Here is a 91,780-nt window from a genome sequence, read left to right as displayed (position 1 = left end):
TTTTTTGAGCGCTTATCCCGAATTGGGGTTATTTATATATCAAAATCCTACTATTGTGGTTTTAGAAAACTCCGATTAGACATTTTAGCAAGTTACCATTTCTAAACTTGCGCGATACGTTCAGCGTTACCCACTGTGCTAATCTAAGAAGTTACTATATAAAATCGCCTTTTAAGGAAGGTCACATAGTAGATAGATCATTTAATTATAAAAATCAACAACAAAGGATATGTTATGAAAACATTGTATTCTACACAAGCTACCGTTACTGGCGGCCGTACTGGTAATGCGAGTCTAAAAGATAGTGATTTGACCATTAACATGGTTGCACCGGGTTCTGGTAAAGACGGTAACAATCCAGAGCAGTTATTTGCTATGGGTTATGCTGCTTGTTTTGATGGCGCACTGGCAGCGGTCAAAGGCGAAGAAAAAGCAAAATTTGACTCGACTACCGAAGTATCAGTAGATTTAATGAAAGGCGAAGGTTTAGACTTTAAATTAGCCGTAAAGATTCACGTAATCGGTGAAAATACAGAACTATCGGCCGATGAATTTCAAAAACTGGTCGAAAAAGCTAATAAAGTCTGCCCATATTCAAAAGCCACCCATGGCAATATCGATAGTGAAGTGACGTCAGAAGTAAAATAACCCTTAGAAAAAATATTAATTAGTCAGAAGAAAACTGATAAAAGAACTCAGCTGGTCTGGGTTCTTTTTTTATTGGCTATCGTTTTGGGTCGTACACATCTTAACTTTTAAGCCATTCGGCACGCGACGCTTTTATCGTTATAATGGGTTATCTTTTTTCTCATTTTTGATTATACCTAATAAATAATAAGTGACTTTCTATGACCGACAACGATCACAACTCGCACTCGCCCATTAATCCCAATACGCTACCAAACTTTGCCACCATGCCCAATGTAGCGACCATGGATACCAGCCATGTGAACAAAGAGCAGCCACCCTTTATCTTGGTCGACGGCTCTTATTATTTATTTCGCACCTATCATGCCTTGCCAAAGACTATGCAAAACTCTCAAGGGTTGGTCACTAACGCCATACGTGGGACGTTAAATGCGTTATTAAAACTCATGCGCCGTTATCATCCAACCCATATGGCGGTTTGTTTTGATACCAAATCACCGACTTTTCGTCATGCTATGTCAGAAGAATATAAAGCCAATCGACCAAAAATGGATGTGGAGCTTGCCGAGCAGATTCCTTATATTCATAGTTTGGTGGTGGCATTAGGGATTCCACTATTGCGTATCGAAGGCGCAGAAGCAGACGATATTATTGGCACTCTAGCCCATCGCGCCGTTGCCGAAGGTCATCATGTGGTTATCTCGACCGGTGATAAAGATATGATGCAGCTGATTAATGACTGCGTGATACTAGAAGACAGTTTTACCGGTAAAGTCACTGATAGCGCAGGCGTAGTGGAAAAATTTGGCATTAATCCTAATCAAATGATTGACTTTTTAACGCTGATGGGCGACTCCTCTGATGGTATCAAAGGCGTACCCGGTATCGGTAAAAAAACCGCCAAAGACTTGCTTAACGAATACGGCAACATTGATAACATGCTCAAAAACGTCGCCAATATCAAAGGACGCGCTGGCAAAAATCTGGTCGAATATGCCGACGACATTCCCTTTAATGCGCAATTAGCAACCATCGTCACTGATTTAGAAATTGGTCAAGATTGGCGAGATTTAAAAATCAATACCGACCCGTGCGCTCATATCGATGAGCTACGCGCGCTCTATAGCGAGCTTGAATTTAGAAATGAGTTGGCATCACTCGACCATCCCAATCATCCAGCCAATGCTAATGGGAATGGGGCGCAAAGCGTTGCCGACAGTCAAGCAGATGCCGAATCGCAAGCACAAATCGCCAAATCGCTACAATCAAGTATTATCGATAATATCAAAGACAGTAAAACTCATGATAAAGCGTGGCACACGGTTTTAGATGAACCTGCTTTTGATAGCTTGGTTACATTATTAGAATCTGCACCGCATTTTGTCCTTGATACCGAAACCACCAGCGTTTATTGGCGTCAGGCTGAATTGGTTGGCTTGTCTTTTGCGGTAAAAGCCCATGAAGCTTATTATGTGCCATTAACTCATAGTCTAGAAGGCGATGAGCTGACTACCAAACAGCTTGACCGCAATATGGTTTTGACGCGCTTAAAGCCCATCTTAGAAAATCCAAACATTGGTAAAATCGGTCAACATTTAAAATATGATGCCCATATTCTTAGCTTTTATGATATCGATCTATTAGGCAGTATTCATGCCAAACCTAATAACTGGGCGATGGATACCATGCTTGCCAGCTATGTGATTAACGCAGCCGCTACTCGCCACGGTATGGATGATTTGGCGCGCCATTATTTACAAACCCAAACCATCAGCTTCGAAGATGTCGCTGGTAAAGGCGCCAAGCAAGTAAGTTTTGACCAAGTCGCCATTGATTTGGCCAGCGATTATGCCTGTGAAGATGCCGACATTACCTATCAGCTGTTCGACTTATTTAGCGAAAAACTGGCGGCAGATGAAAACAATGCCAAGCTGCTACACGAGTTAGAGATTCCAACGGCTGAGATACTTTGTCAAATGGAAGCAAATGGCATTTTAATCAAGCGCCCATTCTTAAACGAGCTATCGCAACGTTTCGACGAAGAAATCATTGCGCTAGAAAAACGCGCTTATGAAGTCGCTGGTGAAGCATTTAATCTTGGCTCACCAAAACAGCTCGGTGAGATGCTGTTTGAAAAGCTAGGCGTTGCGGGCGGTAAAAAAACCAAGTCAGGTCAATACTCGACTGGCGAAGCGGTATTATCAAAGATTGACCACCCGTTGGTAGAAATTGTCCTTGAATATCGCGGCTTATCGAAGCTTAAAAGCACTTATACCGATGCACTCGATAATGTCGCAGATAGCGAGACTGACCGCGTGCATACCAGCTACCATCAAGCATTGACCAGCACCGGACGCTTATCTTCAACCGATCCTAACTTACAAAACATTCCTATTCGTACCGCGACCGGTCGTCTGATTCGCCAAGCGTTTATTGCCCCAGAAGGTCGAGTGATTTTAGCCGCGGATTACTCACAAATTGAGCTACGTCTGATGGCGCATTTTTCAGGCGATGAAAACTTAACCCGCGCCTTTAACGAAGGCTTAGATATCCACACGGCAACGGCTGCTGAAGTCTTAGGCAAAGCCGTTGAAGCGGTCAGCGCCACTGAGCGCCGCAATGCTAAAGCCATTAACTTTGGTCTGCTCTATGGTATGAGCGCTTTTGGTCTGGCTAAACAGCTACAGATGAGCCGCGGCGAGGCGCAAGATTATATCGATATGTACTTCGAGCGTTATCCAAGTGTCAAAGACTATATGATTAATACTCGTGCCAGCGCGGTAGAGCACGGCTACGTCGAGACCATCTTGGGTCGCAAGCTGTATACGCCTGATATCAATCATAGCAATCGTATGGTCAAACAAGGCGCTGAACGTGCAGCAATTAATGCCCCACTACAAGGCTCAGCGGCGGATTTAATCAAGCTTGCGATGATAGCGGTCGATAAAGTATTGCCAAAAGAGCACGCAAAAATGCTGCTGCAAGTCCATGATGAACTGGTGTTTGAAGTCGATAGCGATAAGGTCGATAGTATTCGTCAGCTGATCACCGACGCTATGCAGGATGTCCTGACCACAACGGCTGTTGCAAAAGGCTGGAATGTGGACTTCGCCGTACCGTTATTGGTTGAAACCGATATTGGTAGCAATTGGGACGAAGCGCATTAATGACTGAAATAAAAGAAAAGCCTAAACGATAGCGTTTATAAATGCTAATAGCCGTAAGCTTTTCTTCGCAGTATAATAAGTCTACGTTAGATTGTTTTTTTACCGCTTGGTTTTTACCTGTTAATGCTTTAAATATTGGTTTTTACGCGGTAATTTACGATATAAAGTGAGCCTTCGCGCTCACTTTTTTGTTTTTAATACTAGGAGCGTTCCATTTTACATTCAGATAGCGTCATCGAACTACCAGGTATCATTATGTTATTCGCCTGCATATTCCGCTGTGCTCAATATATGAAACAAAGTCAGCTCAAACTGGGTCAATATTTTTGGTTGGCATCCGTATTAGTATTTTTTGCTGTGATACGTCGTGAATTAAACTACGTGCCTGAACTCTTTATTCCCAGTAATTTTTCATTTTTGAACCATTCTTATGATTGGTGGGAAGACGCTGTACTATTAACGGTCTATCTACTCATTGTGGGTTTTTTGACCTATAGCTGGCGTTATCTATGGGCTGTATTAAAAAAGGTACCACTATCCCTATATCTCACTGTAGTTGCACTGGCATTGTTAGAGTATATGGGTGAAAACGCCATCCTAATCCCTGAAAGCATCGGAGAAATGGTCGAAGAAATTGCAGAAACCAGTGTTTATGCGATTGCCTTGATTTACTTGTGGCGGTTTCAAATGAGCGATTTTGAAAGCCCTGCTTTATATCAGCCAAATCATCACCAACCTTGCAATGCCAATTCATAGGTTAATGGTTCTAAAACAGTTTTAAAAAAAATAGTTAACGCTAAAACCTTTTTATGGCTGCCCACTTAACTCGTAATGGCAGCCGTTTTTTATCTCTCCTTACATTTTTTGCACATCCTGTGACACCTCATCACTATTAGTTGCGATTATAACGCGGCAAACTGATAAGCATAATTTTGATAATTATAAACAACCCGTTTAATCGTAATTATAACTATAATGAGGACACAACCATGGACAATTCAAAAACCCCATTACCAGAAGAGATGGATCATATCGAAGGCGATAGCAGCATTGATGATAATGAAGACGGTAGCCAAGAGATTGATTTAAACAATCCTATGCTGCACACCTTTGATGACGACGATGTCATCGACAATAGCGCAGGATTTAATAATTCTGAAGTCGGTACGGACGCCACCCAAGGACTGACACCGATACATCGCCAAAATATCGATGAAGCTCGGATTGATGAGGTGTTGGTCGAAGACAATCTAGACGATAAAGATTATCCTGACATCGTCGATATCGCAGACAGAGATGCGGCTAAAGTTTCTAATGATGACAATTTTTAGAAATTGAACCTTAATGAAATAGCAAATAATTTAGAAAAAAATACCGAACATTATGTCCGGTATTTTTTTGATTTAAGAAAACTATTAAACCCAGCCATCGAGTGTACCAGCCCAGCCTTTAACCAACGGCAAACTGAGTGCTTCAAGCAAATCAATATGCGCCTCATCAAGGTTCAACGCTGGAATATAATGATACTCTTGCCCGCCTGCATTTAAGAAATTATCACGGTTTTCGATTGCCAATTCTTCCAGTGTTTCTAAGCAATCAGCAGAGAATGCCGGACTAATCACTTGTACCGAACGTACCCCAGATTTACCCCAATCTTCTAATACCACATCGGTATACGGCTTGACCCATTCTTGCTTACCAAAGCGCGACTGAAAGCTGATAATCCACTCGTCATCTTGCAGACCAAGTTCGTGCGCCACTTGCGCGGCGGTACATTTGCAGCGTTTTGGGTACGGATCGCCTTTATCGGCATAAGGCTGCGGAATCCCGTGAAAGCTAAACATCAACTTTTCAGGCTTGCCATGCTCGGCTTGAAAGCGGCGAATCGAGTTAGCCAATGCTTGAGTATACAGCGGATGCGCAAAGTAGTCTTTGACAATGCTATAGTTTGGCAAGTTGCGTTGCTTGAGCGTCCATTTGGTCAAAGCATCATAGACTGCACCGCCAGACGAGGCAGAATACTGCGGAAATAATGGCAAGACGACAAAATGATCAACGCCCTCAGCACGCAAGTTGTCCATCACATCAGGCAAACCTGGATTACCATAGCTCATTGCTGCATGTACAGAAACGCGAAATGGCGCCACGCTATTTGCCAAACGCGGCTCGAGCAGCTCAACTTGGCTGTTTAATATTTTACGAATGGGCGAATCGCCTTCCCAAATACTGGCATAGGCTTTTGCTACACGTTTTGGGCGACTTGGCAGGACAAATAGATTTAGAATGATCGCCCATAAAAATTTAGGGATTTCAATTACGCGTGGGTCGGACAAAAACTGTTTTAGATAACGACGGACGGCGGGCGCGGTCGGCTCATCTGGCGTACCTAGGTTGACTAATAAGACGGCAATACGGGGCGGCAATTGAGGTTTCATAAGGGCATTATCTATTATTGGATTATGTTATGGCAAAGTTATAGGCTTTAATCAGCTAAAGGGTATTTCAAAATTCATATATTTTAGCCATTTATTTAGCAATAGTACTATTAAGCCTTAATTAACCGTACTTAGCAATTATCAAAATATACTAAGCAGACGATAGTCAATCACATACCAAATGATGGTTAAATAAAAAGGCTGATACTTATCATCAGTGTAGCATTTTATCCACCAAAAACGCAGGGCGAAACGCTTGATATTTAGGATTGCCATACCGTTAATACCCCAGCTACTGATACTTTGCTTGAAAGACTGCCTATCAAGGTTGTACTCCTAGGCGCATCGCCATACAATAGACAATCTTACAATAAGAAAGTAGTTAGACCCATTGCATTATTGTCACCTTTCTAGGTTTGTTTTATTTATAACCGTTTTTTTGTCCATAACTGTAACTGTTGTTTTGTGAGGTAGCTTTGAGCGCACGTTCTGATAGTACCAGTGAGCATTCCACCAATCATTCTGCTAATACGACTGATTCTATCGATTCGGTAGGCTCAGTTGGCCTCGTCACGCCGCAGACTTTTCATTTCGCTGAACCATTGACCTTGGAGTGCAATCGCACCCTACCCTCATTCGATTTAATCTTTGAAACTTATGGCACGCTCAATAGCGACAAATCAAACGCCATTTTGATTTGTCATGCCTTATCAGGTAGCCATCATGCGGCAGGCTTCCATAGTGACGACGATAAAAAAGCAGGCTGGTGGGACAATATGATTGGCCCTAATAAAGGCATCGATACCAATCAATTTTTTGTGGTTTGCGTCAATAATATCGGCAGCTGCTTTGGCTCTACCGGTCCAACGACTATCAATCCAGATAGTCTAAGCGATGAAGGTGAAGCGCAGGTTTATGGCCCTGACTTCCCCCTTGTCACCATTAAAGATTGGGTAAAAACCCAAGCCATGCTCTCAGACCGCTTGGGTATTGAGGTTTGGCATGCCATTGTCGGTGGCTCAATGGGCGGCATGCAAGCCATGCAATGGTCGGTCGATTATCCAGAACGCTTAAAACGCTGCGTGGTCATAGCCAGTACGCCAAAGCTTTCTGCGCAAAACATTGCCTTTAATGAAGTCGCGCGCCAGTCGATATTATCCGACCCTGATTTTAAAGACGGACGCTATTTGCATGCGGGTACTTATCCTCGGCGTGGGCTGATTCTTGCACGCATGGTCGGTCATATCACCTACTTGACCGATGATGCGATGAAAGCGAAATTTGGCCGTGATTTAAAATCTGGCAAATTTATGTATGGCTATGATGTCGAATTTCAGGTCGAGAGCTATTTGCGCTATCAAGGCGAACGCTTTAGCGAAAACTTCGATGCCAATACTTACTTGCTCATGACCAAAGCGTTAGATTATTTTGACCCGACGCGTGATTATCCTTCAGCAGCAGACTCATCAATACAATCCTCGGCAGAGCTAGAAACCTCCCTCGCCGCCGCAGTAAAAGCCGATTCTACCGAGAATGAGCTTGATAAAACGCTAAATAATAGCGCCACTATTGATAATACTGACAACGCTGATAACGTCAATGTAGTCAATGCAAAAGAGCTGAACGCGCTAAAATCTGCCTTTGCTCATACGCAGTGTCAGTATTTGGTGGTGTCATTTACCACCGACTGGCGTTTTGCGCCCGAGCGCTCACAAGAGATTGTCGATGCGCTGATGGCAACTGGTAAGCCGGTCAGCTATATCAATGTCGATGCCCCGCACGGTCATGATTCGTTTTTATTTGATATTCCACGTTATATGGGTGCTGTTAAAGGCTTTTTGACCGCGCCATTTATTGCTAATCGCTTGAAAGCCAAAGGAGCACGCTCATGAGAATGGATCATCAATTGGCTGAGCGTTGGATAGCGCCGCACTCGCATGTGCTGGATTTAGGCTGCGGTAACGGCGAGCTGCTCGCGCATTTGCAGCAAAATCTAGGCGTCACCGGTTATGGACTGGAGATTGATGAAGATAAAATCAATGAAGCCATCACTAAAGGCTTATCCATCGTCGAGCAAGATCTCAACGATGGCTTAAGTCGTTTTGCCGATAATAGCTTCGATACCGTGGTTATGGCGCGCGCCCTGCAAGCGGTAAAAGCACCTGATATATTGCTGCTCGATATGCTACGCGTTGCCCGTGAAGCCGTGATTACCTTTCCTAACTTTGCCCATTGGCAAAACCGCCTGCATTTGGGCTTAAAGGGTCTGATGCCAGTTTCAGAAGCCCTGCCTTATGAGTGGTATAACACTCCAAACATTCACTTGTGTACTTTTAAAGACTTTGAACAGCTGTGCGCGCAGCATGATATTCATATCATTAATCGCTTTGCGGTCAGTGATTCTGAAAAAGGGCATACACCGCTGATGACCGCATTAATTAGGCAAGCGCCCAATCTGCTCGCAGACGTCGCTATTTATCGGGTCACCAAACAAAAACCTGCTTAATAGTGAGGTTTATACGCTTATTATTAACGAAAATTTAAGTAAAAAGGCAATAATGTTAACCTTAATAGAATGTTAATTTATTCTTACGCTTAAGTAACTCTATGATTTTATTGAGGACAGTGAGGTACAAGTAAGCATTAAATCATGTAATTAGTATTTGAGTTTCGTAAGTTTGGGTGTTAAGCTAGCGAAATAGTGTCAGTCATACCCCATTTATGACCGTTTATCGGCTCGATTTGAGGCAACGACCCACTAAATCTATAAATGTTATTGCTAATAATTAGGTAAGAAGGTAGCGCAAAATTTCACCTAATTGTTATCGCCGCCTAACTGTCTCAAGCGAGACCATTTTAGCGGTGCAACTTTTTCTTTTGCTTATTAACTGCCTAATTTTGGAGCTGCTATGAAATTATTAAAAGCTGCGTTGTTTACTGCCCTGTTCTCTTGTGCGGGCCTTGCCAACGCTGAGTTAATATCAAACGTGCCACTTGATACTTCACGTTTTGAGCTAATGCCGATCAGTGAGCTGTCTGCCAGCGCTGCCCAAGGTAACAATCACGCCCAGTTTTACTTAGCCAAGCGTTTGCAAAAAGGTGAAGGCGTCGCCCAAAACACCCAGCAAGCCATCCAGTGGTATACCAAAGCAGCTCAGCAAGGCGTCGCCCCTGCTCAGTTGAATCTTGCCATTATGTACTTGCGCGGTGAAGGGGTACAGCCTAACCTACAACAAGCGCGTCTATGGTTAGAAAAAGCCGCGATGCGCGGTGATAACCGTGCCAGCTATACGCTTGCCCTGCTTGATGAAAAGCAAAAGAATCTGGTCGATGCGTATAAATGGTACGACTTGGCTGCACGTGATGGCATGCTCGATGAAAAAGTCCGTAACAAAGCCCGCGGTAAAATCGGTCAATTGGCCTTGAACTTATCAAGTGCTGATATCGCTAGCGCGCGTAGTAAAGCCGACACTTGGTTCCAAAGTAAGTAAGTTCTAATTTAGACTTTACACAGTAAATATAAAAGAAGCTCAGTATCATACTGGGCTTTTTTATTTGCTATTTTTATGATCTGTCATATTTCGATGAAATTATAGAAGCATAAAACCTCCAAAACCTTTCTAAAATTTGTTAAACTACGCCCGCATTAGCCAATTCCACAATTGCGCTAGTGTTATAGCTAATCTATATACTTAAACCCAATGCACTAGGTTTGCGACCTAGCCAGCAGGAGAAACACATGAGTACCTCACAAACGACTGACGTACAAGCGTCAACTCACGCCACCGAATACGATAGCGTCACCAATAATATCGTGGTTGCTGCCCTCTATAAGTTCACCCGCTTTGCCGATTTTGAGCAATATCGTGAGCCAATTTTAAATACCATGCTTGATAATGATGTCAAAGGCACGTTATTAATCGCAAGCGAAGGTATTAACGGCACGATTTCTGGTAGCCGCCAGGGGATTGATAATGTCTTAGAATACCTGCGCAGTATCGAAGCCATCGGTAGCTTTACCTTTAAAGAATCGTATACCGATGCCCAGCCTTTTTATCGCACCAAGGTAAAGCTCAAAAAAGAAATCGTCACCATGGGCGTAGAGAATATCGATCCATTACAGTCGGTCGGTCGCTACGTGAAGCCAAGTGAGTGGAATGCACTAATTTCAGACCCTGACGTTATTTTGATTGATACCCGTAACGATTACGAAGTACAAATTGGAACGTTTCAAAATGCGGTCAATCCAAATACTGAAACTTTCCGTGAGTTTCCAGAATATGTAGCAAAAGAGCTCGATCCTGCGAAACATAAAAAAGTTGCTATGTTCTGTACCGGCGGCATCCGCTGTGAGAAATCGACGGCCTTTATGCGCGAGCAAGGCTTTGAAGAGGTCTATCATTTAGAAGGCGGTATCTTAAAGTACTTAGAAGAAATTCCAGCCAGCGAGTCCATGTGGCAAGGCGATTGCTTCGTCTTTGACAACCGTGTCTCGGTCAATCACAATTTAGAGAAAGGCAACTACGAGCAATGTTTTGCTTGTCGTATGCCAATTACTCAAGATGATATGCAAAGCGCTGCCTATATCAAAGGCGAATCGTGCCCGCACTGTATCGATAAAGCAACTGAAGAGCAAAAAGCGCGTTTTCGTGAGCGCGAGCATCAAATGCAGCTGGCTAAAAAACGTGGTGAGGCGCATATCGGTAGCGATGTGATCGATGTGATTGAAAAGCGTAAAGCGGCTAAGATTGAAGCTCGCCGTCAAGCGGAAGCCGCCAATAAAGCCAAAGCTTAACAAGCTAAAACAACCAAAACTTAACGGCATTAAGGTTTATTAGATAAGTCTTGTTAAATAAAAGCTATAAAAAAAGAGACCAACAGCGTCTCTTTTTTTGACCCTTTTTTATACCGCTGGATAAATTACTTGGTCTTGACTATTTAGCTCAGCCCCGGGTGTGGGCTTAGCAGGATCTAAGCGGCCAACGCCCATAATATGCTCTACCCTATGGCCTCTAAGCAGTAAATAATCGGTAATGATACGCCGATGGCAACGCCACCATACTGCTTCAGAGCACATAAGGGTAAGACGCTGTTTTTTCCCGAGTTGAATGAGTTGATCGAGGGCGGCTTGAAAAGTATCACTTAACGCATAATCTGCATAGTTATGAAAAGCTTGCACGCGCCACAGATCATTAATCTGTTCATCGACCTGCTTTTGCTTCGGACGTCGCCCGCCAAGGTCGGCGCAGTGCTGATAACTGATGCCAACTTGACTAAGCGCTTGCGGGAAAGTATCGATATTAAAAACAGGGTTGGTACGAGAACGCGGAAAGCTGCGCACATCAACGAGCAGTTCGATATCGGCTGCTTGAAGCATCCCAGTCAGCTCATCAAGGCTACGGGTCGAATGTCCAATCGTATAAAATGTGGTGGTCATGGGTTAAGCCGTTATAAAGTTGTCGTTTTAATATTTATTGTTGTCGTCTTATTTTGCATGGTCTTGTTTTGAATGGTTCAGTGGTTTTTCTCATTTAATATTAACCAGCCTCAACCTGCTCACTCATTAGGACTTTTGTAGGACAATCGTGGGCAAAGGTCGCTAACGCAGCAAAATCAAGCAAAGCAAACTAAAAAACTCTACATCTCTATATCTCTACTACTTATAACGATACCCAACATAAAAAAATAGCAGACAACCACCAAGGTCATCTGCTATTTCATTTAACTTACTTTAAGACGTTAAACGTATCTTTATACCGTCAGTCTGAAACGTTATGAATAATCTATTAAAATAAGATACGTACGCGAATGGTTTCTTCAACGTCTTTTAGCTGATCTAGAGCGGCGCGTGAATCGTCATAGTCCACATCCATCACCAGATAACCAACATCACCTTCGGTCATGAGACTTTGCGCTAAAATATTGATATGCGCTTCAGCAAACAGACGGTTAATCTGTGACAATACGCCTGGAACGTTTTTGTGGATATGCAGCAGACGATGCGTGCCTTCTTTAAACGGTACAGAAACTTCTGGGAAGTTTACCGCTGTTGCGGTATCACCTTGGTCAGAGTAACGAACAAACTTATCGGCAACTTCAAGACCGATATTTGCTTGGGCTTCTTGGGTTGAACCACCGATATGCGGCGTCAAGATAACGTTGTCAAATTTACGCAGTGGTGACTCAAACTCTTCATCTGCTGATTTTGGCTCTTTTGGAAACACGTCAATCGCTGCGCCCAAGATTTTACCTGACTCAAGGGCTGATGCCAAATCATCAATCTCAACGCAGGTACCGCGAGCGGCGTTGATAAAGTAGCTGCCATCTTTCATATGCGCAAATTGCTCAGCTTTCATCATATAGCGCGTGCTTGGAACATCAGGCACATGCAAGGTAACGATATCAGCGGTTGATAATAACTCTTCTAAGCTACCAACTTGGACGGCGTTACCGAGTGGCAATTTGGTCACGACATCATGATAGATGACTTTCATGCCAAAGCTTTCAGCCAATACCGACAATTGCGAGCCAATAGAGCCGTAACCGACGATACCGATCGTCTTACCACGTACTTCATGGGAGTTGGTCGCAGATTTGCCCCAACCACCGCGATGGACAGTGGCATTTTTTTCAGGGATACCGCGATATAGCATGATGGCTTCGGCAAGCACCAACTCAGCGACCGAACGAGTATTCGAATATGGGGCGTTAAAGACAGGAATACCCAAATCACGAGCGGCGTCCAAGTCGACTTGGTTGGTACCGATACAAAAACAGCCAATACCGATCAGCTTGTGGGCGTGCTCAAGGACTTCACGCGTCAGCTGCGTGCGCGAGCGGATACCGATGAAGTGAGCATCTTTAATCTTTTCGATCAGCTCATCTTGATCTAGGGCGTGACTGATATTCTCGATGTTATGGTAACCAGCCCCTTCCAATACTTTTAACGCATTGTCATGTAGACCTTCAAGCAATAAAAACCGGATCTTGTCTTTTTGTAGTGATAACGCCATGTGAGAACTGTCCTATAATTGTCTTATAAAAATCATCAGTGGGATAAGTCTGATGGATGAAACGAAAACAGTCTGGATATCTTACACAAAATTTGGCAGCGATGTTAGCAGATTAGATGAATTATTGCTTATCAAGCCTGAAAACTTTTTATGCTATAGTGAATCATAGTATATAAAACTTATAACCAAACCTTATTAAACTGTTTTTAACGATTTAGGCGAGACAGATAGGCGTATGACAGCATCTCCATCTATCATTGCGCTACGCGCTCGCTTATACTTATCTAAACCTACTTATTGATATAAACACACTTAGCACCGCTGGGTTATATCCATTTAGCGATATAATAATCCCTTTTATGCATAGCGCTTGCGTTTCTACCGAGATTTGACCATGACTTCTTTAGCTAGCCAAAGCAATACTACCGCTCAAAATGATTCTCAAACCACTACCAGCCATACTGCTGCTGTCCAAAGCATCTTAAGCAGCTTGCTCGATGTCCATCAATTCGACCCCAGCCAAATCAAAACTGATAGCGAGAGCTTGGAACATTGGGGCAAAGACTGGACCAAGCATTTTGCTCCGGCCGCTGCTGCCATTATCTTTCCAAAGACCACCGAGCAAGTGCAAGCGATTGTCCTCCTTGCCAATGAGCACAATGTTGTCTTAACGCCAAGTGGCGGTCGTACCGGTCTGTCTGCGGGTGCCGTCGCTGCCAATGGTGAGATTGTCGTTAGTATGGATAAGATGAATCATATCGGGCATTTTTATCCTGCTGACCGTATGGTTGAGATTGAAGCCGGCGTGATCACTGAGCAGCTGCAACAATTCGCCGAATCAAAAGATTTATACTATCCCGTCGACTTTGCTTCAGCGGGTTCCAGTCAAATAGGTGGCAATATTGGCACCAATGCTGGCGGTATTAAAGTCATTCGCTATGGCATGACCCGTCAATGGATTATGGGGCTGACTGTGGTTACTGGTAAAGGTGATATCTTGCAATTGAACCGCGGTATGGTAAAAAACGCCACTGGTTATGATTTACGCCAATTATTTATCGGTAGCGAAGGTACGCTTGGTCTAGTCACTCATGCACAAATCAAGCTTGAGCGTCAGCCGCAAGACTTAAACGTCATGGTCTTAGGCATGGACAACTTTAATGATGTCATGAATGTGCTATCTGCCTTTCAAGCGAAAATTGATTTAACCGCGTTTGAGTTCTTTGACGATGTCGCCATTGATAAGCTGATGGCGCACGGTCAAGTACAAGAGCCGTTTGAGTCGCGTACCAAGTTTTATACGCTATTAGAATTTGAAGCGCCGTATGAGCCGATCATGGACAAAGCCATGGCCATCTTTGAGGAGTGCATGGAGCAAGGTTGGGTCGTCGATGGGGTGATGAGTCAGAGTCTGGCGCAAGCAGAAGAGCTGTGGAAGCTGCGCGAGTATATCTCTGAAACCATCTCAGTATTTACCCCTTATAAGAATGACGTCTCGGTACTTATCAGCTATGTGCCTGAATTTATCGCCGAGATTGATCATATCGTTAGTAGTAACTATCCTGACTTTGAGGTCTGTTGGTTCGGTCATATCGGTGATGGTAACTTGCATCTGAATATCTTAAAGCCTGCAAACATGAGTAAAGATGACTTTTTTAGCGAGTGTCAAATCGTCAATAAATACGTGTTTGAAACGGTACAAAAATACGGCGGTTCGGTCTCTGCAGAACATGGCGTTGGTATGACTAAAAAGCCCTATCTGAATTATAGCCGTAGCGAGACTGAGATTGAGTACTTACGCGCAGTGAAAAAAGTATTTGACCCCAATAATATTATGAACCGTGGTAAGATTTTTGATATGTGATGGAGTGTTTATTAAAATAATCCATCTATAACCATAAAAAATGACGCTAAATATCAAATTTTAGCGTCATTTTTATATTATTGTTTATCACAATAGCAAAGCTTATAAATATAACAGCACCAAACCAACGATTAATAGCACACTTAAAAACCCTTGCACCACTAAAAACGCTTGATGCGGGGCGGCGATATGGCGCACCATATTGCCAAGCGCGTTATAGGTAATGCCGGCTGCTTTGATATGTGGCGGGGTGTCAAAGGTTTTGATAATTTGCAAAAACTGTTCGGTACGCTCAGCTGACCAGCCGTGCGGCGCAAAGGGTAGATACGGCGACAATTGCGCTGCTTGTTTTTTGGTGGCAGGCGACCAAAGCCAACGCTCCAAAAACAGCAAACGCATGCGCCAGTCTGAAAAATCACGCTGCGTAATCACTTGTAATACTAGCACCTGCACGTCTTTATGGCGCTCATCGGCAAAAATACGCTGCGTCAGCGCCGCCACTTTGGCTTTTTCACCCTCCATACATTGCAAAAAATGCCCATTGCCATAACATAACGTCCCTGTGATGCCGTGCTGCTCGTTATAATCACGCGCATGAGCTTCTACTTCATCAAATATCGCCGCATTTAACCGTGAAGCAAGCGTCAAGCTGCTGACATACACCAACTGTATCATTGCAGTATCTGCTATTTCATCTAATTTGCTAAAGGCATTAGCATGAGTTAGGGGCATAATAAAAATCCTAAAAGGTCACCATTGAAGGCAACCGAATCTAAAATGACGTGTAAAAAATAAAAATATTACGGATAGTAAAGATGGTGCTTCACGAAAACTGAGCAATAAAATATGGTAATAAGACCTAGTAATAAAATCGGGCAACAAAAACCTAGCAAATAATTACGCCGCTTGTCTGTGCTTGTTTATGGGGGTTGCTATCATAACCAGCGCAAAGAGAAGCGTGATAATAAGCGTCATTTGTGCCATAAAGGGCTAAAAATTAAGTTACCTGCAGAAAGTATTTAAAATAAAGACAAAAGACGGTGGCAAAATCCACCCTTGTAAACTTGCTAAATCGCCTCATTAAAACAAATAATGACAAAGGCAGGATTTATAATGTGTGCGTATAACTCATTGTAAATGCAAAGATAAATGATTGTAACGTTTAACTAAGCCTATTGATATGCTTTTCTCGACATTATGGTCTAAAAAGTCGTAGAAAAATCTGGGCGCTGGCGTTTACTTTTAGCAATTGCATCTATGCGAAAACGCCTTTTACGTGCTTTTCTTACGATTTTTAATAGCCAATTTTTTATAAAAACCTTATTTATAGCTGCCCTTTTTAGCAAGATTTTTAGCAACAGAACATCAACACTGATTTATTAAGACCGATTTACAGAGACGACAGACAGGAACATTATGAGCAAAATTGAAAAATTAGATGACTTTCACCTAACCATCGCTGAGATTAAGAAAAAAGACTACCCGCAGCTTAAAGCCTTGATGGATCGCGTTTATGTCAACTTGGGCGGCGCATGGTCAAAAAACACCATTCATGCTTTGATTGATGCCTTTCCCGAAGGGCAGATTGCGCTATTTGACCACGATGAGCTGATTGGCATCGTGCTCTCTATGCGCGTCGATTACAACAAGTTCTCTAATCCGCATACTTATGATGACTTAATCGGTCATAAAGAAATTATCAGAGACAACCCTGAAGGCGACGCGATTTATGGGCTTGATGCATTAATCGACCCTGAGTATCGTGGGTATCGTTTGGGGCGTAGGCTTTATGATGCGCGTAAAGAGCTGTGCCGTCAGTTAAACTTCCGCGCTATTTTAGCTGGTGGTCGTATTCCCAATTATCATAATCATCAAGATTTGACCCCTGGCGAATATATTGAAGCTGTAGAAGCGCGTGAGATTCATGACCCAGCGCTGTCGTTCCAGTTATCAAATGGCTTTATTGTGAAACGTATTTTGACCGCGTATTTGCCAGATGATGCGCAGTCAAAAGGCTTTGCCACGCTACTTGAATGGGCGAATATTTATTATGAGCCGCAAGATTATAAGCCAAATACCCGTAAATCTGAGGTGCGTATCGGCGGTATTCAATGGCAAATGCGTGAGGTGGAGTCACCTGAAGAGCTGCTGCAACAAGTTGAGTTCTTCGTCGATATCATGGCCGACTACAACTCTGACTTTGCTTGTTTGCCAGAATTCTTTAACGCGCCATTGATGGGACTGTGTGAATCGACCGATCAAAACGTCGCGATTCGCTTTTTGGCCGGTTATACCGAATGGTTTAAAAACGAGATTTCGCATTTGGCAGTCAGTTATAACGTCAATGTCATCACCGGTTCCATGCCGTTCTTGGACGACGATGATACTTTATATAACGTCAGTTATTTGTGCCGCCGTGACGGTACGGTCGAAGAGCAGCGCAAAATCCACATTACCCCGCATGAGCGTAGCGCGTGGGTGATTGAAGGTGGCGATGAGGTCAAAGTATTTGACACCGATGCTGGTCGTATCGGTATCTTGGTTTGCTATGATATTGAGTTCCCAGAGCTTGCGCGTTTGATGGCACTTGATGACATGGATATTTTGTTTGTCCCATTTTGGACAGATACCCAAAACGGCTACCTGCGCGTACGCCACTGTGCGCAAGCACGGGCGATCGAAAATGAATGTTATGTGATGATTTGCGGTTCGGTCGGTAACTTGCCGCAGGTTGAGAGCTTGGATATTCAATATGCACAGTCGTCTATTTTCTCGCCATCAGATTTTGCGTTCCCGCACGATGCGATTATGGCGGAGACCACCGCCAATACCGAAATGGTGTTTTTCTCTGATGTGAACTTAGACAAGCTTATTCACGTTCGTAATGAAGGCTCGGTACATAATTTACTTGACCGCCGTGATGATTTATTTAGCTTAAAATGGAAAAGAAAAGCCAAAGTGCCAGCGAGTAAATTATCAGATGCTGAGCGCCGTGAAAACTCTGGTAGCGTGCTTATCGGTGACCCATTGCAAGACCGCGCGAAAAAACCTTAAGCGCTTATATTAAAAGACAAGCATTAAACATAACAATCTAAAAATTATAATAAGACGGCTGACCATTCAGCCGTTTATTTTTATCTATTAACATTTAAGCGCAAAAAAGCAGCCATTATGACCACTGATTCTAATCTTAATATTACAAAAACTCCTGAGATATCAAAAAAAACGCCCAAGCAAAAGCTATTGTCTGTTGCTAAAAATCTGCTTATATATGGTTTGGCATTTGCGATCATTTATATGGCGATTAACTGGTGGCGCCAACCGGTCATGCCAGCCAATCCGCAATTGCAACTAATCGACTATCAAGGGCAAAGCGTTGATTTGTCAGCGATGAGTCGGGATAAGCCAACGCTGGTATACTTTTGGGGAACGTGGTGTCCGGTTTGTCGGGTAACCTCGCCGACGATAGATAAGCTTGCGGCGGCGAATAATTATCCTGTGGTAACGATTGCGATTAAATCCGGTTCTGATGAAGAGTTGCATAGCTACCTTGCCGAGCACAATTACCGCTTTACCACTATTAATGACCAAGAAGGTGAAATATTTGCTGATTGGCAAGGCCAAGTAACGCCGTCTTATGTGGTTTTGAAAAACGGCGAGATGACGCAAGGCTTGACCGGTATTCAGCCGCTTTGGTCGCTCAAATTGCGTTTGTGGTTATCAGAAGTTTTTTAACCCTTGGTCACTGGTATAAAATCTAATAAATGGTCAATTAAAGGGTCTAGACCTATGCTTTAATAGATGGCGCATTACTGCTAATCAATCATTGCTTTTGGCTAAAAATAGGACGATACCGGCCAGCTCTTTTTACCCTACCCATTTTGTCATATAATAGCTGCCGTTACCCTATTCCCTTTTCTAAGTATTCTGCTAAAAATATTTTTTGTTGCAATCGTCTGATTAGTATTTATGATGGACGTGTCCATTTACAATCAAGTGATAAGCAACTTATTTTGTGCCATGTTTCTTAAGCAAATTTTTCCAAGTAATAAATAAAAGACTAGCATCGATTATCTAATATTTAACCCCATATACCTTTAATATTAAGCCCGAATTTAAACGCTATTTCTAACCACCATTTATAAGACGCCTTCTATGACTGATAAAAGTAACGACACCCCAAGCCACGATTATAAAGACACCCTAAACCTTGCTGATACCCCATTTGCGATGCGTGCCAACCTTGCCAAACGTGAGCCAGACTGGCTGGCGGCTTGGGAAGCAGACGACGTGTACGGCAAAATTCGTCAGGCGCGGGCGGGCGCGACCAAATATATTTTGCACGACGGCCCTCCATACGCCAATGGCCAGATTCACTTAGGTCATGCGGTCAATAAAGTATTAAAAGATATTATCGTCAAATCAAAAACCTTGTCAGGCTTTGATGCGCCTTACGTGCCCGGTTGGGACTGTCATGGTCTGCCTATCGAACAAAAGGTCGAAGCCAAAGTTGGTAAAGTCGGTCAAAAAGTCTCGGCAACTGAATTCCGTGGTCTATGCCGTGAATATGCAAGTACCCAGATTGAGCTACAAAAGGCGGACTTTAAACGTCTGGGCGTGTTTGGTGATTGGGACAATCCTTATCTAACGATGAACTTCCACCAAGAAGCCAACATCGTGCGCGCGCTTGCTAAAATCTATGATAACGGCCACGTCACACGCGGCATGAAGCCAGTCAACTGGTGCTTAGACTGTAGCTCTGCGCTAGCTGAAGCCGAAGTTGAATACCAAGATAAAGTCTCAGACGCTATCTATGTGAGCTTTGATGTACTGGATACCGACAAGGTTGCAGCATTAAGCGGCGTTGAAGGTAATATCGCCGCGATTATCTGGACGACAACTCCTTGGACGTTACCAGCTAACCAAGCCATCTCGGTACACCCTGAGCATGGCTATAGCGTGGTCGCGACTGCCAAAGGTAACTTCTTGTTAGCCACCGACTTGGTTGAAAGCGCATTAAGCGAGTTTAAACTAAGTAACGATGGCATTCTTGCTACTGTATCAGGACGCGAGCTTGAAGGCCTGCGCGCCCAGCATCCATTGATTAGCGAGCGTCAAGTGCCGCTTATCCTAGGTGAGCACGTAACCACCGATAGCGGTACTGGCCTCGTCCATACCGCACCGGGGCATGGTCTTGACGATTATATCGTTGGCCTGAAATATAACTTGCCGGTTGAAAACCCAGTCAGTGGGACGGGCGTTTATCTAGACAGCGCCGCGGTATTTGCCGGTGAGCACATTTATAAAGCCAATCCGCAAATCATTGCAGCACTGCATGATAACGGTCATTTAATCAACCATACCAAAATCGAGCACAGCTATCCGCATTGCTGGCGTCATAAGTCGCCGATTATTTTCCGCGCCACGCCGCAGTGGTTTATTAATATGGAAACCAAAGGCTTACGTGAGCGTGCGCTTGCCGATATCCCAACGGTCAATTGGACGCCAGCTTGGGGTCAAAACCGCATTGAAGCGATGATGACCGGTCGCCCAGATTGGTGTATCTCACGCCAGCGTACGTGGGGCGTGCCGATTACCTTTTTCACTCATAAAGAAACCGGCGAGCTGCATCCAAATACGCTAGAGCTGATGGAAGTGGCCGCGCAAAAAATCGCTGCAGGCGGCGTTGAAGCATGGTTTGATGCCAGCTGTGAAGACTTCTTAGGGGCGGAAGCGGCAGACTATGATAAAGCAACCGATACGCTAGACGTTTGGTTTGACTCAGGAACGACGCATTTTGCCGTTCTTGAGCAACGCGATGAATTAACCAATCCTGCTGATATGTATTTAGAAGGCTCTGATCAGCATCGCGGCTGGTTCCAGACCTCACTGCTTACTTCTGAGGCGATGTACGAGCGCCCCCCGTTTAAGCAAGTATTGACCCATGGTTTTGTCGTTGATGAAAACGGTCGCAAGATGAGTAAATCACTGGGCAATATCATCACGCCGCAAGACGAGATTAATAAAACAGGCGCGGATATGCTGCGTTTGTGGATTGCGTCGAGCGATTATCGTTATGAGATGAGCGCAGGTAAAACGGTCTTTAAAGGCGCAATCGATATGTATCGCCGTATCCGTAATACCTTACGCTTCTTACTGGCGAATACTGATGACTTTGATCCAGCGACCAACAGCGTTGATATTAATGAGCTGGTCAGCCTTGATAAATTTATCATTGAGCGTGCGCAAACGGTACAAGCGCAAATCATCAGCGCTTATGATGCGATGGACTTTCACCAAGTCACCCAGCATATCACCGCGTTTTGCTCGCAAGACTTAGGTAGCTTTTATCTCGATATTATCAAAGACCGTCAGTACACTACCCAAACTGATGGTCAGCCTCGCCGCTCTGCGCAAACGGCGATTTATCATATCGCCCATGCGTTGATTCGCTGGATTACGCCGATTTTATCATTTACCGCGCAAGAAGCGTGGGAAGTATTGCAAGGTAAAAATGGCACTGACACAGGCTACGTATTTACTGAAAGGTGGTATGAGTTCCCAGCGTTTGAGCTTAGCGCCATCAGTAGCGACGACTGGCAACGTATCATGCAAGCAAAAGATAGCGTTAATAAACATATCGAAACCGCGCGCGGTGAGAAAATTATCAATGCCAACCTCTCGGCTGGCGTAGATTTATATGCTGACGGTGCGATGTATGACAGCTTAGCCAAGCTTGGCGAAGAGCTACGTTTTGTCCTGATTACCAGTAGCGCAACGTTAAAACCAATGAGCGCTGCGCCTGCTGATAAAGCCAACGCAAAAGCCGATAGCAATGAAAATGAAGACGCATCGGGTGATTTAGTGGTTAACGTCAGCGCTGCGACGGGCACAAAATGCGTACGCTGCTGGCATATCCGTGATGATATCGGTACAGACGCGACGCATCCTGAACTATGCGCGCGCTGCGTGACCAACGTCGCAGGCGACGGCGAGGTGCGCCATTATGCCTAACTCACCTGAAAATAAGCAGCCGCAGGTTGAGGTCGATAACTCGCCTACGCCTGCGCATGCGACTACGGGTAGTTCAACCACGCCTAAAGGTCGTCTGAAGAAGACGCCAAAAATGGTCGCTAATGGCAGTCGCGCCTTTATGTGGTACTTGCTGGCGCTTGCTGTGCTTATCATTGACCAGTGGACGAAATGGTTGGCTGAAACCAATCTCAATTTCCTTGAGCCTGTGCCCGTGATTGAGCCGTTTTTAAATTGGACGCTTGCTTATAACTATGGCGCGGCGTTTAGTTTTTTAGCAGACCAAGCAGGTTGGCAAAAATGGTTTTTTGCCGGATTGGCACTCGTAATGTCGCTATTTTTAATCGGCTATCTGGTCAAAGCACCGCGTAAAGCCAAGCTGTTATCGCTTGGCTTGGCTCTGGTACTTGGTGGCGCTCTTGGCAACCTGATTGACCGCTTGCTCCATGGTCACGTGATTGATTTTATTCACGTGCATTACGCCGACGTTTGGCATTATCCAATCTTTAATATTGCCGATATTGGTATTTGTATTGGTGTGGCGCTGATTGTGATTGATATGCTATTTTTAGAAAAGAAACGTGATGCTTAAATGATATAAATACAATGACTTTGCAAATAGGCTACCAAATCGGTAGCCTATTTTTTTGCGCCTTTTTTGAGAAACAGTATATTAAAGATTATTGATAACGTAAGCGATATAGTCGAGTGACGCTAAAAACGCTAAAGTATATTAAGTTCAATATAAAAAGGGTACTGCCATGTCTGATAATCAAAAGTCTCCTAGTCAAACATCTAATCAACAAAAAAAACCTATTGCTCAAAAGCAAATTTCTGCTGCTAATGAAAATAATAAGCACGCTTTTACTTTATCAGTATTACAAGCTGATATCACCACCTTAAATGTTGATGCGATTGTCAATGCGGCCAATTCAAGCTTGCTTGGTGGTGGCGGTGTCGATGGCGCAATACATCGGGCAGCGGGACGTGAATTATTGGCGTATTGTCGTACCTTGAATGGTTGCCAGACAGGTGATGCCAAAATCAGTCCCGCGTTTAAGCTGCCCTGCCAATATGTGATTCATACCGTCGGTCCTGTTTGGCATGGTGGCAATCGTCACGAGCCAGAGCTACTCATCAGCTGTTATCAAAACTCACTGGACTTGGCAGTTGAAAACAATCTAAGCAGCATTGCTTTTCCATCTATCAGTACCGGCGTGTATGGCTACCCAATCGAAAAAGCAGCGCAAATTGCTGTGGGTACGGTGCAAGATTATCTACAGAATAGTTTAGGCGAAACGTCTGAGCTTTCAATTCGTGAAGTCATTTTTTGCTGTTTTTCAGCCAGCGATGCAGCGATTTATAAGCAAATGTTAGAGCAGGATTAAAAGTAAAACATGCTTAGAACAATGCTTTTAATCCCGTTAAGTCGCCACCGTTTACCATAATAAATAACAACCCTGCCAAATTAATAATGACGGTCAAATAATAAACGATACGAAATTCCGGCTTTTGTGACTTATGACGTAAATAGGTTTGTGCGACCAGCGCCCCAACCCAACCGCCAAGCGTACTTAACAGATGCAGCGTTGACTCAGGCGTACGCCAGTCGCCATTTTGGGCAGCGGCTTTGTCTTTGGCATACATGCCATAGGTAATGACGCCTAATATCACGTACCAAGCAATCACTAGCCAGCTTAGCTTATTCATGACCGCCAATAAAATTACAACCCCATAAAAACCAATACCAAGGAACAAGCGTTTCTTTTGCCCTGCTTCAAATTCTGCTTGGGCGCTGCGTTTGTGGTTTCGCTGACGGATTTTCTGATTCTTTTGCGCCATTTTTTGTTGTACAAAGCTGAGTTCTTGTACATCCTTTGCTTGCAAACGCCCCTGATTGTCTTGCCCTACTGTAAAAACCACTTGCTCGCCAATTTCGGGACGGCGCTGGGCTTTAAACGCACTAACATGAAAGAATACCGACTCTCCGGCCGCAGTTTCGATAAAACCAAAACCTTTATCGTCTTGCCATTTTTTGATATGACCTTGTTGTTTATGTGCCATCGGTTTTGCCATAAATACGTCGCTCTCTCTTAGATTCATCAAATATATTACACTATTTGCGTTACACTATTTAGGCTTACATCTTTTATGAGATGACTTATCATTTCTGACATTATTTTTATCCACATTTTTAATTATTTTATAACTCGCAATAGGTGGCTTTTATTATGACCGACTCCCAATTTATCACCCCTAATGAAGACATTCGCATCACCCAGGGCAGCCTTGTGAAGCTGCATTTTGAAGTATCGCTCGAAAACGGTACGGTGATTGATTCAACCTTTAACCGCGACGAGCCAGTGACGCTGACCGTTGGCGATGAGAGCTTTTTACCGGGTTTTGAGCAAGTGCTGATGAACCTACGCGCTGGCGATACACGCACCGCCCACCTTGAGCCTGAGCAAGCATTTGGTGAGTGGAACCCTGATAACATTCAGCATTTTAGCTGCACCCAATTTGCCTTAGTCGCTGATAATCCTGAAATCGGAATGTTGGTCGAGTTTGAAGATAAAGGCAAAAACACCCTGCCCGGTACCATTAGCGCCATCGATGACGACGAAGTCGAAGTCGACTTTAACCATCCACTTGCTGGTCAATCGGTACTGTTTAAAGTAAAAATATTCCAAGTCACCCCGCCGGGCGTCACAGGTATCAAGATTATGTAGTATGAAAAACGGCTTGTGAATAAAACCTTATTGAGAATAAAAACAGGGATAAACAGATGCAATATCAAACACTGCCGCAACTGAATGAAAAAGTCTCCAAAATCTGCTTAGGAACGATGACCTGGGGGCAGCAGAATAGCGAAAGCGACGCGCATGCCCAGATGAATCTAGCACTCAGTGCAGGCGTGAATTTTTGGGATACCGCTGAAATGTATCCGTCGCCGCCTGATAAAGACAAGCAAGGCGATACCGAACGCTTTATGGGAACGTGGTTTAACAAAACCAAACAGCGCGACAAGGTCATTCTTGCTAGCAAAATCTCACCGATGGATTTTTTACGCGATGGTCAGACGCGTTATACAGCTGCGCAAATCAGTAGTGCTATCGATGGCAATCTTGAGCGTTTGCAAACCGATTATATTGATATTTATCAGTTGCATTGGCCTGAACGGCAAGCGAACTTTTTTAGCCAGCGCGGTTATAGTGAAGAGATGGCAGCGCAGTCGCTGGATGATTTGACGCCTTTTTTAGAAACCATCCAAGCACTAAATGACGAGATCAAAAGAGGTCGCATTCGTGCTTATGGCCTATCAAACGATACCGCTTGGGGTCTGATGCGCTATCTGTGGGAAGCGGATAAAAATGGTTTAATCGCGCCTATCACGGTGCAAAATCCTTATAGTTTGCTTAATCGCCTATATGAAGTTGGCATGGCAGAGATTGCCCATCGTGAAAATGTCGGTCTACTTGCCTACTCGCCGCTCGGCTTTGGGGTATTGTCTGGTAAATACCTTGACGGTAAACGTCCTACTGGCGCGCGCCTGACGATGTATGACCGCTTTGCTCGTTATACCAATGACGAAGCAAAAGCCGCCACCGCCCAATACGCCAAAATCGCTGCCGATGCCGGCTTGGATATGGCGCAAATGGCATTGGCCTTTGTCAATTCGCGCGCGTTTGTCACTAGTAATATCGTTGGCGCAACCACCACTGAGCAGCTGCAATCAAATATCGATAGTATCAATGTCACCTTAAGCGCAGATGTGCTAAAAGCGATTGAGGCGGTACATACCCAGCACCCTAATCCGTCGCCATAATTTTCCGACATGAGATTCTGATATTGCTCAGCTTTTAATAAGCTGACGTTCAAATATTTGCATAGCAAAGAAAAAGGCGCCAATCGTTAGTATTGCTCACTAACGATTGGCGCCTTTTTTATGTCTACTTGTCTGCTACTACTTTTTCTATTAAAGCGGTTATCTTTCAAGCAGTTTTATACTTGTTTAAGGTTTAGCAGCTTTCGTTAAAACCCGCGAATGCAGTTCAGCCAAGCCTTCTTGCATATGCGCTTGTAACAAATCGGTTAGCTGGCTTTTATTCAACCCTTTAGGATCTATCGGCTCAAGCGGTAAGACAAAAGCCGTCACATCTTTACTGTCAAGCACCTTTTTTAGGCTATCTTTCATCGTCATTTTGCCATAATAAGGCAGCGCCTCACTTAACGTGCCATCTTTATTGACATATGCAATCACCAGTGGGCGTACTGGGACGTCAGCATCTATCGCCGCTTGCAGCAAAGTGCCGTGGATACGTTTGATTTTTTTACCATCAGTGGTCGTCGCTTCTGGGAAAAAGATAACCGAAAAACCTTTGGTTAAAAAATTGGCAATTTGGGCGGCGACCGTGCCCGCATCACCGGAACCACGCTCGATAAATACCGTCCCTGCGGCATGCGCAAGCTTACCAAAGATTGGCCAATCACCAATTTCTGCCTTTGATAAGAAAAAAGCAGGGCTTAGCGTCCCCACTACCGGAATATCCATCCACGATACATGGTTAGACACCCATAGACCGTGATGCTGCTCTACGCGCTCGACTGCCACGACCTGCACGCCAAACGAGCCTGCCATTTTTCGGCAAAAGGCTTGAATATAGCGCGGTAGCTTTTCGCGCGGTGGCTGTTTAAAGGCACCTATACGCTGGGCGGCGCGCAATCCGCCAGCGATGGTGGTGGTCATGCCAGCGATCTGTTTGCCGCGACCTAATTGCTGTTTGAGTGAAAAGCCTGACTTAGATTGGCTCATCTGTGTCCCTCATGGTTAAAAACTTATGGGTTAAAAATGCTTTATTACATCTTAGTGCTAAAAAAGCTTAATGCTTAAAAGAGTGCTGCCTAAAAAACGTATGATTATATCTCGTAAACAAGGGCAATGAGTATAACAAAATTTATTTAATCAGTGATGACTTGTACACTGAATTATGAGTGGCTTTTGTTAATAGTCTCAGCTTAAAATCTTTATTGATAAAAATATGTACCCTTAAACGCTGTAACATAAAGACGTAGCTAATTGCGTTTATACGCTTTAATATCAAATGATAAGACCACATATAGAGGGTCATATGAACGCTATATCGATACTCATTGAAGCGGTCATAGCGATTTATCTACTTTAATAATAGGTGATACTCTTTGGAATATTTTGAAAGACATGAAGGTGGCGAGCGCGCCATTATCGTCCATTTAGACATCCGCCAAATTCAAGATCCCGATGATCTAAATGAATTTGAGCTACTTGCAGATTCGGCAGGCGCTGATCGCTTGGCACTGGTCACAGGCTCACGCTCGCGTCCTGATGCCAAATACTTCGTTGGTAGCGGTAAAGCACAAGAAATAGCAGAATTGGTGCGCGAATACGACGCCGATATCGTACTTTTCAATCACAATTTATCGCCATCGCAAGAGCGTAATATCGAAGCCTTGGTACAATGCCGCGTGCTTGACCGCACCGGCTTAATTTTGGATATTTTTGCCCAGCGCGCCCGTACTTACGAAGGTAAACTGCAGGTTGAGCTTGCGCAGTTAAACCACTTATCGACACGATTGGTGCGTGGTTGGACGCATTTGGAGCGCCAAAAAGGGGGTATTGGTCTACGTGGACCCGGTGAAACTCAGCTGGAAACGGATCGCCGCTTATTACAAGTGCGTGTCAATCAGCTGAAAAATAAACTGGAAAAAGTACGCCAAACCCGTGCCCAAGGTCGAGCGCGTCGGCAAAAATCAGACGTCCCGACCATCTCGCTCGTCGGTTATACCAACGCTGGTAAATCTACCCTATTTAATCGCTTGGTCGATGAAAACATTTATGCCGCCGACCAATTATTTGCCACCCTTGACCCGACCTTGCGCCGTCTTGACTGGCAAGGAGTTGGCCGCGTCGTTTTGGTCGATACCGTTGGATTTGTCCGTCATTTGCCGCACGAGTTGGTCGAGTCGTTCCATGCAACCTTAGAAGAGACACTAGAAGCCGACTTACTACTGCATGTCATTGATTCATCGAGCGAAGACATGCACGAGCAAATTCAAGCGGTAAAAAACGTCCTTGCTGAGATTGACAACGATGTGCCCGTGCTGAATGTTTATAATAAAATTGACTTGACCGATGAGCCGGCACACATTGGCTATGCAAAAGAAGGTCAGCCAAATCGGGTGTATGTCTCTTCGCGCCAAAACCTAGGCATGGAAGAGTTGTCGCTTGCTGTACAGCAATTATTGACGGGCAACTTAACTACTTTTGATTTGACCCTACCGTATAATGCCGGTCAATTTAAAAATACCTTGTACGAGCTTGGCGTCATTTTGGAAGAAAGCTATGACGATAATGGTCATGAGCGCCTAACCATTCGCTTGCCAAGTGATAGGCTCAAACAGCTATTGGGACAAGCCAATTTAAAGCCGTTAGATGTATTGCCATTAGCACAAGCAACACTACTAATGCCGATACTTGAAGAGTTTGAGCAAAAAGATGAGAGTATGGATGCAGCTGCCTCTTTAACGGCAGAAGAAGAAGATGCTTTTGCTGAATTTGAAGCGTTAAACCCTGCTACAGAGAAATCTGATTCGCAAAGTTAAACAGTCTCGTTGCCAGTTATTTAATCGGGGTGAAGTTAAAAAGGACGCTATCAAATGATGACGTCCTTTTTTATATTTGTAGCATATAAGGGATAATGGACAATTATGATATAGTCAAAATATCCTAAAAACGCGACGGTATTGCTGATATCAGTTTTTTGTAGCCTCTGTCTGCGCAGGCACAGCAAGCAAGAAAAATTGATATCAACAGTGCGTGCTGTATTGTTATTACTTTTCACTCACTATACGAGCCATTTAGCAACAGCTTAATAGCAGCAATCAGCGCTTAGGCTTTATTAGTATGGCTACTGCCTATATAATCAGCTTTTGCTGAAATGCTTTTATCAACATGCTTTTGTTAACACACTGGCGTTAAACTCTCTTTTTTAGCATATTTCCCTTTTTATAACCGACTTGGCTAGGATTGCTTATGAGCTATACCTCTACTTCTAACATGCCTTTATGGCTGGCGCTAATATTGACGCTGATTATGGTCGTGGTGGTTCGCGAGTTAGCAGTCGTTGTCTGCCAATGGGCGGGCATTGAAAAAGCGGCTAACATCGTCGGCCTGTTAACGATGTTTGTTATTTTAATTGTTTGGCGAGTCATAAAAGGGCTACCGCATTGGCTAACCCAAGCAAGCAACACCTTACTGGTCGATAGTGGTTTTGCTTTTTTGCCCGTTTCTGCCGGTGCAGGTTTGCTGCTATTTGCGCTAGGTGATGAGTTTTGGGGCGTGATGCTGACTATGATTATCAGTACCCTTATTCCGCTTTGGGGACTGGCTATCCTTGCCAATCGCTCGCTTAATAATAGCGATAATACAGATGGCAGTCATGATGACAATATGAATATGACCAACAAACACAAGGGACAGCATTAAGCTCTGTTAATAAGGCAACGTTATGAGTTTTGATAGTGTGTTTAGCGCAACCCTTGCTGCGATAGCATTAACCTTGGCCGCCCACGTTATTGCCCGTGTCCTTGCGCGCAAGCTGTCATGGTTGCCGATGGTCATCACCGCTTTGGTCTTAGTACTGCTATTTTTATTCATTTTGCAATGGGATTACAATCATTATTACAGCGTGGCAAAACCGGTATTTGATCATTTATTAGGCTATGTGACAGTATTATTGGCCGTGCCATTGGCCGCGATGAACTTTAAGGGTTTACCAGTTAAAAAGCTAACCATGATTGTGGCACTGGCAAGCGTGGTTGGCGCCTTGCTACCCATGTCACTGGCCTATTTATTTTCGCTTAGCCACGAGACCATTTTGGCATTTGCGACCCGCTCAGTGACCACGCCAATTGGTCTGAGCGTCGCCGATTTGATTAAAGCACCGCTGGCATTAGCAAACTTAATTATTATCGTTTCAGGTCTAATCGGTGGCACCTTAGCGCGCTTTTTATTTCGCGGTATTGATGACGACCGCGCCAAAGGTCTCGCGCTTGGCTTAGCAGCACATGCTTTTGGTACTGTAGAAGCATGGCAAATCAGCCACACTGCCGGACGCTATGCCGCCTTTGGCCTAGCGGTTAATGGCTTAGTTACCGCTGTCTGGGTACCTATTTTTATCAGTGCCTTATCGGTTTAAAATATTTTACCTTCCGTTTAAAACTCCTAAAGCCCATCCTTCTTGCTGGGCTTTTTCGCCTATATGAATTGTATTTGATAGTATTTTTAACGTCATTTCTTAACTATTCTTATAGAAAAAATAAAGGCATAAACACTGCTGTTGTATACCGCTTAACCATCTTCATTTTATTACCATCTTGATTTCATTCAGCTTTTTTACAAAATAAATGGATTTTTGACGTCGCGTGCACGCATTCAGATGTGGCAAAAACTTATTTTGTGTTATAGTAAGCAACTATTATTTTTTGTATCTATTGCAAGTGGTTTTGTTAGACGTGAATTTGTAGGTAGCCTATTTGAGCGCTATAAGATCCTACAGACGCGATAACCGCTTTGATGCGCAACCTTACGCGCTTATAGGCAAAGCAATTTGCTCTTACTTAATAAAAAGTGATAAACCTATGATAACTATTGCCCCTTTACTGACGCGCTGCTTGTCACCCCTTTTACTCTCTGCCATTGCTTTATCTAGCCTACCTATCACCGCTCAAGCGGGAAACATGTATATTTATAAAGACAAGAGCGGCCAAGTTCTGCTTACCAACGTCAATCCTAGCGGTAATTTTGATAAATTTAATAAAAAAGTAAAAACCACCTACTATAGAGATTCAAGCGCCTACAATGCGGGGAGCAGCTATAGCAATGATTACGGTAGCAGCACGGCGAGTAGTAGCGGCAGCCGTAACTCTTACGACAGTTATATCCGCGCCTCGGCTGCCCGTCATGGTATCGATCCTGGCCTTATGAAAGCCATGATGCATACCGAATCGGCGTTTAATCCCAATGCACGCTCACCTGTTGGCGCCCAAGGCTTGATGCAGCTGATGCCGGCAACGGCGCGCCGCTTTAATGTCAGTAATCCGTGGAATCCTGCTGATAATATCGAAGGATCAGCGAAATATATCGCTTGGCTGATGAAACGTTTTAATAATAACGTTGAGTTTGCGGTGGCAGGTTATAATGCTGGTGAGGGGAACGTCGATAAATACAATGGTATTCCTCCATTTAAAGAAACACGCAACTATGTCAAAAGCGTCATGAGCCGCTATCATAGCTTATATAAGAACGACTCAGCGCTATCGGGTAATACCATGAATGCCAATAACGCTACGGGCACTACCAATGGCGGCGGCGTGCAAAACGTCAGTTACGGTACAAGTAGTAATGGCAACAGCGCCAGCTATGCCAATTCCGCTTATTTAGCGTTACGTTAATATTGACGTTTAAGCTGGTAGTTGCAGGTAACCTGAGAATAAGTAGCCTAAAAATAAATAAATGAACCTTTAAAATACTTAGCTTTTAAAAGTTACAGACACAAAAAAGCCCGTTAATATATAACGGGCTTTTTAATATCTATATGATGTGCTCTATACGATTTAAAGCTTACTTGTTCGCCGCTTGCGTGGCAGCAACTTCAGCAGCAAAGTCTTCTTGCTTCTTCTCGATGCCTTCGCCAACTTCTAAACGTTTGAAACCAAGAACTTTTACGCCTTCAGATTTTAATACGTCACCAACTTTTTTCTCATTGTCCATAACGTATGGTTGACGTAATAAGGTTACTTCGTCTAGGTATTTGCGCAAACCACCTTCGATCATTTTTTCAACAATATTGTCAGGCTTGCCAGATTCTTTCGCTTTGGCTTCGATGATGTCTTTTTCGCGTGCTAGTACATCAGCATCTACGCTTTCGTCATCTACGGCAACTGGGTTGAACGCTGCAATGTGCATGGCAAGGTTTTTACCAGTTTCTTCGCTGCCGCCTTCATAAGATACGACCACACCGATACGTAGGCCGTGACGGTACGCAGCGATATTTGCGCCTTCTAGTACTTCAACGCGGCGAATTTGAATGTTTTCACCGATTTTTTGTACTAAAGATACACGCGCTTCTTCAACGGTTTGATCATCGCTATAAGACAATTCAGAGATAGCAGCAACGTCAGTGACATTGTTTTCTAGGGCAAGATTGGCCACTTTTTCTGCAAATGCAGTGAAGTTTTCATCTTTTGCAACGAAGTCAGTTTGGCAGTTTACTTCTAGCAAGAATGCTTTGTTGTCACCTTGAGCGATGATGATAGCGCCGTCAGCTGCGATGTTACCTGCTTTTTTAGCCGCTTTTGCTTGACCAGATTTACGTAGGTTATCAATGGCAACTTCGACATCGCCGTTTGCTTCTTCTAACGCTTTTTTGCATTCCATCATGCCAAGACCAGTACGGTCACGCAATTCTTTTACCATTTTGGCAGATATTTTTACTTCTGACATAAGAGTTACCTTTTATGATGTAGGTGAGTATTGTTATGTAAGGGAGTGCACGATATCTAAACGCGCTGACATTCTGTGCAATAAGTCAGTAATGCTCGGCGCGTTAATAATAAGGCATGACGAGTAAAACTACATCATGCCTATTATAGATTTCCATAAACTTTATGCGATTAGTAACCTTATATGGCTGCTAATAGCTAAACTATCAAGGCATCCTTACAAAGTTAAACCTTATCGCTTAGCAATTACTCTGCTGGAGTCGCTGCTTCTTCAGTTTTCGCGTCAGCTGCCGCTTCAGTGGCAGGAGCCTGCTCAGCGTCTTGTGCTTGGTCAGCTTTACCGCCTGCTTGAGTTTGTGCGTATTCTTTACCAGCGATAATCGCATCAGCAATAGAAGTTACATACAAAGTCACAGCACGGATAGCATCATCGTTAGCTGGAATGATGTAATCAACGTTATCTGGGTTTGAGTTGGTATCAACGATACCGATAACTGGGATACCTAGATTTTTAGCTTCTTTGATAGCGATTGCTTCATGGTCAACGTCGACGACGAAGATTGCGTCAGGTAGGCCCCCCATGTCTTTGATACCGCCCAATGAACGCTCAAGTTTTTCCATATCGCGAGTACGCTCTAATGCTTCACGCTTAGTCAGCTTAGCAAAAGTACCGTCTTCAGATTGTTTTTCAAGCTCTTTTAGGCGATTGATTGACTGACGTAGGGTTTTCCAGTTAGTCAACATACCACCTAACCAGCGATGGTCAACGTATGGCATGCCAGCGCGTTGTGCTTGCTCGCGGATAACGCCGCTTGCTGCGCGTTTAGTACCGACGAATAATACTTTGTTTTTCTTAGCAGCTAGGCCGTTTACGTAAGTCAATGCTTCGTTAAACGCTTTTACTGTGTGCTCTAAGTTGATGATATGAATCTTGTTACGGGCGCCAAAGATGTATGGACCCATTTTTGGATTCCAAAAACGTGTTTGGTGACCAAAGTGAGCGCCAGCTTGTAATAAGTCGCGCATTTCGATTTTGGTTGGATTGTTTGAAGCCATGTGAAATTCCTATTGGTTGGGTTATGCCTCCACATCACAAAAACTGCCTATCTAGCGACACGCATTTGCTAACGGTTAATGTTTAACGTTTATTGAAACAGCACTAACTTTTTTGCAAATTAATCAAGTCGCCAAACACCCAGCAATTTTTTGCCATGATGTGTGTGTCATTGTTTGATGGGTTGATTTAAAAATTGAGCTATGATTTGAAAGTTCAGAATAATACTGAATGATAAAAATAGCTGGGCTGTATTTTACCATATAACGCTTAGCGACTGCTAGCGCTATTATGCAGCTCCAACGGATTATTGCCCATAAAAAAACGACGTATAAACGTCGTTTTTCTTTACCTTATTATTCGCTCTTATTCTTGTGTGCTCAGTTTAAAACTAAGCGATAGAGATACCAATGACTGCCTTGTAGCCGCGCCATGTAAAAGGCGTGATATAGCTTTGGCGGTCTTTTGGTAAGTAAGGAATACTCGGTATGCCTTCAATGATTTTGGGCGGTGAAATAATAAAATCGGCACCAAACTCAGTACGCGCGTTACCTGAAATGGTGTTTGCCATCTCACCCAACAAGTCTTTCATCATCGTAATAGAGGAGTCAGGCTCGCCCATTACTTTGATGACTTCACGTAAAAGAGTGCTTGGCGCGCTGACGTAAACGCACCCTTCAAGCGGTCCAGAGATTTTAATCATACCGCTATAATCATAACCCACGGCATTTTTATTACTATTCAAATACGGCGTATCAATCACTACTGACTCATCATCAATCTGTGCAAAAAACGCACTGATTGAGCTTAAAAAGACGCCTAACTTATCTACATTAACCATAATCGTTTGTCGTCCGTATTAATCATTATTAGGGGCTGTGTTTAGTCTTGTAGACAAACCACAATCTCACCAATTTGACCGCGCCAACTGACTGGAATGATAAAAGAACGCCCATCTTTAGGTAGGATAATGCTTTGCGGTGAGCCTTTAAACACCAGTGGTACAGAGATATGAAACTCTGAGCCAAATTCGTTGCGCGCATTACCCGATATAGTATTGGCAACCTCACCAGCAAGATCGACCAAATTATCTTCGCTTTTATCCGTTTCGCCCATACTATCGAGGATACTATTTAATAGCGAGCTAGTGGCAGAAAAATAAACCACGCCTTTTTGTACCCCTGAGATACCGATGACACCAGTGTAGTCATGGACTTTTGGCTGTTGATTTTCTAGTAAATAAGGGGTATCAACGACAAGCTCTTCATTGCCAAACTGATTAAAATAATTGGTAATGATACTCACAAAAATTTGTAACTTTTGCTCTTTCATAATATGTATTCTTTAATAATATATTTACTAAATTGATTAGGGGTGTCCTCATTTAAAGATAGCCGTAAAAACGAGCTAAGCTTATAAATTAAATGGAGGATACGCCCTAGATGCTAGTCTTGTACAAGCTCATACAAAGACTCTACCAGCTCTTCTTCTGAAAAAGGCTTACACAAGAATCCGCTCGCGCCCAGTGATAAAGCTTCAATACCCGTCGATTTATCAGACAACGCCGACACCACCAAAATCCGCACCTCAGGGTCTATTGCAATGATTTTTGCAATGCATTCAAGCCCATCCATTTGCGGCATGGTCAAATCCATGGTAACCACATCCGGACGATGTATATTAAATTTCTCAATCGCTTGCACACCACTGGTCGCCGTCGCCACTAGCATGAACTTACCTGAATCATAAGCACGCTGAATACGGTTTCGAATGATATTTGAATCATCAACAATCATTAATTTGTACATAATATCTTTTTATCCTTAATTACGCAGTCGGTAAGGTGATGACAAAACGGGTCATTTTGCCAAGCTCACTGTTTACATTAAGCTTACCGTCATACTCTTTTACTAAAGCCTTAATGACATCTAAGCCCACGCCGCGTCCACCATCTTCGTCCGCATGCTCTTTGGTCGAAAAGCCAGAAGTAAACAACGTTTTAAGCAACTCACCTTCCGTAAGCGCGCTTGCGTCTTCACTGTTATAGCGACCAGCGGCAATTAATTTATTGCGGATGCCTTCGTAGTTGATGCCTTGACCGTCATCTTGTAATACGATGATTAAGTTTTGCGCATCACGTTGCATCTCTAAATCAATACTACCGATGGCAGACTTACCAGCAGCCTGACGCGCTTCAGGAGACTCGATACCGTGTACCACTGCATTACGTAATAACTGAATACTGATTTCCCGAACCGGTTTTTTCAGACGTTCAGGGATGGTAACGTGCGCTAAGTTATGACCATTTAGCTGTACTTGTTTGCCTTGTCTAACCGCGATATCTTGCGCAAAATCTTGATAGTAAGCCAACTGCTCTTCAGCGACATCGTCATTCAAATCAATATTATTGCCGCCGGCAAAAGAAGCAGTGGCAACTGATTGATTTGCTGCTGACGCATGGTTGGTACTTGATAAACTGGCGGTCACAGCTGCTTTTTTCATCGGCTGAGCGCTTGCATGACTCTTTGGCGCGGCTTGGTTAATACGCTCACCTAATGTCTCAATGGTGTTTGATAGGCTGAGTAAGTCATCCAAATGGACAGCCAGTGGTAAGAAGTTATTACCTGATAGCTTGCCCTGATTTTGCAGCGCATCAAGTTTGTCTTCTGCGTCTGCAGCAATTTTGGTAAAGCTGTGCAATTTAAGAGCCGATGCTTCACCTTTTAAGCTGTGCATTTCGCGATAAATGGCATTCAGCTTACCTTCCAGCTCAAACTGCGAGCTACCAGGATTTTTCAAGATATTGTTCATCTTATCAATATGAGCTTTGGTATTGCTAATAAACTCATTAATGATTTTTGGATTGACGTTTAAGATGGTGGTCAACATCTCAATTTGCATGTCGTTTTGTGAACGCTCTTTTTCTAAGCGCTGCTCTAAATAAACCGCATCTGAGACGTCGTTAACGTTGACCAAAATGCGCGCAATGTCTTTGTCTTCATAAACGCGTGAAAATTTAAAGTCGAGGTAGCGATTTGTTGCGCTCTCTTCACCAGAAGTATTGTGCAGCATGACTTTGTTCAATGGATTGAGTGAATCAACCAATTTTTCTTTAACACGTGGGTTATATAACTGCTCGATAAACTGACGCGTGGTTTTCAAATCCTTGTCTGAAATACGGCCACGTAGTACATCAGCAAAGTTTTCACCTGACAATCTGTCTTCACCGATAATGCCGTTTAGGGCGCGTGAATGCTGCTGACCAATGTTCAAATCTTTATCTAACAAGAATAGGCCCGTATTTACGGTTTCCATGATTTCTTGCGTTTCGCGACGAGCCGCCAATGCTTCAGCATCAGTATCACGCAAACGACGTACAAAGAAGAATACGAAGATTAGGAAGTAAGCAAAAATAGCCGCAACACCCAATATCTGAATCAGACGAATGGTATTTGCTTGGCGTTCCGCGTTAATAAACACTTCATCGGTAAGCTGGTCTAACGAATCGTTAATAAGCAAACTTGAGGTCTTCGCTTGCTCTACTGCTTGAGTCAATTCATCAGACGAATCGACCATGATATTATCAGCGTCTTTTAGATAAGCTTGGATCTTGGGTTCTAAAAGCTGCCATTGTTCATTAGCCGCCGTAATTTGAGTCTGAGACTGACTGTTGATTGATGGTAAATTATAGCGTTTACCATCAATATCGGTAATTTCGCCACCTTGTTCGATCGCATTAATAGAACTAGTAATGAGCGTTGCATTCTGTTCCAAACGCTCTAAAACCCGCTGGATATGCGGAGAGTTGGTATCTTCACCATAGCTATTATCTAAGTCGAATAGATCTTTGATTACTGCTTGAGCGCTATTGGCAACTTGGTTGGTTTGGTCAATTAAAACGGTATTTCTTTCAAGTAAGCTTGATGTATAAAAAGTAAATGCCAGCAATGCGCCAATCAATGATAAAAACAGTGCGATCGAAACAATTAGACTGCGATAGCGCTTATTTTCGATATTATGTGTGGTTGCCATCTTCTTTGAGCCCCTTAGTTCGTTTGCTGACTGTTAGTATTGGTATTAGTAGCAGGAGCAGTCTCGCCCAACCATTTTTGCTCAATATCTCTAAACTTACCTTTTTCTTTGAGCTTAGCAATACCCTCGTTAATGCTCTTGATAAGTTTGGCATTACCCTTTGCCATCAATATCACTTGCTGAGCTGAAGGGTTGTCTTCACCTTCATAAGGTACGATAGTCACCTTGTGTTCAGGATGATTCTTTGCCGTATATTGTAAAATAGGTAAATCATGCAAAATCACGTCAACCTTTCCTTGCATAAGGTCTTCAAATAGCAAGAAAGCTGTGCTTTCGGTCGTCATTTCACTATATTTGCCCATTGCTCTGAGCTGGTCATCTTGCTTTGAACCTTCCATAGCAGCGACATGCATACCTTGTAAGTCTTCTATGCCATTAATTTTTACATTACTTTTTGCATACATGATTGAAGATGGATTAAAAAAGTAAGTATCAGATAAACCATATTTTTCAGCACGGTCGTCTTTGTAAGAGATGCCTGATATCGCTAAATCACGACCACCTGATGCCACGCTATCAAACATGTTTTGCCAAGTTTCTTTATAAAACTCAACTTTAAAACCTTGCTCCTCGCCGATAGCACGAATCGAATCAATATCAATACCCTGCATATTGCCGTAGTCATCTTGAAAAGAAAACGGCGGCATCGTGCCTGTAGTCGCAACTTTTATCACTGGCGCTGTATCAGGTAGCTGACTGACGAAGTTGTCTTTATTATCGGTCGCACCGTTGGCATCAGAGCTTTCTTGAGTTGTAGAGTTACCACAACCAAATAAGCCCACACTCAACATAATCGGTAACACTCGATATAACTGCTTCATATCCTATCCTTATGCCTCGGCGTTGTATTACAAATTAAAAAAATACTCCTAAAAATCGTTGTAATACTTATACAACAATCTATTACAAGAAGTTACGCTGGATAATAATTGAGCAATTCTAGCATTGCAACATTTATATTCGGTTATAGCGTACAGACTTTTATATATGGCAATAAACGCATATAAAATAGGAAGTAGAAACAATATTTTGACTAGATTAATAGACAAATAAATGTTCGATAAAAAATCTCATCTAAGAGAAATTCTTGAAAGAATGGGGAAATTTTAAGAAAATAGCAGACATAAAAAAAGTATTCAGACACTTGCAACGCTCTGAATACTTTTTTATGAAAACTAAAATTACATGAAATTTATCGGCTAATCACTCCGCAGTATCCAAATCCAAATCACGGTCTATCTGCCAAATTAAATACGCACCCAAACTCATGAGTACAAAGAGTGCAATACCGATTTTTAACACTGGATTGAGAGGAAATAAGTTTAATAATAAACCACCAAAAATACCGACCGAAAACATCAACGAGCCTTGCAAAGCACTAGCCATACCCGCACGGCGTTTTTGAAAAGCAAGCGCAATGGCCGAGGCGTTTGGTTGCGTCAGACCCAAGCCCGCAATACAAAAGAAAATACAGGCTAAAACCAGCGGTAACCATGCATCCGTACCAAAAATAATACCGGTTACAAACAGTGCCGCAGCTGAGATGACCTGCATCATCGCGCCAAAACGTAGGATACTTAAAATACGAAAACGATTGGTTAACCATTGATTCAGCTGCGTCAAACCTACAAACCCTGCCGCATTCATCCCAAATAACCAACCAAAATGGGTGGCTGAGACGCCATAGGTATCCATGATTAATTCAGAAGCTGAGCTGATATAGACAAACATCGCGCCCATTAATAAGCCGCCACCAATCGCAGGATAGTTAAAGGTTGGGTCTTTTAACAAATCCCAATATTGACTGAGCACTTCTTTGGCAGGACGGACGTTACGGTTTTCTTCAGTCAAGGTTTCAAAAAAGAAAAACTTGGTCAGTAATAAATTTAACGCCCCAAAGGCGGCCAAAAACCAAAAAATAGAATGCCAACTAAAGAACTTTAAAAATAAAGCCCCAAGAGATGGCGCTAAGATTGGCGCTAAACCCATAACCAATATCATAATAGAAAAAGCTTTAGCGGTTTGTTTGGCTGTCAGGCGGTCACGTATTGCCGCCCGCGTCACAACCGCTCCCACGCACGCGCCCAGTGCCTGAAAGGTTCGACCGATAAACAATACGTATTCATTATCGGTCGTCGCACAGACAATCGAGGCAATCACATATAAAATCATGCCCATATATAACGGTTTGACGCGACCGACACGATCACTAAAGGGGCCATAAAACAGCTGACCAAATACTAAACCAAGAAAATAGGCTGGCACAGAGTTGGCCATAAAGGCGGTCGATACGCCAAAATCCTCTGCCATCGACGGCAATGCTGGCAAATACATATCAATCGATAATGGCCCGACCGCTACGATAAGCCCAAGCATCATAATCCATGCAACGGGCAAATCAGCAGAGCGCACTCGGTCAGCAGCATTGGGTTTATTGGGCAGGGAGGGTTTTGGAGCAGACATAATGAGACCATATGATAGAGAAAGGTTTATTTTATTATTGATACGTGGTTTGTTGGGTAATTTTAATCGACTTTTATTACAGAACAAGCCTTTTAAAAATACCGTCTACGAACAAGCAGCAACGTAAACAGATAAAAAAACAGATAAAAAAACAGATAGTGCTATATTGCACTATCTGCTTGTAATTCAATACATGCTTGATGTGAGTAAAATAAACCTATCTCACTCAAGTACAGTTGCCAAATATGGCTGATTTTTTAACGGAATTGACGTTTGCCAAAAGCGGTACTGGCTTGCTTGGCTTTTCTAAGTGCCAGTTTACGGTTGCGACCAAACATCATTTTTAGTTGCCAAAATTTTTCTTTATATAGCGTGGTAGCTGGCTGGTCAAACATGGCATTGATAACGCGTTTGCTTGCCAGCACCGCATCGGGTGAGCGCTCAGCAAACTCGGCGGCAAGCTTTTGCGCCCGCTCAAGTGGCGTTTCACTACAATGGCTGACCAAGCCAAGCGCTTTGCCTTCCTCGGCATTGACGGTACGCGCGGTCATTGCCAGCTCCTTTAAGACATCAGCGCGTACAACACCAAACCCTGATTGCGTTATGCCCATGTCAGGAACTAGCCCCCACTTGGCTTCCATAATCGACAATTTACACTCAGGATGGCTAATACGCACATCACAAGCCAGCGCCAGTTGTAAGCCTGCGCCAATACAGTAACCTTCTAAAACCGCAATCACTGGCACAGGCACATCACGCCAAACCAAACAGACGCGTTGAAAGAGACTTTGCCAAGGTTTAATAAGTTCCCATAGCGCAAACGCTTGATTCTTAGGATGGTTTAAATCGCCCAAATCGATACCAGCACAAAACGTGCCCTCTGCGCCATTAAGAATCACCGCACGTACCGTTTTATCTTTACTGATTCGACCGGCGACCGCGATTAACTCTTGCACCACTTTAAAACTCATAGCGTTCTTTTTTTCCGGTCGATTGATGGTCACCGTTATTATATTGTCAGTGGCGCTGACTTGTAATGTCTCATACTGATACGTGGCAATAGCGTGCATAATCATCCTTAATAATAAATAAAACACTTAGAGAGTTTGTTAATCCGTTTAATATTAACAGCCTTGCACTCGCCCTTCCTTATCAATAACTGACTGCTAGGGTATCGTTTAGCCTCAGCGGTTTTATGATTATCCGCTTTAAATCATTTTCCACGTCATATCATTTTCACTTAGACGATGATAATTAAGCTGCGGATACGCCGATAAATCGAGGGTTTGTAGATTGTTTAACGCCGTCAATAACGCTTCATAATAAGGCTCTAACATCGCAAATTGAGCCGGCGTGGTATGTTGAATATTTAATAAGCATTTATCTTCTAAGTCTTGGCTGGCTTGACGTAGCTGCGGCACGCCGGTATAACGGCTGCCACCTAAGATACGATGGGCAATTTGCGCCAGCGCACTGCGGTTACGGCTCTCCCAAGCCTGCATCAACGCTTGCTTTTCATCATTGATGGTATCGAGCATCATGATGATGAGCTTGGCAGCCAAATCGGGTTTATTGGCTGAGCGCGTCAACGCATCTTGCCAATTTAAAATCTCCGAGGTATCAAGGGTATTTGCGCCCATATCCGTATTATTTTGCCCGTGTGCGGTATTTACTGCTTGTTCATCTTTAGCACGCTCTGACATTTGATAAGGCGGATAAGCCAATGGTACTTGCCCCTGCCCTTGATAATGCAGATTCTCATAGTGTGGCTTTTCATAGCGTGGCTTCTCGTAACGTGGTTGGGTTTCGCGCGGCGTCTCGCGTCTATATTCTTCACGCGGCTGACTGTCACGCAAATAGTCATCGCGGATTTTCTTTAATGATAAGGGTCGGGTAATTTTTGCCGGACTCTTCACTTTAGTATCAGCACTGGCATTGGCGATACGACTATCCTCGTTATCTTTGAGCAAAGGATAAGTTGGGGTTGTCACATCTGCATAAGACGTCAAGGCGTTTTGATTCACCTCACTTTGTAGGTCAGAGCTAGACAAATTAGAGCTATGCAAGTCAGAGCTGTATAAGTTATCGCTATGAATGGTGGTTAATGGCGGCACTGAGTCGGTACGGCCAAGCCATTTTTGTAGCACTTGTAGCAACTGTGGCTGGCTAATGGGTTTGCCAACATAGTCGTTGATGCCGCTTGCAATCAGCTTATCGCGCTCATCGGCTAAACCATGGGCCGTTAAGGCGATAATCGGAATATGATGATCAGAGGTTTCGATATTACGGATTTGCCGCGCTGCTTCATGCCCTGACATACGCGGCATTTGAATATCCATAAATATCAAATCGATACTGTTTTTGTGCGCCGTACTACCTTTATCATCTGTTGTAGTATCGTCAAGATGTAATGGATTAACCGCCGATTTACTAGCATCATCACGCGCTTCGGCTTTAGATATTTGAGTTTTTTTCGACAGACTTTGGCTGTCAGCTTTAGTAGTTTTGATATGCTTAGTTTGCTGTTTACTGATGATTTCTATCGCATCAAAACCGCTGCTGGCGGTAATGACATGGATGCCAAGTTCACTTAGCAGCGCATCAAGCACCAGTAAGTTCGGCAGATGGTCATCGACAGCCAAGACGGTCACGCCCTTCCATCGCGGCTCTTGAACGCCACTCGGGGCGTTGCGTTTTTGCGTATCAAGCATGGCATAGAGCTGTCTTTTATCTAATGGTTCATACAAAATATTGGCATGATAACGATTGAGCAGCGCTTGATCGGCGGCAACTTGATAGCCAAATACCGCCAGCTTTCCTTGATAATGCAGGCGAATCTGTTTGAGCAGCGCCATCATATCGTCTTGGGTATCATCATCAACGATAACCCAATCCCAATAATTGCCGCGCTCTTTAAGCGACTCAAGTACGCCCGGTAAAGAGTTTGCTTGGCTCAGGGTAATCGGTAAATGTTGTAAGCTGGCTTTGAGCACCTGTATCGACGCGGTATGATTGATCCAAACCAGTACATTAAACTCGTCTGTATCGCTGGCAAGTGGCGCGAGCACGGGCAACTCAATCGTTTGCCCAGTTGCCGCCTCTAAGACATCGACATGGGCTGGCATTCGAAACCAAAACGTCGCTCCTTGATTAGAGATGTTTTCTTGCACATTGTCATAAAAGCCAATGTCGCCACCCATCAGCCGCGTTAACTGCTTGGAGATGACCAGACCCAAACCGGTACCGCCGTATTGCCGCGTAATCGACGGATCGCCTTGGCTAAAGCTTTGAAAGAGCATTTTTTGGTCAGATAATGAAATCCCTTTACCGCTATCTTGCACGCTAATCATCAAATAATTGTCGCGATGATCGTCTAAGCTCACGCGTACAACCACGTCGCCACTATCGGTGAATTTAATCGCATTACCGACGATATTGGTCAGTACTTGCTTGAGGCGCAACGCATCGCCGTTGATGCGCATCGGCACGTCGTTATAAAACAGCACCGCCATGCGCAGACCTTTTTCGGCAGCAACCGGCGATAGCATATCCACCACGTCATAAATGGTGTCATAAAGGTCAAACTCGTGACGGTCGAGCACCAATTTACCCGCTTCAATTTTAGAAAAATCCAAGACGTCGTTCACTAGCGCCAATAGATGCGCCGAAGATTTACGGATGGTTTGCACGTACAAATCTTGCTCGGGATTGAGCTCACCGTGACGCGCCAGCAAATTAATAAAACCATCAATACTGTTTAACGGTGTTCGCAATTCATGGCTAATATTGGCCAAAAATGCCGATTTTGCTTGGCTGGTTGAGATTGCCGCATCGCGGGCATTACGGATAGAGATATTCTGCATTTCCATCTCATCAAATGCCAAGCGCAAATCATCTTCGGTCTGCTCGGCATGATCTTTTAAATCTTGGAAGCTGGCATGGAGACGACGTAACGTCCTGACCAGATCTTGCTGCAATAAATTCAGCTCGCCATTCGATTCGACCGGAATAGGCTGATAAAGATTGTCGACATGGGTACGTTGTAATTGCAGGCGCAGCTCATAAATCGGCGCAATCCAACGTTTTGAATAAATATTTAAGCTCAATAGCAAAATTAAAATCGTAAATAAACCCGTAATCGCGAGCGCCATGGCGATACGATAACGGGCGATATAGAGCGGCTCATTATCCATATCAATCATGAGCCACAATTGCTGCCCGTCAAACTCTCCCAAGCTACTGCCGTAAGCGGTACCAATGAGCGTTGTTTGTTGCGATAAAAAGCGCTCTGCAGATTCTATCAGCGGCCAAGCTTCCTCAGTGCCATAACCGACGCTTGCTAACACTTCATTGTTTTGATTGATAATTGCAATACGCTGGACATGCTGCTCGGACTGCATACGCCCGAGCCTATCTTGAATACCTTCTAAGGCTGTTATCGCCGCTTGCGGGTTGTCCGCTGCCTTATTTTTATCATCGCTATTCTCTACCTGTTCTTGCTCTAATAACTCAGGAACCAACTCCGCAATCGTTGGCGTATAACGAATCAGTACCGCCTCTGCTAACGCCTCTTGCTCTGAATTACTGGCACGCATGGTTTCGTAAAATACCAAAATGCCACCGACCGCTGCCAATAAACAAATCGGCAAAAACACCAATATAATCAGCTGACCATAAGCACTACTGGTATCAAAACGTTTTTTGTAAGCCATGCTAGGTTTATTCTCCACTGATTTTGGCGCTAAATGCTATTGCTGATGAATGCTGTTACTGACAAATCTTTTACGGTGCGCTTGGATATTCATAACTTATTAAGCATTAAAGATGAGTCATCAAGAATGACTTGCGATTATCTTAGCAGGATTCTAACGAAGGCGGTTAACCATTCCTTGGCAAACTTTTCTCGCTTCACTTTTTTCTCGCTTCACTTACTCATGCACTTTTATTGTTTAAAGGTTATCGTAAGCAGTCCGCTTTTAGTATTTTTTTATGCCTATTTGTTTATGCAGATAAGTACACTGCTTATCCTCAATAAAAATTTATGCATTAAGCGCAGGCGAAAACAAAATGATATAATGACGCAACTTTTTATTGACCACAATCAATCTCTAACGGTCATCAAGTACTGACCTGCTATTTAAACAGCGCCTATTAAAAAACTAATAATCGATAAGGATAACTTATGTCCGCTACGGCCCAGTCAAACGCCAATTTTATTACGCAAATCACTGACCTTGCCGATTGCGTAGGTAAGACGCCTTTGGTCAAATTGAATCGCCTGCCTGAGCAAGAGCAGATTGCCAATGGCGCGGTATTGCTCGCCAAACTCGAAGGCAATAACCCTGCTGGCTCGGTAAAAGACCGTCCGGCCTTTAATATGATTTATCAAGCGGAGCAGCGCGGTGATATTAAACCTGGCGATATGCTCATTGAAGCGACCAGCGGCAATACGGGCATTGCTTTGGCGATGGTGGCGGCGATGCGTGGCTATCCAATCACCCTATTTATGCCAACCAACTCGACCCAAGAACGTAAAGATGCGATGGCCGCTTATGGTGCGACGCTTATAGAAGTCGACGAAGGCATAGAAGCCTCGCGTGATATGGCGCTGCAAATGCAAGCCGACGGTAAAGGTATTGTACTCGATCAGTTTAACAATCCTGATAATAAACAAGCGCACTATTTGACCACCGGCCCTGAGCTGTGGGCGCAAACGGACGGTAAAATCACCCATTTTATCAGCTCGATGGGCACCACAGGTACTATCACTGGCGTTGCACAATATCTTAAAGAGCAAAACCCTGACATTAAAGTCATCGGTCTACAACCTGACGAAGAAGCATCTATCGCTGGCATCCGCCGCTGGCCTGCCGCTTATATGCCCGGTATTTTTAAAGCAGATTTGGTTGATGACATCATGGATGTTGATCAGCGGGTCGCCGAAGTTTATATGCGTAAATTGGCGAAAACTGAAGGTATTTTTGCTGGTGTGTCATCAGGAGCAGCGGCATGGGCCGCTACTGAAGTCGCAAAAGCAAATCCTGATGCCGTGATTGCTTTTATCGTTTGCGACCGCGGTGATCGTTATTTATCGACGGGCCTATATAGTGTGAATGACGCTGACGATAGCACGGATAACGCCACCCCATAAGCTTATAAATAGGCAGAATTATTTATGTCAAACGCCCTCTCGTCCAAACCTATCTTGGTCTTTGATATTGAAACGGTTGCCGATACCGAGGCTGCCCGCCGTATCTATCCGCAGTTGGCTGAGCTAAACGATGCCGATGCTTTGAGCGCATTGACAGCGCTGCGACTCCAAGAAGCAGGTCACGATTTTATGCGTTTGCCCTTGCAGCGTATTGTCTGTATTTCTGCCCTTTATATTAAAGACGGCAAATTTTCCCTGTTTTCTTTGACCGCCGATAAGTTTAGCGAAAAAGACATACTGAGCAAGTTTTTTCGCGCGTTCAGTGACCTTGAAAAGCTGCCACAGCTGATTAGTTGGAACGGCTCAGGCTTTGATATTCCGGTGCTTATTTATCGCGCCATGCAGTATGACTTATCGGCGCCGTGGTTATTTGAAGAAGGCGAGCGTATCAAAAACATGCGCTTTGATAATTACGTTAATCGCTTCCACAGTCGCCATCTTGATTTGATGGACAGATTTAGCCAATACGGTGCCAGCCGCCGCGAAGCCATGGATATCGTCGCCAGTCTTTATGGTTTGCCCGGTAAAACCGATGTCGATGGCAGTATGGTTGGCGAGCTGGTGAGCAATGGTGATTGGCAAACGCTCTCAATATATTGCGAATCTGATGTGATGAATACTTGGCTGATTTATTTGCGCTGGCTGCGATTGACAGGGCAATTGTCCTCACCAGATTTTGAGCGGTGGCAGCAGCAAAGCCGTGATTATTTAACAAGTTATACCCAAGCAGATGGCAGTCCTCGCCATCATGAGTTTATTGCTGATTGGTCGTCTGCGCCTGCGCCACACTAAACATCTTAACGACAACGGCTCCCTCATTTTTAGTTATTTACCCTTTATTGCTTATTATTTATTATTAAGGCAGGTTTATGCAGCCCACCGACTCAAAAGACTTTACTACTCTAAACGTCAACCAACAGCCTAACGAGGCTCAGACCATTACTATGCCGCCAAGTAAGAAAAAATCTAAGCCTTCGTCAAAAACACGTCGCCGTTTAAAAGATGCTGAGCCATTACCCTTTAAAATAGATGGCTTGTCGCATGACGGTCGCGGCGTTGCTATTTATGGCAATGGTTTCGGTGAAGCCGACGGTCATATCGAAGACAAACATGGCAAAAAGATTTTTGTCAGCTTTGCATTACCGGGCGAAAGCGCCTTAGTCAAAATCACCAATAGCCGTAGCAGTTTTGAAGAAGGCGATGCGGTGAGCGTTACTGCCAATCCAAACCCTGAGCGCGCTGTAGCACCTTGCCCGCATTTCGGTGTTTGCGGTGGCTGTAGCTTGCAACATTGGCAGCCCGATGGTCAGATCAACTTTAAGCAATCGGTGCTTGCTGAATTGCTTATGCATCAAGCCAATGTTGAACCAGAGCATTGGCTCGCGCCCGTGGTTGGCGATCGCTTAGGTTACCGTACCAAAGCGCGACTCGGCGTGCGTTATGTCGCCAAAAAAGAAACCGCCTTGGTTGGTTTCCGTGAGCGCTCAAGTAACTTCTTAGCGGAATTAAATGAGTGTCATATCTTAGACCCGCGTATTGGCTTTGAAATTGAGAATCTAAAAGCGCTTATCAGCACACTTGAGAGTCGTGACAAGATTGCTCAGCTTGAATTAGCCATGGGCGAAGCGCTGCCAGAGCTGCCTGATGGTAATCAGCCGGTTGCACTGATTGTACGTAACTTGGCACCATTATCAGATGCGGATATTGAAAAATTAAAAACCTTCTTTGCAGCGCGTAATTGGCAGCTCTATTTACAATCAAAAGGCGCCGATAGCATTCAGCGTATTGCCTTAACTGAGCATGACGATATGACTGAGCAGTTTGGGCGCTTATATTATCAATTACCTGAGTATGATTTGACCTTTGAATTTATCCCAACCGACTTTACTCAAGTTAATTTATCGGTCAATCGTCAAATGACCAAGCTTGCTTGTGATTTGTTAGACTTAAAAGCGGGTGAGCGGGTGCTCGATTTATTCAGTGGTTTGGGTAACTTTAGCTTACCACTCGCGCGCTTGGTCGGCGAAACTGGTGCGGTGGTCGGCGTTGAAGGCAGTGAAGCCATGACCGCTCGCGCGGCCGATAACGCACGCCGCAATGGCATTACTAATACGGTATTTTATAGCCAAGACTTAACACAAGATTGCACGGATAAACCTTGGGCCAATCAAGGCTTTGACGCGCTACTCATTGACCCACCGCGTTCGGGCGCGTGGGAGATTATGCAGTATCTGCCAAAGTTCAATGCCGAGCGTATTGTCTATGTCTCTTGTAACCCTGCTACCCTTGCCCGCGATACCAAAGCTTTGTTAGAGCAAGGCTATCGTTTGACGCATGCAGGCGTGATGGATATGTTCTGTCATACCGGCCACGTCGAATCAATCGCACGCTTTGAGAAAGTGTCCGCTTAGCATCAATTTTAATGATGTTTAAAGTAAGGTGTTTCAAAAGACTTTATTTTAGGGCAGCGTGCTTTAATACACGCTGTTCTAAAACACCAAAATAACGTATGACAGATATAAATAAAGACGACCTTTTTTAACCTATTAATTTAAGCAAAAATGGCCTGAACGATAGGGATAAAAAGGCGTTATGTTATCGAAAGCGACATTATCATTACAGAGCCTTGCTTGATTTGTCATTGTGACATGAGATAATAACAGCCAATGTATTTAGGCTTTCTTCAACAAGATATCGTGAGTATCCTTTATCCTTACTCAGCGCTTTATATATTATTTATGTCTGTCATTTTATAGCTGCTAAAAATGGATTTTTTAGCGGCTGAATTGATTTATAGCTGACACTTTACCTATGGAAACCTCAAAGTGTGGTTGGTGAATGGGCTTTTAATCAATTTAGAATAGCTAAGAGGAGTGGGCTATGGTAAAAATTCGTGAAGGGCTACCGCTGGTAGATGGACAAACCACGCAAGCCGATAGCGCAACATTGGCCGCACAACTGGTCGCGAGCCAACGCTCTCATCAGTCTGCCAATAGCTATGCCCAAATTCCACACGACATCAAATATCAGCTGTCTACTCATAAACTGCATACTACCTTTGATCGCTCTGCTCAGTATGCTTACCACAGCCATGACCCTAACCTTGAAGATGAATATTTAAACAATCAATTGCTTAATGATGCCAATGCGCTTTCGGCACAAGAACTAGAAGCCATTGATTTAGATCAGATAAATATCGACGTCCCTACTTGGCTGGATAATGTTGCCAAGCGTATCGGGCAAGAGTCTGTGCCCAATCTTGCTAGCGCTTGCGAATTTATCCGCAGTCATATGAATACCAGTGAATCTGAACGTTCAGGCGCATATGTCACCGGTATTGGCATGACCGATATCTTGACTTACCTTTATCAAGATGAAAATGCGCTTGTCGCCGCGATGCTTTATCGTAGCGCCCGCAAATCGATTATTAGCCTCGCGGAAATTGAAAAAAAATTCGGTGCCGATATCTCAACTTTGGTTAAAGATACCTTGGCGATGGGAAAACTGTCGGAAATCATCGAAAGCAATAAGCGCTTAGAAGACCATTTCGTCAATAATCAGCGCGATCAGCTCTCCAACATTTATAGCATGCTCATCTCCGTGACCAACGATGTCCGCGTGGTGCTGATTAAATTGGCCGAGCGTACCTTTGCCATGCGCGAACTGACTTTTTCTGGTGAAGAGCGACAATATCGGGTCGCGCGTGAGGTTATGACCATTTATGCGCCACTAGCTCACAGGCTGGGCATTGCCCAATTAAAATGGGAGCTTGAAGATTTAGCCTTTCGCTATCTGGCGCCTGAGCGTTATAAAGAGATTGCCAAACTGTTATCAGAAAAACGCAGCGAACGTGAGTCTTATATTCAGCGCGTACAAGATAAGCTCAATGAAGCGTTGGCGGAAGCGGGTATCGAAGGCGAGGTTTCAGGCCGCGTCAAGCATATTTATTCTATTTACCGAAAAATGAAGCTCAAAGGTTTATCCTTTGATCAGCTATATGACATTCGCGCGCTACGGGTCTTGGTCAATAATCCTTCAGATTGCTATCACGTGTTGGGCTTGGTACACGGTTTATGGCGCTATATCCCTGAGCAATTCGACGACTATATTACCAATCCAAAATCAAATGGCTATCGCTCGCTACATACCGCCGTCATTGCCGAAAACAAGTCGCTAGAAGTGCAAATTCGTACTCAAGAAATGCACTTCGAGGCCGAGCTTGGCATGTGCGCACACGTCAATTACAAAGAAGGCCTGAAAAATAAAAAGGACAATTACCTTAACCAAAGAATCAGCTCATTACGTCAGCTCTTATCGATTAATAACGAAACGCGCAATCAGCCGCGCTCAGCATTACTGACTGGCGAAGAATTAGAAGAAATCGAGTTCGACGATGATGAGCAGTTGGTTGATTTCGATGAGCTCGAGCGTATTTATATCTTTAGTCGTGATGGCGATATTACAGAATTACCAAAAGGCGCCACTGTACTGGACTTCGCTTATTATGTACACACGCAAGTCGGTAACCGAGCGCAAGCGGCGCGCGTCAATCAGCGCTATGTGCCGCTGACTTACCAGTTAAAAACGGGCGAACAAGTTGAGATTATTACCAAAGCCTCGCGCGAACCCAATCGCGATTGGCTAGTCGCCTCGCTCGGTTATATTCATACCAACCGCGCGCGCTCAAAACTGCGTCAATGGTTCAATAAGCAAGACCGCGATAAAAATATCGAGATAGGTCGCCAAATGCTCAGTAAAGAGCTTGAGCGCTTGTCAGTGCACCCAAACAGTATTGATTTAAACGATTATATCCAGCATTTTAACGTCAATAATACCGATGATATCGTGGTTGGTTTGGTCACGGGTGATATCAGTCTTAATCAATTGACCAGTCATATTTCTCGTCAGTTAGATTTAGAGCCTGAAAAACCTGAAGAAGATTTCACCCCAAGTATCGATACGAGAAACGCGGGGAAACTTGATGCTTATAAAATCCGTATCGATGGTTTGGATAATATCGAGATTAACCTAGCCGGCTGCTGCCATCCTGTCCACGGTGAACCTATCGCAGGCTACATTACCTTATCGCGCGGCGTCAGCGTACATAACCGTGGCTGCCCCGAATACCTGCGCTTGATTGAACGGGATCCTGAGCGTGAAATTGAGGCGGCTTGGACGGTTAAAGCTGGTCGTTATCAGCCGGTAGACATTCACGTTGAAGCCTATGACAGGCGCGGATTACTACGTGATTTGACCCAAATTATTGATAAAGAAAACGTCAATATTCGTCAGGTTGAGACGCTCAGTAACGATGACAATATCGCCTTTTTAAAGTTTCATATTGAAGTTTCAGGGCTCGCGCATTTGTCTAAGTTACTTGCCAAGCTCGAGCAGCAGCATGGTATTTTGCATGCTCGCCGTGCTGTTGTTTGATAGCTTAAACTTTAAAATCTTTGAAAATAACCTTTATATATAATAGAGTCTGATAAGAAATACTATGCCTGAGTTGCCGGAAGTAGAAACCACCAAAACCAGCCTGACACCTTTATTAGGTCAACAAGTGGTCGATGTCAAAGTTTTTCAACCAAAGCTACGCTGGTCGATGCCCGATGATTTAAACCAACTGGTTGATTATACTTTGGACAGTGTCGAGCGCCGAGCGAAGTATTTAATCCTAAATTTTATACCGCTCACTTCTGTTAATACCAACGCTTCTATTCAGCCAAATAGCTTAGCACCGCGTCAACTTTTGATTCACCTTGGTATGTCGGGTAGCTTACAGCAACATAGCTATGGCACCGATAAGCGTAAACATGACCATTTAGTAGTGACATTTAGCGGCGCTGATAATAGCCAAACACAGCTACATTATTATGATCCGAGGCGATTTGGCTCAGTGCTATGGTTGAAAGATTACGGTCCTAAGCTTTTAGGTCATTTGGGTCCGGAGCCATTATCAGCAGACTTTACCGCTGATTATTTATATCATTTAATACAGCGCTCGGACAATCCAAATCAAACCTCGGATAACAACATAGCTAACAAAACCAATAGCAAGCAGTCTATCAAGCGCGCGATTAAATCAGTAATTATGGAGCAGCAAGTCGTTGTTGGCGTTGGTAATATTTATGCAACTGAAAGCCTTTATTTATCAGGTATTCATCCGGCAACACCAGCTAATGAAGTCTCCTATGAGCAAATAGATACCTTGGTTGATCATATCAAAGCCATTTTAAAAAAGGCCATCACGCTAGGTGGCTCTACTTTACGCGATTTTACCGTTGCCAGCGGTCAAACCGGCTACTTCCAGCAAACATTAAATGTTTATGGTAGACAGGGCGAAACCTGTCCGCATTGCGATACGCTATTAGAAAATATTAAGCTAAATGGCCGTGCCAGTGTCTTCTGTCCTAACTGTCAGCCTACCAAATGATGCATTTCTAAATTGCCTTACAGCTGAAGATTTAAAAAGTCTGCAAAGCTATAAAGCACTAAATTGCCACAATGAATACTTTTTATGGAAATATGATTTAACGCTATTAAAAACTCCATTCAAACTTAGTAGTTTTAAAAAACATCTTTCATATAAATATATCCTGCGCATTTTTGTTGCTTATTGGCTTAAATCTTGCTTTAATAGTACCAATATTTACATAAATAGTGCAAAGCGTTTATTTATCTGTAATATTAAAACTATTTATCAATGCTTATCGTTGTCGCATTATTTCTATAGGGAAGTTGTCTCTGTATGGAAATAGCAGCAGCTATGAATCATACTTCTTATGAGTTTTAGGATATCATTATGAGCGCTCCAGCTAAAATGAAACGCACAGCTAAATATAAACTACTGACCATGATGGCAAGCATAAGCTTGATTTTTGCTAGCATGCAGCCCGCTCTAGCAGCGATAGAAATTGATGAAACGGATTTTGGCCCCTCTTATGAGACCATGGCAGTTGATACTATTGTTGGTAAACCATTACAGTTAGTGACCGCTGTGGCAGGCACCGCCGCTTATCTTGTTAGTCTGCCCTTCTCGCTTATCGGCGGTAACGCCGACCAAGCACAGCAGAAATTATTCGTTGAACCTTGGGATGCCATGGGACGCTGCCTAGGCTGTACGGTTGCTGAAGACAATTATTATAAGTCACAAGTCGTTGATAATAACGTGGTCCGTATTGTCGTCGATCAACCCTCAGAAATTCTGATTAATACCAATGACTATGTGGTAGTTAAACCTTAATTAAAAAACTTCGAGCTTATCAATCGACAATAAAAAAGGCTAACTTATTGTTAGCCTTTTTTGATTTTGGTAAGCGAATCATATAATTTTATTTTGTAAGGTGAGTATTACTCAGCTTAGCGCTAATCTCCCGCAGTAATTGCACCTCTTCTGACGGCTCTGCAACCGCTTCCTCCACTTCATCTTTACGACGCAGTCTATTAACCATTTTTACCATCATAAAGATGATAAACGCCAAAATTAGGAAGTTAATCAACACTGTGATAAAGCTACCATAAGCCAACACCGGTACGCCTGCTGCCTTAAGTGCATCATAAGTCATTGCCACACCTTCAGGCGCATCTCCTAGTATAAAAAACATGTTTTTGAAATTAATTTCGCCGCCGGCAATAAAAGCGACTATAGGCATGATAATGTCTTCAACTAAAGAAGTCGTAATAGTCGCAAAAGCGCCACCAATGATGACACCGACTGCTAGGTCCATTACGTTACCTTTTAAAGCAAATTCCTTAAACTCAGATACCATACTCATGATGTCACTCCTTGAAAGTTCAATTAATTATTATATAGATGATGAACTAGATTCTCTAATATTGAGTTTTTAAACCCTTTTAAAGAGATAGCACTTATTGATTAGATCATTTTTATTATATATGAAAACCAAGCACACAAAAAAGCAATATAAAGTGAACTTTATTTTGCTCACCTTATACTGCTAATTTTCGATGTCAAAGCTAATCATGAAAAATTAGCTTTGAGTACTTTTCTAAAATTGAAAATATAAATTACCAAGTAATTTACGTATCGATATTAAGCATTTTTCTTGCGTCCATGACGCTTACGCTCATTTTCAGTCAAATAACGCTTACGCAGACGTATGGCTTTTGGCGTTACTTCTACTAACTCATCATCTTGAATGAATTCAAGCGCTTGCTCAAGGGTAAACTTAACCGCTGGCGTCAGCGTCAACGCTTCATCAGTACCACTGGCACGGACGTTGGTTAACTGTTTAGCAGTCGTTGGATTGACAACCATATCATCGTTACGAGAGTTTAGACCAACAATCATACCTTCGTAAACTTCAAGCTGTGGCTCAGCAAATAATTTACCACGTTTTTGTAGGTTAAATAGGGCGAAACCTAAGCAAACACCATTGGCCATAGAAACCAATACACCGTTTGAGCGACCACCAACATCACCGATCTTTTGTGGACCGTAATGTGAGAAGCTTGAAGTCATGATACCGGTGCCCGAGGTCAGGGTTAAAAACTCTGAACGGAAACCAATCAAACCACGCGCAGGCATAGTCGCTTCAATACGCATACGACCTTTACCATCAAGCTCCATATTGGTCATCTCGCCTTTACGCAAGCCGACTTGTTCCATAATTGGACCTTGATGCGCGTCTTCAATATCAAAGACAACATTTTCATACGGTTCTTGTAGCTTGCCATCTACTTCTTTAACAATAACTTCTGGACCTGATACGCCAAGCTCAAAACCTTCGCGGCGCATGTTTTCGATCAATACTGATAAATGCAGCTCACCACGACCTGATACTTTAAATTTATCTGGAGACTCGGTGTCTTCTACACGTAGCGCCACGTTGTGAATCAATTCACGCTCAAGACGCTCACGAATATTACGTGATGTCACAAACTTACCTTCACGACCGGCAAATGGTGAATTGTTTACTTGGAAGTTCATCGATACCGTTGGTTCATCAACAGTCAATGCTGGCAACGCTTCAACATGGTTAGGGTCACAAATGGTGTCTGAAATATTTAGCGCATCAATACCGGTAATACAAACGATATCGCCCGCTTGCGCATCGTCTACTTCAATACGCTCAAGACCGTGATAACCCATGATTTTTAGGATACGACCGTTACGCGTTTTACCATTCTTATCAATGACAGTCACAGGCGTATTGGTTTTAACTTTACCGCGTTGAATACGGCCAATACCGATAACGCCAACGAAGCTGTTATAGTCAAGGCTAGAAATTTGCATGCGGAAAGGTGCATCTGCATCGACTTGCGGTGGCTGTACCACATCAACGATGGTTTTAAACAACGGCGTCATGTCATTTGCTAAATTATCTGCTTCCAAACCAGCAATACCGTTTAAGGCTGATGCATAAACGACTGGGAAATCCAACTGCTCGTCAGTAGCACCTAGATTGTCAAACAGATCAAAGATTTGATCCATTACCCAATCAGGACGTGAACCAGGACGGTCGATCTTATTAATAACCACAATCGGCTTTAGGCCTTGCTCGAACGCCTTTTGAGTTACGAAACGGGTTTGCGGCATTGGACCATCAACACCGTCAACAACTAATAATACGCAGTCAACCATTGACATAACGCGTTCGACTTCGCCACCAAAGTCGGCGTGACCTGGGGTGTCGACAATATTAATACGGTATTCAGTGCCATCAGTGTCATCTGTCCAGCGGATGGCCGTATTTTTTGCCAAAATAGTAATGCCACGCTCTTGCTCAATATCACCTGAATCCATTGCGCGTTCCGCAATGTTTGCACGGTCGCCAAAAGTCCCAGATTGATGTAATAACTTATCAACCAAAGTGGTTTTACCGTGGTCAACGTGGGCAATAATTGCAATGTTACGCAGGTGTTTGATATCGTTCGCCATATAAAATGCTCGTTTCGTCTTAAAAAATGCAGTAGCAGTAAGCACCGCTGGATAAACTGTTGCCACCAATCAGGTAGACATGATTACTTTATGATTAAATAATTGCGCGATAGGCAAATTAGTTAATATTAGTAAAATCAATTACCTACGCTGATAAATCCATCGTACAGATAGCTATGCTAATGTACACTTTGTCAATTTACAAAGTGTTTGGGTCGCTAGTATAACATTATTGCGCCATCAATTTATGCAATAACTTACTTTTCTGAGTGTATAAATAAAAAAAAGCCACCCAAAGGATGACTTTTTTTGTAACTAATTAAGTTAATACATAATTAGTAGCGTCTACTTACTGAACAACCATATCTTTAGTTTGTTCAACAGTCATGGTTTTGTCACCAGTAATGATGGCATATACACGACGGTTCATAGCGCGACCTTCTTCAGTGTTGTTATCAGCGATTGGTTGGTCATAACCATAGCCAACTGTTGATAGGCGGTTTGGCTCGATGCCAAATTCGTTAGTCAACATAGATTTCACTGCAACTGCACGGGCTTCAGATAGACGTTGGTTATAACGTGCTGAAGGACCTGTTTTAGAAGCGTGACCTTCAACGCGAGCGGTAGAGTTAGGATACTCGCGCATCTTCTCAGCTACTTTAGCGATTTCTGGCTTGTATTGGTTTTTGATAGCTGATTTGTCGTTATCAAAGAATACACGTAATTCCATCTTTAATGTATCTTCAATATCTACTTGTACTGGGCAACCACGCTCATCAACTACGACGTTCATTGGAGTGCCTGGGCATGCATCGATGCTATCAGGTACGCCATCACCGTCAGAGTCAAGATCAGACTCAACGACCACTACTGGGGCAGTATTAACTAATGGCTCTTTCATTGGCGGTACAGCAACAGTAGGAGCTAAGTGGCCACCTAATACAACTTCTAGGCCAGCCAAAGCCATGCCTTCCCACCAGTTGTTATCAAAGTTATGAATCGCACGAGCTTCACCACGTAGGCTTAGTGCGTCATTGATACGATACATAGCACCTAGGCCTAGGTTACCAATAGTGTCTTTTGAACCAGTAATGAAATCACCTGATGCATCTTCAACTTCAATCTTAGAACGACCAGCACCAATCAAGGCATATGGTTTGAAGGCATTATCAGTGTAACCGCTGAACTCTTCAAAACCGATCAGGAAGTTACCAGAAATCATTTCTTGTTCAGCATCATTAGTAACAGTGCCAGCAGCGTTAACCGCATCAGTATTTGATACACCGTATTCTACTTGAAATTGCGTAGAAGGAGTTAGCTCAATACCTAGCGCTGCACCAGTGTATAGACCATTTTCTTTATAGTAACTGTTCCCATCTGTAGCACCCATGACTTCTAGCTGCTCATCATCAGCGCCTTCGCTGTAGTGATAACCAAGTAATAACGGGCTAATAGTAACACCAGCGTTTGCTGCTAGTGGAGCCGCTGTGATGGCAAATAATGCCAAAGCAATTTTATTTAATTTCATGAACTTCCTCCAAAGGATAATTTTAGTAATGCGTCAAGCAAAACCGCATCTTAAGATGTCTAAAAGCAGACATCATTTACGAATTTGAAATTACAAAGCAAAACCAATTAAGAAGTAGCTTAGCGATTATCAATTCAGTTTACAACTTTTTTCGTTAACCAGCTACACATTATTACACGATAATGTCATAACTAAAACACATTAGCCAGCTTAACTTACTGACGACTAACACACTTTACACTCTTTATCTTTTGTGTGTGAGGTCGCAATAGATGATGAAACCAATTCTATCTATTGTTTCAAGATATTTTAATACAAATCGTTAATTTTCTCTATCGTTAAAACTCCTTATTCACGAATTGAAACATTCTTTGACAGTAGACATATATTTGGTTTATATTCGGATAATTGAACTTTTTTTTACTAATAGCTAATAGTATAAAACTTACGCAAATTTTATAGTTACTTGAAATTCGGGCGCAATATTCAGGTTAGTCGATTATTAATGTATAGCCGTACCTCTTGTATAGGTAGCAGTCTCTCATGATTGAATTATATAAAGTATCGTCAAGAAAGCAGACTCATTTTCAAGCACATAATAAATATGGCTTTACCTTGTTAGAGCTGATTATTACTGTCGCTGTGCTGACTATTATAGTAATGATTGCGACGCCCTATATTCTAGAGCAATTAGCAAGCATGGAAGCAAAACGTATCGAGAGCCAAATTAAAAATACGCTAAAGTTAGCGAAAGCTGAAAGCCACATTAGAAGACAAAACTTGTTGGTTTGTCTTTCTAATGACGGCGCTACATGTCATAGAGACAGCTATAAGAAGCTATTATTATTTTTAGATGCAAATGATAATAAAAACTTCGACTTAGGAGTTGATGACCTGCTAGAAGAACAGGCTTTAGAACCTAAATATAGCACCTTGTATTTACGGGTAGGAAATAATCGCCATTACACTAAATTCTGGGGCGATAGCGGTAAACCTCGCGGCCATTTCGGACATATTAAGTACTGTCCAACCTCAACCTATAATCATGCCATGTATCAAATTTCATTTAATCAAGGAGGTGGTATTACTTATAAGCCTAATGCAAGCCACCCTACTGATTGTGGACAATAGAAATTACGACATTAAGTGTTTAAACATTTTGACGCATAGCAGACTTCATCATAACAACCGCTTGCTCTAACCCCACAAAAACAGCATCAGCAATAAGAGCGTGTCCGATATTTAGCTCATATATACCATCAATTTGCGCAATAGCGTGGACATTATCACGCGTCAAACCATGACCAGCATTAACCAAAAGCTTAGGATCAGCATGTTGCGAGGTTTGCACAGCTTGCTTAATTCGAGTAAGCTCATCATTCATTTTAGCGATATTACCTGCTAAACCCGCTTCCGCATAAGCACCAGTATGCAATTCAATTGCATCTGCCCCACAGCTTACCGCTGCCGCAATCTGCGTATCTTCTGGATCAATAAATAAAGAAACCTTGATACCGACTGCTTGTAATTTACTAACACAATCTGTCAGCCAAGCTACCTGCCCTGCAACGTCAAGTCCACCTTCTGTCGTCAATTCAGCACGTTTTTCAGGTACTAGGCATACCCAATATGGCTTAACTTGACGAGCAATCTCTAGCATCTCAGCCGTTGCTGCTATCTCCAAGTTCATCCTAGTGGTCAGCTGCTCAGCTATCTCATAAACGTCAGCATCTTGAATGTGACGGCGGTCTTCACGCAAATGAATGGTGATACCATCAGCTCCAGCTTGCTCACATAGCAGAGCAGCCGCCAAGGGGCTAGGGTAACTGACACCGCGAGCCTGACGTAAGGTCGCTACATGGTCAATATTTACCCCTAACAGAGGCTTTTTTAAGGCATTTTCTGAAGTTTGTACCGAGTTGGAAGTCTTTACTGTTGTATTAATCATAAAAAAATCCTTTTATACATATTAAAGTAATTTACTAAAAAATAGTTTATAAAATGTTGGTATTTTACGCTTAAGTTAAGATTGATAGCGCTGTTGCTGCTGCCAAAGTAAACGACTTTGCAACGGTTGATAATCAAGCAAATGGTCAATCAATTGTCGATGCAAACGTGACCATGCATTGAGATTTGAGCTAGATAAACCTTGCTCTGCCATCGATAAAATCTCATTACCTTTAACAACAGTTTGCGCAACAGCGCTCTCATCGTCATTATGAACAATTGGCGCTAAGCCCACATCAGGTAAAAAACGGTACCAGGTGTCGAGCTCGATAGCTTGATCTAAACTGTCATGTTTTAAGGTTAAAGCAAAGCCCAATTCGTTAAACAAATACGCTTCAAACTGACGCAAACACAAACGCAGCTCATCGGCAGTTAAGGGCTGCTTAAGCTGCTGTAGGCTATTTTGGTAGTGTTGCCATAATATTGGCATGGGATCTTCGGTGGGTAATAGTCGCCACAGTATTTCATTTAAATACAAGGCTGCATACTGATGTTGTCCGCTGATATTTTCATGATGCAGCGTCTGGGCTAGATTTACGTTATTGTTGTCTTCTAGTGCTAAAGAATTTTGGGCTACTGAATCTTGAATCGAGCTTAATGGCGCAATATTAATCTGCGTGAATGTTTTTAAATCGCGTTTACCGCTAGCAAAAAGTTGCAGGGGCATAAAAAGCGGCGCACCTTTTTTGCCAACGCCATGGATGACACCATGTTGCTGAGAAAACAGATAGTATAAGGCGCGCTTTTCTTGGTAGGGGCGCTGATGTAATAAATAACCGATTAACGCTTCATTACGCATGGATTATTACCTCAGCCGTGGTGATATAGAGACATGGCGGTAAAAATCTACCCACCATGCTTTTTTAATCGTGCTTAATATCCTAAACTGGTCAAAGCGCGCTCATCATCAGACCAGCCGCGTTTCACTTTCACCCACAGTGTTAACATGATTTTTTTATCAAACAGCTGTTCCATGTCTTTACGCGCATCCATGCCGACTTGTTTGATACGCTGACCCTTATCACCAATGACGATCGCTTTTTGTCCGCTACGCTCAACATAAATGGTCGCATCGATAAAAGTGACCGCTTTACGCGGACGACCAGTTTTTGGGTCAATATGCGCCGCTTCGTCTTTAAAACCATCAATCTGTACCGTCAAATCGTATGGTACTTCATCGCCGGCACTACGCATGATTTTTTCGCGAATAATTTCACTGGCTAAGAAGCGCTCTGAGCGATCGGTAATCTGCTCGCTATCATAGATAGGGTCGGCGATTGGCAAATGCGAGGCAATCACTTCTTGCAAGCGGTCTAGGTTTTGATTTTTTAAAGCAGAAACAGGGACGATATCAGCGAAATCAAAACTTTCATTAAACGTTTCGATCAGTGGTAACACGCTACCTTTATCTTTTAGCGTATCGGCTTTATTAATCACCAATACTACGGTCAGATTGGTATCGCCAAGCTTTTGTAGGGTCAACAAATCGTCATCACGCCACTGATCTGAATCAACGACAAATAACACCAAATCAACATCAACCAATGCAGAGACGGCTGCTTTATTCATACGCTCATTGATAGCGCGTACCTCATTGCGATGAATACCTGGGGTATCAACAAACACCGCTTGCATCTCGTCATTGGACAAAATGCCGTGAATACGGTGACGGGTGGTTTGCGGTTTACGCGAGGTGATAGACAGTTTTTGACCCAATAAATGGTTCATCAAGGTTGATTTACCCACATTTGGGCGACCAACAATCGCCACATAACCGGCTTTAAAATCTTCAGCGATATGGGCATTGTTATTGGATGAAAAGAACTCTTCTATCGTCGTATCATTATCTAACGTCGTATCTTCGGTGTTATCAACTTTTAGATTGGTATCGTTTAATCTGACGTTGTTTTTCTGCACGTCATCTTGTACAACGCCATTTGCTGCAGTCGCATTTTGGCTTGAACTCATATCTGGGTTTTCGGTCATATTTTTGGCATTATCTTCATTATTTAATGGCAAGTCATGCTGATTGCTCATGGATTAATCCTTGGAGGTTGTCATCAGTTATGCCACTTATTAATTGTTTAAAGAAAGGCGACATAAAACTGATCATGTTAAAAGTTATTTCAAAAAACGACTCATTGAAATCATTTATTAAAACCATCGAATTTAGTATTAGAGAAAATGGTTTTAAAAAAATGAGCTTTAAAAAACTAGGTACGTCTTTTTGGCTGTCCTGGCAGTTTATGTAGCTGATTAATCATTAATTCTGCTGCTTTTTGCTCAGCGATACGGCGGCTTTCACCAGACTCGGTAATATCAGGGCAATTATTTATATTAACCTGACAGCGCACCACAAAGATTTGGTGCGGAGCGTTACCACGGGTTTCCATCAGCTCATAATGTGGCAAGTCAAACTGCTTAGATTGCAGCCATTCTTGTAATCGGCTTTTAGCGTCTTTTAGCGCTTTTTGGTCACTGACATTGTCTATGAGATCACCATACCACGATAGCACGCACGCTCGGGTAATATCCATATCTTGACTGTCTAAATAAATAGCGCCTATCAATGACTCTACCGCATCTGCCAAGATGGAAGCACGATTGCGCCCGCCGCCTTTTCGCTCACCAACGCCCAATATCAAATGATTAGACAGCTCTAGGTTTTGCGCAATAATCACAAGCGATTCCTGCCGTACCAATGTTGCCCGCATGCGCGTCAGACGGCCTTCATTTTGCGTCGGATAGCGGTGATACAATGCTTCACCGACGATCATCCCTAATAAAGCGTCGCCCAAAAACTCCAAGCGCTCATAGTTTTTCTTACTATCAAAGGAACGATGGGTAAGCGCCAGTTTAGGCAAGCTTAAATCACTAAACACATAGCCCAACTTGCGCGACAAGATCGCTAACCGTTGAATAAATTCTGCGCTAATAATAAGCGTGTCATCAGACACGCTATTTTTATGGGGATTGGGAACCGCCTGAGGAGACTGCGAAGTTGGTTTCATGCGTGGTCTGTGTGTATCCCTTTTTTTCAGTGGTAAATATAATGAAATACCAGTGTTTTAGAAATTGGTTAGAAAATTAAAAATAACAAAGTACTTTATTACTTTGATTTTAACGCTTTAATTTCTGATATATAAGCTTTAATAGTTAAGTTATTTAGCAGTAGTAGCATCAATGTCGCCTTCAAAGCGATTAACGATATCGATATTACCAAAAAAATTATTGGTGGTTTCATACTTTTTATGAATAGCCAATTGACCTGGTTTCTTATCAGTAAAAGTAAACACTTCTTCTGCTTTGGTATCATAATCGGCGTTAATAGACAGCTGCTTATTCACGCGCTCTACAAACTGCTTGGCCGTTTCTTTATTGGCATTGGACTCTTTAAGCTGCGCACTTAAGGTTTTTGTTAATTGATAATCGCCAATTTGCGCCGGTGCAATAGCGACGAGCAATTTAGCAGCCACGCCCAAAACGATAATGATAAAAACGACACTCGTTACACTAGCGCCGCGCTGTGAAGACAAACCAGATAACTGCTGCACCATAAGACCTCTCAAGGGGTAAGTTGCTATAGGTAAACTGCCATATTTAGAAAACTGTCTTGTTAACCACCTTTAATATGATGGTTTTTATCAAACAACCATCATATTAGCACAAACTATTATCGGTACATTATTCTTTAGCACAGCATTATTCTTTAATGCAGCAATAATATTAATCAATACTACCATTGCGCTTAAAGGTTGGTAAGTTAAGACCGGGCGGTTTATGCATCCAAATATAGACCGCTTTACCCGCTAAATTATCATCGGGCACAAAACCCCAAAAACGTCCATCAGCACTACGGTCGCGGTTGTCACCCATTACAAAATAATGACCTTCTGGCACTTTGATACGCCACTCTGTGCCTTCAGAGCTGACCACTTCCGGCGATTCTTGCTGTAAAAACGGCGCGTACTGCGAGCTATTCATATCCGCTAAATAGCGAACCAAGTGTTTGTTGTCGCCTTGAATCTCTTCAAAGTACTTTGCCTCACTTTCTTCTTGCTGCCCCATTCGTATGGCATTGTCTTCACTCAAGACCTGTCCAGGTGCCACTTGGCCGGCTGGATATAGCTGTGAGGTCAGCTCAGCATCGGCGTCAAAATTGACCGCCTTAGTAGGAACTGGCGTGTCATTAATTGCAAGCGTCCCTTGATTATAACTGACGGTATCACCCGGCAAGCCAATCACGCGCTTAATATAGTAAATACTTGGATTTTCTGGGTAACGAAAAACCGCTACATCGCCGTGCTCGGGCGCGCCTGTATCAAGCACTTTATTATAAGTCAGCGGTAGACGGACGCCATACGCGTATTTATTGACCGCGATAAAATCACCCGTGTACAAGGTTGGCACCATCGACGATGAAGGAATATTAAACGGCTCAATTAAGAACGAGCGCACTATTAACACCACCGCCAACACTGGGAAAAAATCATACGCCCAACGGACCAGTAAGCTTTCTTTGCCGCGACCGCGGGTTTTACGCTGTTTGAGCGTCAGCTTCTCTAATAGCCAAATAATACCTAAGCCGAGGGTTAATGGCACTAAAATTAAATTAAAATCAAAATCCATACGAATTTGCCTATTAACGAGCTGAAAATCAAACCACGGTTGCAGTAAAGCTGTCTATGCCAAATATTGCTGTGTTTTTATCTTTTAAAAGATAATGAACGTTTAATTATCAACCTGCAAGACGGCCAAGAAGGCTTCTTGTGGAATCTCAACGTTACCCACTTGCTTCATACGTTTTTTACCCGCTTTTTGCTTAGACAGTAGTTTTTTCTTACGCGAGACGTCACCGCCATAACACTTCGCTAGGACGTCTTTACGCATGGCTTTGACGGTACTACGACCGATAATTTGACTACCAATCGCCGCTTGAATCGCCACGTCAAACATCTGACGTGGAATCAGCTCTTTCATCTTAGTAACCAGCTGATTACCACGGAAACGTGCTTGATCTTGGTGCACAATCATCGCTAAGGCATCGACTTTATCGCCATTGATGAGGACGTCAACTTTGACCAATTTATCAGCTTGATAGCGCTCGAAATTATAATCGAGCGACGCAAATCCGCGCGACACTGATTTTAGGCGGTCAAAGAAGTCCATGACCACCTCGCCCATCGGAATATCAAAAATCAGCTGCACTTGGCGGCCCATAAAACGCATATCGACTTGGACGCCGCGGCGCTCAATGCATAGCGTCATGACGTTACCCAAGTAATCTTGCGGCACTAGAATCTGACAGCGGGCAATTGGCTCACGGAACTCTTCGATATTATTTGGTTCAGGCAATCTTGACGGGTTATCTACGTAAATGACTTCGCCATTTTTCTTTTCAATCTCATAAATAACCGACGGCGCGGTGGTGATTAAATCCAAGTCATATTCACGCTCTAAGCGCTCTTGGATAATCTCCATGTGCAGCATACCCAAGAAGCCACAGCGAAAACCAAAGCCGAGCGCATCAGAGGTATCAGGCTCAAAGTATAGCGACGCATCATTAATCTGTAGTTTTTGCAGCGCTTCACGGAATTTTTCAAAATCACTAGAATCTACTGGGAACATACCAGAATAAACTTGCGGCGTGATTTGCTTAAATCCAGGAATACGCTCAACATCAGGCGTACTGGCATGGGTAATCGTATCGCCAACAGGCGCACCAGCAATATCTTTGATTCCTGCGATAACAAAGCCTACTTCGCCCGCTTGTAAAATACCTGTGTCTACAGGTTTCGGGGTAAAGACACCAATTGAGCCCACTAAGTGCGCCTCTTTGGTCGACTTAATATACAGCTTATCGCCTTTTTTAATCGTTCCTTCACGCACACGTACTAAAGACACCACGCCCAGATAGTTATCAAACCATGAGTCGATAATCAATGCCTGTAGCGGTGCATCACGGTCGCCCGTTGGCGCAGGAATAAATTCAACCAAGGCTTCTAGTAATTTATCAACACCAAGACCGGATTTTGCCGAGACGCGCGGCGCATCAACTGCATCAATACCGATAATGTCTTCAATCTCTTGAATCACGCGCTCAGGCTCAACTTGCGGCAAGTCAATTTTATTTAAAACCGCCATCACCTCTAAGCCCTGATCAACAGCGGTATAACAGTTGGCGACCGACTGTGCTTCGACGCCTTGCGCTGCATCAACCACCAATAGCGCGCCTTCGCAAGCCGCTAATGAGCGTGAGACCTCATAAGAGAAATCGACGTGACCGGGGGTATCAATGAAGTTTAGCTGATAACGCTCGCCATTAGGATGGTCATAAAACAGGGTCACAGACTGGGCTTTAATAGTGATGCCGCGCTCACGCTCAATGTCCATAGAATCAAGAACTTGCGCCTGCATCTCACGATCTTGCAAGGCACCACACATTTGAATAAAACGGTCAGCAAGGGTCGACTTGCCGTGATCAATGTGGGCAATAATAGAAAAGTTACGAATATTGGCTAATGCAGTCACAAAGCGCCTACTAAATAATGGAGGATTGAATAACGGATATATATGGTGTCAGATGGCAACCGTCGAATACATACTTATAGCTCATACTGGCCAATACGCCAAAAGAGACAGATTAAGTACCTACTGTATTGCCGCAATTGAAATGCCCACAGCGCAAATGACTAACTTTTATGACGCGCAGGCATACGAAGGTATTCTAGCAGTTTTCCGCTATAAAGTAAGTTGATTTTGTCAGCAAGCAAAAATCAGGCAAAAAAAAACCAATCATAAGATGATTGGCATTTTATTACTGCTGGTCTTACTAAATATGGTGGCGATGAAGAGACTTGAACTCTTGACCTCACGATTATGAGTCGTGCGCTCTAACCAGCTGAGCTACATCGCCATTTAAGGCTCGGTATAATACCGATAGAGAGGACTTGCGTCAACCCCTAATTAGCATTTTTTGCGAAAAAGACGCATTTCATTCAAATTAACGGCAAATATGCATAATACTAACAATAAAAACGAACCGCAAAACAAAAAAGTTGGTAGACCGATAAGCCGGGTTCTGTCGTGGACGATCATTCCTCTAGGCGTATCATCGCTGATACGCTCAAGCAACCTACCCGCATCGAACGCGGGCCGCGCCATATCGATGCCTATTTGGTCTTGCTACGCGTGGAGTTTACCCTGCCGTGAGATGTTGCCATTCACGCGGTGCGCTCTTACCGCACCCTTTCACCCTTACCGATAATGTCTTGCGACACCAAAGGCGGTCTGCTCTCTGCTGCACTTGTCGTCAAGTTACCCTGCCCAGCCGTTAGCTGGCACGCTGCCCTATGTAGCCCGGACTTTCCTCCCCTGCGCATCTGTTGCCAGTGTGCAGCGGCGATCGCCTAGTCTACCAAGCGCGCTAGTATAGCAAAATTAGTATCAGGTGTGGAAAGTGTTTTGCGCTTATTTATTTGTTGTTATAAAACCATTTAAATAAAAGCGTTTAAATAAAATCTAGCGGTAAAGCTAAACTATCATTACCTATAGTGCTATTTGTTTGTTGCGCCATTTGTAACCAATAGCTGTTTGGATAATGGCGCGCTAAGTAGTTTTTTAAATAATCAATCGTACTATTGGCAATCTCATCATCTGTCTGAGCGGCATTATCATGAATATGGTTATAAATCACGCTATGCAGCGTTAAGCCGCGCGCTTTAATCGCCTCTAAACTCAGTAAAGTATGATTGATACTACCAAGCCGCCCTGAGGTTACCAACACAACTGGATAGTCTTGCTCAGCAATATAATCCAAGGTTAATAGTTGTTCAGTGATTGGTACCAGTAACCCGCCTGCGCCTTCTAATAGTACCGCGTCGTAGCTTTGTTGCAATTGCTGCGTAGTTTTAGTGATGATTTTAAAATCTAAAACAGCATTGGCAAGCTTGACAGATAAATGCGGCGACGCGGGTTTTTCATAACGATACAGACAAGTGGTAAAGTCTAAATCACAAGGCTGCAATGGAATTCCCATTAATTGACGATGAGTGACAATATCATCTGCAATATTCATTTTACCACTAGCTGAATCGATACTAACGCCTGTTTGTACCAGCTTTTGAGTGATGACGCTAATGCCTTGCTGCATCAGCGCTTTCGCCATCATACCTGTGGCATAAGTCTTGCCAATATCGGTATCAATGCCGGATATAAATAGCACACTCATAGCGAAACTCTATCGGTGACAGGAACTTGCTCCAAATACGAAGTAACAACGGTTAGTAGCGCTTGGCACAACGTCACCAGTTCGTCATCGCTAATGACATAAGGCGGCATAATATAGACCAATTTGCCAAAGGGTCTGACCCAAATGCCATTGTCAATCAGCAAAGATTGAAAAACTGGCATATCAACCGCCTCATCTAGCTCAATCACAGCGACCGCGCCTAAACAACGAACATCCGCAACGCCATTTAAATTTGCCGCTGTGGCTAGCTGCTCATCCATGATAGTTTGCATATTTGCCGTACGCGATTCGATATCATAAGACAAGATTAAATCAATCGATGCACAAGCGACTGCGCAGGCCAACGGATTACCCATAAAGGTCGGACCATGCATCAGGGCTGGATAGTCGCTTTGGCTAATGGTTTCGGCAACCTCACGGGTACAGAGGGTCGCTGCAAAGGTCATATAGCCGCCTGTTAGCGCCTTGCCAATGGTCATAATATCAGGACTAATATTGGCATGTTCGCAAGCAAATAGCTTGCCGCTACGCCCAAACCCAGTGGCGATTTCATCAGCAATGAGCAGTACGTCATTTTCATCACACAATCGGCGTAATAGTTGTAGATATTCTGGACTATAAAAGCGCATACCACCTGCGCCTTGAATAATAGGCTCAATAATAAATCCGGCAAGCTGAGCGCTATGTTTAGCAAAAAACGTGGTTAATTCATCACGCTCATTTTGAGCCAGCTCACGCTCAAATCCTAATGGCGGTGCAGGGACAAAATGCTGCAAAGGCAATTGTTTACCATACAGGCTATGCATGCCGCCGACTGGGTCACAGACACTCATTGCATGCCAGGTATCGCCATAATAGCCAGAATGGGTCGAGGCAAATTGGTTTTTATTAGTACATCCGGCTGCAATTTGATACTGCAGCGCCATTTTTAGCGCCACTTCGACTGCAATGCTGCCGCTATCAGCATAAAATATCGCATCAAGACCATCAGGGACAATGGATAATAATTTTTTGCCTAAATCTATCGCTGGCTGATGGGTCAAGCCGCCAAACATCACATGCGCCATTTTGCCCAATTGTGCAATCATCGCCGTATTGAGCGTTGGGTGATTATAGCCATGGATACTCGCCCACCATGACGACATACCATCAATCAGGCGTGTGCCATCTTTAGTGACAATATAAATACCTTCGGCATGGTCGATGACGATATTTGGATAGGTGGGCGGCAAGCTGGCATAAGGATGCCAAAGGTGCTGTTGGTCGAAATCGTTGGTTGAAAGATTGCTCGTTGAGGGGTTGGTTCTCATCATTTTTTATTTGCCAGTAATACGTTTGTATTTTGCCAATAAATCGCTTTGGGTTTCGACGTGGTTTGGGTCATGCGGAATACAGTCGACAGGACAGATGACCACGCATTGCGGCTCATCAAAATGACCGACACACTCTGTACATAAATCAGGGTCGATGACATAAATATCATCGCCCTCTGAGATGGCTTCATTTGGGCAAGCAGGCTCGCAGACATCACAATTGATGCATTCATCAGTAATTAATAACGCCATAAACTGCTCCTTATTCGCTAGCAGTTGATAATAAATGAGTACGTCAGTGGTTTACGATTATGCTTAATATTAAACCACCAACTCATCATTAAAGCTTAACTTGTTAAGCGTTTAGCTAAATTTAGCTGCTGAGTTTTTGTATAAAAGCTTCTGAGACGCAAGATGGCACAAATTTCGTCACATCGCCGCCAAGTTTGGCAATTTCACGAATCATCGTCGATGAGATAAACGAGTAATTTTGCGACGGCGTTAAAAATACCGCTTCAAAGTTTTCATCAAGCTCGCGATTCATATTGGCCAGCTGAAACTCATATTCAAAGTCTGACATCGCTCGCAGACCTCGTAATACGGCGGTGGCATTTTTTTCGCGCATAAAATCGACCAGCAAGCCTTCAAAGCCAATCACCGACACTTGCGGCAAATCCGTAAATACCGTCTCAACCAAATGCACGCGCTCTTCGAAGTCAAATAAAGGTTTTTTATGATGACCAGAGGCCACGGCGATGACGACCTCATCGAACAATTTAGCCGCGCGTTTAACCAAGTCGACATGACCGTTGGTAATCGGGTCGAAGGTACCAGGGTATAAAATTTTGGTGTGCAATTTTGAAGAAGTAGCAGAAAGGCTCATAACAGGGCTAATATGGTTAATGATAATGACCCATATGCTAGCAAATTTTGCTCAAACTTCCTACTTATCTGCTACATTTGTCCTAACAGCCGATTTACCTTTTCACTGTGCGCTTTGCTACAATAGTCGGTTCGACTCATCGCTCTTAATAGGTAAAAAAAATATCTACATTTAAGGGCTAGAATGAGGAACAGTTAGACAAGGACAATTTATACAAACCATGTATGTAAAAGTCCTTATGGAGAAATTATGTCAAAAAAATCAAAAAAACCTGACAATCAAATCTGTGCCAATAAAAAGGCTCGTCACGAGTATTTTATTGAAGAAACCTTTGAAGCAGGTCTATCGTTACAAGGCTGGGAAGTGAAGGCCATTCGTGCCGGTAAAATGACCATTACCGAAGCATATATTATCTTTCGTAATAATGAGGCATTTTTATTTGGCGCCCATATTCAGCCGCTGCTTTCAAGCTCAACGCATGTCAGCCCTGATAGCATCCGTACCCGTAAGCTGCTGCTCAATCGCCGTGAAATTGAAAAACTGATGGGTGCGGTCAATCAAAAAGGCTATGCGTGCGTGCCGTTATCTTGCTACTGGAAAAACTCTTTAGTGAAATGCCAAATTGCGCTTGCCGTTGGTAAAAAGCAGCACGACAAACGTAAAACACTCAAAGACCGCGACTGGGAGCGTGATAAGCAGCGCGGCTTTAAGCAGCATTTGGATTAAAATTTTCGTAAGATAAATTTTAATCTAACGCAAAAAGGACGATTCAGCATATTGTTGATTCGTCCTTTTTTATGACATTGCTAAGGTAAACTTGTTAATTTAACGAAGCAAATTTTAGACCGTTTGGGCTATTTTGCTCACTTTTGACTCTTTATGAGCGCGGCGTAATTGACGGATACCGTGCGCGATTAAGCAAGCGATTCCGAGCCAAATTAAGCCATAACTATAAATCATCGCTGATTCAAAAGGATTGCCCAAGACAGTGATTGCTAAGATAAATAATAACGCCGGCTCTATATAGCTCATCATACCGTAGACGTTGACAGGGAGCATTTGACTGGCATCAACATTGGTCTTCATCGCGAGCACGCTAAGCATACCAAGTCCTGCCAACATCATGATAAAAAAGCTAGAGCTGCCAACCAATCCTAAACTGCTCGGCGCAACAAATAATAAATAGGCGACGGCAAACGGTGCAAAGATGGTCAAATCCACCAGCAAACCTGTAATCGCGCCGATACCTTGTAGGCGGCGTAAGATATAATAAACAGGATAGCTGCCGCAAACCCAAAGCGTCGCCCAAGAAACACTTTGGGTACGCACAATCTCACTACCGACGCCGACTGCGGCAAAGCCAACGGCCAACCATTGCAGACGGCTTAATTTTTCGCCAAATAGGACGCAACCAAACACCACCATCATCAGTGGAAAGAGAAAATAACCCATTGCGGTTTGCACGCCCTGCCCATTAACTGGTGCCCACATAAACAGCCAAAACTGGCTGAGAAATATCGGCGTTGGCAATAATAACCAAGCCCAATGCTTTACCGTGCGCAGCGCCTTTAATTTATCAAGATGCAAACCCAAACGCCCACTAATCAGCAAATACCCTATTAGCGCTGCCCACATCGCTAGCATGCGCCAGATAAAAACTTGCGTACCTGACAATGGCGCCAAAAAACTGCTATAGGCATAAAGCACACCAAATAACAGGTTTGATAATATCGCCAGCGCCACGCCCATTATCAATGTACGCTGCTGCGCACTACCTGCTGTCCAAACAGCAGGCAACGGCAAGCGTGAAACGGTAGCTGTGAGCATATTAGTAGAGACATTAGAGGGCGTTAGGTTCGACATAATAAGCACCGTAAATATAGATAGACGTTAGAAGGCTTAGCGATTGTTTTTATTTTTGCAAACGGAGTTATTAATAAGCTTTGTTTAATAACGTCTATTTTACTAAGGTGCTATGAGATATTATTTCTATATAAGTATTTATTCGAATAAATTTACTTCAATTACTACCAAAATCCAGTTATTTTCTTGCATTTAGATTAATAGCAATAATATTTATAATAAAAACCTTAATATTTGTGATTTTCTAGGGAAGAGATACTGTGAGCCATATTTTAGACGATACCGATAAAGCGATTTTAAATTTGCTACAGGACGATGCGACTTTGCCGTTAAAAACGGTCGCAGAACGTGTACACGTTTCTATCGCTACCGCTCAGCGCCGTATTCAAGCATTAATAGATAGCGGTGTGATTACCAAACAAGTCGCTATCGTTGATCCAAATAAGGTCGGTTACGGACTGACGGCGGTGGTCATGATAGAGATGTCGCGCTCCAATACCTCGATGCAACATCGATTTGAGCGCTTAATGCATGACCAACCGCGAGTAATGAGCTGCTATGAAGTTTCAGGAGATGCGGATTTTATGTTGATGGTCAATGCCAAAAACATGAACGATTATCATGAATTTACCCGTAATTTGCTGACTTACGAGAACAATGTGCGCAGCTTTAAAAGTCAGTTTGTGATGAATTTCACGAAGAGTGGGACAAAGATTTTACTTGATTAATAACAGCTACAAAGCCCATGCAATTTTTATCATCAATAAGAGTGGATAAGCCATCGCTAAAAAAGGTACGATAGCAACGAATGTTTGGCATTAAATGCTAGATAAATTATCAACCGTATAGCAGACAAGGAAGCCTGATGATGAGTAAAAAGATACCGCCTATCGATCCCAATAATAATGCTCAGACCCTATCGAAGTTATTAAACCCAAAAACCTTATTAACAGGCGCATCACTTGCGGCATTGCTTGCTAGCTCAGGCTGCGCCACCAGCTCTTTATTAGAAAGTGACAATCACGTCAGCAGCAAAACTAGCAAGCAAATCTTGTCTGAAGACCAAATTGTCGCTTTTGGTCGTCCTGCAAAGGCATTACCAAAAACGCCCAACGCCACCATGGTCATCGTCGGTGAAAAGAACAGCTATGTGCTGACCCAAGGCGGGACGGAAATGATTGGTTTATTAAGCAATCTGACGCCAAAAAATATCCACGTCGATAACGACATGAGTTTTTATGTGCCCAATAATGATGGCTATTTTCAGGGTGAAATGAAGCTGTCGTATGCCAAATTAAAAGATGAATTCCAGCGCTCAGATTATCAATTCTTTTTGCAAAACAATGGGCGCGACTGTACTTCAGCCAGCGACCAACGCATCAATGCTCAGCGCTTTTGCTTTAGCGTGCCTGTCAAAGGTGCTATCTATCCGCAAGTGAGTAATTTAAGCTTGATTCAATCTAATTACCGCGCTTTAAGTAAACCTTATACGGTCAGTTTTTATACTCAAAATCATCAACAACAAGTCTCTCGCAGTGGGGCTAATACCGCCCAGAAGCTGGTGCTATTACCTTTCGCCCTAGCCTTTGATGTCGTTACCTTTCCCTTTCAACTTTTAGATCAATAAATTTTTTCACTTAGCAAATTCATAAATAAAGAAGGGTTGTTAACGTTTAATAATCCTTCTTAGCAAGAGATTATCCCAAACTATCAATAACTTACCTCGCTATTATAAAATCTCTTTTTTACATAATGAAAGCAATTCATGTTAAAATGAGCGCTTTTAAATAAGCCGTTGTTTATAAATAACGATAACGGCTTTTTTAGTGCCACTTTTTTAATTAACAGGTCCGCTCATGTCTGCCGATACCATCGCCCGTACCGCCTTTAAACAAGGCACCAAGCCACTTTACGACTACGACAAACATTGGGCGAGCTGCTATGAGCCCGCGCCCTATTTGCCAATGAGCCGCAAAGAAATGGACGATTTGGGCTGGGATGCCTGTGATGTCATCATCATCTCAGGCGATGCCTATGTCGACCACCCAAGCTTTGGCATGGCGATTATCGGCCGTTTATTAGAAGCGCAAGGCTTTCGCGTCGGTATCATTGCCCAGCCAGATTGGAAGAGCAAAGATGCCTTTATGGAGCTCGGTAAGCCGGTTTACGCCTATGGCGTGACCGCGGGCAACATGGATAGCATGATTAACCGCTATACCGCTGACCGAAAAATCCGTAGCGATGATGCCTATTCGCCCGGTAACGTGGCTGACAAACGTCCTGACCGCGCCGCGATCGTCTATAGCCAGCGCTGCCGCGAAGCCTATCCTGATGTGCCGATTATTTTGGGCGGCATCGAAGGCAGCTTACGCCGTATCGCTCATTATGATTATTGGTCAGACAAAGTCCGCCGCAGTATTTTGATGGATGCGCGCGCTGATGTCTTGTTATATGGAAATGCTGAGCGTGCCATCGTCGATGTGGTGCATGGTTTATCAAAAGGTTACACCTTTGAACAAATGAGCAGTTTGCGTGGTACGGCTTATTTATTAACCCCGACCCGCCGTCATTGGCAAGCGGGCATGACCGAGGTTGCTAGCAATAATGTCGATACCGTTGGCCGCGTTGATCCCATTATTAATCCGTATGTAATGACTGAAGACGTTGACCAGTGTTCAATCGAGCAAGATAAGACTAGCGCCTCACCCGTTGGGCAAGCTACGTCAGCAATGACAGGCATGTCAGCCCAATATGCGAAACAGTATCAAGGCTTTGTCGCCGAACCCGTGACCAATAAAGTCTTAAATGCTGAGCAAGTCGATGAAGATACGCAAGTGGTGCAAATGCGCGGCTTTGATAAACCACAAACCGCACGTAAACATAAACTTAAAATGCCGCCGCGTGAGCAAACGGTCATTCGCCTGCCTGATTATGAGCACGTCAAAGCTGACCCAGTGTTGTACGCGCATGCCAACCGTATCTTACACCTTGAAACCAATCCGGGTAACGCGCGTGCCTTGGTGCAGCGTCATAGTAGCGGCGCTGGTAACTCGCATACCTCGATTGACGTTTGGCTCAATCCGCCACCGATTCCGCTCTCAACCGAAGAGATGGATTACGTCTTTGATTTGCCGTACGCGCGTCTGCCGCATCCAAGCTATGGCGATGCGCGCATTCCTGCTTATGACATGATTAAATTTTCGGTCAATATCATGCGTGGCTGTTTTGGCGGTTGTACGTTTTGCTCAATCACTGAGCACGAAGGTCGTATTATTCAAAACCGCTCAGAAGAGTCTATCTTGCGTGAAGTTGAAGCGATTCGTGATACGGCGCCAAACTTTACTGGCGTTATTTCTGACCTTGGTGGGCCGACCGCCAATATGTATCGACTCAACTGTAAAGACGAGACGATAGAGAAGAACTGCCGTAAGCCGTCTTGTGTCTATCCTGATGTCTGCGATAACTTGATTACCGATCACAGTAATTTAACCCAGCTATACCGTAAAGCGCGTGATATCAAAGGCGTGAAAAAGATTCTTATCGCCTCAGGTTTGCGTTATGACTTGGCGATTAAAGACCCTGAATATGTCAAAGAGCTGGTCAGCCATCATGTCGGCGGCTATCTAAAAATCGCCCCAGAGCATTCAGAAGAAGGCGTACTGTCCAAGATGATGAAGCCGGGCATGGGCAGCTATGACGAATTTAAAGCCATGTTTGAGCGCTTCAGCGCCGAGGCTGGCAAAGAGCAGTATCTGATTCCTTACTTTATCGCCGCCCACCCTGGCACCAAAGATGAGGACATGATGAACCTTGCGCTGTGGCTAAAGCGTAACGGCTACCGCGCCGACCAAGTGCAGGCGTTTTATCCTAGCCCCATGGCGACCGCGACCACCATGTACCATACCCACAAAGACCCGCTACACAAGGTCAGCCGTGAGGGTGGTGATATGGACATCGTCAAATCAGGCAAGCAGCGCAAATTGCACAAAGCCTTTCTTCGCTACCATGACCCAAAAAACTGGGCACTACTGCGTAAAGCGCTACAAGACATGGGCCGTAGTGACCTGATCGGTAAAAACCGCGGCTGCCTGATACCGCCATATAACGCCCATCTAGAAGGCCGTGATGCGGCGCAAGACAGCTACCAGTCTGCACGCAAAAAGAACAGCCGCGTCGGCAACGATTCGCTCAAACGCAGCAACCGCACCTCTGAGCGCCCAACGATCAAAAACACTGGGAACAAAAATAGCAAAAAGCGCGTCAGTAAAGGCAACTTTCAGACGCAGCATACTGGCCTGCCACCGCGCAAGACTAAATAGTCAGGACTATGGCTAGAGTGGACTATCCCAAGCGCTGTTCGAGCAAAACGCCTGTCGACCAATTGTCGGCAGGCGTTTTTTGGTAATTGTAGGGTGTTATATGGAATTAACTATCAAATGTGGCACTGGCGGCGAGCCGGCTATCACTAACGACTATCCCGTAGCGTTACATTAGTCAGTGTTTACGTAACTTAATGAACATGTAACAAACAATTTCTAACACTCATCAAAGGCGGCTTTCGTTACCATAGCCCCTATATGCTCATGCCTATGCTTAATGCATTGTTCGCTTAATGCTTTGTTAATAATAAATACATGATAATTGTTATAGACGTCTTAAGACCTCTTATAATTTTGTTAAACATTTGGAGAATGCCATGAACACCCTAACCAAAATCGCCATCGCCTTACCTGCCCTTGCATTGCTAAGCGCTTGTGCCACGACCGCACCGACCACGCCAAACGCTGCAAACACGCCAGCATCAGAGAGCGTCACGGATGCCGCTTACGACCGTATGGCACCAGCACCTTATACCTGTACTGATGACAGCCAAATCATGGCAAAACAGTCTATCAATAAAAAACAAGTCATGCTAAACGCCACCATGCCTAAAGTAAAATGGGCAGAGCAGCCAATTATCCTAAACGGCGGCGTACAAGGTGACGTAGCCAGCTATATCAATGACTCAAACCCAGAAGCAGTCTATGCTTGGCATATGAAAGGTGACAAAGGTATCTTTGCCATCAAATGGGCAAACGGTAAAGAATATCAAGTAAACTGCCAGATCGGTAAATAATACTTAAGGTTCAGTCGTTAAGCTTTTGCGTTTAAACGACAGAAAACCAAAAAGCCAAACCAATAAAGTACATCAAAAACAGTCATCAAAAGATGGCTGTTTTTTATGCGCGTTAATAGTCTCCGTCAGTGCCATGGTTGAATGTTCAACACGCCCTAATCAAACAACGAAAATAGCACAGGTAATATCGAGGTATTAAAACGTATTGAGGACACGCCCTAGAGAAGCCGAGCAAAAGCTGGCAAAATAGCACAACGGGCAATCATAACGACCAATAACAAAGAGGATACATCGATGGGAATGCGCTTAACGAGTATATTACTGATGGCTACTGCTGGTTGGGCGCTAGTAGGTTGTAACCAGTCAACTGAGGTGGCTGACCCTGCGACTGAGCAAGCGGCAGTGTCCAGCGATGGCACTGCACAGACCTCAGCGCCTGCCGCCTACACCATCGATTGGTCGTCGGTCGCGAGCGGCGAAAAGCCTGCTGATCGCAGTACCTATGAGTACCCCTTTGCCATCGATAGCCAAAACGTCCTCGATTATGCCGAGTATTTTGATATGGACGCGGCGACAGCACAGCACAACCTCACAGTGAGCATGGCGAGCAACGAAGCACTATCAAAGGTGCTAGATCAGCTAAGCGAGCGCTATACCTCACATGAGATTATCGATAGTGAAGAGATAAAACTTGTCATTCATACCACGCCTGACGTGGCGGCCAGCCGTTATGATTATGTATTGACGGATGACTTTGCAAAAGGATTGGTCTTGCCTATCATCATTCAGCCAGATGGTAAAAAAGGTGAAGCAAAGGGGCATGGGGAAATGGCGGAGTAGCTCGATATATTGGTTACGCATCATCAAACCACTTGATTATAATAAAGCGCGAATCAGCATATAACCACCCATACCGAACATCATGACGTTTTCGGTTAAAGAGATCGCGCCCAGTGGTACATTGCTATCGCCGCCCACGCAGGCGCATTTTAGCTCGCGCTTATCGATATAGACGGCTTTAATAACCGATACCCCGCCGATTAAGCCGATGATAAAAGCAACCAAACCCGCAATCGGATTGAGCCAAGGCTGATCGGCAAGCATAGCGATACCGGCAAACGCTTCTAAAAACGGATATACATAGGCGTAGCGTACCACGCGGCGCGCGAGTAAATCATAGCCCAAAAACCCAGTGGTAAACCCTTCCAAATCCTCAAGCTTTTTAATCGCCAATACACACATGGAGAGCGCGACAAACCACATCAGCGCTTGTATCGAAAAGACACTAACGGCAAATGCCCAGCATAATGCCAGTGTCATGAGTGCGGTAACAGCAAATATCGCAATAATGGGCGCGTACGTGGTGTCGTCTGTCTCAGGTTCATGATTGCCCAAGAATACTTGCAGATCATCATTACCGCCAACACGCTTGCCATCGATAAAGGTCTGCGGCGTGGTCTTAACCCCAAGCGTCTCTTTGACCAGTGTATTCTCATCTTGGGTCGTGATATGACGATCAATGATGTCGTAGCCTGCGTGCTTGAGCGCATCGATTGACTTGAGGCCAAACGGGCATAGGTGGTCTGGCATCACCATCCGAAAGATGACGGCAGACTGCCCGCCCTTCTTTTGGATATGCTCGCCTTGTAGAGTGTCGATGAGATGCTGCACTTTCGGACTGTGGCTACTATCTATAGTGTCGGTATTAGATTTATTATTAGTATTGTCTGCCATAACGCGCTCCTTACGTTTTGCTTATTCGCTGCTTGATAATAGTTTTTCTTATGACTATTATCTTATAAGCATCGGTAAGGGCGATCTGAATCGGTCTTGTTAACTTTGTTAGGTTTAATGATAAGTGGTTGGTTTTGGTTCGTATCCATGCTACTAAAAGATATTAATTTTGACGATAGGGGTTGTTTGATGGCTCAATTTTTACATTAGTATCACAAAGTAGTTTCGCTAAATAAGGTTGATATTGTGTTGCAGCAGGCGCGATATAAATTTTGTCTAAATGGGCTTTTACCTCTGGTTCGTACTCCACATATAGAAATTTGCCAAAATCCATTTTTACTTTAGGGTCATCAAGTGAGGTGATATATACCATACGGCATTCTTGCTCTTCTTGAAAAGCTGAATGTTTAATCAAATATTTCAAAGGTAGAATAATCATCTCCAACAGACTATCTATCTCTTCCATATCTTCTTTACCCATACCTTTCAAATTGCCTCTTTCTTCAATGGCATTTCCATAAATCTTTTTTAATTCTACAAATGCTTTTTTGAACTCATCAGTTTTTATTTCAATATATTCTTTATACTTATTCCATTCAAATTCAGCTTCGGTTGTACTGCCACCTTCTAAGATATTATGACCAAATTCCCGAAAAAAAGTTAAACGATTACGTTGAGCTAAATGGATATAATCTGAAGTAGGATCAATATAGACACATCTCATTACAGGCTGTTCTTTAATTCCTTCGAAAGATTTTTCAAAAGCTTTGTCTTCTGGTACCTCAATAGCACCTTGCTTAATAGAAGCCGTATCAGTTTTTTGCAAATCACCTTTAAATGCTACGTAAGACAATCCTATAGCAGGATTATGTTCTTGAAAGAAGTTTTGGTTAAATACTAAACTAATTCCAGAAGCTTCCTTATTGTCTTGTTTGCCATATAATCTAAACTGGTTAAGACTATCGTGATTAAAAGTAAAACAACTGACAAAAGCATGTAACTTCTCATCGAAGTCCGGCGCATAAAATGAAGTTTCTTTTACCCCTTTCAAATAGTTTAAAAGCAATTGACCTTCACTTGGATCATTAACATTATTGATAGTATTGAGACGAAATGCACTTGGCTTTGTTTGCTCTTCGTCCATATGTAGCAGTTTTTCTGTTGTATATGTACCAGTGTAGTGAGCTAACTTTCTTTCTGGAGATTTTTCTATATCTGATAACTTCTTGAAGTCTAATTTTAAAATATTGACTACTGATAATGTTTTATCTAAAAGCTCTAGAAAGTATTCACCTAACTTTATAGTTTTAGAATCTAACATCAATTTACATATCTTTCCATAACAATTAGACTCATACGAATAAGCAATGCTAATCAATTTAAACAATTGAATAGATTTTTCATATTTACCTTTTGACAAATAATCTTTTGCAAATAAAAAAGCATATTTTCTTGTAACTCTATTTACCCAGCTGTTTTTTTCTAAAAGCTCTACTACTTTTTTACAAGCTCCATCTAATTCATTCTTATAATTGTATTCTATGACAGCTATATTTAATTTAGCTAACTCGTAGTATTCTTTATCATCACTTTCTTTTATCTTTTGCAAAGTCTTTATACTTAAATCATATTGCTTATTAGCCATCCTATAGTCTTGTATTTCGAACTGTGCTATTGCATAGGCCTTTGTTCCATCTTTCTTACGCGTAACTTTTAATAACTCTTCAACATCTTTACGAGTTTCTTCGTCTAGACCTTTCATGTCATCAGTATTCATACCCTACTCCCCAACCATCGCCAAAAACTCTTCCTCACCCACTATCTTAACGCCGAGCTTTTCGGCTTTGGTCAGTTTTGAGCCTGCTTTGTCCCCTGCTAGTAGCGCAGTGGTTTTTGCGGAGATACTGCCCGAGACTTTTGCGCCCAGCGCTTGCAGTTTGGCTTTGGCTTCATCACGTGCCATGCTATCAAGCGCGCCGGTGATGACCCACGTCTGCCCCTCCAGCGGCAAGCCATCTGCCGAGACCGCCTCGACCGCGTCCCAATGCACGCCAGCCTCACGTAGCGCGTTAATCACTTCGATATTGTGCGGCGCTCGGAAAAACTCATAAATCAGCTCGGCGGTGATCGCACCGACATCAGGTGTTTGTAGCAATGTCTCGATATCCGCTGCCATCAAACTATCAAGCTCGCCAAACTGCAGGGCGAGGTTTTGCGCGGTCGTCTCACCCACGCCGCGAATGCCAAGCGCGTAGATAAAGCGTGCGAGCGTGGTGTGTTTACTGGCTTCAATGGCGCTGATGATGTTCTGTACCGATTTTTCACCCAGTTTTTCAAAGGTGACCATCTCATCCGCATGATTGTGCAACTGATAGATATCAGCAACGGTTTTGATAAGGCCATGCTCAAAAAAGCTAATCAGCCAGCGCTCACCAAGCCCATCGATATCCATAGCACGACGTGAAACAAAGTGAATCAGCGCCTCAACTTGCTGCGCAGGACAAAACAATCCGCCCGTACAGCGTGCCAACGCTTCACCTTCAGGCAAGACCACAGGCGAGTCGCAGACAGGGCAAATCGCTGGCAATTTAACCGGCTCTGAATCTGCTGGACGTTGATCAACCCAAACGCGGGTGACTTTGGGAATGACATCCCCTGCACGGTGGACGCTGACCATATCGCCTGCGCGCACATCCAAGCGCTGAATTTCACCAAAATTATGCAAGGTGACATTGCTAACGGTAACGCCGCCGACTTTTACCGGTTCAAGCTTACCAACAGGGGTGATTTGTCCGGTGCGTCCGACTTGCCATTCGATATCATTTAGACGCGTCATCACCGTTTCGGCAGGGAATTTATAGGCGGTTGCCCAGCGCGGCTCACGCGATAAAAAGCCAAGCTGCTGCTGCAATGCCAAGTTATTAACCTTGATGACCATGCCGTCAATTTCAAACGGCAGCTGACTACGGGTTCCAATCATCGACTCATAATAGGCCTGTGCTTCGCGTGGGTTTTTTACCACTCTCACCACGCTGACGCTAAAACCTATGTCACCAAGCCAAGCCAATGCGGCTGATTGAGTATCGATGCTCTCAGGTAGACCTTGATTGACAGAATAACAATAAAAAGCCAGCGGACGACTGGCAGCGATAGCGGGATCTAGCTGACGTAAACTACCAGCGGCGGCATTACGTGGATTGGCAAAGGTTTTATCGCCTTTTTCTTCTGCTAAGCGATTGAGACGCTCAAAACCAGCTTTTGGCATCAGCACTTCGCCGCGTACTTCTAATAATGGAATCTCGCTTGCAGCAGTAAGCCAAAGTGGTAGATTGCGAATGGTTTTGGCATTTTGAGTAATATCCTCGCCCGTTTGCCCATCACCGCGCGTCACCGCTTGCACAAATTGACCATATTCGTATTTGAGCGATACCGCCAAGCCATCAAGCTTTAGCTCCATCTCATATTCAGGATTTTTCTGCGCGTCATTAAGCCGATCATTGACGCGGCGCATAAAGCCATGCAGCTCGTCATAATCAAAGACATTGCCAAGCGATAGCATGGGTACGTCATGTCTGACTTGGGTAAAGGCGGACAGCGGCGTGTCGCCAACTTGATTGATTGGACTGTCCGGCTGTATTAAATCAGGGTACGCCTCTTCAAGCTCCAATAAAGAGCGCCGCAGCTGATCGTATTCACTGTCTTCTAAAATCGGATTATCAAGCACATAATAGGCATAATTATGCGTTTTTAAAGTATCAATAAGCGTGCGCATTTGAGCAACGATGGCAGCAGCATTGTCTGCAGTTTGGGTATCAGCAGTATTTTTAGAAGCAGTCGGCATAATAGGATCAGTCATAGTCGGCGTCTTTTTTTTGCAATTCAAGATGCCGATATGATAACAAGTTTGCAGGTTAGTCGGATATGATTTTGTTGAAATCTCATCCTGTAGAGAGCCGCTTCTGTAGAGAACTAGGTTTATAGAAAACCAAATTTATAGAGAATTAGGCAAATGCAATGCTCTGCAATCAAAGCTTAAAAATTAAAAAAGGCAAATAACGTTAAGCGCTATTTGCCTTTTACAATACTTTAGAAATAGTTTTAACCGTTTATCTATTCAGATTTTACCCTTCATAATCGCGAACTTGGTTACGCAATTGCTGTTTGTATTCTGGGGTAATGGGGTCATTCTCTTCATCGAGCATCACAGCGTCCAAATCGCTTGCCATCATATAGGCAATACTCATCATACTATCAAAGCTGCGTAGCGCTTGCGGATGCGGCAACGATAAAAACAGCACCACGCCATTGTAAGTATTGGTCGCCACGCTATGCGGGTCAAAAGGCGCGATACCACTATCGGTAATGCCCATCATGCTAAACCACAGCATGCCGGTGCCGTCTTTTTGCTCATAGCGATGGAACATATTCATCGCGCCATAACGCAAACCATATTTATCCACTAACGCCAACAAGTCACGCCCACGAATCACTGCTGCTGGGCGGTCGCGATACTGATGCGGCAAGATAGTGATATTGATATTGTCTTTGGCATTAATTAACGGTCCGTTTTGCGCTTCATCGACTGGCTCTGAGAGATGCTGATCGAGTATCGGGCTATTATTATCGAAGCTTGGCTCGTCAGCCGTATCAATAACTGGCATCAAACTGTCCGTCGCTGACATGAGGCTTGAAAACGCGTCCGGCTCTTGCTCGATATGCATCTGCTCAGCTGCTTCGGTAAACTCGCTGTTATCCGCTCGCTGCTGCTCTTCTTGCCAGCGTGCATAGTCGGCGTCATCTATCATGTCGCTATCATTATTGATATCATGGCGATCAGCGGTTGGCTGGGCATCGACCTGGCTATGCGCTTGGGTCAATGGCGCATCTTCAACCACGGCATTGAGATAACTACGATCAGGGGCGATACTGGTTTCGCCTGCCACCGTATCGTCCAAGTCTGGCTGCTCGACGATATTGCGCTCATGACGCGGAATAATGGGTATACCGTTTTTATCATAATTGACCGCGGCAGCCTCAGCAGTTTTGCGCCGTTTAAAGCTGCGAATGACCATAAATAGCCCTGCAAGCACGATAAATGCGGCAATGGCGATCAAGATAAACTGGATAGCGGTCATGAGAAATACATCCTAATATATGACAAAAGGGAGAGTACAAGTGCGAAGAAATGGCAATAGTCTAGCATGGCTAATGCATATCGTCACCATATAGTCAGCGTTTATCATTGGCCCTGAAGCCTTCACTGACTAATTTTCCGACTACTCGCCTGACTTTAAATGCTAGCCCTAACTATACCACTGACAAGCGCTTGCCGTTATTAATTATTTTGCTACTCGGCCGCTCTTAATCAGAAAGGTAATTTGCCGCTTCGTCGAGTGACACACTGACCAAGGTAGAAATCCCCGCGCTTGGCATGGTGACGCCTTTTAATTCATCAGCAATCTGCATCGTCAGCTTATTATGACTGATAAAAATAAACTGCAAATCATCTGCCAACTCATTTATCAAGCTGGTAAAACGGGCGACGTTGGCATCGTCAAGTGGTGCATCGACTTCATCGAGCACACAAAATGGTGCCGGATGCTGCTTGAATATGGCAAAAATTAAGCTCAGCGCGGTCAAGGTTTTCTCGCCGCCGGACAGTACCGCAAGACGACTATTGCGTTTGCCCTTTGGCTGTGCCATTAAGGTCAACCCTGCCCGCCACTGTTCTGACTTTGGCGCATTGGCAGGCATCTCGTCCGTATTAAGCGTTAAGCTTGCTTGCCCGCCACCAAAGACTTTAGCAAATAAATTGGCAAGCTCATTATTGACCGCATCGAGTGTCTGCATAAATAGCGTCTTGGTGGTTTCATCAATTGAGGCAATCGCTTCCGTCAAGGTCTGCATACTGGCAGCAATATCTGCTGTTTGCTGCGCGAGTGGCTCTAAGCGCTCATTAACTTCTGCAAGCTCTGCTACTGCGGCGAGATTGACCGCGCCAATTTTACTTAATTGCTGCTCAAGCTTCGCATGCTCAGATTCTAATTCTGCGATTTTATCTGGGCGGACGCGGCGATCATGAGCGATAAAATCCGCCAATAAATTTGAGACGCTCATCACTTGTTGCTGATGCTGCTGAACTGTGTCCGATTGCGCTTGATATTTATGGCTGATCTTGTAATAAGCATCTAGCGCTTCTTGGGTATGGCTACTGGCATCCTCTAATTTTGCAGCGCTTAATGCCAGCTCAGTGGCAAGAACGGCAAGCTCAGATTGCTGCATTTGCAAGGTATTTTGTAGCGTATCTAGTTCGGTCTGCTGCTGACTGTATTCCTCTTTAAGCGCTGTTAATGCCGTTTCGCGTGTGGTTAATACTGCCTGCTGCTCATCGCGCGCTTTCTGTGCGCTCTGCAATACTGATTGCAAGGTTGGCAGTTTATTTTGCTGCTGCACATGACGAGTTTTTAGACTGTACTCGCTTTGTAGCGATTTTTCATGTTGCGCAGTTGCCCGTTCAAGACTACTTACACTATGTTCTAGACGCATCTCGCTTTGTTGAATACGAAGTTGCAATGCTTGCCAAGCATCATCATCCGTTTGACGCGCACGATTTAGCTCACTGCGCTCAGACTGCAATTGCTGACTTAATAAACGCGCATCGGTTATTTGTGGCGTGAGCGCTGCTATCTCGCTTTGGATATGCTGCTGCTCATGAGTTAGGGTCTGCTGTTCTTGCTCAAGCTCTTGTTGCTCTTGCTCAAGGGCAACTTTATCAGCATTGAGGCGTTGGCTGTCCGCTTGTAGGCGTTCTGCATTGGCGCGCTTAGTGGTAAGCTCTTGCTGGTATTGATGCTTATCGCGGGTTAATTGCTCAGCTTGCGCTCGCGTTTCCTCTAAGCTGACCGTTAGGGCATCATAGTTGCGTTGATTATTAGCAATCGCCTTTTGCTGGGCTTGTATTTTAGTTTCACACTCATCCAGCAAATCTTCTAACGCTTGTAAACGGCTACGCTGCTGTAAACGCTGGCTTAAAAATTGACTATTGCTCTCATTTTGACCATTTTTCGCGCCAGCAAATTTGCTCAAATTAATCGTACCCTGACGACTGATAATCCAGCCATCAGTCGTGAGTAGAATAGCGGATGCTGGCAATGCTTTTAAAGCAATAGCCAAATCTTCTAATATTTGCTGATTATTAATTTCATGTTGCGCGCTATATAAATAGCAGTGCTGCCACAACGCTAAATTTGGTGCAGTAATCAGCGCTGATAATGACAATACTTTATCCGTTAAATTGTCTGACAAATCACCGATAAATAGCTTTGGATTTTTAACGTTTTGCTTAGCAGCTAACCATAAGCTATGACCATTTTCTAGCTGCGATTTATTCTTTGAATTGTCGTTCTCGTTTTGTGTGGTTTGATAAGTAAATAAATCTGTTAAATCCTGCTCGAGCGCTTGCCATAAACTATCAGCTTTTTGAGAATTGCCATTAATATTTTTATCGCTTGACTGCTTAGAAATCAGCACATGGCTATCCAGCCATAACGCCAACACACTATCGAGTAGCTCTGCGTGCTGCTGCCCTTTGGCGCTTAACTCAATCTGCGCACGTAAGGTGGTAATGGCCAATTCGTTATAATCCTTGGCTATATCACTTTCTAAAGCAGTTTTTACGTTAGCAAGCTGTTGGGGTTTTGCTGTCGGTTTCGGATGTAATATCTGATGCAAGGTGTCGTATTCACCTGCCAAGACCGCATGACGTTTTTCATCCTCACTCAACTCGCGCCGTTGAGTATTTAAGCGTTGCTGTAATTCATGCGCTTGCGGTTGTAGCTCAGATAGGCGCTCATCGATACTGTCTTGTTGGCGCTCAATCTGCTGCAGCTGTTTATTGAGCTCAGTCACTTGCGCATTTAACATCTGCTGTAAATTGCTCGAATTACCTTTCTCACTTACATCAACAATATCAATAGGTGCTAACGACTGTTGTAGCTGCTGCCAGAGATTTTGCCAGTTCTGCTGGCGGCGTTGCCATTTATCATGGTTTTGCTGCTGGCGTTTTTGCGCTTGACTATTAATCGCTTGCTGCTGCTCAAGCGCTCGATTATTATCTTGCAGGCGTGATAGCTTATTTTGCGCGTCATGATAGGCGCGCTGCAACGGTTGTTCATTGCGTTTATGCGTGTCACGTTTCTTTGTTAGATCGCTAAGCTGTGGGCGCAACTCTTCTATTAAATTTTGCTGCTCGGCTTGCTCGGTTTTTAAGCGTTCAATCTCGCTTACCGCTTGCTGACGCTGCTGCTCTAGACTGGTAAGTTGCTGTGCAATTACATTTAATTGTGATTTTGCGTCACTAAGCTCATGCTCTGCTTGTTGATAGCTTAGCTGCTGCTGATAGTGGTTGCCTTGCGCATCGTCTTTTAGCCACTGCTCTTGATTAATATGGGCAGCAAGCTTATCTTGCTTCGCTTTTAGAGTCTCATAGCTGGCTTGTAGTGTGGCGACTTCATTAGCACTACGCTCATGAGCGATTTTTTGCTGCTGCTGATTATGCTTCGCTTGATATAACTGCTGAATGGCAAGCTGCTGCTTGATATCAGCAAGCGTTAATGCCAGCTCTTCGTAACGCTCGGCACTGGCCGCTTGTTTAGATAAGCGCTTTTGTTGGCTGACTAGCTCGCTTTGCATATCGTGCAGACGGGCTAAATTACCCTGGGTTTTCTCAAGCTTCTTTTGCGTCTCTTCACGGCGCGCTTGATAGCGCGAAACACCAGCAGCTTCTTCGATAAATTCACGCAGCTGCATGGGGCTTGATTCAACAATCCGCCCAATCATACCTTGCTCGATGACCGCATAACTGCGCGCGCCAAGCCCTGTGCCCAAGAACACATCGACCACATCACGGCGGCGACAGCGCGTACCATTGATAAAGTAGTCCGAGCGTCCCTCTAAATTTACCTGACGGCGGACGGACAGCTCGTGATAGAGATTAAACTCATGGCGAATCCCCGTCTGCTCATCTTGCGTATGCTCAAAGGTCAGCTCAACACTGGCAACGCTTTTGGCGGCTTTATCTTGCGTGCCGGCAAAGATGACATCACTCATCGCCCCGCCGCGTAATTGCTTGGCGGAAGTTTCGCCCAATACCCAGCGAATGGCATCAATGACGTTGGATTTGCCGCAGCCGTTTGGCCCGACGATGGCGGTGATACCATGACGGAAGGTAAAAGTGGTTGGATTGGCAAAGGATTTAAAGCCTGCCAGCTTGAGAGATTTTAGGCGCATGAAATATCGATAGACTTAGCAAAAACAGGCGGCTATTCTACCGCAAATTGTGACGAGTTTTTAGGGTTTGTGAAGGATGCTATAATAGTGGTGAAAATTTGCATGATGCATTTAAATAATAACAATTAAGGCCATGACAATGACTGAAGACAATTTTGAAAAATATAATCCGCAAGAATTACAGCAAAAATATGAAGAATGGTGTGAGCTGCATCGTAAGCAGCTTGAGGCGCAGCAGCAGTTTTTGCGCGCTGAAGCCTTGCAAAACGAGTTGAAAAAGTACTATCTCAACCCACAATGGATGACAGACCGTGAAGCGGAGCTGCCGATTGAGCACTCGGGTAAAGCGCACTCAATCTTTAGTGAAGATGCGCTATGGAGTATGCTCAGCGACCATGATGAGCTCGCCAGAAAGTGGATGCGTTTGGGGCTTGATGCGATTGATAGGAGATAAAGCCTAAATCACCCCAATCCCACTTAACAACAATTGACCGCCTGCAAATAACAGCAGCACCCCAAAAGCGCGTTTCAGCGTCAGCGCGGGCAATATATGGGCAAGCTTGGCGCCGACCTTTGCCATCGCAAAGCTAGCGACAGATATGCATAAAAAGCCCGTGATATGGACAAAGCCTATTGTGCCCTCAGGCAGGTTGACCACGTCTCGACCGAACCAGGCAAAGCCTATCGCACCAGCGACGGCGATGGGCAAACCGCAAGCAGCAGACGTACCGACCGATTGTTTCATCGGCAATCCTGCCCAGTTTAAAAACGGTACGGTCAAACTACCGCCGCCAATGCCAAAAATAGACGACGCCATACCGATGCCTGTCCCTGCCCCAAACTGTACGCCAGCTGACGGTAACGGCTTACCCAATTGTTCTTTATTGGATAAAAACAGCATTTTTAAGGCGACCAATAGCGCCCCGACACCGATGATAGCTTGCAAGACTTTGCCGTCAATCATATCGGCGATACCGGCACCAACCAAACTGCCAATGACCAAGCCCAACGCCATTTTGCGCCACACTTCCCAGCGTACGCCGCCGCGCTTATTATGGGCAGTCAGTGAGCTTATAGAGGTCACCACAATTGTCGCTAGTGAGGTGCCAATCGCCAAATGGGTGACCACTTCGGGTGAAAAATGATAGGCGGTAAAAATCCAAACCAATGCGGGTACGATAATCATGCCACCACCGACGCCAAATAATCCGGCGCTGACACCCGCAAACGCCCCTGCAATCACAAACCACACATATAACATCATCGAATCGGCCTTTTATCCTGCGTCTTTTTTATTAAAATCGTATAATCATCTAATTGTATAGTCACTCGAACATTACCTGCTCAATCGTATTTGCTAAATCATAATCTGACCTTTATGCTGTTTGCTTTGTATTGTTAATGAGCAACAATCGCTCAGTATATCAAAGTTTACCTACGCCAATTTACCCCATCGACGAAACTTATTATGCCGCCATTTGATTCATCATCTGACTCTTTGTCTGCCTATTCCTCTGATGCATTTGAGTCATTAGAGCTTGAGCATGTACCTAAGCTTAACCATCGCCACCTTGCGAGTAGTGGCTCGACCAATAGTGAGCTGATAACAGCGCTGCAACATGGCAGCCTAAATGCAGCCGAGATGCACCTACTAACAGCAGAAACCCAAAGCGCTGGTCGCGGGCAACACGGGCGCTCGTGGCAATCGCCACGTGGCAATGTCTACCTGTCGTTATATCATCCCGTGCACATGCCGATTAGCGGTTTATTGTCGCTGATTATCGGCGTTGAATTGGCAAAAATGCCTGTTATTAAAGGGCTAAACGAGCAATTGCGCGCGCAAGGATTGACAGCAATCGGGGTAAAATGGGCCAATGATTTGGGCTTTTATTCACACCAATACTCAAAGCAATATTCTCATCAAAATCATACTGAATTGAATAACGCCGCTTTAAAGTCGCTTGAGTCTACCAAACAAACCCTACCCTTTAATAAACTCGCTGGCATCTTAATAGAACCCGTAACAAAAGCAGGGAAATTGGTCGGTGTGGTGATGGGCGTGGGTCTAAATGTGCAGGCTACGCCTAAGCTCACCGCGCAAACTTGCGAGGGCATGAGTTATCAGGCGATTAGCTTACGAGATATTGGTGCCATGCTTGAGCCAAAAATACAGACTATCCCACTTCCAGACCTAAAAACGCTTTATCAGCAAATGAGTGAAGCTTTAATAGCAGCGATGACACGCTTTGAGTATTTAGGATTGGAGAAGCCAACCGGCCAGCGTTATTATTTGGACAGTTTTTTGGCACAGTTTGACGCGATGGATGCATTGGCAGGGCTACGCTTGCGCGTCACCCAAGATTATAATGGTCATATCGAGACGCTGACCGGTTATGCATGCGGTCTTGATACACATGGATGTTTGCAATTACGTGAATATAACGGTAAGATTTCTGCGCTTTTTACCGGTCGTATTGATGTGATTGGTGACGCTTAAACCTTTTAAAACCATATTTAAAAAACCATACTGAACGAGCACCATATAAAGGGATTTTTATGCTCTGGTTAGATCTTGGCAATACCCGTCTTAAATACTGGCTCACCGATGATATCGGGCAGATAGTCGCGCACGATGCCAAGCAGCATTTGCAAGCGCCTGCCGAACTGCTCATGGGTCTAACCGATCGTTTTGCGCGTTATGCGCCGGATTTTATTGGGATTTCCTCAGTATTGGGCGACGACTTAAATATTAAAGTGTCTGAAACCTTGAGCCGTCTGAATATCCCGTTTGAATTTGTCCACGTCGATGCTGAGCATGCCTTGATGCAAAGCGCCTATAATGACGAACAGCTCGGCTGCGATCGCTGGCTACAGATGCTGGGTGCGGTGGATAAGAAAAAACGCCAGTGCGTGATTGGCTGCGGTACGGCGGTGACGATTGATTTGATTGATCACGCTGAGCACTTAGGCGGTTATATTTTCCCAAGCATCTATCTGCAACGTGAGTCGTTATTTTCTGGTACCAAGCAAATTACTATCTCTAATGGCACTTTTGATAGCGTGAGCCCCGGTATCAACACAAAAGACGCCGTCCATCGCGGCATTATGTTGTCCATCGTTGGCGCGATTAATGAAATCAGTAACCGTTATCCAAACTTTGAGCTCATCATGACCGGCGGTGATGCCCATATCATTGCGCAACATATCAATCGTTCGGTGCGTATGCGCGATGATTTATTATTAAATGGTCTGGCGCGTTATTTTGACCATAGTAAACAGGCTTAGGGCGTTATAAGTTTTTCAAAATAAAAAGCAGGCCGTTTTAAGCGACCTGCTTTTTTATTTCTAGGGTGTGTTGACATATATAGAATAATTGAT

Annotated in this window: 72 protein-coding genes, 1 tRNA gene, 1 other RNA gene and 1 pseudogene; 36 read left to right on the top strand and 39 right to left on the bottom strand. The window is 43.9% G+C overall.

Features of this window, described 5'->3' with window-relative positions:
• Positions 1 to 234: 234 nt before the first annotated feature.
• From IQ457_RS00375 to IQ457_RS00360, 4 genes are all read left to right on the top strand, one after another.
• Complete coding sequence (locus tag IQ457_RS00375; protein ID WP_068404016.1) at positions 235 to 648, top strand: organic hydroperoxide resistance protein; 414 nt, start codon at positions 235 to 237, stop codon at positions 646 to 648.
• 200 nt (positions 649 to 848) lie between these two features.
• Positions 849 to 3,815, top strand: a complete 2,967-nt coding sequence (gene polA, locus IQ457_RS00370; RefSeq protein ID WP_200661639.1) for a DNA polymerase I — start codon at positions 849 to 851, stop codon at positions 3,813 to 3,815.
• A 255-nt stretch (positions 3,816 to 4,070) separates the two neighbouring features.
• The gene (locus tag IQ457_RS00365; RefSeq protein WP_207161654.1) at positions 4,071 to 4,571 is read left to right on the top strand and encodes a hypothetical protein; all 501 of its coding nucleotides are present in this window, start codon (positions 4,071 to 4,073) and stop codon (positions 4,569 to 4,571) included.
• A gap of 233 nt (positions 4,572 to 4,804) precedes the next feature.
• Positions 4,805 to 5,146 carry a hypothetical protein gene (locus IQ457_RS00360; RefSeq protein WP_068404012.1) on the top strand — a complete coding sequence of 114 codons (342 nt, stop codon included), beginning with the start codon at positions 4,805 to 4,807 and terminating at the stop codon, positions 5,144 to 5,146.
• A gap of 84 nt (positions 5,147 to 5,230) precedes the next feature.
• On the opposite strand, the gene hemH is transcribed toward IQ457_RS00360, so the two are convergent.
• Entirely contained in the window at positions 5,231 to 6,250 is a 1,020-nt protein-coding gene (gene hemH, locus IQ457_RS00355) for a ferrochelatase (RefSeq protein ID WP_200661638.1), read from the bottom strand.
• Between the two features lie 542 nt (positions 6,251 to 6,792).
• Here hemH and metX point away from each other — a divergent pair.
• From metX to trhO, 4 genes and pseudogenes are all read left to right on the top strand, one after another.
• Positions 6,793 to 8,112 (top strand): annotated as a pseudogene (gene metX, locus IQ457_RS00350) (homoserine O-acetyltransferase MetX); the annotation flags it as partial.
• 26 nt (positions 8,113 to 8,138) lie between these two features.
• Positions 8,139 to 8,756, top strand: a complete 618-nt coding sequence (metW, locus tag IQ457_RS00345) for a methionine biosynthesis protein MetW (protein WP_144298049.1) — start codon at positions 8,139 to 8,141, stop codon at positions 8,754 to 8,756.
• A gap of 403 nt (positions 8,757 to 9,159) precedes the next feature.
• Positions 9,160 to 9,741: a tetratricopeptide repeat protein gene (locus IQ457_RS00340; RefSeq protein WP_068404007.1), complete on the top strand. Its 582-nt coding sequence runs from the start codon at positions 9,160 to 9,162 to the stop codon at positions 9,739 to 9,741.
• Positions 9,742 to 9,989: 248 nt separating this feature from the next.
• Entirely contained in the window at positions 9,990 to 11,045 is a 1,056-nt protein-coding gene (trhO, locus tag IQ457_RS00335) for an oxygen-dependent tRNA uridine(34) hydroxylase TrhO (RefSeq protein WP_200661636.1), read from the top strand.
• A 108-nt stretch (positions 11,046 to 11,153) separates the two neighbouring features.
• Here the strand turns inward: trhO and IQ457_RS00330 are convergent, their stop codons facing one another.
• A complete protein-coding gene (locus tag IQ457_RS00330; protein ID WP_200661635.1) occupies positions 11,154 to 11,687 on the bottom strand; it encodes a DUF488 domain-containing protein in 534 nt (177 codons plus the stop codon).
• Between the two features lie 349 nt (positions 11,688 to 12,036).
• Entirely contained in the window at positions 12,037 to 13,263 is a 1,227-nt protein-coding gene (serA, locus tag IQ457_RS00325) for a phosphoglycerate dehydrogenase (RefSeq protein ID WP_200661634.1), read from the bottom strand.
• Between the two features lie 394 nt (positions 13,264 to 13,657).
• Between serA and IQ457_RS00320 the strand changes: the two genes are divergently transcribed.
• Positions 13,658 to 15,127 (top strand): FAD-binding oxidoreductase, encoded by a 1,470-nt coding sequence (locus IQ457_RS00320; protein ID WP_200661633.1) that lies wholly within the window; start codon positions 13,658 to 13,660, stop codon positions 15,125 to 15,127.
• Between the two features lie 102 nt (positions 15,128 to 15,229).
• Here IQ457_RS00320 and IQ457_RS00315 read toward each other — a convergent pair whose 3' ends face one another.
• Positions 15,230 to 15,859, bottom strand: a complete 630-nt coding sequence (locus IQ457_RS00315) for a BLUF domain-containing protein (RefSeq protein WP_200661632.1) — start codon at positions 15,857 to 15,859, stop codon at positions 15,230 to 15,232.
• 684 nt (positions 15,860 to 16,543) lie between these two features.
• On the opposite strand from IQ457_RS00315, the gene IQ457_RS00310 reads away from it, so the two are divergent.
• The 5 genes from IQ457_RS00310 to IQ457_RS00290 all read left to right on the top strand — a co-directional run bounded on the left by IQ457_RS00310 (position 16,544) and on the right by IQ457_RS00290 (position 23,547).
• Positions 16,544 to 18,181: a carbon-nitrogen hydrolase family protein gene (locus tag IQ457_RS00310; RefSeq protein ID WP_068403999.1), complete on the top strand. Its 1,638-nt coding sequence runs from the start codon at positions 16,544 to 16,546 to the stop codon at positions 18,179 to 18,181.
• A gap of 117 nt (positions 18,182 to 18,298) precedes the next feature.
• Positions 18,299 to 18,862, top strand: a complete 564-nt coding sequence (locus IQ457_RS00305) for a protein disulfide oxidoreductase (RefSeq protein ID WP_200661631.1) — start codon at positions 18,299 to 18,301, stop codon at positions 18,860 to 18,862.
• A gap of 420 nt (positions 18,863 to 19,282) precedes the next feature.
• Positions 19,283 to 22,141 carry an isoleucine--tRNA ligase gene (gene ileS, locus IQ457_RS00300; RefSeq protein ID WP_200661630.1) on the top strand — a complete coding sequence of 953 codons (2,859 nt, stop codon included), beginning with the start codon at positions 19,283 to 19,285 and terminating at the stop codon, positions 22,139 to 22,141.
• Positions 22,134 to 22,751, top strand: coding sequence for a signal peptidase II (gene lspA, locus IQ457_RS00295; RefSeq protein WP_200661629.1), 618 nt, complete (start codon positions 22,134 to 22,136; stop codon positions 22,749 to 22,751). The genes ileS and lspA overlap by 8 nt, the downstream gene beginning before the upstream one ends.
• Before the next feature lie 169 nt (positions 22,752 to 22,920).
• Complete coding sequence (locus IQ457_RS00290) at positions 22,921 to 23,547, top strand: O-acetyl-ADP-ribose deacetylase (RefSeq protein ID WP_200661628.1); 627 nt, start codon at positions 22,921 to 22,923, stop codon at positions 23,545 to 23,547.
• A gap of 13 nt (positions 23,548 to 23,560) precedes the next feature.
• Here IQ457_RS00290 and IQ457_RS00285 read toward each other — a convergent pair whose 3' ends face one another.
• Positions 23,561 to 24,235: a DUF1294 domain-containing protein gene (locus IQ457_RS00285; protein WP_200661627.1), complete on the bottom strand. Its 675-nt coding sequence runs from the start codon at positions 24,233 to 24,235 to the stop codon at positions 23,561 to 23,563.
• A gap of 155 nt (positions 24,236 to 24,390) precedes the next feature.
• On the opposite strand from IQ457_RS00285, the gene IQ457_RS00280 reads away from it, so the two are divergent.
• Positions 24,391 to 24,888, top strand: coding sequence for an FKBP-type peptidyl-prolyl cis-trans isomerase (locus IQ457_RS00280; protein ID WP_200661626.1), 498 nt, complete (start codon positions 24,391 to 24,393; stop codon positions 24,886 to 24,888).
• 56 nt (positions 24,889 to 24,944) lie between these two features.
• Complete coding sequence (locus IQ457_RS00275; RefSeq protein ID WP_200661625.1) at positions 24,945 to 25,985, top strand: aldo/keto reductase; 1,041 nt, start codon at positions 24,945 to 24,947, stop codon at positions 25,983 to 25,985.
• Positions 25,986 to 26,171: 186 nt separating this feature from the next.
• Here the strand turns inward: IQ457_RS00275 and IQ457_RS00270 are convergent, their stop codons facing one another.
• Entirely contained in the window at positions 26,172 to 26,972 is an 801-nt protein-coding gene (locus IQ457_RS00270) for a lysophospholipid acyltransferase family protein (RefSeq protein ID WP_200661624.1), read from the bottom strand.
• 386 nt (positions 26,973 to 27,358) lie between these two features.
• Here IQ457_RS00270 and hflX point away from each other — a divergent pair, with 386 nt between their 5' ends.
• The 4 genes from hflX to IQ457_RS00250 all read left to right on the top strand — a co-directional run bounded on the left by hflX (position 27,359) and on the right by IQ457_RS00250 (position 31,648).
• Complete coding sequence (gene hflX / locus IQ457_RS00265; protein WP_200661623.1) at positions 27,359 to 28,798, top strand: ribosome rescue GTPase HflX; 1,440 nt, start codon at positions 27,359 to 27,361, stop codon at positions 28,796 to 28,798.
• Positions 28,799 to 29,228: 430 nt separating this feature from the next.
• The gene (locus IQ457_RS00260) at positions 29,229 to 29,681 is read left to right on the top strand and encodes a CidA/LrgA family protein (RefSeq protein WP_200661622.1); all 453 of its coding nucleotides are present in this window, start codon (positions 29,229 to 29,231) and stop codon (positions 29,679 to 29,681) included.
• Positions 29,682 to 29,703: 22 nt separating this feature from the next.
• Positions 29,704 to 30,393 carry an LrgB family protein gene (locus tag IQ457_RS00255; RefSeq protein ID WP_068403983.1) on the top strand — a complete coding sequence of 230 codons (690 nt, stop codon included), beginning with the start codon at positions 29,704 to 29,706 and terminating at the stop codon, positions 30,391 to 30,393.
• Between the two features lie 442 nt (positions 30,394 to 30,835).
• Positions 30,836 to 31,648: a lytic transglycosylase domain-containing protein gene (locus IQ457_RS00250; protein ID WP_200661621.1), complete on the top strand. Its 813-nt coding sequence runs from the start codon at positions 30,836 to 30,838 to the stop codon at positions 31,646 to 31,648.
• Between the two features lie 169 nt (positions 31,649 to 31,817).
• Here the strand turns inward: IQ457_RS00250 and tsf are convergent, their stop codons facing one another.
• The 10 genes from tsf to IQ457_RS00200 form a co-directional block, all read right to left on the bottom strand.
• On the bottom strand, positions 31,818 to 32,699 hold the full coding sequence (gene tsf / locus IQ457_RS00245) for a translation elongation factor Ts (RefSeq protein WP_144297563.1): 882 nt from the start codon (positions 32,697 to 32,699) through the stop codon (positions 31,818 to 31,820).
• 245 nt (positions 32,700 to 32,944) lie between these two features.
• Complete coding sequence (gene rpsB / locus IQ457_RS00240) at positions 32,945 to 33,754, bottom strand: 30S ribosomal protein S2 (RefSeq protein WP_068403976.1); 810 nt, start codon at positions 33,752 to 33,754, stop codon at positions 32,945 to 32,947.
• Positions 33,755 to 34,143: 389 nt separating this feature from the next.
• Complete coding sequence (locus tag IQ457_RS00235) at positions 34,144 to 34,593, bottom strand: chemotaxis protein CheX (RefSeq protein WP_200661620.1); 450 nt, start codon at positions 34,591 to 34,593, stop codon at positions 34,144 to 34,146.
• 41 nt (positions 34,594 to 34,634) lie between these two features.
• Positions 34,635 to 35,084: a chemotaxis protein CheX gene (locus tag IQ457_RS00230; RefSeq protein WP_200661619.1), complete on the bottom strand. Its 450-nt coding sequence runs from the start codon at positions 35,082 to 35,084 to the stop codon at positions 34,635 to 34,637.
• 113 nt (positions 35,085 to 35,197) lie between these two features.
• Complete coding sequence (locus IQ457_RS00225; RefSeq protein WP_200661618.1) at positions 35,198 to 35,560, bottom strand: response regulator; 363 nt, start codon at positions 35,558 to 35,560, stop codon at positions 35,198 to 35,200.
• Between the two features lie 19 nt (positions 35,561 to 35,579).
• The gene (locus IQ457_RS00220) at positions 35,580 to 37,784 is read right to left on the bottom strand and encodes an ATP-binding protein (protein ID WP_200661617.1); all 2,205 of its coding nucleotides are present in this window, start codon (positions 37,782 to 37,784) and stop codon (positions 35,580 to 35,582) included.
• Positions 37,785 to 37,798: 14 nt separating this feature from the next.
• Complete coding sequence (locus IQ457_RS00215) at positions 37,799 to 38,665, bottom strand: substrate-binding periplasmic protein (protein WP_200661616.1); 867 nt, start codon at positions 38,663 to 38,665, stop codon at positions 37,799 to 37,801.
• Between the two features lie 382 nt (positions 38,666 to 39,047).
• Complete coding sequence (locus IQ457_RS00210; RefSeq protein ID WP_144297562.1) at positions 39,048 to 40,307, bottom strand: multidrug effflux MFS transporter; 1,260 nt, start codon at positions 40,305 to 40,307, stop codon at positions 39,048 to 39,050.
• A 257-nt stretch (positions 40,308 to 40,564) separates the two neighbouring features.
• Positions 40,565 to 41,377, bottom strand: a complete 813-nt coding sequence (locus IQ457_RS00205) for a crotonase/enoyl-CoA hydratase family protein (RefSeq protein ID WP_200661615.1) — start codon at positions 41,375 to 41,377, stop codon at positions 40,565 to 40,567.
• Positions 41,378 to 41,515: 138 nt separating this feature from the next.
• Entirely contained in the window at positions 41,516 to 45,019 is a 3,504-nt protein-coding gene (locus tag IQ457_RS00200) for an ATP-binding protein (RefSeq protein WP_200661614.1), read from the bottom strand.
• A gap of 470 nt (positions 45,020 to 45,489) precedes the next feature.
• On the opposite strand from IQ457_RS00200, the gene cysM reads away from it, so the two are divergent.
• From cysM to IQ457_RS00170, 6 genes are all read left to right on the top strand, one after another.
• Positions 45,490 to 46,458, top strand: coding sequence for a cysteine synthase CysM (gene cysM, locus IQ457_RS00195; RefSeq protein ID WP_200661613.1), 969 nt, complete (start codon positions 45,490 to 45,492; stop codon positions 46,456 to 46,458).
• A gap of 24 nt (positions 46,459 to 46,482) precedes the next feature.
• Positions 46,483 to 47,310, top strand: coding sequence for a 3'-5' exonuclease (locus IQ457_RS00190; RefSeq protein ID WP_200661612.1), 828 nt, complete (start codon positions 46,483 to 46,485; stop codon positions 47,308 to 47,310).
• A gap of 77 nt (positions 47,311 to 47,387) precedes the next feature.
• A complete protein-coding gene (gene rlmD, locus IQ457_RS00185; protein ID WP_200661611.1) occupies positions 47,388 to 48,929 on the top strand; it encodes a 23S rRNA (uracil(1939)-C(5))-methyltransferase RlmD in 1,542 nt (513 codons plus the stop codon).
• A 469-nt stretch (positions 48,930 to 49,398) separates the two neighbouring features.
• On the top strand, positions 49,399 to 51,951 hold the full coding sequence (locus tag IQ457_RS00180; RefSeq protein WP_200661610.1) for a RelA/SpoT family protein: 2,553 nt from the start codon (positions 49,399 to 49,401) through the stop codon (positions 51,949 to 51,951).
• 64 nt (positions 51,952 to 52,015) lie between these two features.
• Entirely contained in the window at positions 52,016 to 52,951 is a 936-nt protein-coding gene (mutM, locus tag IQ457_RS00175; RefSeq protein WP_200661609.1) for a bifunctional DNA-formamidopyrimidine glycosylase/DNA-(apurinic or apyrimidinic site) lyase, read from the top strand.
• A gap of 369 nt (positions 52,952 to 53,320) precedes the next feature.
• Positions 53,321 to 53,761, top strand: coding sequence for a hypothetical protein (locus IQ457_RS00170; protein WP_200661608.1), 441 nt, complete (start codon positions 53,321 to 53,323; stop codon positions 53,759 to 53,761).
• An 88-nt stretch (positions 53,762 to 53,849) separates the two neighbouring features.
• Here the strand turns inward: IQ457_RS00170 and mscL are convergent, their stop codons facing one another.
• From mscL to IQ457_RS00155, 3 genes are all read right to left on the bottom strand, one after another.
• Positions 53,850 to 54,293, bottom strand: coding sequence for a large conductance mechanosensitive channel protein MscL (gene mscL, locus IQ457_RS00165; protein ID WP_200661607.1), 444 nt, complete (start codon positions 54,291 to 54,293; stop codon positions 53,850 to 53,852).
• Between the two features lie 278 nt (positions 54,294 to 54,571).
• Positions 54,572 to 56,419 (bottom strand): translational GTPase TypA, encoded by a 1,848-nt coding sequence (typA, locus tag IQ457_RS00160; protein WP_200661606.1) that lies wholly within the window; start codon positions 56,417 to 56,419, stop codon positions 54,572 to 54,574.
• Positions 56,420 to 56,768: 349 nt separating this feature from the next.
• The gene (locus IQ457_RS00155; RefSeq protein ID WP_200661605.1) at positions 56,769 to 57,947 is read right to left on the bottom strand and encodes an OmpA family protein; all 1,179 of its coding nucleotides are present in this window, start codon (positions 57,945 to 57,947) and stop codon (positions 56,769 to 56,771) included.
• Between the two features lie 543 nt (positions 57,948 to 58,490).
• Between IQ457_RS00155 and IQ457_RS00150 the strand changes: the two genes are divergently transcribed.
• On the top strand, positions 58,491 to 59,078 hold the full coding sequence (locus IQ457_RS00150) for a pilus assembly FimT family protein (protein ID WP_200661604.1): 588 nt from the start codon (positions 58,491 to 58,493) through the stop codon (positions 59,076 to 59,078).
• Between the two features lie 19 nt (positions 59,079 to 59,097).
• Here the strand turns inward: IQ457_RS00150 and IQ457_RS00145 are convergent, their stop codons facing one another.
• From IQ457_RS00145 to coaD, 13 genes are all read right to left on the bottom strand, one after another.
• Entirely contained in the window at positions 59,098 to 59,895 is a 798-nt protein-coding gene (locus IQ457_RS00145; protein ID WP_200661603.1) for a pyridoxine 5'-phosphate synthase, read from the bottom strand.
• A 75-nt stretch (positions 59,896 to 59,970) separates the two neighbouring features.
• Entirely contained in the window at positions 59,971 to 60,753 is a 783-nt protein-coding gene (gene recO / locus IQ457_RS00140; protein WP_200661602.1) for a DNA repair protein RecO, read from the bottom strand.
• A gap of 74 nt (positions 60,754 to 60,827) precedes the next feature.
• The gene (gene era, locus IQ457_RS00135) at positions 60,828 to 61,991 is read right to left on the bottom strand and encodes a GTPase Era (RefSeq protein ID WP_207161653.1); all 1,164 of its coding nucleotides are present in this window, start codon (positions 61,989 to 61,991) and stop codon (positions 60,828 to 60,830) included.
• 176 nt (positions 61,992 to 62,167) lie between these two features.
• Positions 62,168 to 62,965: a ribonuclease III gene (gene rnc, locus IQ457_RS00130; protein WP_200661601.1), complete on the bottom strand. Its 798-nt coding sequence runs from the start codon at positions 62,963 to 62,965 to the stop codon at positions 62,168 to 62,170.
• Positions 62,966 to 63,115: 150 nt separating this feature from the next.
• Positions 63,116 to 63,511 (bottom strand): DUF4845 domain-containing protein, encoded by a 396-nt coding sequence (locus IQ457_RS00125; RefSeq protein WP_144297548.1) that lies wholly within the window; start codon positions 63,509 to 63,511, stop codon positions 63,116 to 63,118.
• Positions 63,512 to 63,680: 169 nt separating this feature from the next.
• Positions 63,681 to 64,583 (bottom strand): signal peptidase I, encoded by a 903-nt coding sequence (gene lepB, locus IQ457_RS00120; RefSeq protein ID WP_144297547.1) that lies wholly within the window; start codon positions 64,581 to 64,583, stop codon positions 63,681 to 63,683.
• Positions 64,584 to 64,685: 102 nt separating this feature from the next.
• A complete protein-coding gene (gene lepA, locus IQ457_RS00115) occupies positions 64,686 to 66,485 on the bottom strand; it encodes a translation elongation factor 4 (RefSeq protein WP_068405877.1) in 1,800 nt (599 codons plus the stop codon).
• A gap of 308 nt (positions 66,486 to 66,793) precedes the next feature.
• Positions 66,794 to 66,870: transfer RNA gene (locus tag IQ457_RS00110), tRNA-Met, on the bottom strand.
• Between the two features lie 138 nt (positions 66,871 to 67,008).
• Positions 67,009 to 67,375, bottom strand: an RNA gene (gene rnpB, locus IQ457_RS00105) — RNase P RNA component class A.
• Positions 67,376 to 67,464: 89 nt separating this feature from the next.
• A complete protein-coding gene (gene bioD, locus IQ457_RS00100) occupies positions 67,465 to 68,184 on the bottom strand; it encodes a dethiobiotin synthase (RefSeq protein ID WP_200661600.1) in 720 nt (239 codons plus the stop codon).
• On the bottom strand, positions 68,181 to 69,518 hold the full coding sequence (bioA, locus tag IQ457_RS00095; protein WP_242465296.1) for an adenosylmethionine--8-amino-7-oxononanoate transaminase: 1,338 nt from the start codon (positions 69,516 to 69,518) through the stop codon (positions 68,181 to 68,183). Before bioA ends, bioD begins: the two co-directional genes overlap by 4 nt.
• A 3-nt stretch (positions 69,519 to 69,521) precedes the next feature.
• Complete coding sequence (locus IQ457_RS00090) at positions 69,522 to 69,770, bottom strand: YfhL family 4Fe-4S dicluster ferredoxin (RefSeq protein WP_068405886.1); 249 nt, start codon at positions 69,768 to 69,770, stop codon at positions 69,522 to 69,524.
• A 121-nt stretch (positions 69,771 to 69,891) separates the two neighbouring features.
• Positions 69,892 to 70,401: a pantetheine-phosphate adenylyltransferase gene (gene coaD / locus IQ457_RS00085; RefSeq protein WP_200661599.1), complete on the bottom strand. Its 510-nt coding sequence runs from the start codon at positions 70,399 to 70,401 to the stop codon at positions 69,892 to 69,894.
• Positions 70,402 to 70,650: 249 nt separating this feature from the next.
• Here coaD and smpB point away from each other — a divergent pair, with 249 nt between their 5' ends.
• Positions 70,651 to 71,127, top strand: coding sequence for an SsrA-binding protein SmpB (gene smpB / locus IQ457_RS00080; RefSeq protein ID WP_068405891.1), 477 nt, complete (start codon positions 70,651 to 70,653; stop codon positions 71,125 to 71,127).
• A gap of 114 nt (positions 71,128 to 71,241) precedes the next feature.
• Here the strand turns inward: smpB and rarD are convergent, their stop codons facing one another.
• On the bottom strand, positions 71,242 to 72,264 hold the full coding sequence (gene rarD / locus IQ457_RS00075) for an EamA family transporter RarD (RefSeq protein ID WP_242465295.1): 1,023 nt from the start codon (positions 72,262 to 72,264) through the stop codon (positions 71,242 to 71,244).
• Between the two features lie 260 nt (positions 72,265 to 72,524).
• Here rarD and IQ457_RS13685 point away from each other — a divergent pair, with 260 nt between their 5' ends.
• The 5 genes from IQ457_RS13685 (at position 72,525) to IQ457_RS00050 (ending at position 78,220) form a co-directional block, all read left to right on the top strand.
• Positions 72,525 to 72,992, top strand: a complete 468-nt coding sequence (locus tag IQ457_RS13685; protein ID WP_191691167.1) for an Lrp/AsnC family transcriptional regulator — start codon at positions 72,525 to 72,527, stop codon at positions 72,990 to 72,992.
• A gap of 137 nt (positions 72,993 to 73,129) precedes the next feature.
• Positions 73,130 to 73,891: a hypothetical protein gene (locus tag IQ457_RS00065; protein WP_242465294.1), complete on the top strand. Its 762-nt coding sequence runs from the start codon at positions 73,130 to 73,132 to the stop codon at positions 73,889 to 73,891.
• Between the two features lie 229 nt (positions 73,892 to 74,120).
• On the top strand, positions 74,121 to 76,583 hold the full coding sequence (locus IQ457_RS00060; protein WP_200661598.1) for a YgiQ family radical SAM protein: 2,463 nt from the start codon (positions 74,121 to 74,123) through the stop codon (positions 76,581 to 76,583).
• Between the two features lie 377 nt (positions 76,584 to 76,960).
• Complete coding sequence (locus tag IQ457_RS00055; RefSeq protein ID WP_200661597.1) at positions 76,961 to 77,380, top strand: hypothetical protein; 420 nt, start codon at positions 76,961 to 76,963, stop codon at positions 77,378 to 77,380.
• Between the two features lie 294 nt (positions 77,381 to 77,674).
• A complete protein-coding gene (locus IQ457_RS00050; RefSeq protein WP_200661596.1) occupies positions 77,675 to 78,220 on the top strand; it encodes a hypothetical protein in 546 nt (181 codons plus the stop codon).
• 36 nt (positions 78,221 to 78,256) lie between these two features.
• Here the strand turns inward: IQ457_RS00050 and IQ457_RS00045 are convergent, their stop codons facing one another.
• The 5 genes from IQ457_RS00045 to IQ457_RS00025 form a co-directional block, all read right to left on the bottom strand.
• Entirely contained in the window at positions 78,257 to 79,114 is an 858-nt protein-coding gene (locus IQ457_RS00045; protein ID WP_242465293.1) for a glutaredoxin, read from the bottom strand.
• Between the two features lie 163 nt (positions 79,115 to 79,277).
• Complete coding sequence (locus IQ457_RS00040; RefSeq protein ID WP_200661595.1) at positions 79,278 to 80,891, bottom strand: hypothetical protein; 1,614 nt, start codon at positions 80,889 to 80,891, stop codon at positions 79,278 to 79,280.
• A 3-nt stretch (positions 80,892 to 80,894) separates the two neighbouring features.
• On the bottom strand, positions 80,895 to 82,970 hold the full coding sequence (gene ligA, locus IQ457_RS00035) for an NAD-dependent DNA ligase LigA (RefSeq protein ID WP_200661594.1): 2,076 nt from the start codon (positions 82,968 to 82,970) through the stop codon (positions 80,895 to 80,897).
• Between the two features lie 265 nt (positions 82,971 to 83,235).
• Positions 83,236 to 84,249, bottom strand: a complete 1,014-nt coding sequence (locus tag IQ457_RS00030) for a cell division protein ZipA C-terminal FtsZ-binding domain-containing protein (RefSeq protein ID WP_200661593.1) — start codon at positions 84,247 to 84,249, stop codon at positions 83,236 to 83,238.
• Positions 84,250 to 84,475: 226 nt separating this feature from the next.
• Positions 84,476 to 88,402 (bottom strand): AAA family ATPase, encoded by a 3,927-nt coding sequence (locus tag IQ457_RS00025; RefSeq protein WP_200661592.1) that lies wholly within the window; start codon positions 88,400 to 88,402, stop codon positions 84,476 to 84,478.
• A gap of 139 nt (positions 88,403 to 88,541) precedes the next feature.
• Between IQ457_RS00025 and IQ457_RS00020 the strand changes: the two genes are divergently transcribed.
• Positions 88,542 to 88,856 carry a DUF4298 domain-containing protein gene (locus IQ457_RS00020; RefSeq protein ID WP_068405925.1) on the top strand — a complete coding sequence of 105 codons (315 nt, stop codon included), beginning with the start codon at positions 88,542 to 88,544 and terminating at the stop codon, positions 88,854 to 88,856.
• Positions 88,857 to 88,859: 3 nt separating this feature from the next.
• Here the strand turns inward: IQ457_RS00020 and IQ457_RS00015 are convergent, their stop codons facing one another.
• Entirely contained in the window at positions 88,860 to 89,663 is an 804-nt protein-coding gene (locus IQ457_RS00015; RefSeq protein ID WP_068405941.1) for a sulfite exporter TauE/SafE family protein, read from the bottom strand.
• 207 nt (positions 89,664 to 89,870) lie between these two features.
• Between IQ457_RS00015 and IQ457_RS00010 the strand changes: the two genes are divergently transcribed.
• Positions 89,871 to 90,899, top strand: a complete 1,029-nt coding sequence (locus IQ457_RS00010) for a biotin--[acetyl-CoA-carboxylase] ligase (RefSeq protein ID WP_200661591.1) — start codon at positions 89,871 to 89,873, stop codon at positions 90,897 to 90,899.
• 59 nt (positions 90,900 to 90,958) lie between these two features.
• On the top strand, positions 90,959 to 91,687 hold the full coding sequence (locus tag IQ457_RS00005; RefSeq protein ID WP_200661590.1) for a pantothenate kinase: 729 nt from the start codon (positions 90,959 to 90,961) through the stop codon (positions 91,685 to 91,687).
• The last annotated feature ends 93 nt before the right edge of the window (positions 91,688 to 91,780 follow it).

It is taken from the genome of Psychrobacter sp. M9-54-1, assembly GCF_016613355.1.
Classification (GTDB): Bacteria; Pseudomonadota; Gammaproteobacteria; order Pseudomonadales; family Moraxellaceae; genus Psychrobacter; species Psychrobacter faecalis.
This window is presented reverse-complemented; position numbering and strand designations above follow the sequence as displayed.

Excerpts from the sequence above, each read along its gene's own strand:
- IQ457_RS00180 (WP_200661610.1), top strand. The coding sequence starts at position 49,399 with ATGGTAAAAATTCGTGAAGGGCTACCGCTGGTAGATGGACAAACCACG.
- bioD (WP_200661600.1), bottom strand. The coding sequence starts at position 68,184 with ATGAGTGTGCTATTTATATCCGGCATTGATACCGATATTGGCAAGACT.
- ligA (WP_200661594.1), bottom strand. The coding sequence starts at position 82,970 with ATGACTGATCCTATTATGCCGACTGCTTCTAAAAATACTGCTGATACC.
- typA (WP_200661606.1), bottom strand. The coding sequence starts at position 56,419 with ATGGCGAACGATATCAAACACCTGCGTAACATTGCAATTATTGCCCAC.
- recO (WP_200661602.1), bottom strand. The coding sequence starts at position 60,753 with ATGCGTAATGAAGCGTTAATCGGTTATTTATTACATCAGCGCCCCTAC.
- rnc (WP_200661601.1), bottom strand. The coding sequence starts at position 62,965 with ATGAAACCAACTTCGCAGTCTCCTCAGGCGGTTCCCAATCCCCATAAA.
- IQ457_RS00315 (WP_200661632.1), bottom strand. The coding sequence starts at position 15,859 with ATGCCCCTAACTCATGCTAATGCCTTTAGCAAATTAGATGAAATAGCA.
- IQ457_RS00280 (WP_200661626.1), top strand. The coding sequence starts at position 24,391 with ATGACCGACTCCCAATTTATCACCCCTAATGAAGACATTCGCATCACC.
- IQ457_RS00340 (WP_068404007.1), top strand. The coding sequence starts at position 9,160 with ATGAAATTATTAAAAGCTGCGTTGTTTACTGCCCTGTTCTCTTGTGCG.
- IQ457_RS00290 (WP_200661628.1), top strand. The coding sequence starts at position 22,921 with ATGTCTGATAATCAAAAGTCTCCTAGTCAAACATCTAATCAACAAAAA.
- rlmD (WP_200661611.1), top strand. The coding sequence starts at position 47,388 with ATGCAGCCCACCGACTCAAAAGACTTTACTACTCTAAACGTCAACCAA.
- bioA (WP_242465296.1), bottom strand. The coding sequence starts at position 69,518 with ATGATGAGAACCAACCCCTCAACGAGCAATCTTTCAACCAACGATTTC.
- hemH (WP_200661638.1), bottom strand. The coding sequence starts at position 6,250 with ATGAAACCTCAATTGCCGCCCCGTATTGCCGTCTTATTAGTCAACCTA.
- mutM (WP_200661609.1), top strand. The coding sequence starts at position 52,016 with ATGCCTGAGTTGCCGGAAGTAGAAACCACCAAAACCAGCCTGACACCT.
- IQ457_RS00030 (WP_200661593.1), bottom strand. The coding sequence starts at position 84,249 with ATGACCGCTATCCAGTTTATCTTGATCGCCATTGCCGCATTTATCGTG.
- IQ457_RS00170 (WP_200661608.1), top strand. The coding sequence starts at position 53,321 with ATGAGCGCTCCAGCTAAAATGAAACGCACAGCTAAATATAAACTACTG.
- IQ457_RS00200 (WP_200661614.1), bottom strand. The coding sequence starts at position 45,019 with ATGGCTTACAAAAAACGTTTTGATACCAGTAGTGCTTATGGTCAGCTG.
- IQ457_RS00270 (WP_200661624.1), bottom strand. The coding sequence starts at position 26,972 with ATGAGCCAATCTAAGTCAGGCTTTTCACTCAAACAGCAATTAGGTCGC.
- IQ457_RS00015 (WP_068405941.1), bottom strand. The coding sequence starts at position 89,663 with ATGTTATATGTGTGGTTTGTGATTGCAGGGGCGTTTGCGGGTGTCAGC.
- trhO (WP_200661636.1), top strand. The coding sequence starts at position 9,990 with ATGAGTACCTCACAAACGACTGACGTACAAGCGTCAACTCACGCCACC.
- IQ457_RS00305 (WP_200661631.1), top strand. The coding sequence starts at position 18,299 with ATGACCACTGATTCTAATCTTAATATTACAAAAACTCCTGAGATATCA.
- IQ457_RS00375 (WP_068404016.1), top strand. The coding sequence starts at position 235 with ATGAAAACATTGTATTCTACACAAGCTACCGTTACTGGCGGCCGTACT.
- cysM (WP_200661613.1), top strand. The coding sequence starts at position 45,490 with ATGTCCGCTACGGCCCAGTCAAACGCCAATTTTATTACGCAAATCACT.
- IQ457_RS00020 (WP_068405925.1), top strand. The coding sequence starts at position 88,542 with ATGACTGAAGACAATTTTGAAAAATATAATCCGCAAGAATTACAGCAA.
- IQ457_RS00125 (WP_144297548.1), bottom strand. The coding sequence starts at position 63,511 with ATGGTGCAGCAGTTATCTGGTTTGTCTTCACAGCGCGGCGCTAGTGTA.
- polA (WP_200661639.1), top strand. The coding sequence starts at position 849 with ATGACCGACAACGATCACAACTCGCACTCGCCCATTAATCCCAATACG.
- IQ457_RS00090 (WP_068405886.1), bottom strand. The coding sequence starts at position 69,770 with ATGGCGTTATTAATTACTGATGAATGCATCAATTGTGATGTCTGCGAG.
- mscL (WP_200661607.1), bottom strand. The coding sequence starts at position 54,293 with ATGAGTATGGTATCTGAGTTTAAGGAATTTGCTTTAAAAGGTAACGTA.
- IQ457_RS00275 (WP_200661625.1), top strand. The coding sequence starts at position 24,945 with ATGCAATATCAAACACTGCCGCAACTGAATGAAAAAGTCTCCAAAATC.
- era (WP_207161653.1), bottom strand. The coding sequence starts at position 61,991 with ATGAGCAATCAGCATGACTTGCCATTAAATAATGAAGATAATGCCAAA.
- coaD (WP_200661599.1), bottom strand. The coding sequence starts at position 70,401 with ATGAGCCTTTCTGCTACTTCTTCAAAATTGCACACCAAAATTTTATAC.
- IQ457_RS00220 (WP_200661617.1), bottom strand. The coding sequence starts at position 37,784 with ATGGCAACCACACATAATATCGAAAATAAGCGCTATCGCAGTCTAATT.
- IQ457_RS00320 (WP_200661633.1), top strand. The coding sequence starts at position 13,658 with ATGACTTCTTTAGCTAGCCAAAGCAATACTACCGCTCAAAATGATTCT.
- IQ457_RS00060 (WP_200661598.1), top strand. The coding sequence starts at position 74,121 with ATGTCTGCCGATACCATCGCCCGTACCGCCTTTAAACAAGGCACCAAG.
- metW (WP_144298049.1), top strand. The coding sequence starts at position 8,139 with ATGAGAATGGATCATCAATTGGCTGAGCGTTGGATAGCGCCGCACTCG.
- IQ457_RS00230 (WP_200661619.1), bottom strand. The coding sequence starts at position 35,084 with ATGAAAGAGCAAAAGTTACAAATTTTTGTGAGTATCATTACCAATTAT.
- IQ457_RS00210 (WP_144297562.1), bottom strand. The coding sequence starts at position 40,307 with ATGTCTGCTCCAAAACCCTCCCTGCCCAATAAACCCAATGCTGCTGAC.
- IQ457_RS00025 (WP_200661592.1), bottom strand. The coding sequence starts at position 88,402 with ATGCGCCTAAAATCTCTCAAGCTGGCAGGCTTTAAATCCTTTGCCAAT.
- IQ457_RS00150 (WP_200661604.1), top strand. The coding sequence starts at position 58,491 with ATGATTGAATTATATAAAGTATCGTCAAGAAAGCAGACTCATTTTCAA.
- IQ457_RS00255 (WP_068403983.1), top strand. The coding sequence starts at position 29,704 with ATGAGTTTTGATAGTGTGTTTAGCGCAACCCTTGCTGCGATAGCATTA.
- IQ457_RS00005 (WP_200661590.1), top strand. The coding sequence starts at position 90,959 with ATGCTCTGGTTAGATCTTGGCAATACCCGTCTTAAATACTGGCTCACC.
- tsf (WP_144297563.1), bottom strand. The coding sequence starts at position 32,699 with ATGTCAGAAGTAAAAATATCTGCCAAAATGGTAAAAGAATTGCGTGAC.
- IQ457_RS00330 (WP_200661635.1), bottom strand. The coding sequence starts at position 11,687 with ATGACCACCACATTTTATACGATTGGACATTCGACCCGTAGCCTTGAT.
- IQ457_RS00360 (WP_068404012.1), top strand. The coding sequence starts at position 4,805 with ATGGACAATTCAAAAACCCCATTACCAGAAGAGATGGATCATATCGAA.
- IQ457_RS00225 (WP_200661618.1), bottom strand. The coding sequence starts at position 35,560 with ATGTACAAATTAATGATTGTTGATGATTCAAATATCATTCGAAACCGT.
- IQ457_RS00050 (WP_200661596.1), top strand. The coding sequence starts at position 77,675 with ATGGGAATGCGCTTAACGAGTATATTACTGATGGCTACTGCTGGTTGG.
- ileS (WP_200661630.1), top strand. The coding sequence starts at position 19,283 with ATGACTGATAAAAGTAACGACACCCCAAGCCACGATTATAAAGACACC.
- IQ457_RS00155 (WP_200661605.1), bottom strand. The coding sequence starts at position 57,947 with ATGAAATTAAATAAAATTGCTTTGGCATTATTTGCCATCACAGCGGCT.
- IQ457_RS00065 (WP_242465294.1), top strand. The coding sequence starts at position 73,130 with ATGATGAGTAAAAAGATACCGCCTATCGATCCCAATAATAATGCTCAG.
- IQ457_RS00260 (WP_200661622.1), top strand. The coding sequence starts at position 29,229 with ATGAGCTATACCTCTACTTCTAACATGCCTTTATGGCTGGCGCTAATA.
- serA (WP_200661634.1), bottom strand. The coding sequence starts at position 13,263 with ATGGCGTTATCACTACAAAAAGACAAGATCCGGTTTTTATTGCTTGAA.
- IQ457_RS00040 (WP_200661595.1), bottom strand. The coding sequence starts at position 80,891 with ATGAATACTGATGACATGAAAGGTCTAGACGAAGAAACTCGTAAAGAT.
- IQ457_RS00365 (WP_207161654.1), top strand. The coding sequence starts at position 4,071 with ATGTTATTCGCCTGCATATTCCGCTGTGCTCAATATATGAAACAAAGT.
- lepB (WP_144297547.1), bottom strand. The coding sequence starts at position 64,583 with ATGGATTTTGATTTTAATTTAATTTTAGTGCCATTAACCCTCGGCTTA.
- IQ457_RS00310 (WP_068403999.1), top strand. The coding sequence starts at position 16,544 with ATGAGCAAAATTGAAAAATTAGATGACTTTCACCTAACCATCGCTGAG.
- smpB (WP_068405891.1), top strand. The coding sequence starts at position 70,651 with ATGTCAAAAAAATCAAAAAAACCTGACAATCAAATCTGTGCCAATAAA.
- IQ457_RS00205 (WP_200661615.1), bottom strand. The coding sequence starts at position 41,377 with ATGCACGCTATTGCCACGTATCAGTATGAGACATTACAAGTCAGCGCC.
- IQ457_RS00215 (WP_200661616.1), bottom strand. The coding sequence starts at position 38,665 with ATGAAGCAGTTATATCGAGTGTTACCGATTATGTTGAGTGTGGGCTTA.
- IQ457_RS00010 (WP_200661591.1), top strand. The coding sequence starts at position 89,871 with ATGCCGCCATTTGATTCATCATCTGACTCTTTGTCTGCCTATTCCTCT.
- IQ457_RS00055 (WP_200661597.1), top strand. The coding sequence starts at position 76,961 with ATGAACACCCTAACCAAAATCGCCATCGCCTTACCTGCCCTTGCATTG.
- IQ457_RS00250 (WP_200661621.1), top strand. The coding sequence starts at position 30,836 with ATGATAACTATTGCCCCTTTACTGACGCGCTGCTTGTCACCCCTTTTA.
- IQ457_RS00190 (WP_200661612.1), top strand. The coding sequence starts at position 46,483 with ATGTCAAACGCCCTCTCGTCCAAACCTATCTTGGTCTTTGATATTGAA.
- lspA (WP_200661629.1), top strand. The coding sequence starts at position 22,134 with ATGCCTAACTCACCTGAAAATAAGCAGCCGCAGGTTGAGGTCGATAAC.
- rarD (WP_242465295.1), bottom strand. The coding sequence starts at position 72,264 with ATGTCGAACCTAACGCCCTCTAATGTCTCTACTAATATGCTCACAGCT.
- IQ457_RS00145 (WP_200661603.1), bottom strand. The coding sequence starts at position 59,895 with ATGATTAATACAACAGTAAAGACTTCCAACTCGGTACAAACTTCAGAA.
- IQ457_RS00285 (WP_200661627.1), bottom strand. The coding sequence starts at position 24,235 with ATGGCAAAACCGATGGCACATAAACAACAAGGTCATATCAAAAAATGG.
- rpsB (WP_068403976.1), bottom strand. The coding sequence starts at position 33,754 with ATGGCTTCAAACAATCCAACCAAAATCGAAATGCGCGACTTATTACAA.
- IQ457_RS00045 (WP_242465293.1), bottom strand. The coding sequence starts at position 79,114 with ATGGCAGACAATACTAATAATAAATCTAATACCGACACTATAGATAGT.
- IQ457_RS00235 (WP_200661620.1), bottom strand. The coding sequence starts at position 34,593 with ATGGTTAATGTAGATAAGTTAGGCGTCTTTTTAAGCTCAATCAGTGCG.